The organism is Syntrophomonas wolfei subsp. methylbutyratica, assembly GCF_001570625.1.
GTDB classification, from domain to species: domain Bacteria; phylum Bacillota; class Syntrophomonadia; order Syntrophomonadales; family Syntrophomonadaceae; genus Syntrophomonas; species Syntrophomonas methylbutyratica.
Genome location: NZ_BBQT01000006.1, coordinates 1 through 115,343, shown reverse-complemented (window position 1 = coordinate 115,343; position 115,343 = coordinate 1). Strand labels below are relative to the sequence as shown.

110 protein-coding genes (1 of these 110 running past the window's edge) are annotated in these 115,343 nt (G+C 46.0%); 105 read left to right on the top strand and 5 right to left on the bottom strand.

The annotated features are described in order from the left end of the window. The 17 genes from AWB54_RS06780 to AWB54_RS06700 all read left to right on the top strand — a co-directional run. On the top strand, positions 1–743 hold the 3' portion of the coding sequence (locus AWB54_RS06780) for a UDP-N-acetylmuramoyl-tripeptide--D-alanyl-D-alanine ligase (protein WP_061213848.1). It extends 646 nt beyond the left edge of the window; 743 of the gene's 1,389 nt are visible here — the last part of the coding sequence; its start codon lies beyond the left edge, outside the window; it ends in the stop codon at positions 741–743. A 214-nt stretch (positions 744–957) separates the two neighbouring features. Continuing rightward, positions 958–1,932, top strand: coding sequence for a phospho-N-acetylmuramoyl-pentapeptide-transferase (mraY, locus tag AWB54_RS06775; RefSeq protein WP_061213847.1), 975 nt, complete (start codon positions 958–960; stop codon positions 1,930–1,932). A 23-nt stretch (positions 1,933–1,955) separates the two neighbouring features. Next, on the top strand, positions 1,956–3,317 hold the full coding sequence (gene murD, locus AWB54_RS06770; protein ID WP_061213846.1) for a UDP-N-acetylmuramoyl-L-alanine--D-glutamate ligase: 1,362 nt from the start codon (positions 1,956–1,958) through the stop codon (positions 3,315–3,317). Positions 3,318–3,353: 36 nt separating this feature from the next. Continuing rightward, positions 3,354–4,448, top strand: a complete 1,095-nt coding sequence (gene spoVE, locus AWB54_RS06765) for a stage V sporulation protein E (RefSeq protein ID WP_082736063.1) — start codon at positions 3,354–3,356, stop codon at positions 4,446–4,448. Positions 4,449–4,765: 317 nt separating this feature from the next. Continuing rightward, positions 4,766–5,869, top strand: a complete 1,104-nt coding sequence (murG, locus tag AWB54_RS06760) for an undecaprenyldiphospho-muramoylpentapeptide beta-N-acetylglucosaminyltransferase (protein ID WP_061213845.1) — start codon at positions 4,766–4,768, stop codon at positions 5,867–5,869. A gap of 197 nt (positions 5,870–6,066) precedes the next feature. Then, entirely contained in the window at positions 6,067–7,464 is a 1,398-nt protein-coding gene (murC, locus tag AWB54_RS06755) for a UDP-N-acetylmuramate--L-alanine ligase (protein ID WP_061213844.1), read from the top strand. A 19-nt stretch (positions 7,465–7,483) separates the two neighbouring features. Next, positions 7,484–8,731, top strand: coding sequence for a UDP-N-acetylglucosamine 1-carboxyvinyltransferase (gene murA / locus AWB54_RS06750; RefSeq protein ID WP_061213843.1), 1,248 nt, complete (start codon positions 7,484–7,486; stop codon positions 8,729–8,731). 186 nt (positions 8,732–8,917) lie between these two features. Continuing rightward, entirely contained in the window at positions 8,918–9,667 is a 750-nt protein-coding gene (locus AWB54_RS06745; RefSeq protein WP_061213842.1) for a cell division protein FtsQ/DivIB, read from the top strand. 12 nt (positions 9,668–9,679) lie between these two features. Continuing rightward, positions 9,680–10,399 (top strand): DUF881 domain-containing protein, encoded by a 720-nt coding sequence (locus AWB54_RS06740; protein ID WP_061213841.1) that lies wholly within the window; start codon positions 9,680–9,682, stop codon positions 10,397–10,399. Between the two features lie 3 nt (positions 10,400–10,402). Beyond that, positions 10,403–10,738 (top strand): small basic family protein, encoded by a 336-nt coding sequence (locus tag AWB54_RS06735; RefSeq protein ID WP_041427380.1) that lies wholly within the window; start codon positions 10,403–10,405, stop codon positions 10,736–10,738. Between the two features lie 72 nt (positions 10,739–10,810). After that, positions 10,811–12,043: a cell division protein FtsA gene (ftsA, locus tag AWB54_RS06730; RefSeq protein WP_061213840.1), complete on the top strand. Its 1,233-nt coding sequence runs from the start codon at positions 10,811–10,813 to the stop codon at positions 12,041–12,043. 19 nt (positions 12,044–12,062) lie between these two features. Continuing rightward, on the top strand, positions 12,063–13,130 hold the full coding sequence (gene ftsZ / locus AWB54_RS06725) for a cell division protein FtsZ (RefSeq protein ID WP_061213839.1): 1,068 nt from the start codon (positions 12,063–12,065) through the stop codon (positions 13,128–13,130). A gap of 372 nt (positions 13,131–13,502) precedes the next feature. Continuing rightward, the gene (spoIIGA, locus tag AWB54_RS06720; protein WP_061213838.1) at positions 13,503–14,384 is read left to right on the top strand and encodes a sigma-E processing peptidase SpoIIGA; all 882 of its coding nucleotides are present in this window, start codon (positions 13,503–13,505) and stop codon (positions 14,382–14,384) included. 12 nt (positions 14,385–14,396) lie between these two features. After that, positions 14,397–15,119 (top strand): RNA polymerase sporulation sigma factor SigE, encoded by a 723-nt coding sequence (gene sigE / locus AWB54_RS06715; protein WP_061213837.1) that lies wholly within the window; start codon positions 14,397–14,399, stop codon positions 15,117–15,119. 545 nt (positions 15,120–15,664) lie between these two features. After that, a complete protein-coding gene (gene sigG, locus AWB54_RS06705) occupies positions 15,665–16,432 on the top strand; it encodes an RNA polymerase sporulation sigma factor SigG (protein WP_061213835.1) in 768 nt (255 codons plus the stop codon). Positions 16,433–16,448: 16 nt separating this feature from the next. After that, the gene (locus AWB54_RS15885; RefSeq protein WP_160328916.1) at positions 16,449–16,586 is read left to right on the top strand and encodes a hypothetical protein; all 138 of its coding nucleotides are present in this window, start codon (positions 16,449–16,451) and stop codon (positions 16,584–16,586) included. A gap of 659 nt (positions 16,587–17,245) precedes the next feature. Further along, positions 17,246–18,625, top strand: a complete 1,380-nt coding sequence (locus AWB54_RS06700) for a DNA methyltransferase (RefSeq protein WP_061213834.1) — start codon at positions 17,246–17,248, stop codon at positions 18,623–18,625. A 198-nt stretch (positions 18,626–18,823) separates the two neighbouring features. Here AWB54_RS06700 and AWB54_RS06695 read toward each other — a convergent pair whose 3' ends face one another. Then, positions 18,824–19,018 (bottom strand): hypothetical protein, encoded by a 195-nt coding sequence (locus AWB54_RS06695; RefSeq protein ID WP_061213833.1) that lies wholly within the window; start codon positions 19,016–19,018, stop codon positions 18,824–18,826. A gap of 285 nt (positions 19,019–19,303) precedes the next feature. Here AWB54_RS06695 and dprA point away from each other — a divergent pair, with 285 nt between their 5' ends. From dprA to AWB54_RS06330, 73 genes are all read left to right on the top strand, one after another. After that, positions 19,304–20,392, top strand: a complete 1,089-nt coding sequence (dprA, locus tag AWB54_RS06690) for a DNA-processing protein DprA (protein WP_061213832.1) — start codon at positions 19,304–19,306, stop codon at positions 20,390–20,392. Positions 20,393–20,504: 112 nt separating this feature from the next. Beyond that, a complete protein-coding gene (topA, locus tag AWB54_RS06685; protein ID WP_061213831.1) occupies positions 20,505–22,589 on the top strand; it encodes a type I DNA topoisomerase in 2,085 nt (694 codons plus the stop codon). A gap of 1 nt (position 22,590) precedes the next feature. Next, positions 22,591–23,901, top strand: a complete 1,311-nt coding sequence (gene trmFO / locus AWB54_RS06680; RefSeq protein WP_061213830.1) for a methylenetetrahydrofolate--tRNA-(uracil(54)-C(5))-methyltransferase (FADH(2)-oxidizing) TrmFO — start codon at positions 22,591–22,593, stop codon at positions 23,899–23,901. Positions 23,902–24,095: 194 nt separating this feature from the next. After that, positions 24,096–25,007 (top strand): tyrosine recombinase XerC, encoded by a 912-nt coding sequence (gene xerC / locus AWB54_RS06675; protein WP_082736062.1) that lies wholly within the window; start codon positions 24,096–24,098, stop codon positions 25,005–25,007. 4 nt (positions 25,008–25,011) lie between these two features. Continuing rightward, entirely contained in the window at positions 25,012–25,548 is a 537-nt protein-coding gene (hslV, locus tag AWB54_RS06670) for an ATP-dependent protease subunit HslV (RefSeq protein ID WP_011640267.1), read from the top strand. 20 nt (positions 25,549–25,568) lie between these two features. After that, complete coding sequence (gene hslU, locus AWB54_RS06665) at positions 25,569–26,969, top strand: ATP-dependent protease ATPase subunit HslU (protein WP_061213828.1); 1,401 nt, start codon at positions 25,569–25,571, stop codon at positions 26,967–26,969. A 593-nt stretch (positions 26,970–27,562) separates the two neighbouring features. After that, complete coding sequence (gene codY / locus AWB54_RS06660; RefSeq protein ID WP_061213827.1) at positions 27,563–28,351, top strand: GTP-sensing pleiotropic transcriptional regulator CodY; 789 nt, start codon at positions 27,563–27,565, stop codon at positions 28,349–28,351. Between the two features lie 163 nt (positions 28,352–28,514). Further along, the gene (gene flgB / locus AWB54_RS06655) at positions 28,515–28,931 is read left to right on the top strand and encodes a flagellar basal body rod protein FlgB (protein WP_061213826.1); all 417 of its coding nucleotides are present in this window, start codon (positions 28,515–28,517) and stop codon (positions 28,929–28,931) included. Positions 28,932–28,937: 6 nt separating this feature from the next. Then, positions 28,938–29,405, top strand: coding sequence for a flagellar basal body rod protein FlgC (flgC, locus tag AWB54_RS06650; protein ID WP_061213889.1), 468 nt, complete (start codon positions 28,938–28,940; stop codon positions 29,403–29,405). 11 nt (positions 29,406–29,416) lie between these two features. Next, the gene (gene fliE, locus AWB54_RS06645) at positions 29,417–29,725 is read left to right on the top strand and encodes a flagellar hook-basal body complex protein FliE (protein WP_061213825.1); all 309 of its coding nucleotides are present in this window, start codon (positions 29,417–29,419) and stop codon (positions 29,723–29,725) included. A gap of 21 nt (positions 29,726–29,746) precedes the next feature. Then, complete coding sequence (gene fliF / locus AWB54_RS06640; RefSeq protein WP_061213824.1) at positions 29,747–31,372, top strand: flagellar basal-body MS-ring/collar protein FliF; 1,626 nt, start codon at positions 29,747–29,749, stop codon at positions 31,370–31,372. 12 nt (positions 31,373–31,384) lie between these two features. Beyond that, positions 31,385–32,395 (top strand): flagellar motor switch protein FliG, encoded by a 1,011-nt coding sequence (gene fliG / locus AWB54_RS06635; RefSeq protein ID WP_061213823.1) that lies wholly within the window; start codon positions 31,385–31,387, stop codon positions 32,393–32,395. Continuing rightward, a complete protein-coding gene (locus AWB54_RS06630; protein WP_061213822.1) occupies positions 32,388–33,230 on the top strand; it encodes a FliH/SctL family protein in 843 nt (280 codons plus the stop codon). Before fliG ends, AWB54_RS06630 begins: the two co-directional genes overlap by 8 nt. Then, on the top strand, positions 33,223–34,551 hold the full coding sequence (fliI, locus tag AWB54_RS06625) for a flagellar protein export ATPase FliI (protein WP_061213821.1): 1,329 nt from the start codon (positions 33,223–33,225) through the stop codon (positions 34,549–34,551). Before AWB54_RS06630 ends, fliI begins: the two co-directional genes overlap by 8 nt. Before the next feature lie 12 nt (positions 34,552–34,563). Further along, a complete protein-coding gene (locus AWB54_RS06620; protein WP_061213820.1) occupies positions 34,564–35,013 on the top strand; it encodes a flagellar export protein FliJ in 450 nt (149 codons plus the stop codon). A gap of 38 nt (positions 35,014–35,051) precedes the next feature. Next, positions 35,052–35,660, top strand: a complete 609-nt coding sequence (locus AWB54_RS06615; protein WP_061213819.1) for a MotE family protein — start codon at positions 35,052–35,054, stop codon at positions 35,658–35,660. A gap of 98 nt (positions 35,661–35,758) precedes the next feature. After that, entirely contained in the window at positions 35,759–37,561 is a 1,803-nt protein-coding gene (locus tag AWB54_RS06610) for a flagellar hook-length control protein FliK (RefSeq protein ID WP_061213818.1), read from the top strand. An 11-nt stretch (positions 37,562–37,572) separates the two neighbouring features. Beyond that, positions 37,573–38,118: a flagellar hook capping FlgD N-terminal domain-containing protein gene (locus AWB54_RS06605; RefSeq protein ID WP_061213817.1), complete on the top strand. Its 546-nt coding sequence runs from the start codon at positions 37,573–37,575 to the stop codon at positions 38,116–38,118. After that, positions 38,111–38,497, top strand: a complete 387-nt coding sequence (locus tag AWB54_RS06600) for a TIGR02530 family flagellar biosynthesis protein (protein WP_061213816.1) — start codon at positions 38,111–38,113, stop codon at positions 38,495–38,497. The genes AWB54_RS06605 and AWB54_RS06600 overlap by 8 nt, the downstream gene beginning before the upstream one ends. Before the next feature lie 112 nt (positions 38,498–38,609). Beyond that, complete coding sequence (locus AWB54_RS15680; RefSeq protein WP_061213815.1) at positions 38,610–41,267, top strand: flagellar hook-basal body complex protein; 2,658 nt, start codon at positions 38,610–38,612, stop codon at positions 41,265–41,267. Positions 41,268–41,384: 117 nt separating this feature from the next. Continuing rightward, complete coding sequence (locus AWB54_RS06590) at positions 41,385–41,579, top strand: flagellar FlbD family protein (RefSeq protein WP_061213814.1); 195 nt, start codon at positions 41,385–41,387, stop codon at positions 41,577–41,579. Between the two features lie 20 nt (positions 41,580–41,599). Further along, a complete protein-coding gene (locus tag AWB54_RS06585; RefSeq protein ID WP_061213813.1) occupies positions 41,600–42,079 on the top strand; it encodes a flagellar basal body-associated FliL family protein in 480 nt (159 codons plus the stop codon). Between the two features lie 263 nt (positions 42,080–42,342). Next, positions 42,343–43,329: a flagellar motor switch protein FliM gene (gene fliM / locus AWB54_RS06580; RefSeq protein WP_061213812.1), complete on the top strand. Its 987-nt coding sequence runs from the start codon at positions 42,343–42,345 to the stop codon at positions 43,327–43,329. After that, positions 43,326–44,522 (top strand): flagellar motor switch phosphatase FliY, encoded by a 1,197-nt coding sequence (gene fliY, locus AWB54_RS06575; protein ID WP_061213811.1) that lies wholly within the window; start codon positions 43,326–43,328, stop codon positions 44,520–44,522. Before fliM ends, fliY begins: the two co-directional genes overlap by 4 nt. A gap of 18 nt (positions 44,523–44,540) precedes the next feature. Next, complete coding sequence (locus tag AWB54_RS06570) at positions 44,541–44,903, top strand: response regulator (protein ID WP_061213810.1); 363 nt, start codon at positions 44,541–44,543, stop codon at positions 44,901–44,903. Positions 44,904–44,928: 25 nt separating this feature from the next. Next, positions 44,929–45,561 (top strand): flagellar biosynthetic protein FliO, encoded by a 633-nt coding sequence (locus tag AWB54_RS06565; protein WP_061213809.1) that lies wholly within the window; start codon positions 44,929–44,931, stop codon positions 45,559–45,561. Then, positions 45,545–46,327, top strand: coding sequence for a flagellar type III secretion system pore protein FliP (gene fliP / locus AWB54_RS06560; protein WP_061213888.1), 783 nt, complete (start codon positions 45,545–45,547; stop codon positions 46,325–46,327). Before AWB54_RS06565 ends, fliP begins: the two co-directional genes overlap by 17 nt. 53 nt (positions 46,328–46,380) lie before the next feature. After that, positions 46,381–46,653 (top strand): flagellar biosynthesis protein FliQ, encoded by a 273-nt coding sequence (gene fliQ, locus AWB54_RS06555; protein ID WP_061213808.1) that lies wholly within the window; start codon positions 46,381–46,383, stop codon positions 46,651–46,653. Positions 46,654–46,710: 57 nt separating this feature from the next. Beyond that, positions 46,711–47,472, top strand: coding sequence for a flagellar biosynthetic protein FliR (gene fliR / locus AWB54_RS06550; protein ID WP_061213807.1), 762 nt, complete (start codon positions 46,711–46,713; stop codon positions 47,470–47,472). Positions 47,473–47,478: 6 nt separating this feature from the next. After that, entirely contained in the window at positions 47,479–48,588 is a 1,110-nt protein-coding gene (gene flhB, locus AWB54_RS06545) for a flagellar biosynthesis protein FlhB (protein WP_061213806.1), read from the top strand. Between the two features lie 49 nt (positions 48,589–48,637). After that, positions 48,638–50,698, top strand: coding sequence for a flagellar biosynthesis protein FlhA (flhA, locus tag AWB54_RS06540; RefSeq protein ID WP_061213805.1), 2,061 nt, complete (start codon positions 48,638–48,640; stop codon positions 50,696–50,698). Then, positions 50,695–51,897 carry a flagellar biosynthesis protein FlhF gene (flhF, locus tag AWB54_RS06535; protein WP_061213804.1) on the top strand — a complete coding sequence of 401 codons (1,203 nt, stop codon included), beginning with the start codon at positions 50,695–50,697 and terminating at the stop codon, positions 51,895–51,897. The genes flhA and flhF overlap by 4 nt, the downstream gene beginning before the upstream one ends. After that, the gene (locus AWB54_RS06530; protein WP_061213803.1) at positions 51,894–52,796 is read left to right on the top strand and encodes a MinD/ParA family protein; all 903 of its coding nucleotides are present in this window, start codon (positions 51,894–51,896) and stop codon (positions 52,794–52,796) included. The genes flhF and AWB54_RS06530 overlap by 4 nt, the downstream gene beginning before the upstream one ends. 19 nt (positions 52,797–52,815) lie before the next feature. Further along, positions 52,816–53,478 carry a flagellar brake protein gene (locus tag AWB54_RS06525; RefSeq protein ID WP_061213802.1) on the top strand — a complete coding sequence of 221 codons (663 nt, stop codon included), beginning with the start codon at positions 52,816–52,818 and terminating at the stop codon, positions 53,476–53,478. 13 nt (positions 53,479–53,491) lie between these two features. Next, positions 53,492–54,550 carry a protein-glutamate methylesterase/protein-glutamine glutaminase gene (locus AWB54_RS06520; protein WP_061213801.1) on the top strand — a complete coding sequence of 353 codons (1,059 nt, stop codon included), beginning with the start codon at positions 53,492–53,494 and terminating at the stop codon, positions 54,548–54,550. Positions 54,551–54,596: 46 nt separating this feature from the next. Then, complete coding sequence (locus tag AWB54_RS06515) at positions 54,597–56,633, top strand: chemotaxis protein CheA (protein WP_061213887.1); 2,037 nt, start codon at positions 54,597–54,599, stop codon at positions 56,631–56,633. 24 nt (positions 56,634–56,657) lie between these two features. Then, positions 56,658–57,113: a chemotaxis protein CheW gene (locus AWB54_RS06510; protein ID WP_061213886.1), complete on the top strand. Its 456-nt coding sequence runs from the start codon at positions 56,658–56,660 to the stop codon at positions 57,111–57,113. Between the two features lie 71 nt (positions 57,114–57,184). Further along, entirely contained in the window at positions 57,185–57,811 is a 627-nt protein-coding gene (locus tag AWB54_RS06505) for a chemotaxis protein CheC (protein WP_201785611.1), read from the top strand. Then, positions 57,811–58,296, top strand: coding sequence for a chemotaxis protein CheD (locus AWB54_RS06500; RefSeq protein ID WP_061213800.1), 486 nt, complete (start codon positions 57,811–57,813; stop codon positions 58,294–58,296). Before AWB54_RS06505 ends, AWB54_RS06500 begins: the two co-directional genes overlap by 1 nt. Continuing rightward, positions 58,297–59,082 (top strand): FliA/WhiG family RNA polymerase sigma factor, encoded by a 786-nt coding sequence (locus AWB54_RS06495; RefSeq protein ID WP_061213799.1) that lies wholly within the window; start codon positions 58,297–58,299, stop codon positions 59,080–59,082. Between the two features lie 17 nt (positions 59,083–59,099). Next, the gene (locus AWB54_RS06490) at positions 59,100–60,503 is read left to right on the top strand and encodes a DUF342 domain-containing protein (protein ID WP_061213798.1); all 1,404 of its coding nucleotides are present in this window, start codon (positions 59,100–59,102) and stop codon (positions 60,501–60,503) included. A gap of 19 nt (positions 60,504–60,522) precedes the next feature. After that, on the top strand, positions 60,523–60,843 hold the full coding sequence (locus AWB54_RS06485) for a hypothetical protein (protein ID WP_061213797.1): 321 nt from the start codon (positions 60,523–60,525) through the stop codon (positions 60,841–60,843). 5 nt (positions 60,844–60,848) lie between these two features. Beyond that, positions 60,849–61,586 carry a translation initiation factor IF-2 N-terminal domain-containing protein gene (locus tag AWB54_RS06480; RefSeq protein ID WP_235811117.1) on the top strand — a complete coding sequence of 246 codons (738 nt, stop codon included), beginning with the start codon at positions 60,849–60,851 and terminating at the stop codon, positions 61,584–61,586. A 181-nt stretch (positions 61,587–61,767) separates the two neighbouring features. Then, positions 61,768–62,466, top strand: coding sequence for a 30S ribosomal protein S2 (gene rpsB / locus AWB54_RS06475; protein ID WP_061213884.1), 699 nt, complete (start codon positions 61,768–61,770; stop codon positions 62,464–62,466). A gap of 66 nt (positions 62,467–62,532) precedes the next feature. Then, complete coding sequence (tsf, locus tag AWB54_RS06470; RefSeq protein WP_174520059.1) at positions 62,533–63,177, top strand: translation elongation factor Ts; 645 nt, start codon at positions 62,533–62,535, stop codon at positions 63,175–63,177. 80 nt (positions 63,178–63,257) lie between these two features. After that, positions 63,258–63,974 carry a UMP kinase gene (gene pyrH, locus AWB54_RS06465; RefSeq protein ID WP_061213795.1) on the top strand — a complete coding sequence of 239 codons (717 nt, stop codon included), beginning with the start codon at positions 63,258–63,260 and terminating at the stop codon, positions 63,972–63,974. A 4-nt stretch (positions 63,975–63,978) separates the two neighbouring features. Then, positions 63,979–64,536: a ribosome recycling factor gene (gene frr, locus AWB54_RS06460; protein ID WP_061213794.1), complete on the top strand. Its 558-nt coding sequence runs from the start codon at positions 63,979–63,981 to the stop codon at positions 64,534–64,536. Positions 64,537–64,626: 90 nt separating this feature from the next. After that, positions 64,627–65,400 (top strand): isoprenyl transferase, encoded by a 774-nt coding sequence (locus AWB54_RS06455; RefSeq protein WP_061213793.1) that lies wholly within the window; start codon positions 64,627–64,629, stop codon positions 65,398–65,400. Then, positions 65,393–66,178, top strand: coding sequence for a phosphatidate cytidylyltransferase (locus AWB54_RS06450; RefSeq protein WP_061213792.1), 786 nt, complete (start codon positions 65,393–65,395; stop codon positions 66,176–66,178). Before AWB54_RS06455 ends, AWB54_RS06450 begins: the two co-directional genes overlap by 8 nt. A gap of 318 nt (positions 66,179–66,496) precedes the next feature. Beyond that, positions 66,497–67,609 carry a sporulation integral membrane protein YtvI gene (gene ytvI, locus AWB54_RS06445; protein WP_061213791.1) on the top strand — a complete coding sequence of 371 codons (1,113 nt, stop codon included), beginning with the start codon at positions 66,497–66,499 and terminating at the stop codon, positions 67,607–67,609. 4 nt (positions 67,610–67,613) lie between these two features. Then, the gene (locus tag AWB54_RS06440; protein ID WP_061213790.1) at positions 67,614–68,768 is read left to right on the top strand and encodes a 1-deoxy-D-xylulose-5-phosphate reductoisomerase; all 1,155 of its coding nucleotides are present in this window, start codon (positions 67,614–67,616) and stop codon (positions 68,766–68,768) included. Between the two features lie 465 nt (positions 68,769–69,233). After that, positions 69,234–70,265 carry an RIP metalloprotease RseP gene (gene rseP, locus AWB54_RS06435; RefSeq protein ID WP_061213789.1) on the top strand — a complete coding sequence of 344 codons (1,032 nt, stop codon included), beginning with the start codon at positions 69,234–69,236 and terminating at the stop codon, positions 70,263–70,265. A gap of 5 nt (positions 70,266–70,270) precedes the next feature. Continuing rightward, positions 70,271–71,326, top strand: a complete 1,056-nt coding sequence (ispG, locus tag AWB54_RS06430) for a flavodoxin-dependent (E)-4-hydroxy-3-methylbut-2-enyl-diphosphate synthase (protein WP_061213788.1) — start codon at positions 70,271–70,273, stop codon at positions 71,324–71,326. 14 nt (positions 71,327–71,340) lie between these two features. Continuing rightward, positions 71,341–73,053, top strand: a complete 1,713-nt coding sequence (locus AWB54_RS06425; protein ID WP_061213787.1) for a proline--tRNA ligase — start codon at positions 71,341–71,343, stop codon at positions 73,051–73,053. Positions 73,054–73,430: 377 nt separating this feature from the next. Beyond that, positions 73,431–74,096, top strand: a complete 666-nt coding sequence (locus AWB54_RS06420) for an MgtC/SapB family protein (protein ID WP_061213786.1) — start codon at positions 73,431–73,433, stop codon at positions 74,094–74,096. Positions 74,097–74,115: 19 nt separating this feature from the next. Then, the gene (locus tag AWB54_RS06415) at positions 74,116–77,757 is read left to right on the top strand and encodes a PolC-type DNA polymerase III (protein WP_061213785.1); all 3,642 of its coding nucleotides are present in this window, start codon (positions 74,116–74,118) and stop codon (positions 77,755–77,757) included. Positions 77,758–78,072: 315 nt separating this feature from the next. Beyond that, positions 78,073–78,537 carry a ribosome maturation factor RimP gene (locus AWB54_RS06410; RefSeq protein ID WP_061213784.1) on the top strand — a complete coding sequence of 155 codons (465 nt, stop codon included), beginning with the start codon at positions 78,073–78,075 and terminating at the stop codon, positions 78,535–78,537. A gap of 14 nt (positions 78,538–78,551) precedes the next feature. Beyond that, positions 78,552–79,688: a transcription termination factor NusA gene (nusA, locus tag AWB54_RS06405; RefSeq protein WP_061213783.1), complete on the top strand. Its 1,137-nt coding sequence runs from the start codon at positions 78,552–78,554 to the stop codon at positions 79,686–79,688. Further along, positions 79,672–79,953, top strand: a complete 282-nt coding sequence (rnpM, locus tag AWB54_RS06400) for an RNase P modulator RnpM (protein ID WP_061213782.1) — start codon at positions 79,672–79,674, stop codon at positions 79,951–79,953. Before nusA ends, rnpM begins: the two co-directional genes overlap by 17 nt. A gap of 13 nt (positions 79,954–79,966) precedes the next feature. Next, the gene (locus AWB54_RS06395) at positions 79,967–80,308 is read left to right on the top strand and encodes a L7Ae/L30e/S12e/Gadd45 family ribosomal protein (RefSeq protein WP_061213781.1); all 342 of its coding nucleotides are present in this window, start codon (positions 79,967–79,969) and stop codon (positions 80,306–80,308) included. After that, the gene (infB, locus tag AWB54_RS06390; protein ID WP_061213780.1) at positions 80,296–82,929 is read left to right on the top strand and encodes a translation initiation factor IF-2; all 2,634 of its coding nucleotides are present in this window, start codon (positions 80,296–80,298) and stop codon (positions 82,927–82,929) included. The genes AWB54_RS06395 and infB overlap by 13 nt, the downstream gene beginning before the upstream one ends. Positions 82,930–82,987: 58 nt before the next feature. After that, on the top strand, positions 82,988–83,362 hold the full coding sequence (gene rbfA / locus AWB54_RS06385) for a 30S ribosome-binding factor RbfA (protein ID WP_061213779.1): 375 nt from the start codon (positions 82,988–82,990) through the stop codon (positions 83,360–83,362). Continuing rightward, a complete protein-coding gene (locus tag AWB54_RS06380) occupies positions 83,355–84,317 on the top strand; it encodes a DHH family phosphoesterase (protein WP_061213778.1) in 963 nt (320 codons plus the stop codon). Before rbfA ends, AWB54_RS06380 begins: the two co-directional genes overlap by 8 nt. Positions 84,318–84,320: 3 nt before the next feature. Further along, the gene (truB, locus tag AWB54_RS06375) at positions 84,321–85,217 is read left to right on the top strand and encodes a tRNA pseudouridine(55) synthase TruB (protein ID WP_061213777.1); all 897 of its coding nucleotides are present in this window, start codon (positions 84,321–84,323) and stop codon (positions 85,215–85,217) included. Between the two features lie 51 nt (positions 85,218–85,268). Further along, positions 85,269–86,228: a bifunctional riboflavin kinase/FAD synthetase gene (locus AWB54_RS06370; protein ID WP_061213776.1), complete on the top strand. Its 960-nt coding sequence runs from the start codon at positions 85,269–85,271 to the stop codon at positions 86,226–86,228. 200 nt (positions 86,229–86,428) lie between these two features. Then, a complete protein-coding gene (gene rpsO, locus AWB54_RS06365) occupies positions 86,429–86,698 on the top strand; it encodes a 30S ribosomal protein S15 (RefSeq protein WP_011640326.1) in 270 nt (89 codons plus the stop codon). Positions 86,699–86,958: 260 nt separating this feature from the next. Continuing rightward, positions 86,959–89,049 (top strand): polyribonucleotide nucleotidyltransferase, encoded by a 2,091-nt coding sequence (locus AWB54_RS06360; RefSeq protein ID WP_061213882.1) that lies wholly within the window; start codon positions 86,959–86,961, stop codon positions 89,047–89,049. 543 nt (positions 89,050–89,592) lie between these two features. Then, the gene (locus AWB54_RS06355; protein WP_235811114.1) at positions 89,593–90,303 is read left to right on the top strand and encodes a VanW family protein; all 711 of its coding nucleotides are present in this window, start codon (positions 89,593–89,595) and stop codon (positions 90,301–90,303) included. Position 90,304: 1 nt separating this feature from the next. Beyond that, positions 90,305–91,051 carry a polysaccharide deacetylase family protein gene (locus AWB54_RS06350; protein WP_235811113.1) on the top strand — a complete coding sequence of 249 codons (747 nt, stop codon included), beginning with the start codon at positions 90,305–90,307 and terminating at the stop codon, positions 91,049–91,051. Beyond that, positions 91,048–92,169, top strand: coding sequence for a D-alanyl-D-alanine carboxypeptidase family protein (locus tag AWB54_RS06345; RefSeq protein ID WP_061213775.1), 1,122 nt, complete (start codon positions 91,048–91,050; stop codon positions 92,167–92,169). Before AWB54_RS06350 ends, AWB54_RS06345 begins: the two co-directional genes overlap by 4 nt. 217 nt (positions 92,170–92,386) lie before the next feature. Then, entirely contained in the window at positions 92,387–93,655 is a 1,269-nt protein-coding gene (locus AWB54_RS06340) for a M16 family metallopeptidase (protein WP_061213774.1), read from the top strand. Positions 93,656–93,670: 15 nt separating this feature from the next. Further along, positions 93,671–94,108, top strand: a complete 438-nt coding sequence (dut, locus tag AWB54_RS06335; protein WP_061213773.1) for a dUTP diphosphatase — start codon at positions 93,671–93,673, stop codon at positions 94,106–94,108. 13 nt (positions 94,109–94,121) lie between these two features. Further along, positions 94,122–94,391, top strand: coding sequence for a YlmC/YmxH family sporulation protein (locus AWB54_RS06330; RefSeq protein ID WP_061213772.1), 270 nt, complete (start codon positions 94,122–94,124; stop codon positions 94,389–94,391). Between the two features lie 4 nt (positions 94,392–94,395). Here the strand turns inward: AWB54_RS06330 and AWB54_RS06325 are convergent, their stop codons facing one another. Both AWB54_RS06325 and trkA read right to left on the bottom strand, forming a co-directional pair. Beyond that, positions 94,396–95,844, bottom strand: a complete 1,449-nt coding sequence (locus AWB54_RS06325) for a TrkH family potassium uptake protein (RefSeq protein ID WP_061213771.1) — start codon at positions 95,842–95,844, stop codon at positions 94,396–94,398. Further along, positions 95,841–97,193 (bottom strand): Trk system potassium transporter TrkA, encoded by a 1,353-nt coding sequence (gene trkA / locus AWB54_RS06320; protein ID WP_061213770.1) that lies wholly within the window; start codon positions 97,191–97,193, stop codon positions 95,841–95,843. Before trkA ends, AWB54_RS06325 begins: the two co-directional genes overlap by 4 nt. 231 nt (positions 97,194–97,424) lie before the next feature. Between trkA and AWB54_RS06315 the strand changes: the two genes are divergently transcribed. The 3 genes from AWB54_RS06315 to AWB54_RS06305 all read left to right on the top strand — a co-directional run bounded on the left by AWB54_RS06315 (position 97,425) and on the right by AWB54_RS06305 (position 99,740). Next, entirely contained in the window at positions 97,425–97,655 is a 231-nt protein-coding gene (locus AWB54_RS06315) for a helix-turn-helix domain-containing protein (RefSeq protein ID WP_061213769.1), read from the top strand. A gap of 78 nt (positions 97,656–97,733) precedes the next feature. After that, on the top strand, positions 97,734–99,188 hold the full coding sequence (gene guaB / locus AWB54_RS06310; protein WP_061213768.1) for an IMP dehydrogenase: 1,455 nt from the start codon (positions 97,734–97,736) through the stop codon (positions 99,186–99,188). Between the two features lie 87 nt (positions 99,189–99,275). Continuing rightward, entirely contained in the window at positions 99,276–99,740 is a 465-nt protein-coding gene (locus AWB54_RS06305; RefSeq protein ID WP_061213767.1) for an MgtC/SapB family protein, read from the top strand. A gap of 32 nt (positions 99,741–99,772) precedes the next feature. Here the strand turns inward: AWB54_RS06305 and AWB54_RS06300 are convergent, their stop codons facing one another. Further along, positions 99,773–99,979 carry a small, acid-soluble spore protein, alpha/beta type gene (locus AWB54_RS06300; RefSeq protein ID WP_394326490.1) on the bottom strand — a complete coding sequence of 69 codons (207 nt, stop codon included), beginning with the start codon at positions 99,977–99,979 and terminating at the stop codon, positions 99,773–99,775. A 139-nt stretch (positions 99,980–100,118) separates the two neighbouring features. Here AWB54_RS06300 and AWB54_RS06295 point away from each other — a divergent pair, with 139 nt between their 5' ends. The 11 genes from AWB54_RS06295 (at position 100,119) to AWB54_RS06245 (ending at position 112,792) form a co-directional block, all read left to right on the top strand. Continuing rightward, a complete protein-coding gene (locus AWB54_RS06295; RefSeq protein WP_061213765.1) occupies positions 100,119–100,997 on the top strand; it encodes a radical SAM protein in 879 nt (292 codons plus the stop codon). Between the two features lie 62 nt (positions 100,998–101,059). Further along, positions 101,060–101,686, top strand: coding sequence for a DUF47 domain-containing protein (locus AWB54_RS06290; RefSeq protein WP_061213764.1), 627 nt, complete (start codon positions 101,060–101,062; stop codon positions 101,684–101,686). Positions 101,687–102,289: 603 nt separating this feature from the next. Then, entirely contained in the window at positions 102,290–104,239 is a 1,950-nt protein-coding gene (locus AWB54_RS06285) for a transglycosylase domain-containing protein (RefSeq protein WP_061213763.1), read from the top strand. Between the two features lie 520 nt (positions 104,240–104,759). Then, positions 104,760–105,449: an AzlC family ABC transporter permease gene (locus tag AWB54_RS06280; RefSeq protein WP_061213762.1), complete on the top strand. Its 690-nt coding sequence runs from the start codon at positions 104,760–104,762 to the stop codon at positions 105,447–105,449. Further along, complete coding sequence (locus AWB54_RS06275; RefSeq protein WP_061213761.1) at positions 105,436–105,765, top strand: AzlD domain-containing protein; 330 nt, start codon at positions 105,436–105,438, stop codon at positions 105,763–105,765. The genes AWB54_RS06280 and AWB54_RS06275 overlap by 14 nt, the downstream gene beginning before the upstream one ends. 48 nt (positions 105,766–105,813) lie before the next feature. Then, the gene (locus AWB54_RS06270; protein WP_061213760.1) at positions 105,814–106,644 is read left to right on the top strand and encodes an MBL fold metallo-hydrolase; all 831 of its coding nucleotides are present in this window, start codon (positions 105,814–105,816) and stop codon (positions 106,642–106,644) included. A gap of 132 nt (positions 106,645–106,776) precedes the next feature. Beyond that, positions 106,777–109,137 carry a Lon protease family protein gene (locus tag AWB54_RS06265; RefSeq protein ID WP_061213759.1) on the top strand — a complete coding sequence of 787 codons (2,361 nt, stop codon included), beginning with the start codon at positions 106,777–106,779 and terminating at the stop codon, positions 109,135–109,137. Next, positions 109,130–109,453, top strand: a complete 324-nt coding sequence (locus AWB54_RS06260; RefSeq protein ID WP_061213758.1) for a hypothetical protein — start codon at positions 109,130–109,132, stop codon at positions 109,451–109,453. The genes AWB54_RS06265 and AWB54_RS06260 overlap by 8 nt, the downstream gene beginning before the upstream one ends. Positions 109,454–109,631: 178 nt before the next feature. Continuing rightward, positions 109,632–111,341, top strand: a complete 1,710-nt coding sequence (locus tag AWB54_RS06255; protein ID WP_235811112.1) for a methyl-accepting chemotaxis protein — start codon at positions 109,632–109,634, stop codon at positions 111,339–111,341. Between the two features lie 492 nt (positions 111,342–111,833). Then, positions 111,834–112,016, top strand: coding sequence for a DUF2197 domain-containing protein (locus tag AWB54_RS06250; protein ID WP_061213757.1), 183 nt, complete (start codon positions 111,834–111,836; stop codon positions 112,014–112,016). A gap of 14 nt (positions 112,017–112,030) precedes the next feature. Beyond that, positions 112,031–112,792, top strand: coding sequence for an alpha/beta hydrolase (locus tag AWB54_RS06245; RefSeq protein ID WP_061213756.1), 762 nt, complete (start codon positions 112,031–112,033; stop codon positions 112,790–112,792). A gap of 88 nt (positions 112,793–112,880) precedes the next feature. Here AWB54_RS06245 and gltX read toward each other — a convergent pair whose 3' ends face one another. Continuing rightward, complete coding sequence (gltX, locus tag AWB54_RS06240) at positions 112,881–114,365, bottom strand: glutamate--tRNA ligase (RefSeq protein ID WP_061213755.1); 1,485 nt, start codon at positions 114,363–114,365, stop codon at positions 112,881–112,883. A 138-nt stretch (positions 114,366–114,503) separates the two neighbouring features. On the opposite strand from gltX, the gene yunB reads away from it, so the two are divergent. Continuing rightward, the gene (yunB, locus tag AWB54_RS06235) at positions 114,504–115,163 is read left to right on the top strand and encodes a sporulation protein YunB (protein ID WP_061213754.1); all 660 of its coding nucleotides are present in this window, start codon (positions 114,504–114,506) and stop codon (positions 115,161–115,163) included. The last annotated feature ends 180 nt before the right edge of the window (positions 115,164–115,343 follow it).

Below are 115,343 nucleotides of genomic sequence, written 5' to 3'. Positions count from 1 at the left end.
GGACCGGTGACTTTGCTCTTATTAATGGGGATTCTCCACTGCTGGAGGAAGCGGTTCGGCCATATGCGGGCAAAAAATACCGCTTTGGCTATAGTAAATCCTGTGATTTTCGCATTGAGGAAACTACTATAAGAAATCAAGGTATAGAAATAAGTCTTATCTGCCTGGGTCAGCCGGAAAAACTGTTCTTGCCGTTGCCTTCAAGGAGATGGGCTATGAATGCAGTGGCTGCTGCAGCCATGGCGTTTCTGCTGGGGGTTTCCATGGAAGAAATAAAGTCCAGCCTGCTTAATTTCAATCCGGGTTCCCAGCGCCTGGAGATTATTCCTCTACCTGCCGGGGGAAAGATAATCAATGATACTTATAATGCTAATACGCTTTCCATGATTAATGCCCTGGAAACCAGCCGGGAGCTGCGGGGAAAAGGCAAATTGGCAGCGGTTTTGGGAGATATGTTGGAATTGGGTGATTACGAGCAGGAGGGACACCGGGAAGTTGGTCGCCATGCGGTTAAGAACCAGGTGGATCTTTTGATATGCATAGGGGAACGGGCGGCATGGATGGCGGAAGCGGCCCGGGCAGCAGGCATGGCAGGAGAGCAGGTCAAGCATTACCTTTCCAAAGAAGAAAGCATAGAATTTCTTAAACAAAGCCTGAGCAGCAGTGATACCATATTGTTTAAGGCTTCCCGGGGAATGCAGCTGGAAAGCCTGGCGGAAGAAATTCGTTCTTATTTTAAATAATGACTCTACTGCAAAAACCCCTTTTTGCTGCATAGGGTTGCATAAATATGCAAAGCGAGTGTTGCCCATGCGGAGCGCCCTGTCGGGCACAACTGATGCTCCCTGCGGTCGCTATTAAGGACGCTGGAGCGGAATATTTATGCAAGCTAATGCATAATTATTACTTTTTGCAGCGGAATCAAATAATAATTTTCCTTAAGCAGGAGGGTATCCTTTGCAGAATTATTTAATTAATGCATTTATTGCGGCAGCTATTGCCATTGTGGTTTCAATAATAATGGGACCTATAATGATACCATTTCTTAAACGGCTCAAAGTAGGGCAGAATATTAGAGAGGAAGGCCCCAAAGGTCATTATGCCAAAGCAGGCACCCCCACCATGGGGGGGATAATTATTATTACCGCCGTAATGCTGGCCAGCTTCATTATGGCAGGTAGCAGTACTGAAGCCCTGGCAGCGGTGCTGCTAATGCTGGCATTTGGTTCAGTAGGCTTTGGGGATGACTATATCAAGGTGGTATTGAAACGTTCCCTGGGGCTCCGTGCCCGAGAAAAACTAGGATTGCAGCTCCTGATAGCATTTCTTTTCGGGCTTTTGTTGATTCTTTATTTTAAACGGGGAACCGCTATACTTATACCCTTTACCGGCCATGCAGTGGATCCTGGTTGGTGGTATCTTCCCTTCATTGTTTTTGTTGTGGTGAGTACTGCCAATGCGGTGAATCTTACTGATGGCCTGGATGGACTGGCTTCCGGGGTAAGCTTTTTTGTAAGCCTGGCCCTGGCGGTCATTTGCGTTATGACCGGACATTATAGCTTGAGTGTTTTTTGTGGCGCACTGGCCGGAGCTTGCCTGGGTTTTCTAATATTTAACCGCCATCCTGCCCGGGTTTTTATGGGAGATACCGGTTCTATGGCCCTGGGAGGAGCAGTGGCTGCTGTGGCGGCCTTAACCCGCTCGGAAATAGCTTTGATTATTATTGGTGGGGTCTATGTGATTGAAACCTTAAGTGTTATCTTACAGGTTATATCCTACCAAACTACGAGAAAGAGGATATTTCGCATGGCTCCCTTGCATCACCATTATGAGTTGAAAGGCTGGCCGGAAACCAGGGTGGTAAGATATTTCTGGGGCCTTTCCTTTGTTTTTATGCTACTGGGGATTTGGAGCTTTTGGGGAGTAGGCTAAGCCCCCTGTTGGGAGGAGATGTATTGGATTTTAGCGGTAAGAGGATACTGGTAGTAGGTTTGGCCCGCAGTGGAATGGCGGCGATAAAGGCCCTGGAGAAGCGTGGCGCTCAGCTTAGCGCTTGTGATGAAAAAGAAGCCCGAACCCTGGCTCCGATTCTGGATGAATTGGGAAAACAGGGCATAAGGTATTATGCCGGGGGATATCCGGAAGTGAAGCGGCAGGATTTTGATCTGCTGGTAGTAAGCCCGGGAGTTCCGCTGGAAACAGCAGCAATCCGGCAAGCCCGGGAGCAGGGAATCCCGGTAATTGGAGAGGTGGAACTGGCTTATATCCTGAAACCAAAGACAGTTGAGTTCCTGGCCATAAGCGGAACCAACGGCAAGACTACTACTACTTCCTTACTTCACTACATTTTAGCCCAGGCAGGGAGGAATTCACTGGCCGGCGGCAATATCGGCATTCCCTTGACCACTTTGCTGGATAGTATCTCTGCAGGGATAATTGTGGTAGAGTTGTCCAGTTTTCAACTGGAGAGCAGTTCAAGCTTCCGGCCTTATATCTGCGGCCTGCTTAATATCACTCCTGATCACCTTAACCGGCACAAGACGATGGAAAGATATATTGAGGCGAAAGCCAGGATATTTGCCCAGCAAAAGCCAGATGATTATGCGGTATTTAATTATGAAGATTCTATTCTAAGGGAAATGGCCCGAAGCTGCCCTGCCCGGACCTTGTTTTTTTCCTGTGAACGGGAGTTGCAGGAAGGGGCGTTTATAGATAATGGGGTCATAACTATTAAGAGGGCGGGAAGTGTTCAGGAAATAGCGAGAATAGATGAAGTCTCCCTGCGGGGGAAACACAATCTGGAGAATATTCTAGCTGCTACAGTGATGGCCAGTATTGCCGGGGTTAGCCCGGATGATATTCGCCAGGCTCTGGCCACTTTTCCTGGGGTTAGGCATCGGATGGAGGAGCTGGGCCTTTATGATGATGTCTTTTATGTAAATGACTCCAAGGCTACCAATCCCGAGTCGGTGATGAAAGCCCTGGACTCTTTTAACCAGCCTATTATACTGATAGCCGGGGGCAGAAATAAGGGCTCCAGTTTCTCCCAGCTGGCCGGGTTAATAAAGCAGAAAGTGAGAGAATTAGTCCTGCTGGGGGAGGCCCGGGAAGAAATAAAGGCTGCAGTCATCGATGCCGGTTTCCGGAATATACATGAGGTAGAAGACCTGCAAGCGGCTGTAAGCAAGGCCCACGAACTGGCGCGAAAGGGTGAAGTAGTACTGCTCTCTCCGGCTTGTGCCAGTTGGGATATGTTCGCAAGCTATGAACAGCGGGGGGATCTCTTTTGTGAGATGGTCAAGTCTATTTCCAAATAGTTTCTCCTACTACTGCTTCTGCTGGGGGGGGAAAGATTGAGAGCAAAAAAAGGCCCGCCGGATTTTATCTTGTTTATAACCACAATGGCCTTGTTAGGAATAGGATTGGTAATGGTGTTTAGTTCCAGCGCGGTTACTTCGAATATCCGCTATGACGATGCCTACCATTTTTTTAAGCGCCAGTTATATTGGGCGATATTAGGTATAATGGCTATGCTGGTAATAATGAAAATAAACTATTCCAAGCTTAAAGACCTGGCCCTGCCCTTGATGGTCATTTCCTTGATTTGCCTGGTTCTGGTAATTACTCCCCTGGGTATTGAGGTAAATGAATCCAAGCGCTGGCTGGGAGTGGGTTTTTTGCGTTTTTCCCCTTCGGAACTGGCCAAATTGGGAATGATAATGCTTTTGGCCCGGACCATGGATCAGAACCTTTCCTCCATACGCTCTTTCTCGAAAGGAGTACTGCCCTACTTGCTTTTGGTGGCACTGGTTGGGGGATTGATTATGCTGCAGCCTGATCTGGGAACCGCTTTTGCCATTGCGGCCACGGTATTTTTCATGTTGCTGGCCGCCGGGGCCAAATGGTCTCATCTGGGGGCGGTTTTTATGGCCGGATTAGGTGCGATATTGGCGGCTATAGCGGTTGCTCCCTACCGTTTGGAAAGGCTGGTTGCCTTTTTGAATCCCTGGAAATATGCGGGTGATGAAGGCTATCAGACCATTCAGTCCCTTTATGCCCTGGGCTCGGGAGGTTTGTTTGGAATGGGCCTGGGACGGAGCCGGCAAAAATTCTTCTACCTTCCGGAACAACATACGGATTTTATTTTTGCTATTCTGGGCGAAGAATTAGGTTTTGTGGGAGCCTGCCTGGTTCTGCTTCTTTTTTTACTCTTTGCCTGGCGGGGATTTAGAACGGCCATCAAGGCTCCGGATACCTTTGGCAGTCTCCTGGCGGTTGGTATTACGCTAATGATAGTTTTTCAGGCCTTGGTTAATATCGCGGTAGTAGCAGGCGCACTGCCGGTTACCGGAATAACTTTACCATTTATAAGCTATGGAGGTTCATCATTGTTGTTCACCCTCTGTGGAGTAGGCTTGCTGCTGAACATCTCCCGCTATTGCAATTAATCGTCGGAAGACGGAAGGCGGAAGACGGAGGGCGGAAGACGGAAGACGGAAGACGGAGGGCGGAAGACGGAAGACGGAAGACGGAGGGCGGAGGGGTTATTGGTGGTCGGATGTCGAACGTCAGAAATCAGAAGGGCGAAGTTGTCAACAACCCCGTCCCCGTGACATCCCGGAAGGCGGAAGACGGAGGGCGGAGGGGTTATTGGTGGTCGGATGTCGAACGTCAGAAATCAGAAGGGCGAAGTTGTCAACAACCCCGTCCCCGTGACATTGGGTTAGTTTCTGGTTGGTTTATGTTAAGGAGGCAGGCAGTTCAAATGAAGTTTATCATTACCGGGGGAGGTACCGGAGGACATATATATCCAGCCCTGGCTATAGCCAGCGGTTTAAAGGGGAGGCAAGGGGAAGCAGAAATCCTCTATGTAGGTACGAAAAAGGGTTTGGAGTCTAATATTGTTCCCCGGGCGGGCCTAAGATTCACTACTATCGATATATCAGGAATTGACCGCTCCTCCATGCTCAAAGCTTCTCGCTCCCTGGTGAAATTTCCCCGCAGTTTTTTTCAGGCTTGGGATATAATAAAAGATTTTCAACCTGATATCGTGATAGGTACTGGCGGCTATGTTTCTTTTCCTGTTGTACTAGCGGCTACTTTTTTCCCGTCTAAGACCGTGATACATGAACAGAATGCTATTCCCGGGCTGGCCAACCGGAATCTGGCCCGGAGAGTGGATTATGCTTTACTTAATTTTGCCGAAGCCGCCCCTTATATGAAGGCCAAATCCATGAAAGTAACCGGTTTGCCGGTTAGGTCGGAAATATTGGATGTCCAGCGGGCGGAGAGCATAAAAAAGCTGCAGCTTGAGCCTAATCTGTTTACCCTGGTGGTTTTTGGCGGTAGCCGCGGGGCCATGACTATCAACCAGGCTATGTTGGAAGCGGTGGAGCGCTGGCAGGATAGCCAGATGCAAATAATATGGATTACGGGAGAATCATCCTATAATGAAATTAAACCGCAGGTGGAGGAATGCTTGTCACTTGGTAAAAGGCGGTTTCTCCACTTATATCCCTATATGTTTAATATTGAGGAAGCCCTGGCGGCGGCTGATTTGGCCGTATGCCGGGCGGGAGCCGGCACCCTTTCTGAGCTGGCTATTCTTGGGTTGCCGGCAATTTTGGTTCCCTATCCCTATGCGGCGGAAAATCACCAGGAGAAAAATGCTCGGGCTTTACTGGCAAAAAAAGCCGTGGAAATGGTTATTGATGAGTTCCTGGATGGGGATACTCTTTATAAAAAGGTTAATGAACTAAGGAAAACCCCGGTTTGCTTAAAGGAAATGGCAAGGAATATGGCAAAAGAGGGCCGGCCCAATGCCTTGAATGAGATCCTGGATGTAATATTAACACTGCCAGACAATTGAGTAATTATGGCCAGGCATGGGCAAAAATGTTACTCCCGCCGTATCCGCTAATCCACCAATATGAGCTTTCCCGAGGGTTTTAACCAAAGTCACCGCTGGTTTTGCGGCTGGGACAAGCAGCTTTAATGTAACCACTTCTATTAATTATGCATACTATAAAATGTACTGGGACAGATGTTGGAGAAGGAGATGAGGGAATGGCTTTCACTCCAGGAAAATGGATTCACATGGTAGGAATTGCCGGAGCAGGAATGAGCGGTATAGCCAGGGTACTTGCCCAACAGGGTTATAAGGTTAGTGGTTCAGACCTGCAGGTCAACGATACTACCAGAAGGCTTGAAGAAATAGGTATCGAGATATTTAAGGGTCATTCTTCATCCAATCTTAAGGAAGGGGTGGATTTGCTGGTCGCATCGTCAGCCGTGCCTCAAGATAATATTGAGCTAAGGTTGGCCAGAGAGAAAAAGATTCCTATATTAAAACGGGGACAGATGCTGGCCCATTTGGCCAATGCCAAAAAGGCAGTGGCAGTTGCCGGGGCTCATGGAAAGACCACCACGACATCCATGTTGTACATGGTATTGGCCAATTGCGGAACCGACCCTTCCTTTATTGTTGGGGGGGAGTTGCAGGGAAGCGAGCTGAACGCCAAACTGGGAAGAGGAGATTATTTCGTGGTGGAAGCTGATGAAAGTGATGCTTCGTTTCTTGACTTGAGACCATATATTGCTTTAATAACCAATGTTGAAGATGATCACCTGGATTATTACAAGTCGGTGGATAATATCAGAAAAGCTTTTCGCCAGTTTGTTGAGCAGCTTAGACCGGAAGGCTTTGCCATGCTCTATGGAGGAGATGCTTTTAATCGTAGTTTAGTAAAAGATTTAACGCTAAACAAACGCTTGTTGTTTTATGGAGAAGACTTATCTAACGACTATTATTTTCTGAATTGGGAGTCTATTGGTTTGGGCTCGCGTTTTGATGTTTATAAGCGAGATCTGGGGTTCCTGGCTCGTTTTGAACTGGCGGTTCCGGGAAAACACAATGCTTTAAATGCTTTAGCAGCCATAGCCAGTGCTCTGGAGCTGGGACTAGAAATGGAGCCAATAAAATCAGCTTTAAAGAATTTCCACGGAGCCAGGCGCAGGTTTCAAATCCAGGGACAGAAAGCTTTGGTTACGGTAGTAGATGACTATGCTCATCACCCCACAGAAATCCGGGCGACAATTGATGCGGCCAGGAACTTCCACTCCGGAAGGGTAATTGTGGTATATCAACCTCATCGTTATTCGCGTACCCAATTGTTGGGTCGTCAATTGGGCGAGGCCTTAATAAATGCTGACCTGGCGATAATCACTGAGGTTTATTCTGCCGGGGAAGAAGCTATTCCTGGGATTAGTGGGGAAGTGGTTTGCCAGGCTGCCCAAAATATTGGCTGCCACTCGGTATATATCCCCCAGAGAGAAGAGATTATTCCTTACCTGCTTCAAATAAGCCAGGAGAATGATTTGATTATTACCATGGGGGCTGGTGACATATGGAAACTGGGCCTGCAATTGCTTGAGGTTCTTCCCGAGTCTGTCCTGAAGGTTTAGTCCTGGTGGAGGTGTTTTCTTGAATAGTTTGAGGCTCAGAGGAGGACGGCGGCTAAAAGGCCAGGTCGAAATAAGTGGTTCAAAAAATGCAACTTTGCCTATTATGGCCGCCAGTCTGATGTCAATGGGTGAAGTGGTATTATCCGGGGTGCCCGATTTGGAAGATATAAATGTGATGTCTATGGCTTTGGAAATACTAGGAGCAAAAGTGAAACGAGAAGCCAGTGTATTGGTGATAGATGCCAGGACTATTAACAATTATGAGCTCCCGGAAAGCATTTCCCGGAAGATGAGAGCATCCAACCTGGTGATGGGAGCTTTGCTAGGGCGCTTTCAGCGAGCCCGGGTAGCTTATCCCGGAGGATGTGCCATAGGGGTCAGGCCGATGGATCTGCATTTAAAAGGTTTAAGAAATCTCGGATATGAATTGACTGAAGAATATGGCTTTATGGAGGGAAAAGCCCAGGGTATAATGGGCAAAGAAATATTGCTTGATTTCCCCAGTGTGGGGGCTACGGAAAACATTATTATGGCAGCAGCCCTTACTCCTGGTATTACTACCATACGAAATGCAGCTCGCGAACCGGAGATCACTGATTTGCAAAATTTTCTCAATGGTATGGGAGCCAGAATTACTGGGGCGGGTCTGGATACGGTGCATATTGAGGGAGTAGAAAGACTAAATGGGGTTGAGTACCGGGTAATTCCTGATCGTATTGAGGCCGGAACTTTTATGGTGGCTGCAGCCATCAGCCGTGGTGAGGTGTTTTTGGAAAATGTCGTATTGGAGCATCTACAACCCTTAATTGCTAAATTGAGAGAGATTGGGGTAGATGTTATCCCTAAAAGTTCCGGGGTCAGAGTAATAGGAAACCATAAATACCGCCCCACCGACATTAAAACCATGCCCTACCCGGGTTTTCCCACTGATATGCAACCCCAGATGATGGCCTTATTTGCCGCTATTCCCGGAACCAGTATTATAGTTGAAACCATTTTCGAAAACCGTTATATGCATGTTCAGGAACTCAGGCGTATGGGAGCCGATATAAAACTGGAGGGTCGTATCGCTATTGTTAAAGGGAAAACGGCCCTGGAAGGAGCTACAGTAGAAGCGACTGATCTGAGAGCCGGTGCTGCGTTAATCCTGGCTGCTTTATTTGCCCATGAAGAGACTATAATAAGCAAGGTGGAACACATAGACCGGGGTTATGAAAAAATTCATGAAAAGCTGGAGAAATTAGGGGCGGATATACGCCGAGTATAGAATGTAAAGAGAGAAAAGGAAGAAACATATCACGGAGATGTTTCCGCTGATAATATCAACAGAGACGTCCCCGTGATATAACGATGCTTTAAGCTGTCGTATTCTTTTTTTTTTACAGGGATACAATGATTTTGTTGCGAATTTCTGCTATAATCTTCACAGTAATTATGGGGATAGGAGAAGACAATGAACAAGGCTATCTCACGTAAATTTTTCGGTATCTCCATTTTAATTTTGCTGGTATTAGTCTCACTATATCTTTTTTTACACAGCTCCTTCTTCAACATAGAGAAAATTACCATTACCGGGTTGAAGATAGTGTCCGAGGATGAAGTTCTTCGCCTATCCGGTCTTAGCAGGGGACAAAACATATTTGAAATAAATGATGAATTTGTCAGCAAAGCCATAGAGATTCACCCGGTAATAAAAAAGGCTGCTTTGGTAAGGCACTTCCCCCGGCAAATTGAAGTACAGGTGCAGGAACGAAAAATCTGGGCTCTGGTTCCCTACCATGATGTCTTGCTGTGTATTGATAAAGATAGCATATGTATAGATAAGTTGCAGAAATACTCCCTCGTTGATTACCCGTTAATTACCATGGATAATCTTCCTCCCCGGGTAAATCTGGGACAGGCCGTGGAGCCGGAGGGGGTTAAAATGATTAAAGTCCTCTATGATGCATTATCGATTAAGAGCAGGAAAGCCATTTCTGATTTTCACTATATAAACAAAAGCAAAGAAATAGTTTTTTATACCCAAAAAGGAACTGAAGTCAACTTTGGAAACCTGGAAAGATTAGAGGAAAAAACTAAATTTGTGGAACAGGTATTTGCGATTGAAACTGAGCTGGATGAGAAAGGTACTGATGTTTTAGAATATGTTGACCTGCGATTTAAGGGCCAACCGGTTTTGAAAACCAGGAATGTACAGGAATAGGGGGTGCTTCTTTTGCGTAGTAAAGGTGCTCAAATTTCTATAGCTATTGTCTGTATGGTATTGGGTATAATGTTGGCGATTCAATTCAAAACTACGGAGAGTTATCAGGCCAACCTGGTTCCTGCCCGGGTCGAGGACTTGACGCAACAGGTACAGAGCGTGAGCGAAGAAAGAGATGCCCTGGTGGAGGAAGTACTATCTTTGCGCGAAAAACTCAAAAATGTACGGGAAACTGACCAGGCTATGGCCGATTTGCAGGCTGATTTGCAAGATGCTAATATGAGTGCCGGGCTTATTGCGGTAGAAGGACCTGGTGTTATAATAACGGTCAATGATAATCCCCGTGAACTTCAGCCGGGTGACAATCCTAATTTCTCATTGGTTCACGATTCAGATCTTTTAATGCTGGTTAATGAACTAAAGACCTCAGGTGCGGAAGCTATTTCCATCAATGGTGAACGGATTACGGCAAAATCGGAAATAAGGTGTGCGGGTACTTTGATTTTGGTCAATTGGAATAGGATAGGCCCGCCTTTTGTAATTAAGGCTATAGGTAATCCGGATATGTTGGAAAGTGGGATGTTGATTAAGAATGGTTATATGGAATCCCTGAAAGTGCTGGGAATACAAGCCACTATAGAAAAGGCTGAGAAAATTACCATCCCCGCCTACAGCGGAAGTGTTAAATTTACCTTTGCCCAACCGGTTAAATATGAGGAAAAGGCGGAATAATTTATGTGGCTCTTAGTACTCTTTTGTCTTATGATAGGTTTGCTGATCGGTATGCAGGTACCGGTTTTTCTGAGTGTGGTCTATGCCAAGTATATGTCCATTGCGGTTATTGCCGCCCTGGATGCGGTTTTCGGCGGGATTCGAGCTTATATGGAAGATAATTTCGATACCACCATCTTTGTTAGTGGTTTTGTGGTCAATACTCTCCTGGCAGCTGGCATGGCTTATTTGGGGGACAGGCTGGGGGTTCAGCTTTACCTGGCAGCGGTGGTGGTTTTCGGTGTACGCATATTCCAAAATTTAGGAATAATCCGTCGATATCTATTGAAAAAATATTAAATAAAAACACCATGTAAAAAAGGGAAAAACCGTATGTTTGGCGTACTAAGAAAGAAGGAATCTTTCTAAGGGGTGCTTGGCATTAATAGAAACATAGTAGTAGCTCTGGATGTAGGAACCAGCTTTATTAAGGCAGCGATGGCCGAACTGAGCCAGGGCCAGGAGATTAATATCCTGGGGGTTTCCCATGTGCCATCACTGGGTTTGCGCAAGGGTAATATCGTAGATATTGAAAGCACAGCCCGGTCTATTGATAGTTGCCTTAATGATTTGGAAAGATTGACCGGGGTTGATATAGCCAGTACTCTTCTGGGGTTTTCCGGGAGCAGTGTATATGCTATCAATAATCACGCGGTAGTGGCTGTGGGCAATCCCAGTTATGAGATTACCCAGGATGATAGACAAAGAGTGTTGCAATCTGCCTGCAATATTGCTTTGCCGCCTGATAAGACCATTGTGCAAGCGGTGGAGAGACAGTATATAGTAGATGGTTATGATGGGGTAAAAGACCCGATAGCAATGGTTGGCAGCAGGCTGGAATTGGAGACGACTATAATTGTTGCGGCTACAGCGGCTATTCAGAATATGCACCGGAGTATGCAGCGTATTAATTTACAGACGGAAAAAATAATATATAATCCTTTGCTGGTAGCGGAGGCTGTTCTCTTGCCTACAGAAAAAGAAATGGGTGTGGTACTGCTTGATATCGGTGGAGGGACCACCGAGATTAGTTTTTTCGAGGCAGGTAGTCTTCTTTACACTTCAGTTCTGCCGATTGGTGGCGAGTATATTACCCGGGATCTGGCTATTGTATTAAGAACCTCCTTGGAAGAGGCGGGCAGAATCAAAGAAAGAAATGGTGTGGCCAGCCTTGAGGTAGCCAGGAATGATGTAATAGTAAATGTGAAAAATGTTCAAGGTAAAGAAATCCGGCAGGTGTCACAAGAGGTGGTAGCTGAGATTATATCAGCCCGAGTTATGGAAATTGTGGAAATGATCTATGCGGAGCTTAAACAATTTGCCTGCCTGGATCGGATTCCGGGAGGAATCGTAGTTACGGGGGGAGAGGCTGAACTAACCGGTCTGGTAAAGACCATAGAGGAATACACCAATATTCCCACGCGCCTGGGAATTCCCGAAAACTTAAGAGGTATTCCGGTTGATTTTAATCGCCCCCAGAATGCGGTAATTCTTGGTGGATTGATTTATTCATCCCGATATTTAAATATAAATTGTGATAACAAGCGGGGTATAGCAGCTCTTTTCGACCAGCTTAGCAGATGGTTTAAAGAATTATTCAGGTAAAGGTGGAGGAGGTTTTTAAATGCCATTGGATTTTGATGTAGAGATGCAGCAGTTTGCCAAGATTAAGGTGATAGGTGCTGGTGGTGGGGGAAATAATGCGATTAATCGGATGATAGAGGCGGGGCTCAAAGGAGTGGAGTTTATTGCGGTAAACACTGACGCTCAGGCCTTGTTTCTCTCCCGGGCGGAAAAGAAAATCCAGGTGGGGGAGAAGCTTACCAAGGGGCTGGGGGCAGGTGCTGATCCGGAAGTAGGTATGAAAGCCACAGAGGAAACTGCTGATGAGATAAAAAAAGCCTTGCAGGGTTCGGATATGGTTTTTGTAACTGCTGGTATGGGAGGAGGAACCGGAACCGGCGGGGCTCCTATAATCGCTAAAATTGCCAAAGACCTCGGTGCTCTAACGGTTGGAGTTGTTACCAAGCCATTTACTTTTGAAGGACGCAAAAGAAACTCGCAAGCTGAGCGGGGAATTGAGGCTTTGCGGGAAGCGGTGGATAGCCTCATCACTATTCCCAATGACCGGCTGCTGCAAGTAGTGGATAAGCATACGGCATTTAATGATGCTTTCAAAATAGCGGATGATATACTAAGGCAGGGAGTTCAAGGAATATCGGACCTTATTGCGGTACCGGGAGTGATTAATTGTGATTTCGCCGATGTACAGACGGTGATGCAGAATACCGGTTCCGCTCTGATGGGAATTGGGAAGGCCAAGGGGGAAAACCGGGCAGCAGAAGCAGCACGCGAAGCTATTTCCAGTCCTTTGTTGGAAACCTCGATTGAAGGGGCCAAGGGTGTCTTATTTAATATCAGCGGGGGTACTGATCTGACTCTTTTTGAAATAAATGAGGCGGCGGAAATAATTCACCAGGCAGCAGATGTTGAAGCCAATATAATATTTGGGGCCAATATTGACGAAAAGCTTAATGATGAAGTACGAGTTACCGTGATAGCAACCGGATTTAATGTTCCCCGGACCCAGGGCAGCAGCACTGAGTCAACTAGATTAAGGGGTTTGGATTCGCCTCCCAGTTTTTTGGATAAAAATGACCTGGAAATCCCACCTTTCTTAAGGCGCAAATAGCTGATATAAGTTGTCAGTCGTCGGTCGTCAGGCGTTGGGAGACGGAAGGCGGAAATCGGAGGACGGAATGGGGTATAAGGCAGTATAACCTTCTTCTCCAAATTAATAGAAGAATTTAAATGAAACCGGGAATAATATCCCGGTTTTTTGCTATTTATATAGTATTAAAACTATCTTACTGCCTTGAATTACAACATAATGCACCAGGCCTATGCTGTTATAATATGGTAGGTATTTATTATTCTGGCAGGCATATGAATTACATGGCGTATATCTCTTTATTATTACTATATTTGGAGAGAATGCGGCCAAGTTTCGTCTTATCCTGGAATATTATCCTGCCCCTTATCCAAAGATCTGGAGGGGTAATTAATGGCTATTCCCGAGGTTTATGCAGACCTTAGTTTCGCAATAAACTTTATAATGGATTTTTGTATACTCTGGGCCACAGCTAGATTGACCGGCAGCCAGGTGGTATATAAGCGTATTGTTCTTGCTTCCTTTCTTGGGGGAATATATGCTCTGGCCTATCTAATTTCCGGGATGGAATACTGGTTCTCGTTGCCCTTCAAGATTCTATTTTCCTGCCTCATGATTATTATCGCCTTGTACCCGCAAAACTGGGCCGAATTTAGAAAGGCTTTCCTGTATTTTTATGCTATAAATTTTATCGTGGCTGGAGCCAGCATTGCCATTTCATATCTGCTTACGGATAAGCAATCAGGGGCTAATTTGTGGTACTTATGGCTGCCAGGGGGAATATTAACCGCTCTTGCTATCGGAATATTTGGACAAAAATATTTATTAAGGCAAGTTCTCCCCGCCTTGCTTCGCTTTGATGTTGAATTAAGGTTTAATAATTATTATTGCCAGGGTAAAGGTTTTTTGGACACTGGCAACAACCTGCGCGATCCTATTACCAATCGTCCGGTGATAGTGGCGGAATACCAGTTTCTCAAAGACTGCCTGCCGGAGGATCTAAGAGAAGTGCTGGAAATCAAGCAGGATGAAAGTGCCATGCTGGATGTTCTGGGTGCTTGCAGCTGGGCCAACCGCTTGCGTTTGATTCCTTTTTCCTCCATTGGTAAAAAGAATGGCATCCTGCTGGGCGTGCGTGCGGATGAGATAGTGGTTAACAATGGCAGCAAAGCTGTATTCCACCAAAATATGGTGGTGGGAATATACCGGGAAAAACTGAGTTCCCAGGGAGAGTACCAGTTTTTGATCCCTGCCGAAATAATTGAGAATGCTTAGGAGGATGGGAAGATGGATATTTTTGAGAAACTAAGGAATTGGCGTTTATATTTTATCAAGCTATACCTTAAGAAGAAGCTGCCTCGATTTATTCATTATATTGGTTCAACTGAAGTTCTTCCGGCACCACTGCGTGAACAAGAAGAGATGGCTTTGATTTCCCAACTGGATCAGGGAATTATGTCGGTAAAGGCAACCCTGATTGAGCATAATCTGAGGTTGGTAGTATATATTGCCAAAAAATTTGAGAACACGGGGATAAACATTGAGGATCTGGTTTCCATTGGCACTATTGGACTGATTAAAGCGGTTAATACTTTTGAACCCAAGAAAAATATTAAACTGGCCACTTATGCCTCCCGTTGTATTGAAAATGAAATACTGATGTATCTTCGCCGGAATATAAAAAATAGGGTGGAAATATCCCTGGATGAACCTTTAAATGTGGATTGGGATGGCAACGAACTTTTGCTTTCAGATGTCCTGGGCACCGAGAATGATATGATTTATAAACAAATTGAAAGTGAAGTGGAAAAAAGTCTTTTGTGGAAAGCCATGCACAAACTTAATAACCGGGAAAAGACTATTATTCAGCTTCGTTTTGGCTTGGCAGATGGAGATGAGAAAACGCAGAAGGAGGTTGCCGATATTTTAGGAATTTCCCAATCTTATATTTCTCGCCTGGAAAAACGGATTTTGAAAAGGCTGCAAAGGGAAATTCGCAAAATTGAATGATGATTCCGCTGCAAAAAGTAATAATTATGCATTTGCTTGCATAAATATTCCGCTCCAGCGTCCTTAATAGCGACCGCAGGGAGCATCAGTTGTGCCCGACAGGGCGCTACGCATGAGCAACACCACCGGCTCGTCTCGCGGCTCAAGGGGTGCCGCGCCAATCTCCCGTCCATAGGAGGCAACCTTAATAGTGACACCCGTAGGGTGGAACACTAGGCGTACCCGAAGGGTGAAGGGTGAAGCATCCATGCTTCGCCAACGCTCGCTTTGCATATTTATGCAACCCTTATGCAACAAAAAGGGGTTTTTGCAGTAGAACCAATGATTAATAAAAAAGTGAGGAGTGAATGTAACCCTTATACAACTTTCCCCATCTTATTTTCTTGAATTATATCTGCTTTAAATTTTGGAAATAGAATAATATTGCCCAAGCGGGTAAATAATTCTATTAAAGATATGATGCCAGCCAAAGCTTTTCTTCTTAATTTCCGAGATAGCTTTTGCAGGCATAAAGATATAAAGAAAAGGGGAAGGGGTGCATTTAAATCAACAAGGTTGAAATCTGTGGCGTAAATACATCCAAGCTCCCGGTTCTGAAAAACGAAGAGATGAAGATACTCTTTACAGAAATGCATCAGGGCAAGACCCAGGCCAGAGAAAAATTAATTCAGGGTAACCTTAGATTGGTTTTAAGTGTTATTCAAAGGTTCACTAATAGAGGCGAGTATGTCGATGATCTTTTTCAAGTGGGCTGCATAGGTTTAATTAAATCAATAGATAATTTCGACTTAAGCCAGAATGTACGCTTCTCTACCTACGCGGTACCGATGATTATCGGAGAAATAAGACGATATCTGCGGGACAATAATGCCGTTAGGGTATCAAGATCATTGCGCGATATTGCCTACAAGGCTTTACAGGTAAGAGAAAAACTCATCAATGATAACTCGGCTGAGCCTACGGTAAGCCAAATAGCGCAACACCTTGATGTCAGCCGGGAAGAAGTGGTATTTGCTTTGGATGCAATACAGGAACCGGTATCCTTATTCGAACCAATATATAATGACGGGGGCGATCCCATTTTGGTAATGGATCAGCTCAGTGATGAACGGAGCGGGGATGAGCAATGGCTGGAAGAAATATCGATAAAAGAAGCCATGAAGAAGCTGAATGATAGGGAAAAACATATAGTGTCATTGCGATTCTTTGCTGGTAAAACCCAGATGGAGGTGGCGGAAGAAATCGGTATCTCACAGGCTCAGGTTTCCCGCCTGGAAAAAGCAGCATTAAAACAACTGCGAAAATATGTTTAAGGAGGTAATAAAGGCTATGAGAAGCAAGATACTGGTGATTTTCCTGGTGGCTATGATTTTGTCACTTTTAGTACCCATCGCAGGCTGGTATTATGATGCCGAACAAGCCTTCACTCCTAACAACCTTATCCGCATAAATGTAGTGTCGCGCTAGGCATTGTTCAAAGCTTTGCTCAGCCTGAGCAGAGAAGCTATTACTTGGTCGGTATTAGAGTTGATTCCGCTGCAAAAAGTAATAATTATGCATTTGCTTGCATAAATATTCCGCTCCAGCGTCCTTAATAGCGACCGCAGGGAGCATCAGTTGTGCCCGACAGGGCGCTACGCATGGGCAACACCAACGGCTTGTCTCACGGCTCAAGGGGTACCGCGCCAATCTCCCGTCCATGGGAGGCAACCTTAATAGTGACACCCGTAGGGTGGAACACTAGGCGTACCCGAAGGGTGAGGCGCTCTCGCGACATCCTGTCGCTCGCCCCCTTTCGCCTGCTCGTCTTCGCCGGTGCAACCTTAATAGTGACATCCGCAGGATGGAACATCAGGAGTACCCGCAGGGTGAAGCATCCATGCTTCGCCAACGCTCGCTTTGCATATTTATGCAACCCTATGCAACAAAAAGGGGTTTTTGCAGTAGAACCACAGTTAAAGCAGATTATTTAAAGAGTCCTGCAGCCGCAGGGCTTTTTCTATGATAGAATGAAGTTGCTATGATATATGTTTGCATAAATATACCGCCCGCCAACGCTCGCTTTGTATATTTATGCAACCCTTATGCAACAAAAGGGGTTACAATAGCTAGAAGGGGACATTGAGATGGAATCTCTTTCCGGGGTAAGGTTGGTATGGGAAGGTAAAGAGAATGAGCTTATAGAAAGACCGCTTGAATATGGCAGCAGGGTAGAAGTGGTTTATCCCCACCCTTTGTTTCAGAGCAATAATTTGTTTGGTGAAAGGCTGGATAATGTGCCACAGTTGGAACCAGCTTCATTGAATCGCATGTACCAAGGGGATAATTTGGCTGTTCTTAATCTCTTATTGCAGCAAGGCTTTGCGGGGAAAATAGACCTCATATACATTGACCCGCCTTATCTAAGCAATAGCAACTATAATTCCCGGATAAGCGTAGAACATCAGGGTCAAAAATATTTTATAGAAAGATTGGCCTTTAAGGATCGGGATGAAGATTTAGTTTCCTACCTGCAGCAGATCTATAAGCGATTGAAGCTTATGAAAATGCTGCTTTCGGAGCAGGGGAGCATCTTTGTCCACCTGGATTGGCACAGCAGCCATTATGTCAAAATATTGCTGGACGAGGTTTTTTCCAGTGATAATTTTATCAATGAGATTATCTGGTGTTATGGGGGAGGAAGTGGAACCAGGAGGCATTTTCATCGTAAACATGACCAGATTCTATGGTATGGCAAAGGAAAAGATTATACTTTTAACCCCCAGTACCGGCCGTATACCGAAGGAACCTTGCAGAGGGGACTTACCAGGGTTAAGGGCAAGAAATATAAATTGCATAAAGAAGGCGCGCTTTTGCAGGATTGGTGGGTAGATATAAATAAGATACTTAGCCCTACTGCCCGAGAGAACTTGAAATTTCCTACTCAAAAACCGTTAGCTTTATTAAAAAGAATAATAGCATCCGCTTCTAATCCTGGGGATTTGGCAGCCGACTTTTATGCTGGCTCCGGAACTACGGCCGAAGCCTGTGAAGAAATGAACAGATCCTGGATATCTTGTGATAGCAGCAAATTAGCCATACAAAGCAGCCGTTATCGTTTGCTCAGAAAAAAGGCTCGTCCCTTTCAGATAACAGAATTGATCGATGAAGGCAGTGAAGGGCAAAAACAAGGAATATTGGATTTAATAGTACCAGAAGTTTGTTCTTATGATGAGAAGCAGGCTATGGTCAAGTTAGGGATTTCCCGCTATGATTCTCCTCTTTTTCCTTTTGAAAATCGGAATTTTGTCTCCTGCCTTGATTTTTGGGAACTGGATTGGGATTATGATGGCTGTTTTTCTTCGCAATTACAAGTTATTAGAGAAAAGCCTGATTATAATCTGCCTTTACCGCTGCAGTTAAGTATTCTATTACCTAAACAAAAGGAGTATCGCATGGCCATAAAAAGCTATGATATCTTTGGTCATTCGATAATAAAAAGTTTTGCATTTTCAGGATGCAAATAAGGGGACGGCTTTCACTTAACCATCCCCCTATTTGTTTAGATTCTTATGCGATTTTGCTTCAATAGATGCCAAAGATCGATTTCCTTGTGATCTCCTAGCGGAAGCCAGGTTTCTGCAAAGACTCCCTCATCATTTATTTCTTCCTTCCGCATAAAGGTTTTTCCAGAACTGATTTCTGGATTCTCATAGTTCCCTGTTTTACTCATCATAATTGTGTTGATGCTGAATGCTTTTGGCCAGATTATGGCCCAGCATATAGACTCCAGCGATAGAGACAGCATGCAATGCCCACCAACCTGGCTCCATAAAACTAAAGGTTCCCGGATCAACTTTGTCCTGGCGCATAAGCTTCTTGGCAAATGAATTTCTTCTATCCATTAGATCAGCCAACATGAATAAAACCTCCCTTAAATTATTAACCTTCATTGCTATTTTTCCCGCCTAAGAAAGCTTCTAAGACAGTAAATAATCCCACGGTTGCTTGGAAAAAATAGAAATGTTTATTATCACTCCACTGTAATAGTGATTATTCTGCGACAACAGTGCTTTTCTTAGTCTTGGAAACAAGAAGCAGCCGGGATATACTCTTGCCAAGAACGTATTTTTATGTTATCAATGGCTTTAGGATTTTTTCCCATAGCTGTTGTCTGATGGATGTCCATAAATTAGGAGCAGATTATGATAAGAACGGAAAAAGCAGCTTTGTGTTTTCTTCATGCCATTAAAGGAATAGGCAGCAGAAGCCTTTGGAAAATAAAAGATAGTTTTGGCAGTTTTGAAAACTGCCTGAAATCGGATTCATCTCGCTTGTATGCGCTGCTCAATAGCGAAATAGCTCAGGCTATTATTTCCCAGCGCCAGCATAGTAGTATATTATTCTATTTGGAGCGGCTGGAGAATGAGGGGATTAACCCGGTGAGTTTTGAGGAATCCTCCTATCCATCAAGTTTAGGAAATATTTATAATCCACCGATGCTGCTTTATTTTCAGGGTAATATGGATTGTATTGAAAAAATCTGTCTGGCTGTTGTTGGCTCCCGGGCGGCCAGTGATTATGGCCGGACTACAGCCAGGAAACTGGTCCGCCAACTGGCTGCACGGGGGATAAGTGTGGTAAGTGGCATGGCCCGGGGGATTGACACGGAAGCTCATCGTGGAGCTCTTGATGCCGGGGGCAAAACCATAGCAGTATTGGGGAGCGGTCTTAATATTATTTACCCCCGGAGCAATAAGCGCTTATTTCATGAAATAATTGAGCAAGGAGTGGTTATCAGCGAGTTTCCCCTGGACACCAACCCTGAACCGGGGAATTTTCCCATGCGCAACCGCATAATATCCGGTATAAGCCGGGGGGTGGTTGTGGTCGAAGCCCGGGCCAAAAGTGGGGCTTTGATTACAGCAGATTATGCTTTGGAGCAGGGAAGGGATGTTTTTGCCGTTCCCGGGCCGATTAACCGGGAAAGCAGTATGGGGGCTAATAATCTAATCAAACAAGGGGCCAAATTGATTACAGGGGTTGAAGATATTATTGAGGAGTATTATGATATCACAATACCGGAAAAAGAGCTTCCGCTGCAGGAGCAATTGCTTTTTCTGGATGAGCAGGAAAAAGTCGTTGTAAACTGCCTGGCTGAAGACCCCCTGCTTTTTGATGATATAATAGCCAGTACCGGTTTTAGCATAGGGGAACTCAGCCGCCTTTTATTAAAACTGGAATTGGCAGGCATAGTAAAGTCTTTGCCGGGCAATTACTATGTTAAAGTATGACTATACAGTATGTATTAATTTTTGCAGTGGAACCCCTTATAGCCAGGGGCCACAACTACCGGTGAAAAGTGAGTTCACTACTCACTTTTAAATTATGGAGAGGTGATTATTTTTGGCAGGAAATACACTGCTTATTGTGGAATCGGCGGCCAAAGCCAGAACCTTAGGAAAATTTCTGGGCAAGGGCTATAAAATAAAAGCATCGGTGGGGCATGTTCGCGACTTGCCCAAGAGCAAATTGGGAGTCGATGTGGAGAATGATTTTGAACCCCAGTATATTACTATTCGGGGCAAAGGAGACATCCTGAAGGAGATTAAGGACGAATCACAAAAAGCCGGTCGCGTTTTACTGGCTACCGACCCTGACCGTGAAGGAGAAGCTATAGCCTGGCATCTGCAGAATGCCATGAAAATTCCGCCGGAGGAGAATTGCCGGATTGAATTCCATGAGATTACCCGTGAGGCGGTAAAAAAGGCCATTAAAAATTCGCGCCCGGTGGATTTAAGCCGGGTGAATGCCCAGCAGGCCCGCCGGGTTTTGGACCGCCTGGTAGGCTACAACCTGAGCCCTTTGCTTTGGAGTAAGATTCGCAAGGGCCTGAGTGCGGGCAGGGTGCAATCAGTGGCTTTAAAATTAATCTGTGATCGGGAAGAGGAAATAAAGAACTTTATTCCCCAGGAATATTGGACCATAGATGCCATTTTTGATGCTGCCAGGAGCAAGAATAGCCAATTTACTGCTCGCCTGGCCAGCTGCCAGGGGAAGAAAATCGAAATCAACAATGAAAAAGAAGTTGCAGCTATAGGAGAATACCTTCAAGGTGTCAGCTTCACTGTGCTCAAAGTGGAAAGAAAGGAAAAACGCAAGAACCCCAACCCCCCGTTCATTACCAGTACACTGCAGCAGGAAGCTTCCCGAAGACTTAATTTCTTTTCCAACCGTACTATGCGGGTAGCCCAGGAATTATATGAAGGATTGGAAATCGGAAAAGAGGGAACGGTAGGATTAATTACCTATCTCAGAACTGATTCTACCCGGGTGGCCAGCTCGGCGCAAATGGAAGCCCTGGACTTTATTAGTTCTACCTTCGGAGCGGAATATGTTCCGGTTAAACCCAATGAATATAAGAGTAGAAAATCAGCTCAGGATGCCCATGAAGCTATTCGCCCAACTTCCATCCAGCGGACCCCGGAGAGTGTAAAGGCGTTTTTAAGCCGGGATCAGTATCGCTTATATCAATTAATATGGAACCGCTTTGTTTCCAGTCAAATGACCCCTGCGGTCTATGATAGCTTGACGGTAGACATCTCGGCTGGAGATTACGGTTTCAGAGCCAGTTCATCACAGCTTAAATTTATTGGCTACAAAAAAGTCTACAACGATAATGAAGAAGAAGAGCCAAAGAATAATATCCCAGAGCTTAAAAAGGGAGAAGAGCTAGCACTGCATGAGTTAAAGCCGGAGCAGCATTTTACGCAACCTCCACCCCGCTTTAGTGAGGCCAGTCTAATTAAATTGCTGGAAGAAAAAAATGTGGGTCGTCCCAGTACTTATGCTCCTACCATCGATACTATTTTAAAGCGTAATTATGTGGAAAGGCAGAATCGGCAGTTTATTCCCACAGAACTGGGCTTTATTGTAGTGGATTTACTCAAGGAGCATTTTGCCAATATCCTTGATCTGGAATTTACCGCCCGGATGGAAGGCGAATTGGATCTGGTGGAGGAAGGCAAACTGGATTGGAAAAAGGTGGTAAGGGATTTTTATGAGCCGTTTCACTCTGACCTGGAGAAGGCCCGTGAGCTGGCCCAAAAGATTGAGATCAAGGATGAAGAGGCCGGTAAAGAATGCCCGCAATGTGGCAGGCCGATGCTAATAAAACACGGTCGATTCGGTAAATTCATGGCTTGCTCGGGTTTTCCTGAATGCCGCCATACTCAATCAATAAATCAGGAATTGGGACTAAAATGCCCTCTTTGCCAGGGCTCTATAGTGGCTTTGAAAAGCAAAAAAGGCCGGACTTTTTATGGTTGCAGCAATTATCCCCAGTGTAACTTCCGCTCCTGGGATAAACCAACGGGGAAAATTTGTCCCCATTGTGGAGACGCGATAGTAGAAAAGTTCAATAAAAAGAAAGAAGCTACACAGATTTGCCAGAATCCCGCTTGCAAGCAGAAGGTGGAAATGGGGGGTTGATTTGCAGCAGGTTAATGTAATCGGTGGAGGATTGGCGGGTTGTGAGGCAGCGTATTATTTGGCACAAAAGGGTATTAGAGTCCGGCTCTGGGAAATGCGGCCACAAAAAGCCACGGCTGTACATAGAACGGCAGATTTAGGGGAACTGGTTTGCAGTAATTCCCTAAAATCCGATCAGCCCAATACCGCTCAGGGTTTATTAAAAAGAGAAATGAGAATCCTGGGCTCCCTCTTGCTAAGCTGTGCGGAAAAAGCCAGGGTACCTGCAGGATCTGCTCTGGCAGTAGACCGGGAGCTTTTTGCCGGGTTGGTGAGCCAGGCGATTCTTGCCTGTCCCAGCATTGAATTATGCCGGGAGGAGGTAAACAGAGTGCCGACAGGGGAATTATCTATTGTAGCTTCCGGCCCGCTAACCTCGGAGGCTTTGGCGGCTGATTTAAGGCGGATTACCGGAGAGGAAAACCTCTTTTTCTATGACGCAGTGGCCCCGAGCATTAGCGCGGATAGTTTGGACATGAATAAGATTTTCCGGGCTTCCCGTTATGGTAAAGGGAGTGCGGATTACCTGAACTGTCCCCTGGATCGTGAAGAATATGAAAGCTTTTATGAGAATTTAATAAATGCTGATATTATGGCCGGACACAGTATTGACAAGAGCCTTTTTTTTAATGCTTGTATGCCGGTGGAGGTTTTAGCCCGCCGGGGCAAGGATGCATTAAGGTATGGTCCTATGAGACCAGTGGGTTTAGAGATTCCGGGGAGCTCTAAGAGGGCTTATGCCGTGTTGCAACTACGGCAGGAAGATAAAGCCGGGACAATTTATGGGATGGTTGGCTTTCAAACCCGTATGCGCTGGGGGGAACAGGATCGAATTATTCGTTTGATACCCGGCTTGGAACAGGCGGAGTTTGTACGCTATGGGGTTATGCATCGCAATACCTACATTAATAGTCCGAAGCTTTTATGGCCCAGCCTGCAATGTAAAAAGAGGCCGGAAATCTTCTTTGCCGGCCAGATTACCGGAGTTGAAGGTTATATGGAGTCAGCTGCTACCGGAATTATAGCGGGAATCAATGCGGCCAGGCAGCTGCAGGGGAAAGCGCTCTTAACCCCGCATAAAGCTACCATTATTGGAGCGCTTCTCGACTTCATCAGCAGTTCTTCCTGCCAGGATTTCCAACCGATGAATGCTAACTTTGGTCTTTTGCCGCCAATGGAACCGCCCATAAAAGATAAGGTCCAAAGGTATCTGGCCTATGTAGAGCGAGCGTTGAATAAAATGGGTGAATTTTCAGAATCTTTGTTAAACTAGTTGTAAAGTAAAGGTTATTATGCTAGCATTTTTTTAAGTATCGGAAGAAACTAAGGAGCGATTTGACACAGCTCTGCAACGAGGTGGGGAACTAGAAACCGTTGCCAGTTTTCTTAATTTCTTAATAGGAACCCAGCTGCTTAAAGAGTGGGGACATCTTTTACCTCGTTATAGCTTCTAGAAAAGAGGCGAGTATCCTGCTTTTTCAATATATCGAAGCATTTCTTAATCATATGCGAGTGGAAAAAAGTGCTTCCAACTTTACCCTCTCCAGTTATAAGACCGACTTATCGCAGTTTTTTGCTTTTCTATCCCAAAAGAAAGGGATAAATCCAGAGGAAGTCGGTGTCGAGTTAATTAACCACAATAGTGTTAGAAAGTATCTGGCCCAAATGCAGGAAAAGGGTTTATCTCGTGCTACTATGGCCCGAAAGCTGGCAGCTCTCAGATCCTTCATCAAGTTTTTATGCCGGGAAAATATACTGGCAGACAATCCTATAACCGCTGTTTCTACACCCAAACAGGAGAGGAAGTTACCCAGGTTTCTTTATACTAGGGAGATGGAGTTGCTGATGAACGCACCCGACCTATCTATGGCAGCCGGCAAAAGAGACCGGGCTATTCTTGAAACGCTCTATGCTTCCGGGCTGCGGGTGAGCGAACTTACAAATCTTGATAAGCCTGATATTGATTTTGGCGAAGACTATATAAAGGTGCTGGGCAAGGGCGGTAAAGAAAGAATTGTACCCTTGGGAAGCAAGGCTAGAGAGGCATTACTTCTCTATCTGCAGCAGGGAAGAGTTTACCTGGAAGCCAAGGGCCAAGCATCTCCAGCTTTATTTCTCAACAAAAACGGTCAGCGCCTGAGCACGAGGAGTATCCGCAATATCATAAACAAATATGTGGAAACTATAGCCATAAATCAAAAAGTTAGCCCCCATACCCTGCGGCATTCCTTTGCCACTCATTTGCTGAACAATGGTGCTGATCTCCGCTCCGTTCAGGAATTATTGGGCCATGTTAAATTGTCAACCACCCAGATATATACTCATCTAAGCCGAGAGAAGATAAAAGATATACACCAACAAACTCATCCACGGAGGTAGAATAATGTTTCAAGCAACCACCATAATTGCGGTTAGAAAGGGCCAGCAGACCGCTATAGCTGGCGATGGGCAGGTAACCCTGGGTCAGAATACCATAATGAAACAAAATGCAACAAAGATAAGAAGGCTCTATGAGGGAAAGGTAATAGCCGGTTTCGCCGGGGCGGTAGCTGATGCCTTCACCCTTTTTGCCAAATTCGAAGAAAAGCTCAAACAGGCTGGGGGCAACCTCAGTAAAGCAGCGGTGGAAATCGCCAGGGAATGGCGCTCAGACCGAATTCTTCGCCGCCTTGAAGCCCTCTTGATCGTAGCAGATGCGGAGAAGATTTTTATTGTTTCCGGCAGCGGCGAATTAATAGAACCTGATGATGGAATAGCGGCTATTGGCTCAGGGGGAGCCTATGCTTTGGCCGCAGCTCGGGCCTTGAATGCTTTCAGCGAGCTTAATGCCCGGGAAATTGCTGTTGAATCCTTAAAAATAGCTTCTGGTATCTGTGTCTATACCAATGAGCAGATTTCAGTTGAAGTAATTGAAAAATAGCCATAAAAGGGGAGTTCATATTGTTTAAGCTCACTCCACGGGAAATCGTCGAAGAATTGGATAAATATATTATTGGTCAGCAAGAGGCTAAGAAAGCGGTGGCTATAGCTTTGCGCAACCGCTATCGCAGGAAATTGCTTGCCGATGAACTCCGGGAGGAAATCTACCCAAAGAACATTATAATGATTGGTTCGACCGGAGTAGGAAAGACCGAAATTGCCCGGCGCCTAGCCCGGCTGGTAAAGGCTCCCTTTATCAAAGTAGAAGCCAGTAAGTTTACCGAAGTGGGATATGTTGGCCGGGATGTTGATTCCATGGTTCGTGATCTGGTGGAGACTTCAATTCGCCTGGTAAAGCAGGAAAAGATGGCTGCCGTAGAACAAAAAGGCCGACAGATGGCCGAAGAGAGGATAGTTGATATATTGCTGCCTTTCGATGGAAGGAAGAGCAAGAGTCCTAAAAACCCCTTCGAACTTCTTCTGGGTTCAATGCAGGAAAGAGACGAGGCAGATGATGATAGCGAGCGCCGCCGGAGAGAAATCGGCCAAAGAAGAGAAATCCTCAGGCAAAAGATTAATCGTTTGGAGTTGGAGGACGAAATTATTGAAATTGAGGTGGAAGAGAAAAACCCATCTTTCATGGAGATATTTTCCGGTTCAGGGGTGGAGGAGATGGGTATTAACCTGCAAGATATGCTAGGAAACCTTATGCCCCGTAATAAGAAAAAAAGAAAAGTAAGCATTGCTGAAGCCCGAAGGATTTTAACCTATGAAGAAAGCCAGCGTTTGCTCGATATGGACGAGATTCACCGTGAAGGTATCAAACGGGCCGAAGAGGATGGTATTATTTTCCTGGATGAAATAGACAAAATTGCCAGCAAAGAGAGCAATTACGGCCCTGATGTATCCCGAGGCGGAGTTCAGAGGGACATACTGCCTATTGTAGAGGGATCAACGGTGATAACCAAATATGGACCGGCTCGGACCGATCATGTTTTGTTTATTGCGGCGGGAGCTTTTCATGTGTCCAAACCCTCGGATCTGATTCCTGAATTGCAAGGGAGGTTTCCCATCCGGGTAGAGTTGGAAAGCCTGAAAAAAGAGGATTTGAAGAGGATACTTACGGAGCCTAACAATTCTCTCATTAAACAATATATAGCTTTGTTGTCTACGGAAAAACTGACGATGGATTTCACCCCGGAAGCTATCGATTATATTGCGGAAAGGGCTTATGAGGTTAATTCTCGGACCGAGGACATAGGGGCCCGCCGCTTGCATACGGTGATGGAGAAGCTCTTGGAAGACCTGCTCTTTAATTCCCCTGACATGGCGGGGGAGGAGCTGATTATTGATATAGATTATGTTGCCGAGAGACTGGACCGTATAGTTGAAGATGAGGACCTTAGCCGCTATATCTTATAGGAGTATTTTTGAGTAAGGAGTGAGGGGTTTATCAGTCATCGGCCGTCAGGCGTTGGTCGTCGAAAGACGGAAAGCGGAGGACGGAAGACGGAGGGCGGAAGGGTCTTTAGAACGATGACTAGAAGGGGTATTCCCAACTACATCTTATTATATTCAAGGTTCTACTGCAAAAACCCCTTTTTGTTGCATAGGGTTGCATAAATATGCAAAGCGAGCGTTGGCGAAGCATGGATGCTACACCCTTCACCCTTCGGGTACGCCTAGTGTTCCACCCTACGGGTGTCACTATTAAGGTTGCCTCCCATGGACGGGAGATTGGCGCGGTACCCCTTGAGTTGCAAGTCGAGCCGTTGGTGTTGCCCATGCGTAGCGCCCTGTCGGGCACAACTGATGCTCCCTTCGGTCGCTATTAAGGACGCTGGAGCGGAATATTTATGCAAGCAAATGCATAATTATTACTTTTTGCAGCGGAATCATTCAAGCGCCCACTAACTTTTTTTTGCTGGTTGCGGCCCGGTTAACTTTTATTTCATCGCTTGTTGTCTGCCCCCGGCCATGGGGGTTGTAATTATCTATTTGAAGGAGGTTGTTGCATGTCAAAAAGTCTATTGGAAAAATCCAGAGCCATCAATAAAATTCTCCAAAAAATTGCGGGTCACCCGGTAAACTTTTTCGAGATAGCTGATGTACTATGCAGGAACCTGGAATGTACAGTTTTTATTGTGGGCAGGAGGGGGCAAATAGGAGGTTATGCTTTTACCGAAGGGGCTATATGCCAGGAGATACAGCAGTTGATTAAGCATGCGGAGCGTTTTCCGGAGAGTTTTAACCAGGAATTGCTAAACATTTACGAAACCCAAACCAACATAATCCTAAAGGATGGGCGCAAATGCCTTTTTAACCCGGATAATGTCAACTGCAGTTGTTCAGCGCGAATCTGGTCCATTACCCCGGTTTTTGGTGGTGCCAGAAGGATTGGCACCCTGATTTTTATGAGAGATAAAGTTAAATTTACGGAAGAAGATATTGTTTTAATCGAATATGGCGCCATGGTGATGGCCAATGAGATAATGCGTATCAGAACCGAAAGGATTGAGGAAGAAGCACGGAAAAAAGCCTCAGTGCAAATTGCCCTGGCTACCCTCTCCTATTCAGAAAAAGAAGCTATAGACCACATTATTGCCGAGCTCAAGGGAAAAGAGGGGCTGCTGGTAGCCAGCCGGATTGCAGACAAGGTGGGAATTACCCGTTCGGTGATTGTAAGCGCTCTGCGCAAATTTGAAAGCGCCGGGGTAATTGAGTCCCGTTCATTGGGAATGAAAGGAACTTATATCAAGGTTTTAAATGACTACCTGTTTGAAGAATTAAGGAATCATGCTTAAGATATGTCGAGAATTGTCAAAAAAAAGACCATAGTCCTGGGACTAACCGTGAGGTTAGTCGTTTTTTTTGTTAAATAGGCAATTTATAGCAAGGACAGGGAAGGAAATATCGTATTTAGGTAGAAGTTATAGAAGATGGGCAAATTTTGTTAGGGGTGAGGGTATGCTGGAAAAGATTCTGGAATCGAAGACGCATATTTTGCTTAACCAAGCTATGGATGTTGGCACTTTGCGCAACGATGTTATCGCTGACAATATTGCCAATGTTGATACTCCTGGATTTAAAAGAAGAGAAGTTATTTTTGAGGAGAAAATGAAAAAGGCCCTGGAAGGAACTACCGTTCAGCTAGGGCTAAATCTAACCAATTCCCGGCATATCCAAATGGAAGGGAGTATCCCGGATTTGGAGCCCGAGGTCCGGGTTCTGGAGGATCTTACTTTTCGCAATGACGAGAACAATGTGGATATTGATAATGAGATGGCCAAAATGAAAAAGAACAGCATTAATTATGACGCAGTCAGCCGGAGTATGAGCAACGAGATTCGTTTGTTGCGCATGGCTATTACCGGAAGGGGGTAGTTGATATTGGGATTCTTGAATAGTATAGATATCAGTGCGTCAGGCCTTACGGCTCAACGCTTGCGCATGGATACCATAGCCAGTAATATGGCCAATGTGGAAACCACCCGGGTGGACAATCGACCCGGTCCCTATCGCCGGCAGGTGGTGGTCTTTGAAGCCCGTAATGCCACAGTTCCTAAAAAACGTTTTCAGAAGCTTCTAGAAGAAAAGAGCCAGGCCTTCAATGCTGCTAATTCAGGGGTAAGAGTCAAGCAGATCCGGGAGATAAATGAAAACGAAGCACCTTACCGCCGGGTTTATGATCCATCGCATCCGGAAGCGGATAATGAAGGTTATGTAAACTATCCTAATGTTAATATTGTTGAAGAGATGATAAATATGATATCTGCTGCCCGGGCCTATGAGGCTAATGCGCAGGTGATAGAAGCTGCCAAGAGTATGGCCATGAGAGCTTTGGATATTGGAAGATAGGGGGATGCTAAATGAAGTTGGGTGCCCTGGATAACATTCCGCTGACAGGTATTAACCTGGGCCAACCCCCAGCAGTGCAAAATTCAGTGGGAAGTAAAGAAACTGGTTTTTTTAACTATCTGAAGGAAGCTCTGCAGGAGGTGGATGAGCTGCAAAAAGAAGCGGCATCAAGTGCGGAAAAACTGGCCCTGGGTGACGAGAGCTACCTGCATAATACCATTCTGGCCTATGAGAAAGCTAATCTGGCCTTGCAATTGACGGTAGAAGTAAGGAACAAGCTGATGGAGGCTTATCAGGAATTAATGCGTATGCAGATGTAGCTGCTGTTGGGGAGTTGGATTATGGAAAGTTTTGTAGAAAAGCTCAAAGAAACAGCTGGGCGAGTAAACAGCTTCTGGCAGAACATGAGCCTGAATCAGAAGGTTCTTGCTGGTGGAGGGTTATTACTCATCCTGGCGGCGGTGGTATTTCTGGTGATTAGTAGTTCCCAGGGTACAGCTTATGAAGTACTATATACCGAATTGGATAAGAAGGATGCTTCTCAGATAATGGCTAGGCTGGATGAAGATAAAGTGCCATATAAACTGGAAGACAGTGGCACCACCATACTGGTTCCTCCTGCTTTAAAGGATAAAACCCGCCTTACTTTGGCCAGCGAAAACCTTCCCCGGGGGGAGACAGGTTTTGAATTATTTCAGGAAAGTAAATTCGGGGAAACCCAAACCGATAAAAAAGTTAAATACCAGGTAGCTTTGCAGGGAGAATTGGCCCGCAGCATACAAAGCCTGGATAAAGTGAAAGCAGCCAAAGTCAATCTGGCTTTGCCTGAGCCAACGCTGTTTTCCGATAATGAAGAGTTGCCCAAGGCTTCGGTAGTAGTTAATACCAGAGAGGAAGAGAAACTTACTCCCAAGGAGATTCAGGGAATAATTAACCTGGTAGCCAACAGTGTGGATAAGCTAACTCCTGAAAATGTAGTAATTGTTGACCAGCACGGGAACCTGGTATCGGAAAACCTGCCCACCGCGGATGGTGATATCAGTGAGACGGTAAAATGGCAGATGGCTATGAAGAGGCAGTACGAAAAGGAAAAACAGGATGCCATACAGAGTATGCTGGATAAGAGCCTGGGCCAAAACAATTCGGTTGTCCGGGTTAATGCGGAATTGGATTTTGATAATAAAGAGCAGAAAGATGAGCTCTATTCCCATGATGATGCGGGTCCTTTCGTAAGGAGCGAAGAGATTAAAAAGGAATCCGGAACCGATACCACCCAGCCCGTTGTAGGTGTACCCGGAACCGACACCAATATTCCTCAATACCAGGAAGTTGACGCTGCCGAGGGAGTGTCTACCTATGACAAGAGCAGCAAGATTAGGAATTATGAAATAAACAAGACCGAGAAAGTAACCAAAGTTGCCCAGGGGGATGTCAAATACGACTATTTGACAGTTGCGGTACTGGTCAACAGTAAAGCAACCGAGCCCTTGAAATTGGGTGAAACAGAAGAAGAAAAAATAGCTACCATCCGCAATATAGTAGCCACTGCTTGTGGTCTGAGGGAAAACCGGAAAGACGAGAGTGTTCGCCTGGAAGATAACATATCAGTGGCTTTTGTTGATTTTTATACCGAACCCCAGGCGGAAGCTCCCGGGGGAACAATGGATCAAATAATGCGCTCCCCTCTTACCCCGTGGTTATTAGCGTTTCTTGTCGTCCTCATAATTCTCCTGGCCTGGTGGTTGATGCAGCGCCGAGAGAGAAGGCGGGCTGAGCAAGAAGCAGAAGAAGAGGCTGGTATTGATACGCTGATACAAGAGGAAATAAGGGTGGAAGACTTGATAGATACCGGCTTGAGTCCGGAAGAAAAAGAAAGAAGAAAGATAAGGGAAGAGATTGATCGAATTATTAATGAAAATCCGGAAACCGCGGCCCAGGTACTCAAAACCTGGCTGGCAGAAGAATAGAGGTGGTCACAACTGGCAGTTAAGACTAGTCTAAGCGGTAAGCAAAAAGCGGCAAACTTTTTAATATTTCTGGGTCCGGAGAAGTCAGCTAAGCTGTTCCAGCATATGAATGAAGAAGATATCGAACAGTTAACCCTGGAAATAGCCAATGTTCGTAAAGTGCCTACGGAGAAAATGGATGAAATATTCCGCGAGTTCTATGAAATGTGCCTGGCCAGCCAGTTCATTGGTCAGGGAGGAATAGACTATGCCAAGGAAGTACTGGAAAAGGCTTACGGCCTGGAAAAGACCATGGAGATTATCGGGAGGATATCCTCTTCTTTGCAGGTTCGTCCTTTTGATTTTATTCGCAAGACAGAACCCTCCCATTTATTGAACTTTATTCAGTCCGAACACCCGCAGACCATAGCCTTGATATTGGCTTATCTGGATGCGGAAAAGGCCGCTGTTATTTTAGGAGCTCTGGCTCCGGAAAGACAAGCGGAAGTAGCCAAGAGGATAGCCATAATGGATACCACTTCACCCGAAATAATCAAAGAAGTGGAAAGGATTCTGGAACGCAAGCTGTCTTCCATAGCGCCACAGGAATTGACTGCTGCCGGTGGCGTCAAGGCAGTGGTGGAGATTATAAATCGAGTAGATCGAAGTACGGAAAAGACTATTATGGAAACCCTGGAGGTGCAGGATCCCGAGTTGGCAGAAGAAATCAAGAAACTGATGTTTGTATTCGAGGATATTGTCATGATAGACGATCGTTCGGTGCAAAGAGTCTTGCGCGAAGTGGAATCCCAGGATTTGGCCCTGGCCTTAAAGGGTGCCAGCAACGAGGTATCCGAGAAGATTTACCACAATATGTCCATTCGGGCCTCGGATATGCTGCGTGAAGATATTGAATTCATGGGACCGGTAAGATTGCGGGATGTGGAGGAAGCTCAGCAGCGTATAGTTAATATTATTCGCCGTTTGGAGGAATCTGGTGAGATAGTGGTAGCCCGAGGCGGAGGAGATGAGGTAATTGTCTAAAGTAATTAAGGGTTCGAATATGCTCTTATTTCAGCCCAAGGTAATAGATCTTACTGCCATCTATGAATTAAAAAAGCAGGCAGAGGCGGAAAAACCAGAGGCAGCGGAAGAATTCAGTGAGGAAGATTTACTGAGCAATGACATAGCCTTAAAACAGCTGGAATTGAAAGAACTGCAGTTGGAGGCTGAAAGAATAGTTGACGAAAATGAAAAGATAGTCAGGGGATTGCTGGAAAATGTCCGGGAGGAAGCCAGAACAATAGTAGCCGAAGCCCTGGAAGAGGCTGAAGTAATCCGGCAACAGGCCCTGGAAGAGGCTGAAGAACTTTGGGATAGCAAGCGAAAAGAAGGATATGAAAGCGGTCTCAAAAAAGCCCAGGAGGAAATTGAAGCCGATCGCTTGTCAGCAATGCAAGAAAGCCAGAGGATACTGGAGGAAGCCCGGCAAAGCAAGATTCAGATAATGAATTCCAGTGAAGCCGATATGGTGCGCCTGGTTATGGCAGTAGCCAGGAAGGTAATTGGAGGCGAACTGGAAACCAACCCCCGGGTGATTATCAATATTCTCCGGGAAGGCCTCAACTACCTGGACAACCCCCAAAACGTAACCGCCTATGTCAATCCCCTGGAAGTAGATAAGGTATTGGAGGTAATGCAAAGCGAATCTTTTACCGATATTGGAAGTAATGAAATCCCGTTAAAGGTCACACCCGATAAACGTATACAAGCAGGTGGATGTATCCTGGAGAGCGATGCCGGATCAGTCGATGCCCGCCTGGAAACCAGGATTGCCAGCGTGGAAAAAGCCATTCAGGAAGTGGCTCCCGATGAATAAAGCGCCTGCTCTTCCGTTGGAAAAATACTTGGATGTACTGGACAAAACCACCACCTGCCAGCTTAAAGGCCGGATATCCCAGGCTATCGGCCTGACCATTGAAGCTGCCGGCCCCCGGGTAAGAATGGGGGAACTCTGCTTTTTACAAACCAATTATTCCGATCGCCAGCTGGTTCCGGCGGAAGTAGTTGGTTTCAAAGATAAGAAGATACTGCTCATGCCTCTGGGCAATTTGGAAGGTATTGGCCCGGGCAGCGAATTGCTGGCCAGCGGAGCTACTCTGAGGGTTCAAGTGGGAATGGAACTGGTGGGCCGGGTTCTTAATGGATTGGGTGAACCGATTGACGACAGAGGCAGGATAAAGTCCGAGACTACCTACCCGGTAATCAACCAACCCCCCAGTCCCTTGAAAAGAAAACGTATTACTGAAGTTTTGCAGGTGGGGATAAAAGCCATCGATGGTTTGGTTAGTATAGGCAAAGGCCAGAGAATGGGGATACTGGCAGGCAGTGGAGTGGGGAAGAGTACCTTGATTGGGATGATTGCCCGCAATACGGACGCCGATATCAATGTTATTGCCCTTATTGGAGAGCGGGGGCGTGAAGTCCGGGAGTTTCTGGAGCGGGACCTGGGGGAAGAAGGTCTGGCAAAATCCGTAGTAGTAGTAGCAACATCGGATCAGCCGGCCCTGGTTAGATTAAAAGGTGCTTTTGTCGCTACCAGTATTGCCGAATACTTCCGTGACCAGGGCAAAGATGTGCTGTTCTTGATGGATTCCGTAACCCGTTTTGCCCTGGCTCAGCGTGAAGTTGGCCTGGCCATTGGTGAGCCGCCGGCTACCAGGGGCTATACTCCTTCAGTGTTTGCCATGCTGCCTAAACTCTTGGAGAGAGCAGGTACTTCAGAAAAGGGAACCATTACCGGACTGTATTCCGTGCTGGTGGAGGGTGATGACCTGAATGAACCCATAACTGACGCGGTACGAGGAATATTGGATGGACATATTGCCTTGAGCCGAAGCCTGGCGGCCATGAATCTCTACCCGGCTATTGATGTGGGGCAGAGCATCAGTCGCGTTATGATTGATATTGCATCTCCAGAACATATCAAAAACGCCAACCGCTTCAGGGGTATACTGGCCACCTATGAAGAAGCCCGGGACCTCATTGACATCGGGGCTTACAAGAAGGGTTCCAATCCCCGCATAGATGAGGCTGTGGCTTTGATTGACAAATGCCGGAGCTTTATTCGACAGGATATCTACGAGGAAGCTAATATCACCACCACTTTGGAAGACCTGGAAGAAGCTGTTCGTCTATAGAGGTGAGCCGTAATGAAAGCATTTCGTTTTAGATTGCAGACCAAACTGGAGATTTGCACCCGCCAGGAACAAATAGCCTGGGAAGAAATGCAGAGCCGTCTTAAGGAACGTGAGCTCTTGCTGGAGGAATTGCTGTACCGGGAGCGAAGGCTGCTGGCAGTGGAAGAAGAAATAAGGCAGGACAGCTGCAAAGCTCAAGAGTATCAAGCCCTGTTGCTTAAAAGAGAATTCGTTCCCGTAATCGTAATGCAGATAGAACAGGCAGAACAAAACTTGTCCCAGGCCGAAGCCAGAGTGGAAGAAGCCCGGGTTCTGCTCTTGGAAAGAAAGCGGGAAACCAGTACCCTGGAAAAATTAAAAGAGAGGGCCTGGCAGGAATACCTTTGGGAACTCCAACAGGAGGAACAAAAGATTATTGATGAAATAGCCATCAACAATCATTTTCGCAGGGATCTGGCCTAAGTTTCTAAAAATTAATTAAAACGGGAGTATTTCAATCTATGACAGGAATATTGAAAAAAATAAAATTTTTATTAATTCTTTTATCACTTTTGCTGTTGCTGGGCGGAGGCTATTACCTCCTGCTCTATTTAAACCTGCTTTCAGCCCCGGCTTTTCTAAAAAATGCGCCTCTCATGGGCGATTTTGTCTCCCGGAGCGCGGAACAGGTCTCCCGGCTTCAGTATGAAGAAATCTTGAAGCAAAAGGACAGGGCCATGGCGGAGAACCAGAAATTAAGCCAGACCCTGGAGGATAAAGCAGAGGAGATGGAAAAAACCAGAAAGAGCCTGGCTGATTTAAAGAAAAAGCTCAAACTTAGTGAGCAGGAAGACGATAATCTTAAAGAGGAGATTGCTCAGCTCAATAGTGAAATACTGGACTTGAAAAGCAAGCAGGAAAGCCGATCGTCCGCCTACAAGGACATGGCTACCTATTTCAGTGAAATGAAGGCCAAAACAGCGGCTGATATTCTATCCCGCCTGGATGATGAGGATGTAATAGGGATTTTCAGCCAGATGGAAAGTGATACGGTGGCTGAATTGATGCAGAATATGGATGCTGCCAGAGCGGCCCGGATAAGCAAGAAAATGCTGGTGGCGGTACCCTGAACCTGAAAATCCGGGGGGTGAGGTCTGGGCAAGGGCCCTGGAAAATTATGCCTAGCCCTGACCCCGCCGGGGGTACAACCAGTAAAGGAGGTGATAAATTGACAGGATTGGCTATCTTGGCCGCAATACCTGAAGCCGGAAAGAAGAACACCGCCCACATCGCATTGCCGGGAAAGCCGTCATCATACCGAAGCAGCATAAGCCTGTTTCAAAGACAATTAAATAATGCCGGCCAGAGGAAGGACGATTTACCAACCCAGAGTGAAGCAATTCAGGTTTGTAAGGCTTTTACCCCTCCGCTGAAGGAGCCGGCAACTGATGCGAGTACAGGGTCTATGGCTCCGGCGGAAATCAGCGCCCCGGAATCACCCCCCCTCATTGACAGTGAATTAAACAAAACTGATGCTTATACTACCGGCGAGACCGGCCTATTATCGGCATTGGCAGTACACCCCGACTCTCAAATAGCGTTAGCGATGCCTAATGAGGATGGGCTGCCCGGTAATCTTCAAGCAACTGGCTTAATTTTGGAGGAGTCCAGAGAGGGGGGCCTGAACTGTAAGCAGGGCAAGCTGGACGGCATCGCGATGGCAGAAGATGTGTTATTCAGCCAGGCTGCCGAAGCTGGGCCAGTAGTGGAGGAAGTGCCGGCAGAGAAAAGTTTAATTGCGTTAATGAGTTCTGTGGAGACAACGGGCGAAGCGGGAGAGCGAGCAAAGCCTTTAAGCAAGGCGGAAGTGCTTGCGGCAAGCCAGAATTCCCCCATGGCCGACACCCCGAGCGTTGCCTCTATTTATGAGGATGGGCCGGGAAGCGAGAGCGGAGAAGATGCCGCTGTGTTACGGGAGTCATTCAGACCCGAACGTACTTACCAGCAGGACGGAGGGAACAAGCAGAATCTAAGCCGAGATGCAGCATCAAGTGAGGAAAGAGGCCAGGCGCAAGAAGGAGCAGGACCAGAAAGAAGTGTTCATAACAGAGGAAACCCCCCTCCCCCGGTGTTTATTAACCGGGCTGCCGGAATACCGGAAAAATCAGCTCTTGACCCGGCGGCATTGGAGGTATTGCTGGCAAACAGGCAAGGCAATAAAGCTGGTGAATCCCTGTCGGCGCTTGAGTCTACAGCTTCTCCCGGTGAAGATGAAGGGGAAAATAAGGCCGCTAAGGCCCCACCCAGGATGGAAGCGGTTCCCCGGCCAGCCACCGCGGCTTTTGCGCGGGAAGTGGAATCAATGACGAAACAATTGCCGCAGCCCGGGGAAGAAGGAGAAAAAGCTACGCCGCCAGAACACTTGGAGGAGGAGCAGCTCAAACCGGAGGAAGGCAAAGAACAGGGCAAAGTGCTGTCCGGGCTAAAAACGGAAAGCATCGTGGCAGAAGATAATAGCAAGCCTGGTTCCAGGCCGGTTCAGGAGAGGATGCAGTTTATTCCGGAAAAGTTTATGGAACAAGTGGTTAAAAAGGCTGAATTAATGATAAGACAGAACTCATCGGAGATGAGGATTCAGCTGCACCCGGAGTTTCTAGGAAGGATGACCATCAAGCTGGTGCTGGAGGACGGACTGCTGACCGCCAGGTTTATTGCGGAAAACCATCAAGTCAAGCACCTGCTGGAAAGCAATCTTAACAGCCTTAGACAAAGCCTGGAGACCCAGGGGATCAGAGTGGAAAAAACCGAAGTCAATGTGCAGTTGAGCAACGGAGGGTTATTCGATGGTTCTGAGGGCAGCCGCCAGGATTTGTGGGAGCAGCCGCGCTTTTCTTCACGCTATAATTACAACGGATCGGGCGTTGATGCTTACCAGGCAAGCAGCGCCGGGGATGAAGCGGAAGCCGGGCTGATAAACTCAAGTGAAACTTATGGTGTAGCCGCAGATGGCAGTATGAATTTTCTTATTTAGGAGGTGAGAATATGGACAGCAGCCAGATTAAGTGGGAAACGGTTCCCTGGCTGAATAACGAAACCCAGAGCAGCGGCAAAAGCAGCAAAGAAATCAATAAGGGTCTGGGTAAGGATGATTTTTTAAAACTTCTCTTAACCGAGCTCAAGTACCAGGATCCGATAGAGCCGGTCAAAGACAAGGAATTTATTTCTCAGATGGCTAATTTCAGTGCCCTGGAGCAGATGACCAATCTGAACAGCAGTTTTAACAACCTTTCCGCCAGCCTCAACAGTGGAATCCTGCCGGGTCTGGTAATGCAGCAGAGCATTGCCATGGTGGGAAGGGAAGTGGTTTATGCCGATCCCAAGTCGGGTGAGTCCAGTACCGGCATAATTTCAGGAGTAGTTTTCCGTGATGGAGTCCCGTATTATCTTATAGACGATAAGGAAATCACCGTGGACAAGATCAGTAAGCTGGGAGCAGTAAATGTGGGATACAGTGATGCCCTTTTGGAGCAGATTCTGGCCATCCTGCTCAAAATACAGAATTCCATGTCCCTCGGAGAGGATGGTTAATTTGACGAGCAAGATATTTATTCCTCCATCAACAGTAATACAGCCAGCACCAAGCAAGCAGGATAAAGCCGTTAAGTCACCGGCGGGGAGTAGTTTTAATCAGGTTCTGACCCAGAAACTGGCCGGTGAACTTAAGTTCTCCCAGCATGCGCGGGAAAGGCTGCAGTCCCGGAACATAGAACTCAGCGGAGTGGATATGAACAATATCCAGAATGCGGTGAATAAGGCCCGGGAAAAAGGAGCCCGCGATTCTTTGATTCTGATGCAGGATCTGGCTCTGGTAGTAAGCATCAAGAACAATACCGTAATTACCGCTGTGGACGGGCAGCATCTAAAAGAAAATATATTTACCAATATTGACAGCGCCGTAATAGTATAAGGCTGGACCTCTTTAGAGGAAGCCTTGGGGGATGCGGAATGAGAGAAGCGTTTCTGGATAATTTATTCTATTCCGGCCTGGCTAAAAAATTAGCAAGGAGGTCATGCAAAATATGATGCGTTCCATGTATTCTGGGGTTTCGGGATTAAGAAACCATCAAACCAGAATGGATGTAATCGGCAATAATATTGCCAATATCAATACCGCCGGCTACAAAAAGAGCCGGGTGGTCTTTCAGGACACCCTCTACCAGACGATGAGAGGGGCTTCTCGCCCTGATGATTCCAGTGGTCGAGGAGGTACTAATCCTATGGGTATTGGCCTGGGGATGTCGGTAAGCAGTATTGACCAGATTCATACCGGGGCACCAACCACAGCTACTAATAAACTTACGGATATGGGAATCGATGGCAACGGTTATTTTATAATTAGCGATGGCAAGCAGGAGTATTACACCCGGGCGGGAAACTTTGAATTCGATACTGGAGGCAAGCTGGTGAACTCCAATGGCTATAATGTGATAGGCTGGATATCTACAATTGATCCAGTCACCGGGGATTGGAGCATGGACACTTCGCCCGGCAGGAGAATACCCATTAATATTGCAAGCTTTAAGACCTGTTCCCCGCAGGCTACTCGGGAAATGATATTCAGCGGCAACTTGAATGCGGAAACCCCTTTCAACGAGGTACAGACCCTGGCTTTTGCCACCAATCCTAATGGGGGGGCTGCAGGAGGGGAGTTCCGCTTGGAGTTTGGCGGGCAGTACACGGAATGGATAAAAGTAGGGTCTAATCCTGCCGCTACCGCGGCCAATATACAGAAAGCCCTGGAAAATCTGGGTTCCATCGGAAAGGACAATGTGGCGGTGAGTTGGAATCCCACCTACAATTTCTATGAAATCAAGTTCCAGGGAGACCTGGCCTCGCGGGGAGTACCCTTGATTGGGGTGGAAGCGGGTCCGGCAGCAGCATTTGATGGTGGGAATCCGGTTTATGGCGGAGCTGATACCCAGAACCAGACCCTGGCTTTTGCCACCATTCCCGGAGGGGGAACTCAGGGTGGGGGATTTACCATCACGGTGGGCAACAAGTCCACCGGGGCCATTCTGGTAGGAGCAGATGAAAATGCCACAGCTGCCAATATTGCAAACGCTTTGAATGCCGTTGGAGCCACGGCGGGGGTGACCTGGAACGTCGGAACCAGCACTTATGATATAGCTTTCACCAGTGACCCGGGGCAGGTCATACAGGTGCATCCCTTTGCGGCGGCTTTTGACGGTGGCGCAGGAACGGTGGGCAACCGGGAGATGGGAGCCACTTCCGCCCATATCCTGACCTTTGGTGTTGCAAATGGAGGAGCCCAGGGCGGGGTTTTTCGCCTGAGCTATAACGGGCAGAACACGGGCTGGATAGCCGTAGGTGCTGATAGCGCGGTCACGGCGGCCAACATGCGGGTAGCCTTGGAGAATCTCTCCAATGTGGGAGCGGGCAATATAGCGGTGAACTGGAATGACAGCAGTCAACAGTACGAAATAAGGCTGCAAGGGACCCTGGCCACAGCTGATGTTCCCACTATTACGGTTACTGCTGGCCCGAACCCGGGCTTTGATGGAGGTGCACCCACTGTGGGCGGAACCACCCAGAATGCCACCCTGGCTTTTGCCACCACTCCCGGAGGGGGAACTCAGGATGGGGGATTCACTATTACCCTGGGAGGCCAAACCACGGATATGATCCTGGTAGGGGCCAATGAAGCTGCTACGGCCACCAATATCCAAAACGCACTCAATGCTCTGGGAATTGCAACCCCGGTAGCAGTAGCCTGGAACGGTGGCACCAACACTTATGATATAGGTTTTAATGCCGACCCGGGGGCTGCTATGACAGTTACCACCTATAATACAGGTTTTACCGGCGGTGTGGCGAACATAGTGCCTCCGGCGGTGGATGTTTATTATCCAACGGATCAACAGTCAATCATTACCGCGCAAGAAGTCTTTGATTCTCATGGCAACAAGGAAACCATATATTACCGTTTCTTTAAATACGAAATCGATGAAGGCCCTCCACGGGTTTCCCGCTGGGCGGTGGATATGTCGCTTAATAATCCCTTGTTCGAAAAGGCGCCTGGCTACAGTGCCAGCACCGGCTTTGAAAGCGTGGACTTGGATACCACAGCTCCGGTTGCCACTATGAGCGCTGGCAGTGCGGAGATTATCAGGCTAACCAACCTGCAGTTTGATGATAAAGGCCGGGTTGTGGGGGGAACTCCGGATTTGGACCCGTTTATCTTGACCATTAACCGTGCTCCTGTGGCGGCCGAGGACATTGTATTTAAAATGGATTTTTCCGTTATGACCCAGTTTGCCGGTAATTCGTTTAGCGAGATATCTCAAAACGGTTATCCAGAAGGCTCCCTGACCGGTTATACCGTAGGTATTGATGGTGTCATCAGAGGTTCTTATGATAATGGTGAAACCAGGGACCTGGCCCGGGTGGCCCTGGCTAATTTCCAGAACCCGGCGGGTCTCGCCCAATTAGGGGGAACCATCTTCCAGAAGTCAGTCAACTCGGGAGAAGCGAGGATAAATCCGCCGATCGAGTCGGGCATGGGGAAGATAGTTCCCAGCAGCCTGGAAATGTCCAATGTAGATTTATCGGAAGAGTTTACCGACATGATTGTTACCCAGCGGGGCTTTCAGGCTAATTCCCGCATAATTACCACCTCCGACGAGATGATTCAAGAACTGGTTAATCTCAAACGCTGATAAACACTCTCTCCGGGAGGATTAGTCCTCCCGGAGAGAGAATATAATGTATTAGAAAGTCTTTTTAGAAATAATTTCATTCGGTTTTAGGGTTTTACGAAAGGATTCTTTATAATTATGATTTACCTGACCCGTTTAAACGGCGAAAAATTTATGGTAAATATCGACATGATTGAACTCATGGAAGAGACCCCGGACACGGTGGTTACTCTCAATACTGGGAAAAAATTTGTTGTAAGAGAGAGGATATGGCAAATCCGGGAAGAAATAATTAGATTCAGGAAACGTTCATTTACCAACTTGAAAAAATAGACCGGACAGGGGGTAGAGTTGTGGCTGACGAAAAAGATAGCGAAGTAAAGCCCAGGTTGGATATCAATATCGACATGAAGCTGATTATTATCGGCTTGTTGGTATTCGTGGTAGCAGTGGGAGGCTCATATTTTCTTATGAAGAGCCTCATGGCACCGTTGATGCCCAAGCAAGAAGGCGCGGGAAAATTGATGACCGGGAACCTGGTAGAAGTGGGGGAATTCACCACCAACATCAATGATGTTAATGGACAAAGGTTTTTAAAGGTGAAGGTCACCGTGGAAGTTGGCTCAGATGACAAGAAAGCCCAGGAGAAGATTACCCAGTATATGCCGGTGATAAAAGACAGTATCCTAAGTATTATATCCGCCAAAACAGTGGCTGATCTGGATGTCAGGAATAGAAACAACCTGAAGGCGGAGATAAAAAACGATTTGAATGCCAAGATTGGTGCTAATACCGTTTTGAATGTATATTTTACTGACTTTATTATGCAATAATCGGCGAAAGAATATCTTTATTAATTGGTGAATAACTAGATACATTTAAACTCTGTAATAATTAAAACTGCTATTATAATTAATGATTCATAATTCGCATCTAGAGTTCATGGTAAAGTTATAACGAGGTGAAATATGTTCCCTGCCAAGTGCTCGCCTATTAACAAAACAGGCGGCGGGCTCTAACCCCACACCTCGTTACAGCGCTGTGTTGAGACTGTTCCGCAGTTTCTTCCGATGCTTAAACCTTAAGGGGGGTTATAATGAGTGAGGTCTTATCTCAATCGGAAATAGATGCCTTATTATCTGCCTTGAGCGATGGTTCGGTTGATGCTGACCTGCTTAAGGAAGAAGAACTGAAAAGCAAGGTTAAGGTTTATGATTTTCGCAGACCCAATAAGTTCTCCAAGGATCAGATACATACCATGCAAGTAATATATGAAAACTATGCTCGCACTTTGGGGACTTATCTTTCCGGGCAGTTGCGCGTTCCCTTGCAGGTGGAATTATTGTCGGTGGAACAGCTGACCTATGAGGAGTTTATTCGTTCCATACCTAACCCAACCATACTCAATATTTTCTCTCTTTATCCCCTGCATGGCAGTGCTATAATGGAAATTAACCCCAACCTGGGATTTGCTTTCTTAGACCGGCTCCTGGGAGGACCGGGCTATGCTCCCAGCAAAGCTCGTGCTCTTACGGAAATTGAACAGACGGTGATTGAGCGTTTATCCCAGCGGATGCTGGATTACCTGGAAGAGCCCTGGGGGAGCATTATTCAGATTGAGCCTTCCCTGGAACGGGTGGAGACCAACCCCCAGTTTACCCAACTGGTTCAACCTACGGAAATTATGATAATTGTTTCTCTGGAGACCCGAATGGGTGATGTGATGGGGATGATAAATATCTGTATACCTTTTCTGGTTTTGGAGTCTATCCTGGATAAATTAAATGTACACTATTATTATTCGACTGCCACCCAGGAGAGGTCGCCGGCTAATATTGCGGCTATAAGAACCAAGTTGGAAAATACCACTATTCCTATCAAGGTAGTTATGGGTAAAACGGTAATAACGGTGAGAGATTTGCTGGCTTTGTCGGTGGGAGATGTCATACCCCTGAATCGGAATATCAGTCAGGAGTTAGATATTGTTATAGGTAATAGAGCTAAATTTCTTGGGAAGCCTGGAGTTTTTGCCAACCGGATGGCAATACAGGTTACCGGGATTGTAGAGGAGGAAAGTGAATGAATGATGGAATCCTATCCCAGGAAGAAATAGATGCCCTGTTGACCGGGGGAAGTTCCTCCGGTACGGATACTATGGACAGCAGCAGCGAGCCTGTCTCCACTTCTTCCATAAATCTGAGTGATTTTGAAAAGGATACCCTGGGAGAAGTAGGCAATATCAGCATGGGAACGGCTGCTACCACACTGTCTACCCTGCTGCGCCAGAAAGTATCCATAACAACCCCTGATGTATCGGTTACCAATCCGGAAGAATTGCAGTTGCTTTATCCTTTGCCTTTTGTGGTAGTGGAGGTCAGTTATACGCGGGGATTGACGGGAACCAATGTTCTGGTCATCAAGGAGAACGATGCTGCCATTATAGCCGATCTGATGATGGGGGGAGATGGTCTATCTGCCCAAGGTAAAAGCTTGGGAGACCTGGAGTTGAGCGCAGTGGGGGAAGCCATGAATCAGATGATGGGTTCGGCCACCACCAGCCTATCTTCCATGTTTAACCGGCGGATTGATATTGCGCCGCCGCAATTGACCGTCATAGATATGGGAAAAGAGTCCCTGCAGTTGTCGACCAATTTCCATGATGTGGTTAAAATAAAATTCAAGATGGAGATTGAGAATCTGATTAACAGTGAAATCATGCAGATCATTCCCATGGAGGCAGTGGAAAACATAATGTCCATACTTATGGGGAGTACGGCTGAGGAATCCAGCGCTGAAGCGGTAATGGAAGAACCTCCTGCCATGTCGCTACCGGAAACAAAAGCAGCGGCAGTTGCTGCCCCCCGCCAGGCGGAAACAGCAATTCCGTCGCCACCGCAAGAAGCAATCTATAGCCAGGCTTTTGTACAAAGTCCCCGGGAAATAAATACCCGGCCACAATTTGCTGTTCAGCCGGTTCAATTTGCTCCCCTGCAGGAGAGCGATATGATCCATAGCCCCCAGAATCTCGATCTCATTATGGATGTTCCTCTGGACGTATCGGTAGAATTGGGAAAGGCCAAAAAAAGCATAAGAGAGATACTGGAGTTGAATCAAGGTGCCATAATCCAGTTGGATAAATTAGCTGGTGAACCGGTTGATTTGCTGGTTAACGGCAAGCTCATTGCCAAGGGAGAAGTTGTCGTAATCGATGAAAACTACGGTATTCGCATTACGACCATAATAAGTCCGATAGACCGTATGAATAAGCTACAATAATTGCTGGGGAGGTTTACCATGGGTAAAAGAGTATTGATCGTTGATGATGCTGCTTTTATGAGGATGATGATAAAAGACATATTAACTAAAAACGGCTATACGGTTGTGGGGGAGGCGGAAAACGGTACTGTAGCTATAGAAAAATACAAGGAACTGAAACCGGATCTGGTAACCATGGATATAACCATGCCGGAAATGGATGGTATTATTGCGGTTAAAGAGATAAAAGCAGTAGATCCCGCAGCTTGTATCATAATGTGCAGTGCCATGGGCCAGCAAGCTATGGTAATTGATGCCATACAGGCAGGGGCCAAAGATTTTATTGTAAAACCTTTTCAACCGGAAAGAGTGATTGAAGCAGTAAGCAAAGCATTGGTCTAACTAGCTGGTTTGGAAGTGAAGAGATATGATTGCCTGGCGTAAAAGGATTTTCCCTCTGGCAATCCTGGCCTTGCTTGTAATAGCTATGCTGGCTGGGAATGTTTGGGCTATTGATAATATGAGTGATTTGAACCAGGAACTGGACAAAGAACTCCCCGGTAACGATCGCTCCTCCAGCCTGTGGTTGGATTTCCTTAAACTTATTGTGGTGTTGGGACTGATTATTGCTGCTGCCTGGTCGGTGATCCGCATATTCGGAAAACAAGTTGATCGAAAATTGCAGGGAAGCTGGTTGCATGTGGTTGACGAGGTGATTATGGGCCAAAACCGGGGCATAGTCTTATGTGAAATTGGTGAAAGGCTGTATGCTATTGGAGTTACTGATCATAGCATTTCTTTTCTTTTCGAGGTAGACAACCCTAAACTCCGCGAAGAGATTAGTCAGATAGATATTCCGCCCGGGGATAAGCTGACCGGGGCTGGTTTATCGCAGCTCAAAAAAAAATTAGGCGCTTTGGGGTTAAGGAATTCCAAGCCGGATCGGAAAGATTTCAGCCTGCTTATGGGCGAACAGGTCAGGCGATTGGAACAGCTTTCATATAAGAGTATGGAGGAAAAAAGGCTTGGCAGCAAAAGAAGTGATGAAAACAAAGACTAATATATGGGGCTTATCCTCTACCAAAATACTGTTTCTGCTTTTCTTGCTTTTGCTGGTTTTTCCCGGCTCAGTGGCCGCAGAACCATTGCAGTTGCCTAATCTAAACCTGCAAATTGGCGGAGGGGCAGGTGAGCCCCAGGATTTGTCAGCAGTCTTGCAGCTAATAATACTTATTACCGTCCTTACCCTGGCTCCCGCCATATTGATTATGCTAACCTCTTTTACCCGGATCATGGTAGTACTGGCCTTTATTCGAACCTCACTGGCCACCCAGCAGATGCCCCCTAACCAACTCTTGATTGGCATGGCCCTTTTTCTGACCTTTTTTGTCATGGCCCCAACATTTCAAGAAGTCAATTCTAAGGCTTTACAACCTTATTTTAAGGGAGAAATTACCCAGGAGCAAGCCTTTGAAAAAGGGATGAGTCCTTTGCGTAGTTTTATGTTTAAACAAACCCGGGAAAAGGATCTGGCTCTTTTTGTTAAAATGTCCAAGATGGAAAGGCCGCATAATTTTAAAGACATTCCCAACTATGTTTTGATTCCGTCTTTCGTAATCAGTGAATTGAAGACGGCTTTCCAGATAGGCTTTATTATCTTTATTCCTTTTCTGATAATTGATATGGTGGTGGCCAGCGCTTTGATGTCCATGGGCATGATGATGCTGCCTCCGATGATGATTTCACTGCCCTTTAAGATATTGCTCTTTGTTCTGGTTGATGGCTGGAACCTGGTTATACAATCCTTGATACTGAGTTTTAAATAATTCTGAGGGTATGAAGCGAGGTCCTGGCAAGCGGCAGGGAGGAGAAATCTGCATTGTACGAGAATATAATTCTGGGAATAGCCAATGAAGCTTTGCTAGTGGTTCTGTTGCTTTCCGCTCCGGTTCTGGGGGCTGCTTTGATTACCGGTTTGCTTATTAGTATTCTGCAGGCCACTACTCAACTGCAGGAGATGACCTTGACCTTTGTGCCCAAAATAATTGTAGTTTTTTTGGTGATAATTATATTCGGTCCCTGGATGCTCAATGTAATTACTGCTTTTACCCATGACCTTTTCCTGGCTATCCCCAGTTTTGTCTCGATATAACTGTGTTGAAACTGCTCCGCAGTTTCTTCCGATGCTTAAAAAGGACGGTAAAGGTATATGCCCTATGCTTTGGAAAGCTTTTTCTTTTTGCTGGCCCGCCTGTCCGGACTTTTTATCACTGCTCCCATATTAAGCAGCAGGATGATGCCGGGGCGGGTTAGGGCTTTAATTGTTATAATGCTGGCGGCTACCCTGGCCTATTTTGTACCGGTGGAATATAGCCGGAATATCAATACACCCGCTTTATTCATTGCGGCTCTGGCGGTAGAGATCTTTATCGGTTATACTATTGGCTTTGTCATTTATGCGGTTCTAGCTACCATACAACTGGCCGGGCAGCTAATGGATATGCTGATGGGTTTTTCTATCGTTAATGTGGTTGACCCGCAGTCAGGTACCCAAATTCCCTTAATGGGCAACTTTACGCAGGCCCTGGCTTTATTGAGTTTTTTGGCTATTGACGGTCATCATTACCTTTTGCAGGCAATAGCCCAGAGCTATGCCATAGTTCCGGTTATGGGCGCCCATTTACCGGGCGGATTCTTGGAACTGCTGGTGGAAGTAGGGGCTTATATCTTTGTGGTAGCGGTAAAGATTGCGGCGCCCATGCTGGTTGCCATTTTGACCAGCGATGTGGCTATGGGTTTTATAGCCAGAACCGTACCGCAGATGAATGTATTTCTAGTGGGGCTGCCTCTAAAAATATTTTTGGGCTTGATCACCCTGCTTTTTCTTTTACCCATTTATCTCTGGGTATACAATGTTCTTTTTGCCGAGTTTTTCGGCTACCTGGATCGAATTATTCTTATTATGGGGTAAAGAATTATGGAGGAACCATACCGGTATTTCCTCATGGACCTGCAGCTTTTTGCGGATGATGGCATGGGGGAGAAAACAGAAAAGGCTACACCACGCCGGCGGGAAGAAGCGCGGAAAAAAGGCCAGGTATTCAAGAGTAATGACCTTAATTCAGCCATTATCCTTATAGCTGGTTCCGTAGCCAGTTTTGCGGCCTTTCCCTATATGGTCAATAATCTAAAGTCCTTCACGGTTTTATACCTATTGGAGAGAACCCAGCAGGATTTTTCCAATGATTATATATATTTCATGCTGCTCGAGGTCGTGATTATAATGGGGAAAATGATTCTTCCCATATTTTTGACTACTTTCATAGTAGCCCTGCTAATTACCTATCTGCAGGTGGGATTCGTCTTTAGCGGGGAAAGCCTGACCCCCAAGCTGGAGAGGCTTAACCCGGTGGAAGGATTTAAAAGGATCTTTTCCAAGCGAGCTCTGGTAGAGCTGGGCAAATCCTTGCTCAAGGTAATAATCACCGGATATATAGTATATTCAGTCATGAGAAAACATTATATCCTTTTCCCTCGTTTTATTGATATGGAGCTGATTGCCGGCCTGCAGGTCTTAAGCAGTATCGTTTTCGAGATGGCGATGAAAGTGGGCCTGGTCTTTATCATTATAGGGATAGCAGATTATATCTTTCAATGGTATGAGCACGAAAAGTCCCTGAAGATGAGCAAATATGAGATCAAGCAGGAATATAAACAGGCAGAAGGAGATCCGCAGCTGAAATCACGGCAGAGACGAATTCAAAGGGATATAGCCATGCAGAGGATGATGGCGGAAGTTCCCCGGGCGGATGTGGTGATAACCAACCCGACTCATTTTGCGGTAGTATTAAAGTATGAGGCGTCTAAGATGGAGGCTCCGGCGGTGGTAGCCCGGGGCAAGGATTTCATGGCTTTAAAAATAAAAGAGATTGCCCGAATCCATGGGGTAGTAATAGTAGAGAATCCTGTTCTGGCCAGAACGCTTTATTACAATACGGAAATCGGTGACCTGGTGCCAGAGGAACTCTACCAGGCCGTGGCCGAAGTCCTGGCCTTCGTCTACAAGCAGAAGAAAAGAGTAGTGTAAGACTGATAGATGATGTCATCCCTGGAGATAGGGACGGGAGGATAAGCTTATGGAGTCGAGGGTATGGATGAATAGCTTGTTCAAGCACAGCGATTTGATGATAGCTATACTGGTAGTCAGCATCGTTATGATGATGATTATTCCTATGAAGCCAGTACTGCTGGATATCTTGCTGAGCTTTAATATCAGCTTTGCCCTGATAATATTGATGGTCTCCATGTTCAATACCGAACCGCTGGAGTTTTCAGTATTTCCATCGTTACTGCTGGTCATGACTCTTTTTCGTTTATCTCTGAATGTATCTTCCACCCGGCTGGTACTCTTATATGCCTATGCTGGAGAGGTAATCCAGTCTTTCGGCAATTTTGTGGTGGGGGGCAACCCCGTAGTGGGAATGGTTATTTTTCTCATTTTAGTGGTAATTCAGTTTATTGTTATTACCCGGGGAGCGGAGAGGGTATCTGAAGTTGCCGCCCGCTTCACCCTGGATGCCATGCCGGGAAAACAGATGGCTATCGATGCGGATTTGAATGCCGGGCTTATCAATGAGGACATGGCCAGGAATCGGCGGGAAAACATTCAGCGGGAAGCTGATTTTTACGGGGCTATGGATGGTGCCAGCAAGTTCGTCAAGGGTGATGCTATTGCGGGGATAATTATTATAATAATCAATATCGTTGGTGGCTTTATCATAGGTATGGTCCAGAAAGGCATGAGCTGGGATGAGGCCTTGCAGGTTTATACTCTTCTGACGGTTGGAGATGGGCTGGTTACGCAGATTCCCGCCCTGCTTATTTCAACGGCTACCGGAATTGTGGTAACCCGGAGCGCCTCCAAGCTAAGCCTGGGACAAGAAATAACCACCCAGTTGTTTGCCTATCCCAAAGCCATGGGTTTGGCCGCGGTTATTCTGCTGGTCCTGGGTACCATAGGCTTACCCCGGGGGCCCATGTATTCGCTGGCGGCATTTTTTGGCATGCTCTATCTGCTTTTCCGCAATTCTACCGGCGAATTAGCGGATGAAGAACATTTGGAGGAAGTAGAAGAAGCGGAGGCCATCAAGAAACCGGAAAATGTGGTAGAGCTGTTGCAGGTAGAAAAGATGGAGATGGAACTGGGCTATGGCCTGATTCCCCTGGTTGATGCCGAACAGGGAGGGGATCTCCTGGAGCGGATTGTTATGATTCGGCGACAATGTGCGGTAGAGCTGGGTTTTGTAGTGCCTCCCATTCGTATCCGGGATAATATGCAATTAAAGCCCAACAACTACGTGATAAAAATAAAAGGATCGCAAATTGCCGCAGGAGAATTATTGCTGGATAATTACCTGGCCATGGGACCAGGAATAGAAAATGACCAGGAATTCCTGGGTATTGATACTATCGAGCCGGCGTTTAACCTGCCGGCACGCTGGATCGACACAACAGCAAAAGACCAGGCCGAACTAAAAGGCTATACGGTGGTGGATCCACCATCGGTACTGGCTACTCACCTGACCTCCATTATTAAAACCCATGCTTTTGAGTTGCTGGGAAGACAGGAGATACAAAATACCATAAACTTTATCAGAGAGCATAATTCTGCAGTAGTGGAGGAATTAATACCTGATTTGATGAATATTGGCGATGTACAAAAAGTTCTGGCCAATCTGCTCAAAGAACAGGTAGCTATCAGGGATATGGTGAGCATCCTGGAAACTCTGGCTGATTACGCTAAAATTACCAAGGACAGCGATGTATTAACTGAATATGTGCGGCAAGCTTTGAAGAGACAGATCAGTACGCAATATGCCGGCGAAGAGGGCAGGTTGACCGTGCTTACGCTTGACCCCTCTCTGGAGGGAATACTAAGGGATTCGGTGCAGCAGAGTGACTTCGGTTCCTATTTGGCAGTTGATCCAGATATTGCACAAAAGATGGTGGATAAGTTATCTTTGTATTATGAGGATTTAAGCAATAAAGGGATAACACCTGTGCTTTTGTGCGCACCGGTTTTGCGTTTGTATCTGAAACGCCTGTTGGAGCGTTTTATTCCCCATTTGCTGGTGCTGTCTTATAATGAGATTGATGCGGGGATTAGTGTTGAAGTGATTGGGATGGTGTCACCATGATAATTAAAAAATTTATAGCCAATGATTTTAAGGGAGCTTTAAAGCAGGCTAAAAAAGAAATGGGCAGCGATGCCATAATCTTACATACCAGCAAGGTGAGAAGGGGAGGTATTTTTAGTTTTCTCTTTTCACCCCAAGTGGAAATAACGGTGGCTGTTGATGAAAGTTTGCAAGTAAACAGTGACCGTTTGAGAAAACCGGTATCTTCCACGGCAGTATCTTCCACGGCAGCTGCCGCCGAACCCAATAGACCCGTTTTTTCCCCGCAAGACGCGAATCCGGGAGCGCAAGCCATAGCTCAAAGCGCACCGGGCGAATTATTGCAAGAACTACAAACCATGAAAAACCTTATAAACGATGTGAAAGTAAAGATTTATGAAGTTGAGCAAATTAAAGGCATTTCCGGAGAGGTGCAGGCTTTTTATGAAACCCTTATAAACAACCAGGTGGAGAAGGAACTGGCCCTTAAGATAATCAACCGGGTCGAATCTCGTTTACCAAAGGATAGCAAAGGGGATGAACTCTGGGTACGGGATTTGTGTTTGCATACTGTTCAAGAATACATAAATAACATTAAACCCATTGAGTTGCAGCGGGAGCAGAAAGGAGCTCTGGTTTTTATGGTGGGGCCTACCGGTGTAGGCAAGACCACAACCATAGCCAAATTAGCCGCCAATATGAGCTTTTTGGAAGGCAAGGAGGTAGCCTTGATTACGCTGGATACCTATCGTGTTTCAGCCGCTCAGCAGCTTAGAACCTTTGCTGAAATAATCGGTATACCCATAAGTGTAGTATTTAATCCCCAGGACCTGGGAGAAGCCATTAAACAGTATCAAGAAAAAGACATTATTTTTGTGGATACGGCGGGGCGCAGTCCCTATAAAGACGAACATATGGAGGAATTGCAGGACTTTATTGAGGCCGCAAATCCTGACGAAATAATCTTGGTATTGAGCGTTACCACTGACAGCAGTGATTTAATCAATATTTACCAGCAGTTTAATCTTATTGGTGTGGATAAAATTATTTTTACCAAGCTGGACGAAAGTTGCAATTACGGGAGAATCCTAAATACTGTTTATCATATTCGCAAGCCTATTGCCTATTTAACTACGGGGCAAAGTGTTCCCGATGATATTGAGGTGCCTGATACCCTTGAACTGGCGCGAGCGTTGCTCAGGGAAGGGGGAGCAATATGAGAGACCAGGCGGATAGATTGAGAGAAATGGCCTTAAACCTGAAACAGGAAATAGAGGCGGAGATAAGACGGGACTTGAGACATAGCCGGGTAGTAGTGATTAGCAGCGGCAAAGGCGGAGTGGGGAAAAGTACCCTGGCGCTCAACCTGAGTATCAATCTTTGCACCCGGGGCATGAAGATCATACTGATGGATGCCGATATGGGCCTGGCTAATCTTGATGTTATGCTGGGCCTGGTTTCAAAATACAATATCTACCACTTGCTGCAAGAAAAGAAGACTATGGAGGATATCACCATATTTGGTCCTGAGGGTTTAAAAATCATTCCAGGAGGATCAGGCATAAGTGAACTGGCCAATCTTAAGGATACAGAACTTAAAAGAATACTGGTAGAATTGCGCAAGCTGGATGGTGCATATGACTATATGATTATCGATACCGGTGCCGGTATCTCCAAGACGGTTATAAACTTTCTCCTGGCCGCCGAAGATATAATCGTTATAACTACTCCGGAACCAACGGCCATAACTGATGCATATAGTTTAGTAAAAAATGCAGCTAAAAATTCCTTCATCGGAAACATATACCTGGTAGTCAATAAGGTAGCCAATGATTCGGAAGGTATAATGGTGGCGGAAAAATTTAAACTGGTCTGTCAAAAATTCCTCTCCTGTGAGATTAAACCTCTGGGTCATATTGTAAATGAATCCTTAATTGGAGAAGGGATCAGGCGTCAGAAGGCTTTTGTCCAGATCTACCCCCGCAGTACCGCTACCAGGAATATCAACACTATTGCTGATCGCCTGATTGAAGCCAGTGGGCATAAAAGCCCGGGCCTGGAAGCAAAACGTGGGGGAATAAGATATTTTATTGAGAAAGTTGCCGGTTTGGTTAAGTGATATAAGGGAGAACTAATCAATGAAAGCGAATCTTATCAAGGTTAATCACCTGCTGGAAATTGAAATGGAAAAAAATAATAATGAAAAGGAATACCTGCCCAGTCGCCTGGAAGAGATAAATGATAACTACTGGTATATTTCCATGCCCATGCGCAAAGGTGTGTATATCACCATGAGGGTTGGTCAAAAGATTAGAATTATTTTGCGCTATAAGAAAACTATGTTTGCTGCCTCTACAGTTATTACTGCCCGCAGGAGGGGGCATATTCCGGTATTAATAGTTAATAAACCGGAGAATTTAACAGCTATTAACCAAAAAAGGACCTATGTCCGTATTAGTGTGGCTATTCCCGTAGCCTTCAGGTTGCTATTGGCTGATGGGGAGAAAGGGGAGTTGCTGCAAGGAGTTACCGGCGATATCAGTGCCGGGGGTATGCTTCTATTGTCTTCTCAGGATATGGAGAAGGATCAAAAGATAGAAGTCGAAATTAAATTACCGGATAATGATTCAATATTTTGCCAGGCACATGTAGTAAGGATACTGGACAAAGCCAGTGAAGAAGGAAGCAACAATAAATATGCCATTGAATATGACGATATTAACGAAGGGCAGCGGGACCGGATATTCAGGTTTATTTTTGATAAACAACGTGATTGGCTTAGAAAAGGAGTAACAGAATAGAGGAGGCTGTCATATGCCCAGGAACAGGGTGCTGGTGGTCGATGACTCCGCCTTAATGCGCAAGATGATTGCTGATATGATAAATAGCGATGATGAGTTTGAGGTAGTGGGCAAAGCCGGTAATGGGCAGGAGGCCCTGGAGAAGATTAAAGAACTGCAACCGGATCTAGTTGTCATGGATATGGAAATGCCGGTTCTTGATGGCTTGTCAACTCTGCGCCGGATAATGGAGTCCCAACCTCTTCCGGTAATAATGTTCAGCGGTTTGAACAGCAAAGAAACGGAGCAGACTTTAAAGGCCTTGCAGCTGGGTGCGGTTGATTTTATCCTCAAGCCATCAGGGCAGATATCCCTGGATATAGGCAACATTAAAGAGGAGTTTATTGAAAAGCTCAAGGTGGCGGCAAATAGCAATAGAAAACTTCAACTATACCAAAGCCCTCCTGCCCCGGCCTTGAAAACCAAAAAATCGTTGCCGGATGAGGGGGGAAGGCTAAATAAACTGGTGGTAATCGCTGCCTCTACCGGGGGGCCCAAAGCCCTGCATCAGGTCATACCGCGTTTTCCGGCGGGTATTGATGCCGCCGTTTTGGTAGTGCAACATATGCCGCCAGGTTTTACCGGAACGCTGGCGGAAAGACTGGATTCATTGTCTGAACTCAAAGTTAAAGAGGCCGAACAAGGAGAAAAAGTGTTGCCAGGTTGCGTTTATATAGCCCCCGGCGATTACCATTTAAAAGCCCAATCTCGCTTAAAGGGAGCTGAGAATGAACTTTATATAGAGCTGGATCAATCAAAACCCCGGGGAGGATTGCGCCCGGCGGCTGATATTATGTTGAAGTCGGTAACTGAGCAATTCTGGTCCCATATAGTATGTGTTATTTTGACGGGTATGGGTAATGATGGGAGCGCAGCGTTGCCGCTTATAAAGGAGAAAAAAGGAAAGATTATTGCGGAACATCAATCAACTTGTGTTGTATATGGTATGCCCAAAGCGGCAATTGAAACAGGTTTGGTGGATAAGATTGTTCCCCTTTCAGAAATTACTGAGGAAGTATTAAGTATGCTGTAATTGCTTGGCCGTATTGGTAAGCTATTTCTTAATGGAGGTGGTTGAGATGAAGAAGGACATGTCCCAGTATCTGGACGTTTTTTTGGAGGAGAGCAAAGAGCATTTGGAGAGCCTGAACCAAAAGCTACTGGACTGGGAGAAAAACCCCGGTGATATTGCGGCTTTGAACGAAATATTTCGAGCCGCCCATACTCTTAAAGGCATGTCTTCAACTATGGGTTTTGAAGATTTGGCTGACCTGACTCACCACATGGAAAATATTCTGTCTGATTTGAAAGAAGGACTTTTGGAGACAAATCCCCAGGTGGTGGATATTCTATTCCAATGTTTCGACCGGCTCCAGCTAATTATTGAGCGGATTGAATCCAATGGTTCCGGAAAGATAGATAACAGTGAGTTGTTGATGATTCTGGAAGGTATAAAGAGCGGTGGTTTGCAGATGGCAGCTCCTACAGCTGGCAACGGGCAAGACTTAAAGGGGGAGGAAATCCTTATTCCGGCGCATTCTAATATTTCATCATTTGAGTTTAACCAGTATGATATGACAGTTATGCGCGAAGCCGCCAGCAGGAATTTTTCCAGTATATATATTAGACTCTGCGTGGATCCCGGTTGTTTAATGAAATCAGTTCGTGCTTTTATGGTTTTTAAAGCCCTGGAAGAAGATAGCGAAATCATAAAATCTCAACCTCCGGCCTCGGACCTTGAAGAAGGAAATTTTGAGGAGGAAATCGAACTGCTGGTAATTACTGCTTCACCCATTAAGGAATTGGAAAAGCGTGTTAATGCTATTTCTGAAATCAAAGTAAGGGAAATCAAAGAAATCGACCTGGCTTCATTGAGCCCAGGCAATCGAACAGAGACCAACGATGATCTACTCGGCGATAGTCAGGACGCGGTTAAGGAAAGCAAGGAAATGCCAAAAGGGCACAAAGTCAAACAGACCGTCCGGGTTGACATTGATCGATTGGACATATTGATGAATTTGGTAGGCGAACTGGTTATGCACAAGGGACGCCTGGAACAAATCGGAGCGAGCAGCAAAATCGATGAGCTCAATGAGACCATTGAACAGATTGACCGGATTAGCGGTGATCTCCAGTCAGTGGTCATGAAAGTACGTATGGTTCCGGTTGAACAGGTATTTAACCGTTTTCCCCGGATGGTAAGAGACCTGGCCAAGGAGTTGAATAAAGAAGTCGATTTTCTCATCGAGGGCAAAGAAACGGAACTGGATCGTACCGTTATTGATGAAATCGGGGATCCTCTGGTGCACCTGTTGAGAAATGCCGTTGACCATGGTATTGAGTCGCCTCAAGATCGCTTGAAAAGAGGAAAGCCGCAGAAAGCCACCGTAATTCTGCGCGCCCGGCATGAGGGAAACAACGTATATATTGAGGTCGAAGATGACGGGGCGGGAATTAATATCAAAAGAACACTGGGAAAAGCGGTGGAAAAAGGAATTCTAAGCACCAAAGAAGCGGAAGTGATGAGCCCCGAGGAGGCTATTCAAATCCTCTTTAATCCGGGCTTTAGCACCACCGAGAATATTACCGATGTTTCAGGGCGAGGAGTGGGGCTCGATGTAGTAAAAACTAAGATGGAGTCTCTCTCCGGGGAAATATTTGTTGATTCCCGGCCGGATCAGGGAACCCGGTTCAGGATTAAATTGCCCTTAACTCTGGCCATTATTCAAGCCTTGATGATTTCCGTTCGTGATGAAATCTATGCCATACCTCTGGGTTCAGTGGATGAAACCACTATGATTAATAATGAAGACATTAAAATGGTACAAAACCAGGAAGTCATCGTACTCAGAGGAAATGTATTGCCATTATTCCGGCTGGCCAGCCTTTTGGAAATACCAGGTGAAGCAGCTGCCAACGAAGATGAAATGTATGTGGTAATAGTACGTAAAGGAGAACGGCAAATCGGCCTGGTGGTTGATACCCTGATAGGACAGCAGGAAATAGTAATCAAATCCCTGGGTAAAATGCTAGCCGGCATACCCGGCATTGCAGGAGCAATTGTGGCTGGTGATGGTTTCGTAAGGCTCATCATCGATGTAGCCACCCTTTTTTAATCGGAGGTGTAAATCGTGGATAAGATGGTAAATCTGCCAGGTGAAGAAGAATTGAGTGGCGATGATGGTATCCAGGTAGTGGCTTTCCGGCTGGGAAAAGAAGAATATGCCGTAGATATTTTGCATGTACAGGAGATTGTCCGCCTTTTAAGTATTACCAGAGTACCCCGGAGCGCCAGGCATATTGAAGGGGTGGTAAACCTCAGGGGCAACATTGTTCCTATAATTAACCTGCACCGGCGTTTCAATATTGAATCTGCCGGGGAAGAAGAGGATAAACGCATTGTGGTCTTTCACTTTGATGATTTTAAAGCGGGAATTATTGTAGATGAAGTGTCTGAGGTTCTAGCCTTGAACAGTAATAATATAGAAGAAACGGATAAGGTCTATAGTTCAATGAGTTCGGATTTTATCAAGGGAATTGCCCGGGTAGATAATAGACTGTTTCTTTTGCTGGATTTGCAAAAGATTATCGAATAAAGGATTTGCCATATGAAAGTAGTATTCATATGTTGACAGAGTAATCAATAAAGGGAGTTAGGTGAAGATAATTGGTATACGATTTCAGTGAGCTTTCCGGTATGCAGCTGGATATTCTCAGGGAGATTGGCAATATTGGCTCGGGAAATGCGGCTACAGCCCTGGCTCAGTTGCTAAATGCCAAGATAGACATGAATGTCCCCCAGGTCAATATTTTGCCTTTTGCCGAGGTGCCTGCTCTGGTAGGCGGAGCTGACCTTCATGTAGTCGGTCTTTTCCTGGTTGCCACCGGCTCCGCTCCTGCCAGCATTCTCTTTCTCCTCCCGGTGGACAAAGCCTGTTTGCTGGTGGATATGCTGATGGGAAAAGAGTGGGGAAAGACTGATCCCACCAATCTTTCCGATATGGATTTCTCTGCTCTTATGGAACTGGGCAATATCATCTGTGCTACCTATCTAAACGCCCTGGCCGTGTTTACCCAATTGGACTTTCGTCCTTCAGTACCGGCTCTGGGTATTGATATGGCAGGGGCGATTTTGAATGCAGTATTGGCTCAATTTGGAGCTGTGGCTGACCATGTTTTAGTCCTGGAAACAGAGTTTAAGAGGGACGAACAGGAAATAGTAGGTCATTTCTTTCTGTTGCCTGAGCCGGGTTCTTTGGATGTTATTCTAGCATCGCTTGGGGTGAGTCTATAATGAGCAAAATCATACAAGTCGGTATGGCTGACTATAAGATGGCTACAGCACCAGATAAATTGATAACCGCTGGATTGGGGTCCTGTATCGGTATATGTCTTTACGATAAAGTTATTAAACTGGGAAGCCTGACCCATATAATGCTGCCCTCCAGCAGTCAGGCCAAAAATGCCAGCAACGAAGCCAAGTTTGCCGATACCGGGATAAAATTGGCCATCAGAGAAATGGAAAAAAACGGTGCCCAGGCCTCGCGTCTCCTGGCTAAAATAGCGGGAGGCGCGCAGATGTTCAAGTTTTCCGGGGAGAGCGACATCATGAAAATCGGAGAGCGCAACAGCGTAGCGGTAAAGGAAAACCTGCAGCTCCATAGAATCAAGCTGCTTTCCAGTGATACGGGCGGCAACTATGGCCGCACTATTATTTTCGATCCCGAAACCGGAGATTTGCTGGTGAAGACCATTGGACATGGGGAGAGAATTATTTAGATGAAACCCGATTTGAAGCCTGATCTCGCTACATTATGGATTCAATTAAAAGAGAATGAGGACATAGAGGCCAGGGACCAGCTGATAATTCATTTTGCCCACCTGGTAAAGTATGTAGCCAGCCGGCTGGCTATTCATCTTTCCTCGCTGGTGGAATTGGACGAGCTGATTTCTTATGGAATTGAAGGTTTAATAGATGCCATTGAAAAATTTGACCATAAACGGAATATCAAGTTTGAAACCTATGCCATCACTCGTATAAGGGGTTCAATGATAGACGGTTTGCGCTCCATGGATTGGATTCCCGTTTCTCTGCGGCAGAAAAGCAAGGAACTGGAAAAGGCCTATATAAATGTCGAAGCCAGGTTGGGACGATCAGCCAGTGATGCGGAGGTGGCCGAAGAGTTAGGACTGAATCCAGGTGAATTCGCACTACTCTTAAGGGATGTAGCTGCAACTACGATAATATCTTTAGATGATTTTTTGCCGGGTGAAGATGGAGAGCAAAAGAAAAAACGCATGCTGGATTTGTTGGAAGACCATAACAGTATAAGTGCATCGGAAATAGTGGAATTCAATGAGGTTAAGGATTTACTGGCTAAAGCTATTTCCCGTTTGCCGGATAAAGAAAAGATGGTGGTCTATTTATACTATTATGAAGGATTAACTCTGAAGGAGATAGGTGCTACCATTAGCCTATCGGAATCACGGATATCCCAGTTGCATACCAAGGCCATACTTAGGTTAAGGGGAAGCCTGAGCAAAAAGAAAAACCTGGTAATATAAGGGGATGGTGAACAATTATGGCAGAGGAACCGAGAATAGATGGTCAAGTAAATGTCAGCGTTGACAAGGATATGATGCGGGCCTTCGTTGAAGTTACCGGTCCTGAGGAGGGAGGAGTGCCCTGCTCCCTGGAACAAGTGAGAAAAGTGCTGGCGGAGAAAGGAGTAGTATACGGAATAAAGGAAGAGGCTCTCCAGCAAGCTGTGCTAGCAGAGAACTGGCGCCGAGATATATTGATAGCTGAAGGTGTGGCACCGGTAGATGGTGTTAATGCCTCTATTATTTTTAAATTCCCCTTGCCCAAAGAAAGGATTGGTCCTAAAGTAGATGATAAAGGTAATGTTGACTATCATGATTTAGGTTTGATTTACAATGTTAAAAGGGGTACTTTGCTGGTTGAGCGGATTCCGGCCATTGAAGGGGAACCCGGGACTAATGTTTTGGGGAATCAGATTCCCCCTAAAAAACCTAAAGAACTGCGCTTGCCCCGGGGTAAAAACACGGTGGCAGATAACGAAGAGAGATTCCTCTATGCAGCTGCTGACGGGCATGTCACCATAATGGATAACAAAGTCGTAGTCGACCCGGTACTACATATAAATGGAAACATAGATTATTCAACGGGAGATATTGATTTTATCGGCAACGTCTTAATAAGTGGAATGGTGAATTCCGGTTTTAAGGTCAAGGCCGAAGGAGATATAGAAATAAATGGCTTTATTGAGGGTGCGGATGTCACGGCCACGGGAAGTATTGTGGTTAAAGGGGGCATTGCCGGGGGACTTAAGAGCCTGGTAAAAGCCGGGGAGAATATCTATGCCCGTTTTATTGAGAATTCCCGGGTAGAAGCAGGAAAAGATGTAATCGTAAAAGATGCCATAATGCAGTCCTTCGTAAAGGCTGGCGGGAGTGTTCGGGTTAGCGATAGAAAAGCCCTGATTGTTGGTGGCTGCATTCAGGCTTTTCAAGAAATCGAATCCAAAGTTTTAGGATCTCAGTTGGCTACTCAAACCATTGTGGAGGTAGGAATTAATCCCTTGTTCAGGAGCGAGTACCAGAATCTGGTCAAGCAAAAGACGGAAAAGAAAAAGCTGTTCGACAACCTCAGCAATAACCTGCAGATTTTTCAGAGGAGTGGGGTATCTCCGGATAGTCTTACTGAAAACAAACGAAGGACTTTGTTAAAGATGTTGGAAGACTTTAAAAAATTGCGCCAGGAAATAGCCGGGATAGAAGAGAGGATAATATATCTGGAAGAGGAATTTGAAAAGGGCAGTATGGCCAGAATTAAAGTATTGGAGACAGTATACCCCGGAGTACGAATAAGCATAGGGCAATCCATGTATATTGTTAATGATATAGTAAAATTCGCCGCCTTTGTTTCGGATCAGGGGGAGGTAAAGTTAACATCGCTGCGTTAGGCCTGAGGAGGATGATAGAATGACCATTAGAAGTGTTGATATGCAAGTCCTCATTCAGAAGGTTGGTGATGTAGCCCGGATACAACAAAGCCAGCAATTGGAGAACAATAGCAGGCAGCAGGAATTCGCACAGCAGATTAGCCAGCAGACAGATAAAAACGTCAAAACGGTAAACCAGATGTTAAGAAATGAACGAACTTATGTACATGAAAAACAGGAAAAGGAGGAATCAGGGAAAAAGAAGCAGGCCAAAAAAGGAAAAAGCGAAAAGATGGCGAATAGAGATAAGACGGATATACGGCCTGACATGCGCGGCAATGAGCTGGATATTATTGTTTGAAGAAGGTGAATCCCATAACAAGTTATTCACTATTGGTAGCCCTGGTTCTGGCGATCTTACTTATCTTTATTTTTTTTATACAAAAGTCTCATATGAGTAATTACTCCCAGGAATTAAAGCAAACCGTGCTGGAAGCCGGCTGTATAAGAGATGAACTGGAAAAAATGATGGAAAATAGCCTGAGTATTTCCGAGTTGATAGTTGAGCGCCTGGATACAGAAGCCAGCGGTGTTAACTACAGTTCTTCCCGAAAAGACGATTTGCTTGCTATTCAGGAAATGGAAGAGGAAACGATTTCTCCTCATCTCCCGCCGGGCGAAAAGCCGGGAAGTGCGTCAAAAGTAAGGCTTTACGAACTGGCCCGGGAATTGGAGATGGATAGTAAAGAATTGATTCATCTTCTTAAGGATATGGGATATACTTATTTCCATCACATGAACCGGATAAGTCGGGAAACAGCAGAGATTATCAAAGACCAGATTTTATGGAGAGATGATCCTATCTCTTTACCTGATTCCTTTATGGAGAAAGCTTTATTATCTGAAGAAGAAACTACTACCAGGGAAGAGTTGCCTTGGCTCGGGTTTTCCCTGGATGAGCTCAGGACTGCCCATCCCTACCTGGCAGTACGCAGCCTGCATGAAAAGGGCTATAATGTCAAAGAAATAGCCCAGTTGCTGGAACGGGGTCAAGGAGAAGTGGAATTGATACTTAACCTGACTCGGAAAAAATCAGTAATATAGTATAAGAAGTCGTCGGTATTTTTTACTTATCTTTGATTCCCCCAACTTGCCAATCAATATAAATTTGTGATATATTATCTTTTGGAAAATACACACGCCAGTGGACTTCTTGAAAGGTGCTAATAATAGTCTTCATGAAGGATGAGACGGCGGAGGAAAAACTGAAAGGATGTGCATATTTTTGTCAGTAGTAACTATGAAGCAACTCCTGGAGGCAGGAGTACACTTCGGACACCAGACCCGCCGGTGGAATCCCAAGATGGCAACCTATATCTATATGGAGAGAAATGGCATCTATATTATCGACCTGCAACAGACAGTAAAGAAGTTTGATGCCGCTTATGAATTTGTCAAGAGCGTGGCCGCAGCAGGAAAAGGGGTTCTCTTTGTCGGTACTAAGAAACAAGCCCAGGAGACGATTAGAGAAGAAGCAAGCAGATGTGGTATGTATTTTGTTAACCAGCGCTGGCTGGGAGGGATGTTAACCAATTATAAAACCATAAAAATGCGGGTTCTTCGTCTTAAGGAACTGGAAAAACAGGAAGCCGAGGGGGCTTTTGAGGTTTTAAGCAAAAAAGAAGTAGCCCGGCTGCTGAACGAAAGAGAGCGCCTGGAAAGGTTCCTGGGCGGGATTAAAGAAATGGACAAACTGCCGGGAGCAGTTTTTGTAGTTGATCCCCGTAAGGAAAGGATAGCGGTAGCGGAAGCCCGCAAGCTTAATATTCCTGTGGTAGCTATTGTGGATACCAACTGTGATCCGGATGAAATTGACTATGTTATACCGGGAAATGATGATGCCATACGAGCGGTGAAATTAATCTCCTCCAGAATAGCCGATGCGGTATTGGAGGGTAAACAAGGGGAACAGATTACGGCATAAAGGGGAAAGGGGGGTGCTGGTTTAATACGCCCCCTTTTTCGTGCAAAAAATTAAGGAGGTTATAATGTGATTACAGCTGAAATGGTTAAAGAGCTCCGGGAACGAACTGGTGTCGGCATGATGGACTGTAAAAGGGCCCTGGTCGAGACCAATGGTGATATCGAAAAGGCAATTGATGAATTGAGAACCAAGGGCCTGGCCAAGGCCGCTAAAAAAGCTGGACGAGTAGCCAGTGAAGGGGTGGTAACTTCCTATATACATGGTGGTGGCCGGATAGGGGTTCTGGTGGAAGTGAATTGCGAAACCGACTTTGTAGCGAAAACCAATGATTTTAAGCAACTGGCTTATGATATTGCCATGCAGGTAGCTGCTTCCAACCCGGAATTCCTGAATCGCGAGAAGGTACCCCAGGAGGTTATTGACCGGGAAAAGGAAGTCTTGAAAGCTCAGGCCTTGGAAGAGGGAAAACCGGAAAAAGTTATCGAAAAAATGGTGGAAGGCCGGGTAGAAAAGTTTTTCAAAGAGCGCTGCTTATTGGAGCAAGCCTTTATAAAGGATCTTGATAAAAGCGTTCAGGAGCTGATAAATGAAAATATAGCCCGAATGGGTGAGAACATAACCATAAGAAGGTTTGCTCGTTACGAAGTGGGCGAAGGAATTGAAAAAGAGAGCTGTGATTTTGCCAGTGAGGTTATGTCCCAGTTAAAATAAAGGGCAATATACTAATACCTGGTAACTCCGATAATTATGTTTTAGATTCTGCTTTTAGGAGCAGTCCGGGAGGTAATCACTTGCAAAAGCCCAAGTATAAACGTGTAGTTTTAAAACTCAGCGGGGAAGCACTGGCCGGCCATAATACTTACGGTATTGATAATGAAGTATTGAACTCCATCGCCCGGCAGGTGGTGGAAGTGGTTCGGCAGGGAGTACAAGTTGCTATTGTTGTTGGGGGAGGCAATATTTGGCGTGGTGTAGCTGGCAGCGCCAAGGGTATGGATCGGGCTACAGCGGATTATATGGGGATGCTGGCCACGGTAATCAACGCCCTGGCCCTGCAGGATGCCCTGGAACAGGAAGGTATGGGAACCCGGGTAATGTCAGCCATTGAAATGAAAGAAGTCTGTGAGCCCTATATCCGGCGCCGGGCTATTCGTCACTTGGAAAAGGGGCGGGTAACCATTTTCGCCGCTGGAACCGGTAATCCTTATTTTTCTACGGATACTGCCGCGGCTCTGAGATCAGCCGAAATTGAAGCTGAAGTTATACTTATGGCTAAAAAAGTGGATGGGGTCTATGATGCGGACCCGATCAGGAATCCTACGGCCCAAAAATTTGACCGCCTGAATTACATAGATGTGCTAAGCCGGGGATTGGGGGTTATGGACTCCACTGCGGCATCCCTGTGCATGGATAACGGGATTCCCATAATTGTTTTTGATTTGACCCGGGAGGGTAATATATTAAAGGCAGTAATGGGCGAAGATATAGGAACCTATGTAGGGAGGTAATATAATGATTAAGGACATTTTAAGCGATACGGAAGAGAGAATGAAAAAAACCATTGAACACCTGAGAAAAGACCTGGCATCGTTAAGAGCCGGCAGAGCCAATCCGGCCATGCTGGAAAAGATTATGGTTGATTACTACGGGCAGCCTACTCCCATTAATCAGCTGGCCAATATAACCGTACCTGAAGCACGATTGCTGGTGATACAGCCCTGGGATAAGACCATCATTGCTTCTATTGAAAAAGCTATTATGAAATCCGATCTGGGAATAAATCCATCCAATGATGGCAACGTAATACGGCTGGCCATCCCCCAGTTGACCGAAGAAAGAAGAAAGGAACTGGTCAAGGTGCTGCGGAAAAGAGCGGAAGAAGCCCGGGTCGCGGTAAGAAATATTCGTCGGGATGCCAACGAACTCTTGAAGAACGGCGAAAAGGAAAAGCTTATTTCCGAAGATGAGAATAAAAAGGGCATGGATGATATCCAAAAGGAAACAGATCGACAGATTAAGGAAATAGATAGCGTTTTACAGGGTAAAGAGAAAGAAATAATGGAAGTCTAGATTTTTCTTTCGCATTTTCCTGGCTATGGTTATAATATTACTAGCATGCAATACCCCCTGACGGGGGTTTTTAGTTTAGGGTGAAAGCAGATGGCCGTAAATAAAAAGGCGAAACTGGAAGAATCTATCGATCGGAACAATCTACCGCAGCATATAGCTATAATCATGGATGGAAATGGGCGCTGGGCCAGTAAACGTCTTATGCCCAGAACCATGGGTCACCGGGCCGGTATGAGTTCCCTGAAGGAAGTGGTGCGGGCCTGTTCAGATCTTGGCGTATCTGCTCTAACCGTCTTTGCTTTTTCTACGGAGAATTGGAAAAGGCCCCTGCAGGAAGTTGACTATCTCATGAAGCTGCTGGTAGAATACCTTCACCGGGAATTGGATGAATTACATGCCAATGCGGTTCGTATTAATGTATTAGGGGACTATAATTCTTTGCCCCATCAATGCCGGCTGGAAATAGCGGAAGCGCTGGAGAATACCCGATATAATAAGGGCTTAAAGTTTAATATTGCCCTGAACTATGGTTCCCGCGCCGAGATCATAGCTGCGGTTAAGAAGCTGGCAAGCGGGTTATTGGCTGGGGAAATAAGCCTGGAAGAGATTTCCGAGGAAAGCTTTGCTGCTTGTTTAACCACTGCTGGGATGCCCGATCCGGACTTATTAATAAGGACAGCGGGAGAAATGCGAATAAGCAATTTTCTCCTCTGGCAGATAGCCTATACTGAGCTCTGGGTTACTGATTGCCTGTGGCCGGACTTTTCTCGGGAGCACCTTATGCAGGCTATTTGGGATTACCAGCATAGAGAGAGACGTTTTGGCGGGTTGAGTAGAAGCCAACAGGGGGAGGAAAATGTTTAAAACCAGGCTGATAACTTCGTTTGTCGGGATTCCCTTGTTACTTGCCATCTTATACCAGGGTGGATGGTACTGGAAAGGCTTCTTTGTTTTGCTGGCCATTATGGGACTTTTTGAGTTCAATCGTATGATTATAAACAGGGGACATAAGGTTCTCCAACTGCCCGGTTATTTCTTGCTCTTAATTTTATTGCTAGGAGCGGATTATCCCCAATACACGCTTCCGGGTATTTACCTCTTTTTGGTGATGACATTGCTGTATTTTGTACTGGGCTATCCACGTTTTTTACCGCTGGATCTGGCCTGGACCCTATTGGGTTCTTCCTATATTGGTTTTTTGCTGTCTTACGCTATCCAGATTGCAGACCTGTCACAGCCTTTTTTAATAATACTCCTGGCCTTTCTTCTAACCTGGGCCAGTGACGTAGGTGGTTACCTTTTTGGCTCTGTTTGGGGCAAACATAAAATGTCTCCCCTGCTAAGCCCCGGAAAGAGCTGGGAAGGAGCAGCAGGCTCCCTATTATTATCGCTGTTAGTTTCCCTGGCGTTTTTTAAACTATTGGATCTGGGGCAGCTGGGAATTAGCCCGGTAGTTTTACTGGGGGTAGCAGCAAGTATCCTGGCTCAGTGCGGGGACTTGTTTATTTCCGGTATCAAAAGATACTCTGCGGTTAAGGATACCGGAAAGATAATTCCTGGCCACGGGGGTGTCTTGGACCGTTTTGACGCTTTTCTACTGGTAGTGCCGGTGGTTTATTATTTCTTTGTCTACTGGGGATAAGTGTTTTGGCAGAAGGAAAGTTGACTCTACTGCAAAAACCCCTTTTGTTGCATGAGGGTTGCATAAATATACAAAGCGAGCGTTGGCGAAGCATGGATGCAACACCCGGCGAAGGCGAGCAGGCGAAAGGGGGCGAGCGACAGGACGTCGCGAGAGCGCTACTGACCAGGATGGGAGATTAGCGCGGCACCCCTTGAGCCACGAGACAAGCCGCAGGTGTTGCCCATGCGAAGACTGCGAGCGGTATATTTATGCAAGCTAATGCATATTTATAACTTTTTGCAGTGACATCAAATATGCTTTAAGGAGTTAATGCGCTTGGATCCGGAATTACAGAAATACTTAAAAATATTGAGCAAGACGACTATTGCGGTAATGGTGCTGCTGGCCATTTACCTTTTGTTTCATTATGTCTTTCCCCTGACCGGAAAAATCCTGGCTCATCTTCCCGTCCTGTTTTTACCCTTTATTTTTGCCATCCTGCTAGCGGTAATCATTGAACCGGTGGTAATTTTCTTTGAAAAAAAGGCCCATTTAAACCGGAATTGGTCGGTAGTAATTAGCCTGCTGCTGGTAGTGGGAGGTTTTTTTACCCTCTTGTCTTTACTGGTTTCCCGGATAATAAATGATATGTCTCGCCTCTATCCCCAGGTTCTGCGTTATTCGGATCAAATCACGGCTAGCTTTATGGCTGCAATCAGTGATTTGAAGCTCTTCTACCTGGGTCTTAATCTCTCCCCCCAGGCGCAAAATGCCCTGCAGCAGAATATGGAGAACGGGATAAAGCTGGTAAGCAGTCTGATGGAAAAGAGCATCAATGGATTGATTCATGGCTTGGCCATGCTGCCAGGCATACTGGTTTTTTTGATGATTGCCACCGTTGCTACCTTCTTTATTATCAAAGACCGGGCTCTGATAAGAAGTTTCGTCATGCAATGGATTCCCGGTACTGTTCGTTCCAAGACCCGGGAAGTTTTTGCCGAACTATTCCGGGTTCTGGTAGGGTTTGTCAAAGCTTACGGCATACTTATATCGGTTACCACCATCGTTACTATGGTGGCTTTACGGGTGCTGGGCTTCGATTATGTAATTACCATTGGTATAATCGTAGGTCTATTGGATATTCTTCCGGTGCTGGGACCGGGCGCCTTTTTTATTCCCTGGATTATATGGCATTTTGTGGCGGGAGATTTGCATTTGGGGATAAGCCTCCTGATTGTCTACCTTTTGATTTCAGTAGTCAGGCAGTTTCTCGAACCCAAGATCGTGGGAGATAATATCGGTTTGCATCCCCTGGCTACCTTGATATCGCTTTATGCCGGTTTGCAACTGGGCGGGCTTACCGGGATGATAATGGGACCGGTTCTGCTGGTGATATTTATTGCCAGTTACCGGGCGGGTTTATTTGACAGTCTTAACTGGAGGAAATGATAAAATGAACAAGAAAAAGTCCAATGTAATTATTCTTGGCTCCACCGGCTCCATTGGCAGACAAGCCCTGGATGTAATCCGCATGCACTCTGATTCGTTCAGAGTACTGGGCCTGGCGGCCAAGGATGAAGTTGAGCTCTTGCGGGAACAGATCGAACTCTACCGGCCGGAATATATTTCTTTGGCTGATAAAGAAAGCATAAAAAAGCTTGGAGAGCTGGGTGGCAGCGGAGTTAAAAAAGCTCTGCCCGGGGTGGAGGGATTGTGCGAATTAGCCAGCCTGCCTGAAGCGGATATTGTGCTGGCAGCCTTGAGCGGAGCCATAGGTATTTTGCCTACCCTGGCGGCCATTAAGGTTCGGAAAAGGGTAGCTCTGGCCAATAAGGAAACCCTGGTAGCAGCCGGGGATATTGTAATGCAAGAAGCACGACAGCAGGGAGCTTTAATTATTCCGGTTGACAGCGAACATTCAGCCATATTCCAGTGCCTGGCGGGTGAAGCCCGGCATCTGCAGCGGATTTGGCTTACCGCTTCCGGCGGTCCTTTCCGGGATTTTACCCGGGAACAGCTGAAGGCGGTTAATTTAGAGATGGCCTTGCAGCATCCCAACTGGTCCATGGGACCTAAAATAACCATAGACTCCGCTACCCTGATGAACAAGGGACTGGAGGTTATTGAGGCACATCATCTGTTTGGAGTGGGGTATAATGAAATTGAAGTCCTGCTTCAAGCCGAGAGCATCATCCATTCCATGGTGGAACTGCAGGATGGAGCATTCCTGGCCCACCTGGGAAGGCCCGATATGAGAATACCTATACAGTATGCTTTAACTTATCCGGAGCGAATCGAGTCTCCGGTAGAAAGGCTGGATTTCAGAACGCTGGGGGCTATTCATTTTGGCCGCCCGGATACCCAGGCTTTTCCCGCTCTGGCTCTGGCTTATGAAGCGGGTAAAGCGGGAGGTACCATGCCGGCCGTGCTGAATGCGGCTAATGAGGTGGCGGTAAACTCCTTTAGGCAAAGAAGGATTGACTTTACCCGCATCCCTCTCCTGGTGGAAAGAGTTATGGAAATGCATGATATAGTGAAACAGCCTGACCTGGACAGCATACTGGCAGCTGATGCCTGGGCCCGGGTACGTTGCCAGGAGCTTATATGAGGGCGGAAGACGGAAGACGGAAGGCGGAAGGCGGAAGGCGTCAGTAGGAAATTTAGCTGCTATATTTAATATTGACTCTACTGCAAAAAATCCTTTTTGTTGCATGGGGTTGCATAAATATGCAAAGCGAGCGTTGGCGAAGCATGGATGCTTCACCCTTCACCCTTCGGGTACGCCTAGTGTTCCACCCTACGGGTGTCACTATTAAGGTTGCCTCCCATGGACGGGAGATTGGCGCGGTACCCCTTGAGCCGCGAGACAAGCCGTTGGTGTTGCCCATGCGTAGCGCCCTGTCGGGCACAACTGATGCTCCCTGCGGTCGCTATTAAGGACGCTGCAAGCGGAATATTTATGCAAGCTAATGTATAATTATTACTTTTTGCAGTGGAATCAATATTCAAGCCCTTGGTAATTGTTCAACAATCGTTAAATCATAAATCTCGAAATAGCTTTTAGGAGGCTTGCATGAACACTATTCTTATTACTCTATTGATTATCGCGTTGCTGATTCTGGCCCATGAATGGGGTCATTTTATAACGGCCCGCCGGATTGGCATACCGGTTTACGAGTTTGCTATCGGCTTTGGCCCCAAAGTATTCTCCTGGAAAAGAAATGGGGTAATTTATTCTCTGCGTTTGATTCCTTTAGGAGGCTTTGTGCGCATGGCCGGGGAAGAGCCTGGTGATCCCGAAGAACCCAATGGTTTCAGCCATAGGACTCCTCTGGAAAAGATTCGGGTTTCCTTTGCCGGGCCTTTTATGAACTTTGTTCTGGCCCTGCTGATTTTTGTTTTCAGCTATAGTGTGATCGGCCTCCCCCATAGTTCCAACGAGCCGGTAATTGGAACGGTAATCAAGGGGAAACCGGCGGAGCTGGCAGGTATCAAGGCCGGTGACAGGGTAGTTTCGGTGAACGGTATTGCCGTCAACAGCTGGGCTGATTTTAACCGGCAGACCTCCCGCAGCAGCGGCCAGCCCTTGGAGCTGCAGTTGGAGCGAAAGCAGCAACGGCTAAGCCTGGAGGTTTCGCCGGTAAAACTTGATTCTTCCGGCAACATGGGCATTGGTGTTCTTAACCGGGTGGTTTATGAGAAACAGGGGATTATAAAATCCATGGAACTGGGGCTGAAACAAACCTACGAACTTACTCTTTTGCTCTTTTCCGCTTTGGGAATTCTAATAAGCGGTGGTGCTTCCATGGGAGATTTGGCCGGTCCGGTGGGAATAACCCATCTGGTGGGTGAGTTTGCCCAGATGGGTATAATATTCCTGCTTAATTTTACGGCTTTCTTAAGCATTAACCTGGGAATTATGAACCTCTTGCCTATTCCAGCCCTGGATGGCAGTAAAATTGTATTCGCCGTGGTGGAGGCCATACGCAAGAAGCCTCTGGACCCGGAAAAGGAAGGTTTTCTTAACTGGATAGGTTTTCTTTTTCTGATTGGTTTAATGATAATAGTGACTTTTAATGATATTGTAAGATGGATACGAGGATAAAGGGTATGCGTCATAAAAGCAGGGTAATCAAAGTGGGAACAGTCCCGGTCGGGGGAGAGCACCCGGTGGTTGTGCAATCAATGACTAGCACCGATACCCGTGATATTGAAAGGACTGTAAAACAGATTCAGCAGATGGAAGCCGCCGGCTGTGAACTGGTACGGGTGGCGGTGGTTGATGAGGAAGCCGCCCGGGCGCTTGCCCGCATCAAAAAGAAGATAAATATTCCCTTGATTGCCGATATCCATTTTGATCATCGCCTGGCCTTGAAAAGCCTGGAGGCTGGAGCCGATGGCTTGCGGATAAACCCGGGCAATATAGGGGAAGAGAAGAAGCTGCGTGAAGTAGTGAAGGCTTGCTCGGAGAAAAAAACGCCCATAAGAATCGGGGTTAATGCCGGCTCTTTGGACAAAAGGATCTTGGAGAAATTCGGCGGAATCTCGGCCCCGGCCATGGTGGAAAGCGCCCTGGAAAATGTAAAGCTTTTGGAAGATATGGACTTCCATGAAATAAAGCTGTCATTGAAAGCCTCCTCGGTTATGCTGACGGTGGAAGCCTACCGCCTGCTGGCCGCAGAAGTTGATTATCCCTTGCATGTGGGAATTACTGAAGCTGGCACCAAGGATCGTGCTTTGATCAAGTCGGCTCTGGGAATAGGAATGCTTTTATACGAAGGGATTGGAGATACCATAAGGGTTTCCTTGACTGCAGATCCGGTGGATGAGGTATGGGCAGCCTATGAAATATTACGCAGTTTGGGCTTGCGCCGGCGGGGAATTGAACTGATTTCCTGCCCCAGTTGCGGCCGCTGTGAGATTGACTTGATAGAAACTGCCGAAGAGGTGGACAGGAAAATCAGGCATTACCAGCAAAATTTGAAGGTGGCGGTTATGGGTTGTGTGGTCAATGGACCGGGGGAAGCCAGGGAGGCTGATCTTGGTATTGCCGGAGGACGGGGATTTGGTTTATTATTCAAGAACGGTGAGATAATTAAAAAAGTACCGGAAAGCGAGCTGGTGGCAGTGCTTTTGCGGGAAATCGAGGATAGCAGTAAAAAGTAAGGGGGTTGGAACTCTTGAAAGCTTCAGAATTATTCTTTCCCACTTTGCGGGAGGTGCCCAGCGAGGCTGAAGTCTTGAGTCACCAGTTGCTGTTGAGAGCCGGCTTTATAAGAAAGGCCACTGCAGGTGTTTATAGCTATTTGCCTTTGGCCAGCCGGGTTCTCAAAAAGATAATGAATATTGTCCGGGAAGAAATGGACCGGGCCGGGGGGCAAGAAGTAATTCTGCCTATAGTCCAACCGGCGGAACTGTGGAAGAAATCAGGCCGTTGGGAGGTTTATGGCGATGAAATGTTTCGGCTAAAAGACCGGCATAATCGCGATTTTGCCCTGGGACCGACTCACGAAGAAATAATTACTACTCTGGTGGATGCCGATGTTCATTCCTACCGTCACCTGCCTTTGCTGCTTTACCAGATACAGAACAAATACCGGGATGAAATTAGGCCCCGTTTCGGCTTAATGCGCGGGAGGGAATTTATCATGAAAGACCTCTACTCCTTTGATATCGATGAAGAAGGGCTGGATGTTTCCTATCACAAAATGTACGAGGCTTATAATCGCATATTCCAGAGATTGAAACTGCAGTACCGGGTAGTGGAGGCTGACAGCGGGGCTATAGGCGGGAATGAAAGCCATGAATTCATGGTTCTGGCGGAAAACGGCGAAGCGGAGATAGTATACTGCGAAAACTGCGATTATGGAGCCAATACGGAAAAGGCGGTTTGTTCCCTGGAGGAACCAAAGGCTGCGGAAGAAGAGCAGTTGGAGCGGGAAAAGGTCCATACCCCGGGACAGAGAACCATACAGGACCTGCTTGATTATATGAATATTCCCAAAGAAAAACAGATAAAGACCTTGATTTATTATGCGGATGAAGAGCTGGTGGCAGCATTAGTACGAGGGGATCGCGAGCTAAACGAAATCAAATTCAAGAATGTGCTGGGCTGCAATCAATTGTTTATGGCGGATGAGGCTGCGGTAAAACAGCTTTGTGGTGCCGGTTTCGGCTCGCTGGGTCCGGTGGGACTGCCTTTGAAAACTTATATCGACCTGGAAGTCAGTCAGATGAAGAATTTTGCCTGTGGGGCCAATGAAGATGACTACCATTTCATTAATGTAAATCTGGGAAGAGATTTTACGCCGGCAGGCATCAACGATATTCGCAATGCTGTGACGGGTGACAGCTGTCCGGTTTGTTCAGCTCCTTTATACAGCATGCGGGGGATTGAGGTAGGACATATATTTAAGCTGGGCACCAAGTATTCTGAGGTTCTGGAAGCCAATTATCTGGATCAGAAGGGACGGGAGAAGCCTATGGTTATGGGTTGCTATGGAATCGGCATCTCCCGCACCATGGCAGCGGCAGCCGAACAGGGTGCCGATGAAAATGGTATTGTCTGGCCGCTCCCCATTGCCCCCTTTGAAGTTATTATTGTTCCGGTCAACAGTAAAAATGAGGAACAGATGCAGGCGGCCTGGTCACTTTATGAAGAGTTTAAACAAGAGGGATTGGAGACTATTATTGATGACCGGGATGAAAGAGCGGGTGTAAAGTTCAAGGATGCCGATCTCATTGGGATCCCGCTGAGGATTACTATTGGCCCTCGCTCACTGCAGGAAAAGCAGGTGGAAATCAAGAAAAGAACCGCTAAGGATGTGGAACTGGTTCCGCTGGACGCGGTTAGCAGCAGGGTGAAGCTTATGCTGAAGGAAATGTCTAAGTAGTGAGGAAGCCTTGATGTAATCGCAAGAAGGAAATATAAATATACTGCTCGCAGTCTACGCATGGGCAACACCTGCGGCTTGTCTCGCGGCTCAAGGGGTACCGCGCGGACCTCCCATCCATGGCCGGCAACCTTAATAGCGACCGAAGGGAGCACTAGGAGTACCCGAAGGGTGCCGCGCGCTCGCGACGTCCTGCCGCTCGCCCCCTTTCGCCTGCTCGCCTTCGCCGGGTGAAGCATCCATGCTTCGCCAACGCTCGCTTGTATATTTATGCAATCCTTATATCAAAAGGAATTTTGCAGAATAGTCAAGATTAAAGTAATACCAAAAACATTGTCCCTTTACACTGTTGATAGCTGAAATTTTGGAGTGAAAGTATGGGAATTTATGAAATAGTGTTCAAGCTTGCTCTGGCCAGTATTCTCGGGGCTTTGATAGGCCTGGAGAGAGAGAGCCTGAACCGGCCTGCCGGGCTCAGGACCTACACCCTGGTATGTGTAGGTTCGGCTTTGGCCATGATTGTATCTATTGATATCTACCTGCAGTATTATCATACGGTAAACGCTGATCCTGGTCGGATTGCCGCCCAGGTGGTGAGCGGAATCGGTTTTCTGGGAGCAGGTACCATCATCAGAGAAGGTGCCACAGTCCGTGGCCTGACTACTGCCGCCGGATTGTGGGCGGTAGCTTGTATAGGACTGGCCGTAGGTTCAGGTTTGTATATTCCTGCTGTGGCTGCTACAGTTCTGATTCTTTTTGTATTGATTTATTTTGTTAAATTTGAAGAAAAAATTATGGGAATGCGTGATTACAAGGGATTGGTTATGGTAGTGGATGATCGGCCCGGACAGGTGGGAAGCATAGGCTCAATACTGGGTGATCTCTGTGTTTTAATAAAGAATATTCAATTGACCCGAATAGACGAAGGAGACAGCCTGGAAATTGAATTACTGCTGCAACTGCCACCCAACTTGTCTATCGAGGAAGTAATACAGGAGTTGTCCATCATCAAGGGATTACGCAGTATTGACCGCCTGGGCTAGGTAAGAGTGGGAGAATAGAATGATAAACGGCGATTTTTATAGTTTTATTTCTAATTTTAATGATTCATTGAGCAAGTATTGGAAAGATTCTTATGTTGAGAAACTGGAGGTTTTTCGCAGTAATAAGAAGTGGAAAATATATGTTGCGATAATGGAACCGTTGCCTGCTCATATTCTTCAGCAAAGCATCGTTAAGCTTAAAGATTCCCTGCCTTTTCTAAACGAACTGGAGATAATACCCCGGCTAGCAGATTTTGGCCGGCAAATGGAAAATATACTGCGATTACGACAGAATGAAGTCTTATCAGAGGTTTTCCTGTCCGACCAGGCAGATTTTGCCTCACTGGGATGGCGTTTTAACGAGAATCGCATAGATATGTTGGTTCAGGATAGGAATGTTTTTAATAAGCTGCTTGAGAAGGAAAGCTGCAACCGGCTTTCCCGCTGGATAGGACAGGAATATGCCCTGCGCGTTGTGGTGAGGGCCATATGTACTGAGAATAACGAAGATAATGTTCCTGACAACTACTATCTGCTGGCCGGGCAAAAGATAGAAGTCCTGGCGGGAGATACTGAGTTTAAGGGGAGAAAAAAGCGCTACTCGTCAAGAAATAGCGGAGGGATAAAATTACTGGAGAACAGTGGGATTATTAAAATCTCCGAGTTGCAAGAGGGTATGAAGAATGCGGTAATTGAAGGTGAGGTATGGCATAAGGAGATTAACAGTCTAAAAGACAACAGTATTGTCGCTGCTTATTATATAAGTGATTACAGTAATAGTATCGTTGCCAAACTATTCCTGGACAAAGTGGAGGATGACAAGATTAAGCTCGGTGATTGGATAAAGCTATGCGGAAGTATACGCTATGATAATTATGTAAAAGAAGCGGTGTTGTTTATAGATGCCTTTGTCCATTTGGAAAAACCGGAAAGAAAAGATACGGCCACGGAAAAAAGAATCGAACTTCATGCTCATAGCAAGATGAGTGCTATGGATGGTCTGACCGAGGTAAGCAAGCTAATTAAAAGGGCTGCGGAATGGCAGCATCCAGCCATTGCTCTCACTGATCACGGCTCTATACAGGCCTTTCCCGAAGCCTACCAGGCAGCGAAAAAATATAAAATAAAGGTTATATATGGTGTAGAAGCTTATTTGGTCGAAGAGGACAAAAAGGAACGACCTTATCATATTGTATTGCTCGCCTTAAATCAAAATGGCTTAAAGAATCTCTATCACCTGGTCAGCATATCTTATATGGATTATTTTTACCGATATCCTAAAATACCCCGCCAGGAATTAATCAAGAAGCGGGAAGGACTTCTTCTGGGCAGTGCCTGTGAAGCAGGGGAGCTTTTTCGAGCTATGGTAAGGGGGGCAAAGGAGAAAGAGATTGAAGAAATAGCCGGTTTTTATGACTACCTGGAAATACAACCCCTGGATAATAATGATTTTCTGGTGAAGGAAGGCAGTGTTAAGTCCCGGGAAGAATTACAGGAGATAAACCGCAGGATTATCCGCCTGGGTCAGAAATTCCAGAAACCGGTTGCAGCTACCGGTGATGTTCATTTTCTCGACCCTCATCACGAAATCTTCCGGCGGATTATTCAAGCGGGACAGGGCTATGAAGATGCTGAAAGCCAGGCCCCTCTTTATTTTCGCAGTACCGATGAAATGCTGGCGGAAATGGATTATTTAAGTGAAGAAGAGGCCCGGGCGGTAGTAATCCATAATCCTGCCTTAATAGCGGAAATGATAGAGGATATACGGCCGGTGCCGGAGGGTTTTTATCCCCCCAAGATTGAGAGTGCCGCCGAGGAGGTTACCCGGATAAGCTGGGATAAGGCTTACTCTTTATATGGAGATGAACTGCCAACCATTGTGGAGAGCCGTATAATGAAGGAATTAAATTCAATTACCCACCATGGTTTTAGTGTTCTTTATCTTATTGCCCATAAATTGGTGGAGAAGTCCAATCAGGACGGGTATATTGTTGGTTCCCGGGGTTCGGTCGGCTCTTCTCTGGTAGCTTTTTTGACCGGTATTACCGAAGTCAATCCGTTGGCCCCCCATTATTTGTGCCCGCTCTGCCGCTTCAGTGATTTTGTAGTTGATGGTTCCGCCAATTGCGGAGCTGACCTTCCCGAGCGCTCTTGTCCTGAATGTGGAGGCAAAATGCATCAAGACGGTTTTGATATTCCCTTTGAGACCTTTCTGGGTTTTGAAGGTGATAAGGTGCCGGATATAGACCTCAATTTTTCCGGGGATTACCAGAGCCGCGCCCACCAGTATGTGGAGGAATTGTTTGGTCAAGAAAATGTTTATAGGGCCGGTACCATTTCGACCATTGCTGAAAAGACCGCCTATGGTTTTGTTAAGAAATATATGGAAAACAAGGAAATAGACATTAGTAATGCTGAAGTTAATCGCCTGGTTAAAGGAATAACCGGGGTAAGAAGGACCACAGGGCAACACCCCGGTGGGTTAATAGTTGTTCCTCAGGATCGGGACATCCTGGAGTTCACCCCCTTGCAGCATCCGGCCGATAACAAAGATTCCGGGGTAATAACCACTCACTTTGAATATCATGCCATTGGCGAACAACTGGTCAAGCTGGATATACTAGGCCATGACGACCCCACCGTACTAAAGGAACTGGAGGATCTTACCGGCAGGAAAGCCTCCAGCATAAAACTAAATGAAAAGGAAACTATGAAGCTTTTTTCCGGAGTCGAGCCTTTAGGGTTGGAAGCCGCAGATATTCTTTCTACGGTGGGAACTTACGGGATTCCCGAGTTTGGCACTCGCTTCGTACGGCAGATGCTTGAGGCTACCCGGCCGACCACCTTTTCGGAACTGGTCAGGATCAGCGGGCTTTCGCATGGCACCAATGTATGGCTCAATAATGCCCAGAACCTGATAAAAAACGGAACGGCCGGCTTGAGCGAAGTTATTTGTACCCGGGATGATATAATGAGTTATTTGATTCAAAAGGGCTTGGACAAGAAACAGGCCTTCAAGATCATGGAGAATGTGCGCAAGGGCAATGGGCTGAATAGTGGCGAATGTGAGCTGATGGCAGGGCAGAATGTGCCTTCCTGGTATATAGATTCCTGCCAGAAGATTGAATATATGTTCCCCAAAGCCCATGCGGTGGCTTATGTCACTATGGCTTTTCGTATAGCTTATTTCAAGGTTTACTATCCTCTGCCATTCTATGCCAGTTTTTTCAGCATCAGGGCGGAGGATTTTGACTCCCAGATTATATTGGAAGGTTATGAGGCCTTGAAAAAAAGGATACAGGAGATTGAAAAAGCCGGTTTGTCCGCTTCACAAAAGGATAAAAAGCTGCTTCCCGTCTTGGAAGTGGCTATGGAAATGTACGCCCGGGGATTTACTTTTCAACCGGTGGATATTTATGAATCTGATGCCAGTAAATTCCTGGTGGTAGATAATGCCTTATTATTGCCTTTTTCCGCTCTGCCTAATGTGGGTGCAGCTGCAGCTCACGGCATAATTGAATCAAGGGAAGGCGGCAGTTTTATTTCCGTGGAAGATTTTCAACAGAGATCGCGGCTTAACAAGACGGCCATGGAGGTCTTGCGGAAATTTGATTGTTTTAATCATCTTCCGGAAACCAGCCAGGTCAGTCTCTTTGGCTAGCAAAACGGAAGGCGGAAGACGGAAGACGGAGGGCGGAAGGCGGAAGACGGAGGGCGGAAGACGGAAGACGGAGGGCGAAAGACGGAAGACGGAGGGCGGAAGACGGAGGGCGGAAGACGGAAGACGGAGGGCGGAAGACGGAGGGCGGAAGACGGAAGACGGTAATAAAAAACGCTTGACAAAGCCAAATAGCTTGAATTGATTTATGTGAATATGCTATACTAATCGCAAGCATACTAATACCATTAACCACAAAGTGGGTACCTGCCCACTTTTTCTATTGTTAAATCAATCTTATCATAAAAAAACCGGGGGGTGGGACTAATAGATAGAGCTGCATTCCTGACCAGGGTAGAAAAAATGGTCGAAGAGAGACTAAATGAACTGGAACTGGAGCTGGTTGATATAGAATATCGCAAGGAGAACAAAGAGCAATTCTTGCGAGTTTTTATCGATAAAGACAGCGGGGTTGATTTGGAGATGTGTAGCCAGGCCAACCGGGCCATAAAAGAGAGCCTTGATGAACAGGAAATTCCTTACGATTATCTGGAGGTCTCATCTCCGGGTTTGGAACGAGTCTTGAAAAAGGAACGGGATTGGGAACGCTTTTCCGGATACCGGGTTAGAATTAAAACCAGGAAATCATTTCCGGGTCCGCAGCGGATAATCGGCATATTGTTAGGATTTGATAGTGAAAACATAGCGGTAGAGGTTGATGGAGAACTGTATAAAGTACCGCGTGACATGATCACTATAATCCGCTTGCATCCAGAAATTTAAGAGGAGGAAAAACAATGTCTAATGATTTAGTACAGGCATTGAATGACATAGAGAAAGAACGCGGCATTCCTAAAAGGGCTCTGGTTGAAGCTATAAAGTCAGCCTTGAGCACTGCTTATAAGAAGAATTTTGGGATTGCTCAGAATGTAAGTGTGGAATTTAATGAGATTAATGGCGAAGTCAAGGTTTTTTCTCAGAAGAAGATAAGTGATGAAGTTAAAGATCCCCGTTTGGAGATGTCTTTGGAAGAAGCCAGGGAACTTTATCCTGATTGTAAAGCTGAAGATCTGGTCTATGTTGAAGCTACACCATCAGATTTCGGGCGCATTGCGGCTCAGACGGCCAAACAGGTAGTGATACAGAAATTAAGAGAAGCGGAGAGAAGCCTGATATATGAAGAGTTTTTAGAAAGAGAGGGCGAAATAATAACCGGTACTATTCAGAGGATTGAATCCAAAACCGTTTATATCAGCCTGGGCCGAACGGAAGGAATAATGCTGGCTTCGGATCAAATCTTCGGGGAAAGATACGAAGTTGGACAGAGGATTAAGGCGTATATTTATGAAGTTAAGAATACTTCCAAAGGGCCCAATATATTTGTGTCCAGATCCCATCCGTATTTTTTGCGACGTTTGTTTGAAATGGAAGTACCGGAGATCTATGATGGAGTAGTAGAAATCAAGTCTATAGCTCGCGAAGCGGGAGCCAGATCCAAGATTGCGGTCTATTCCCTGGATGATAAAATTGACTCGGTGGGGGCTTGCGTAGGGCCCAGAGGTTTGAGGGTACAGAACATTGTTTCCGAATTGGGTGGAGAAAAAATAGATATTATTAAGTACGATAAAGACCCGGAAAGGTATATTTCCAATGCTTTAAGCCCTTCCCGGGTGGTTGCGGTTAATATCAATGAGACCGATAAAGTAGCTCGGGTTATTGTGCCTGATTACCAGCTTTCACTGGCTATAGGGAAAGAGGGGCAAAATGCCCGCCTGGCCGCAAAACTTACCGGATGGAAAGTGGACATAAGAAGCGAAAGCCAGATGAGTGATTACTATAAGGATATAGATGTGGAGATTGATGATGAGGTGTTGGAACAGGATTGGATTGAAGAAAATCCCGGGGAGACGGAAATAGATGAGCAGGATTCGTAAGCAGCCCCAGAGAATGTGTGTAGGCTGCCGGGAAATGAAAAACAAGCGGGAATTGGTCAGGATAGTTCGCAGCCCTCAGGGGGATATAGATTTGGATACTACGGGTAAAAAGCCGGGGCGGGGAGCTTATATTTGTCCTGAACCGGAGTGCCTCAAGCAGGCCATCAAGGGAAAGAGGCTGCAAAAAGCCCTGGAACAGAATATACCTGATGGGGTTTTAGAAAAGCTCAGAGAGCAAATCAACCAGGATAAAACCAGGCAATAAGGTGAGTGATAGTTTGAGAAAGAGCTATGCAATTTTAGGTTTTGCCCAGAAAGCCGGGAAAATATCTTCCGGAGCTTTGGCGGCAAAATCCAGTATATTAAGGCGAAGAGCATTTTTATTAATCGTTAGCAATGACATAGCGGAAAACGCCAAGCAGGGTTTGATCAGCAGCTGTCAAAAACAGAAGATTCCCTGGGTCGTAATGGGTAACAAGTATGAAATCGGGGCTTGTATCGGAAAGGCGTACCGGGTTGCTGTGACGATAAATGACCCGGGAATGGCTGAATCCCTGATAAAATCGCTTGAGGGTGTCGGAGTTAAAGTAAACACGGGGGTGGTTGAATGGCAAAAATAAGAGTACATGAATTGGCCAAGGAATTGGGAATTGCCAGCAAAGAGATGGTTGAGGTTCTGGTCGAACTGGGCTTAGATGTGAAAAACCACATGAGTACAATAGAGGATTCACAGGCTAGCTGGGTTAAAAAGCGTTTGAGCAAAAGAGGCGAGGATAGCAAAAAACAGCCAGCCCAACCAGTGATCAGGGATGAAGCTGTCAAGAAAAATTCCGGGGAACCAGCACCGCAGACCACCCAGAAAAAGCCGGACAATCAGCTGCCTGGGTCACCCAGGCTTGAATCAGGAACACGTCCTCAAGAGGGCTCTAAACCAGGTGAAAGTATGGGAAGGCATGATTTTTCTGGAAAAAGGGAACAGCCCAGAAAAGGGGAAGAAAGCCATTCCGCTGGTGCTAAGCCAGCTACTCAAATGAAAAGCCCGAGAAACAGTGCACCCCGGCCTACAGCAAGACCGGAACATCGATCTTCCGGAGCAACGGGCAGAACGGACCATAGAGCCCCTGGAGCAGCCGGAAGAACAGATAACAGAGGGGCGGGGTCGGCCAGCAAACCAGATAACAGGGGAACCAGGCCAGCCGCCGGTAGGCCTGATAATAAAGGCTCCAGGCCAGGTGATGCCAAGCGCCCCCCCCAGAGAGCAGTGCCCAGTAATACCCCCAGGCCGGTATCATCTCCAGAACGAACAATGGAGAAGAAAACCAGGGAAACAGGTTCCAAGACATTGCCTGGTGGTGACCGAACTGCAGGTGATAAGAAAGCTTTCCGGAAAAATACTCCTGCACTTGGACAGTACCAGAGTAAAGACTACAGTCGCCCGGGGCGGAAATCAAAACACAAACGCAAGAAGGAAAATGTAGAGTTTAAAACCCCTGAAAGCATAAAGATTGAAGGCTCTATTATGGTTAGAGACCTGGCGGAGAAGCTTAATAAGAACCCGGCTGAAATAATGAAGAAACTAATGGAATTGGGAATAATGGCTACTATTAACCAAAACATTGATTATGAAAATGCGGAAATAGTATCCAGCCTTTATGATGTTAAAGTTGAACGGGAACTCTCCGAAGAAGAAAAGATACTGGAGGAACTTGTTGATATTGATGATGATGATGAACTCAAAGCGCGCCCTCCAGTCGTTACCGTAATGGGACATGTAGACCACGGTAAAACTTCCCTGCTCGATCGTATCAGACAGGCTAATGTGGTTTCGGGAGAAGCAGGGGGGATTACCCAGCATATTGGTGCTTACCAGGTAACTATAAAAAATAATAAAATAACTTTTATTGATACTCCCGGACATGAGGCCTTTACTGCTATGAGGGCTCGCGGAGCCAATCTTACTGATATTGTAATCCTGGTGGTAGCCGCAGATGATGGGGTAATGCCCCAGACCGTTGAGGCCATAAACCATATCAGGGCTGCCAAGGTTCCTTTCCTGGTAGCTATTAATAAAGTTGATAAGCCGCAAGCGGACCCGGAAAGAATAAAGCAGCAATTGACCGAATATAATATTGTCCCGGAAGAATGGGGCGGAGATACTATATTTGTTCCTGTTTCGGCCAAAAGTGGGGAAGGAATAGAAAACCTGCTGGAAATGATTCTGTTGGTGGCGGAAATGAACGAAATAAGGGCCAACCCGGATAGAGCTGCTTACGGTCTGGTAGTCGAAGGGGAACTGGACAAAGGGCGGGGAGCAGTGGCCACAGTATTGGTATTGAACGGAACCTTGAAGATAGGGGATTATGTAATCTGCGGCACCAATTGGTGTCGGGTGCGGGCTATGATTGATGATCGAGGTAAAAGGGTGGAGAAAGCATTGCCCTCCATGCCGGTTGAAATAATGGGATGGTCCGGTGTGCCAGAGGCCGGTGGCAAAGTTCAGGTTTGTGATGAAAAGGTGGCCAAGGAAATCATCAGTCTGAGATTAAGCGAAAAGAAGATTGAAGAACAAAAACAAAGCAGCCGGGTATCTCTGGATGAGTTTTTCCAGCAGATGAAGGATGCCGAAATCAAGGAACTCACTTTGATTATAAAGGGCGATGTTCAGGGTTCAGTTGAAGCTCTCCGGCAATCGCTGTTACGACTGGCCACCAGCGAAGTAAAAGTAAATGTAATCCATTCAGCGGTAGGTGCTATTACGGAAACCGATGTTATGCTGGCTTCAGCTTCCAATGCTATAATTATTGGATTTAATATAAGGCCGGATAGCAAAGCCAGAAAATATGCAGAAGATGAAAAAATAGATGTTCGCATGTACCGGGTTATATACGAGGCCATTGATGATGTCAAGAAAGCCATGAGCGGGCTGCTGGATCCGGAATACAAAGAGAAATTTCTGGGCCGGGCTGCAGTACGGGCGCTTTTCAAGGTACCCAATGTGGGGGTAATCGCCGGGTCTTATGTTATTGATGGTAAAATCCAGAGAAATGCCAGTGTACGGGTCTTGCGGGATGGGGTAATTGTATACGAAGGCCAATTATCTTCTTTAAAACGATTTAAGGATGATGCCAAAGAAGTAGTGGAAAACTATGAATGCGGCATTGGAATTAGAGATTTCAATGATGTCAAGGAAGGAGATATCATCGAAGCTTATACCCTGGAGGAAATACCCAGAGAGTTGTAGAGGTGTCAAGGGGACCGTCCCTTGACACCCAGGTTAGCAATAAAAGTGAGGGATAGATATGAGTAAACGCCGGCAGGAAAGAATGTCTGTAGAAATCATGCGCGTTTTATCCCAGATAATACAGGAGGAGATAAAGGATCCTCGTATTGAATTTAAGAATCTCTCCATAACTCGCATAGATCTTAGCAATGATTACAGTCATGCCCGGGTAAATATAAGTATACTGGGTGATGAAGTACAGAGGGAAGAGGCGATGAAAGCCCTGCAAAAAGCCAAAGGCTATATTAGAAGCGCTCTGGCCCAGCAGCTAAAGGTGCGTCATGCGCCGGAGCTGGAATTTCGTCTGGATCGCTCTATAGAACATGGAATAAGGATTTCTTCCCTTCTGGAAGAGATTAGAGAAGAGGAAGAGGCAAAAGGCAGTAATGAATAAACTCAAGGAAATCGCCAGGAAAATAATGGATAAAGATGATTTTTTGCTGCTGGGACATAAAGCCCCGGATGGGGATTGTATTGGCTCTATGCTAGGCCTGTACCTGGGCCTCTTGGCCATGGACAAAAGGGTCAGGATGCTATTGTCCGACCCGGTTCCTCCTGTCTACCACTACCTGAGCGCGGCGGAACAGGTAAAATTACCTGGAGAAATAGGGTCTATACCCCAAAACCTCATTTTCCTGGATTGTTCGGATGAACAGCGGGTAGGCCAGGAAGTATTCTCCCTCATACAGGAAAGGAACTGCAGTTTTAATATCGATCATCACCTAAGCAACGATCTTTTTGCTGATTTTAACTATGTCGATACCAATGCTGCAGCCGCTGCTGAAATCATTAGCGAATTACTCCTGCTTATGCCCATAAATATTAGCGCTGCTATGGCGGATGCTCTTTTGGCCGGTATCATTATGGATACAGGTTGTTTTTTGAATGCCAATACCACGGCTAAAACCTTGAGCATAGCTGCCCAACTACTAAATTTCGGCGCCAATGTTAATCTCGCTCGGATAAACCTTTTTGAATCCAAGTCCAGAAAAGAAGTGTTAATACTGCAGCATGCATTGCAACACTTGGATTTCTCATCTGATGGTAAAATAGCCTGGATGAGCTTGCCCTATAACGAATTAGTGGCTATAGAGGCCGAAGACTTGTATCCGGAAGGGCTTATAAACCATACTCGTATGATTGAAGGTGTAGAGGTAGGGATTTTATTTCGCGAAATGCCGGCAGGAAAGGTTAAAGTCGGTTTACGTTCGCGGGGGCAGGTTGATGTTGCTGCACTGGCGGCACAATTTGGTGGTGGCGGGCATAGGCAGGCATCAGGCGCCCAGTGTGAAGGTGAGTTGGAGGAAGTAAAGTCAGCAATTATTCAAGCGGTTGAGGATGTGATTTGATTTTTGCATGGGTTTCTTAACATCAATAAACCCCAGGCTATAACCTCTTTTGATGTTATAAGAAAGCTTAAAAAAGCTTTACCTCGAAAATATAAGTTGGGGCATCTGGGCACCCTGGATCCTATGGCTGAAGGAGTTTTGCCCGTGGCTGTCGGTCAGGGCACAAAAATAATTCCTTTTGTCGAAGATGAGACCAAGGAATACATAGTGACCATGACCTTGGGAGCATCATCCGATACCCAGGATGCCTGGGGAGCAATTACATACAGTATGCGAAAAGTAGAGCCCGCCCAAATAGAAAGAGTGCTGGCATTGTTTCGGGGTAAGAGCAGGCAAGTTCCTCCCATGTATTCAGCTGTCCACCATGAAGGCAAAAGACTTTATGAATTGGCCCGCCAGGGTCTGGAAGTGGAGAGAAAAGCGAGAGAAATTGAAATCTTCGCGTTAGAACTGCTGAATGCCGATTGGGAGCGGGAATTACCCCAATTGAGCTTGCGGGTAAGCTGTTCCCGGGGGACCTATATTCGCACACTATGTCATGATATTGGTCAGGAATTAGCTTGTGGAGCTTTTTTATCCAGCTTATGCCGAAGCCGCTCTGGCTGCTTCAAGATAGAAGAGGCGGTAAGCCTGGATTATCTTTTAGAGAAGCGGGAGAACCTGAGCCGATCCTTGCTCCCCCTGGACTACCCTCTAAATAACTTACCGCTTATAAGCCTAAAAAATACGGAATTACCAGCTATAATAAACGGAAGAAAGATAAGCCGGACAGGAAAGCTGGCTAGTCCCCGGGTAAGGTTATATACGCCGGAAGGACAACTGCTGGCTATTGCTGAAGCAAATAACTATAATGAAGATACTGTACTCCAGCCCTGCCGGGTATTTAAGATTGGTGAATAAGGGAGAGTAGCATTAAGATAACCCTGACGAAGGAATAGAAGGAGTTGCTGTATGGAGGTAGTAAGAGAAATAGAGAATTTTACCAATAACGAGTGCCCTTTATTTTTGGCCCTGGGTAATTTTGACGGAGTACATCAGGGGCACCAGCGTTTGATAGGTGATTTGGTAGAGAAAGCCCGAGCCAGCAATGGAATCGCGGCGGCTTTTATTTTTGAACCCCACCCGGCTATGGTGCTTAACCCCAGCCGGGCTCCCAAACTTTTGGTAACTGCGGAACGAAAAGCAGAATTATTAAAGAAAATGGGTTTGGATAAACTGATTTACAATACCTTTGATCTGGCCATATCCCAGTGCTCTCCGGAAGAGTTCGTAAAAAGCATCCTGGTTGAGAGATTAAAAATAAGGGCAGCGTTTGTGGGATTCAACTATTCCTTTGGTCATAAAGGAAGTGGTACGCCCCAATTATTAAAAGAGCTGGGGGAAAAATATGGTTTCCAAGTTAGTATCATTCCCCCGGTGGAAATCAAGGGGCAGGTAGTATCCAGCACTATCATCCGCCAGGCCCTGGATGCCGGCGATATGAAATTGGCCCGGGAAATGCTGGGTTACTATCCCATGATAGAAGGAAAAGTAATTGAAGGGGAAAAACGAGGAGCAACTATTGGTTTCCCTACAGCCAACCTGGGGATTGGGGCTGAATTAAATATACCGGGAAAAGGGGTATATGCGGCTCTGGCAGTGCTGGAAGGCGAAAATTTCGGGGCCGCCGTCAACATAGGCAGCAAGCCCACCTTTCATCAGGAATATCCAGTTTCGGTTGAGGCTCATTTAATCGGTTTTAATCGACAGGTATATGGTCAGGATTTAAGGCTGTTTTTCCTCCAAAAAATCAGGGACGAAAAAAGATTCAGCAGCGTTGACGAACTAATTAATCAGATTAGGCTTGACCGTGAACAGGCTGGAGAAATATATGAGTCTCTGGAAAGCAGAGGAAAGATAGATATAATATGAGAAGCCGCAGGTGTTGCCCATGCGAAGACTGCGAGCGGTATATTTATACAAGCCAAACAGGAAAGGCTCTTGCTTATCAAGCCATGATTGTATAAAATTAGGATTGGATTGGTTAAGGCTTTAGAACCTCGGGCTAGGGATGACGATTCACCAGCGTTTTCCTTGGCCGGTGGCGATTATTTGGTAGAGGAGGTGAAAACTTGGCATTATCTCTAGAAAGAAAAGGGGAAATAATTAAGACCTACCAAATTCACGAAAACGATACCGGTTCACCGGAAGTCCAAATTGCCATATTAACGGAAAGAATAAACTACCTTAATGAACATCTGAAAATAAATTCCAAAGACCATCATTCTCGCAGAGGCCTGCTGAAAATGGTAGGACAACGTCGTTCACTCCTGGACTATCTCAAGAAGAAAGACTTTGAACGCTACCGGAGTATTGTTACCCGGTTGGGTCTGCGCAGGTAAAGAGCGGTAATCCGCTCTTTATCTTTATGGCTAGAGCTCTTACGGGAAACGAGCATGTCCATTTACGGGCCTGCTCGTTTTCCCCCAATCGCTATACCTTTAAAACAGGCTTAAACGAGGCGGCATGTTGAAACTGCTTCGCAGTTTCTTCCGATGCTTAAAGCGAATAGAAAAAGGTAACAATGTTCTTGTAGGAAGTAAGAAGTATAAAATCAATCTCATTTTGAAAGGAGGAAAACGTGATAGTTAAGAAGTATCAAATGGAGGTAGCAGGGCGACCATTAATTGTAGAAATAGGACAAGTTGCCCAGCAAGCCAATGGAGCTGCTCTTATGAGATATGGAGATACAGTTGTATTGGTCACAGCTACAGCTGCCAAAGAGCCCCGCGAAGGAATTGACTTTTTCCCGCTAACGGTTGATTACGAGGAGAAACAATATGCGGTAGGGAAAATACCAGGAGGCTTCATTAAAAGAGAAGGCCGGGCTACAGCCCAGGCTACCCTATCCGCCCGCTTGATTGACCGGCCTATCCGCCCGCTTTTCCCTAAAGGTTTCCGGAATGAAATACATGTAGTAGCCACTATTTTATCGGTGGAGAAAGACAATGCACCAGATGTCACCGCTATAACCGGAGCGTCTGTTGCTCTTTCCATTTCCGATATACCTTTTGCCGGACCGGTGGCAGCGGTAATAGTGGGACTGGTGGATGGGCAACTGATTATTAATCCTACAGTGGAGCAACACCAGAAAAGCGATCTACACTTGGCGGTAGCGGGAACCAAAGAGGCTATCATGATGGTTGAAGGAGGTGCCAATGAGGTTCCTGAGGAAACTATGCGTGATGCTATTTTCTTTGCTCATGAAGAGATCAAGAGAATAGTTGATTTTCAGGAAAATATCATAAGAGAAGTTGGCCTGCCCAAAATGCAGGTGGAAATTCCGGTTTTGGATGAGGGAATAAAAAAGGCCGTTGTTGAATATGCTGCTCCACTATTTGAAGAAGCGGTCAAGAATCCAGATAAGAAAACGAGGGAAGCCCAGATGGATTCATCCCAGAAATCTGTTTTGCAGCACTTTGCCGAGAACTATCCGGACGAAGAAAAGATGATTGCCGATGTATTGGACAAGACCATGAAAGCCGTAGTCAGAAGGATGGCTCTGGAAGAAGGCGAACGGGTAGATGGGAGAAAACTTGATGAAATCCGGCAAGTAAGCTGCGAGGTTGGTTTCCTGCCCCGGCCTCATGGCTCAGGTCTTTTTACCCGCGGTCAGACCCAGGTTTTGTCGGTTACCACCCTGGGAGCGATCAGTGAAGAACAACGACTGGATGGCTTGGGAATCGAAGAGAGGAAAAGGTATATTCATCACTATAATTTCCCTCCCTATAGTACTGGTGAAACCAAACCTATGCGTGGTCCGGGAAGAAGGGAAATCGGTCACGGAGCCCTGGCTGAACGGGCTTTGCTGGCAGTAATACCATCAGAAGAAGAATTTCCATATACTATCAGGATAGTTTCCGAAGTTTTGGAATCAAATGGTTCCAGCTCCATGGGGAGTGTATGTGGCAGTACGCTATCTCTGATGCACGCCGGTGTTCCTATAAAAGCTCCGGTATCTGGAATTGCTATGGGACTGGTCAAAGAAGGCGAGCGTTTTGCCATTATGAGTGATATTCAGGGAATAGAGGATGCTCTGGGAGATATGGATTTCAAACTGGCTGGAACCGAAAAAGGAGTTACCGCCCTGCAGATGGATATAAAAATTACCGGGGTTAACCGCGAAATAGTCGAAGCTGCACTTAAACAGGCCCGTGAAGGCAGGATGTTCATTTTAAAGAAGATGCTGGAAGCCATCGAAAAGCCCAATGAGGAACTATCTCCTTATGCTCCGCAGATGATACGGATGCAGATTGACCCGGACAAAATCCGGGAAGTTATTGGACCAGGTGGCAAAACCATTCACAAAATAGTAGATGAGACCGGTTGCAAAATTGATATTGAAGATGACGGCAGCCTGTTTATAATGGCTACGGATGAAGAAGCCGCGAAAAAGGCCCGATTCTTTGTGGAATCCATTGTGGCTGATGTTGAGGTGGGCAAGACCTATATGGGAACCGTTAAGCGCATAATGGATTTTGGGGCTTTTGTGGAAATCATTCCCGGGGTGTTGGGAACATCAGGAAAAGAAGGTCTGGTACACATTTCCCAGCTGGCCGAGGAAAGAGTAAACAAGGTTAGAGATGTGGTGGACATCGGGGATCAGATACTGGTCAAGGTTACCGAAATTGATAGACAGGGGCGGGTAAACCTTTCCCGCAAAGCCGTATTAAAGAGCGCTGTAAGAAAATAACAAAGCATATTGGCAACTGCATAGACTATTCCAAGTAAACCGAGTAACCTCGGTTTATTTGCATTTAATGCGGTATTGGTTTCACTGGCTTGTATAAATATACCGCTTGCAGGCTTCGCATGGGCAACACCTGCGGCTTGTCTCGCGGCCCAAGGGGTACCGCGCTAATCTCCCGTCCATGGGAGAAAGCGCTCTCGCGACATTCTGTCGCTCGCCCCCTTTTGCCTGCTCGCCTTCGCCGGATGTTGCATCCATGCTTCGCCAACGCTCGCTTTGTATATTTATGCAACCCTTATTCATAAAAAGGGGTTTTACAGGGAAACCATTATTTTTTTCAAGCAAAAATCGAATAGTAGTAGATGCCAAGGAATATGAATGTAGAAAAAAGCCGGGAGGAGTGAGAGCGATTTTTTAGGATTCCATACCATCAAAGTGAACGGCAGGGCTCTGTTTCTCTTATGCTTTTTTATCAGCATTTCGCTATTTACTGCCTGGCTAGATCGGGCGGAACGAAAAATATACGGAGTTAAACCAGGAGTTACTATGGCCGGAGAGAAACTGGAAGGCTTGCTCCCGGGTGAACTGCGTTTGCTGGTGGAAAATATGGCTCTTAAGGAGCAGAAACTACCTTTGGAACCGGCTTTAGACAAAGAAACAGGAGAAGTAATTCCCGAGCAGGAAGGCTGCATCGTTGATATTGAAGGCAGTGTGAGTACAGCTTTGCAGGCGGAAGAAGGCGAGAAGCTGGAATTGCTGATGCGGGCAATTCCCTCCCGTTATTCCAGCCGGGACTTGCAAAAAATAACCTTTAGCCGGGGCTACTTCGAAACCTGGTTTACCGGGACTTATCAGCGTTATACCAATGTTTCCCTGGCCTGCAGCAGTGTTAACAATAGTGTTCTATGGCCCGGACAGGAATTTTCTTTTAATGAAACAGTAGGTCCCAGAACGCCGGAGAGAGGCTATATGCCGGCACCGGTGTTTTTAATGGGGGCCAGCGAACTGGACTATGGAGGAGGGGTTTGTCAGGTATCAACTACGGTTTTCAATGCGGCTGAAAAGGCCGGCCTGATAATAATTGAGCGTCATGTCCATACCCGTAAGGTTTATTATGTAGCTGAGGGTAAAGATGCCACCGTAAGCTATGGAGACCTGGATCTCAAGTTTTCCAATAATACAGATAGTCCATTGATCATCAAGGCCGGAATCAACCGGGGCAAGGTTTGGGTAAATATTTTGGGGGAGGAAGATTAAAGTGAAAATATATTTTATTTCCCGGAAAAAACTAATAGTAATGCTGTTGTCCGTTTTGTTGCTGGGCCTATTTACCGCAATCTTACTTATGCGCGGGGATGACAGCAGTGTAGCTTCCCGGGTGCTTGATCCCATATATCAGGGCAATAGCGGAGAGAAAGCGGTGGCTATAGCCGTCAATGTGGATTGGGGCGAGGAATATATCCCCCAGATGCTCAAAAGCTTTAAGGAAAACCAGGCTGAGGTTACCTTCTTTGTTAGCGGAAAGTGGGCAGAAAAAAATCCGGAGCTTTTAAAAGAAATGAAAGCTGCCGGACATAGCATCCAGAACCATGGGTACAAACATTTGCATCTTAATAATATTTCAGCGGAAGAAGCCAGTGAGCAAATAAGAAAAGCTGAGGAGATTATTAATAGTACCGTAGGTGAAAAACCCCGGTTTTTTGCTCCTCCCTATGGGGAATATAACCAGCAATTGCTGAATGTGGTGGCTGCTTTGGATTATGAGCTTATTATGTGGAGCATTGATACGATTGATTGGCAGCGCCCTGATCCCGCCACCATCGTTAAAAGAGTCAGCAACAAGTTGCACAACGATGCCATCATCTTGATGCACCCTACAGATCCTACGGTTAAAGCCCTTCCTGCCATCTTGGAGAGAATAAAGCAAGACGGTTATAAAATGTTAACTATCGACAAAATTATTAATCAGAGTAAAGGAGATAATATTAAAGGAGATAATAATTGAGGGCTATTGGTAGGGAAATTAGATTTATTATACTATTGCTGTTATTAATGGGGCTAATAGCTTCTCCCGTAAATGCGTCTCCATATATCAGCTCCCCCTGCTATTGCTTGATGGATGGGGAAAGTGGGCAGTTGATACTTTCCAGTAACGGGGATGAAACTCGTCCTGTTGCCAGTACGGTAAAGATGATGACGGCCATATTAAGCGTTGAATATGCCAGTATGTATGAAGAAGCCACAGTAAGCAGCCATGCTGCCCAAACCCCCGAATACAGCATTGGTTTGAAGGCGGAGCAGAAGATTGCAGTAGGCGAACTGCTGAAAGTGGCTCTTATCCGTTCTTCCAATGATGCGGCCATGGTCCTGGCCGAACATATTGCCGGGGATGAGGGCTTTTTTGCCCACTTGATGTCCAAAAAGGCTTTTTTGATTGGAGCATCTAATACCCGTTTTAGCAATGCCTCCGGTCTCCCGGGTGGTGAACAATTCAGCACCTGCAATGATCTGGCTCAGATTGGCCGTTATGCTCAATCCCACCCCCAAATCAAGGAACTGGTGGCTACCCGGCAAAGCGAATTCAAGCATCCCTCTTATAGTCAGCCTTTAAGGATAAGCAATACCAATTCCTTGCTGGGCAGCTATCAGGGAGCTGATGGTATTAAAACTGGTACGGCCAACGCTGCGGGGAAATGTCTGGTGGCTTCCGCCACCCGGGATGGACGCCATTTAATAGCCGTTGTTTTAAAATCCAGCGATAGAGCAGGTGATTGTATGCGTTTACTCAATTATGGATTCAAGGAAAGCTATTATCAGCAAATAATCAATGCTTCTACTCCGTTTAAAGAATTACGGGTATTAAAGGGCCAAACTCCTAAGGTTAAGATATATCCAGCCCGGGATCTCTATCTCTGGGTAGGAGATAATAGCCCCGATATCGAGAAAAAAGTAAATATGAAATATGAACTGCAAGCTCCGCTGAGCAAGGGGCAAGAAGTTGGCAGCCTGGTGGTTTATGCTGATGGAAAGCTGGTTGAGAGCATGCCGCTGCTTTGCGGGGATAATATTACCCGGCAGGCCAATCTCTTCCAAAGGATAATTAAGGACTTTATTTTACCTTAACTGATTTGTAAGGAAAGTGAGGAGTGAGAGGGCGGAAGACGGAAGACGGAGGGCGGAGGGAGTTACTCTACTTGTGTATTTATTCAACCCGTCTGCATCAAAAGGAATTCTTGCAGTTGAGCCCTTAACTACTATAGTGAAAAAACTTGCTCTGCTATCTTTTTTGTCCTGGAATCGGATAGAATAAGATTATATGTTTTTACATGGAGGTATGGAAGTGATAAATACATGGTTGCTGGACAAGCAGGCCAGGCTGATAGTGGAGGAGATTCCCTATTTGAAATCGGCCGCTCTTGGGGTCTATATCAAACTGGGTTCCCGACATGAAAAGGAAGAAATGGCGGGAGCCAGTCATTTTATCGAGCATATGCTTTTTAAGGGTACCGAAAGCAGGTCCGCCCGGGATATTGCGGAGAGTTTTGAAGAGATAGGAGGGCAGCTGAATGCCTTTACCTCCAAAGAATTTACCTGTGTTTATGCCCGAACCCTGGATGAAAATATTTCTTCAGCTATGGAGATAATTTTTGATATGCTCTTTAATTCCACCTTTGCTACCCGGGATTTTGCCACCGAGAAAGAGGTAATTATCGAGGAAATAAATATTTATGAAGATACCCCGGATGATTTGATACACGATTTATTTGCCCGCAACCTCTGGCAGGGGCATCCTATGGGCTCCCCCATACTGGGAACCCTGGATTCGGTATCTGCTTTCAGCCGGGATGAAATATTTGATTTCTATAAAAAATGCTATGCTCCCTCCAATATGGTAATAGCTGTGGCCGGTAATGTAGATAAAAGCCATATAAAAGAGCAGGTGGAAAAATGTCTGGCCCGGCAACCACTCACTCAGGTAAATTGGCCTGAACCCAAGCCAACGGAGTATTCCAGTTTTGTAAGATTGCTGGAAAAGGAAACTGAACAGGTGCAGATTTGCCTGGGAGTTCCCGGGATATCATATTTTGATCAGAACCGCTATGTGCAGAATGTTATGAACAGTATACTGGGAGGAGGGATGAGTTCCCGTCTCTTCCAAAAAATTCGTGAAGAATTGGGCCTGGCTTATTCTGTTTTTTCCTCGCCCTCTACTTATTCCGATACCGGCTCTTATTCATTCTATATCGGTACCGGGCCGGGCAAAATAGCTACTTTTTTTGAGGCGCTGTATAATGAACTGGAGTTTTTTGTGAGCAGAGGGGTCAGTGAGCGGGAAGTAAGCCGAACCCAGCAATTGATCAAATCCAGCATGTACCTGGGTCTGGAAAGCGTAATGAATCGCATGAGCCGCCTGGGCAAGTCTTTATTGATGTATGACCGGGTAATTCCGGTTGAAGATGTAATCCAGGAAATCCTCGCGGTTGATGCCGGAAAGGTGCAAGGCTTCTCTTCCAGCATCCTGCAAAAACCGGCTTTTTCCCTGGCGGCCATTGGACCGGCTGAGGTCCTTCCACAGGTGGAGAAGGAATTTCGCAAATGGTGGGGCTAGAAAGGAGAGGAAAAGATGAAGGTGCTTTTTACCCGCTTGCACTCCCATGACCTGCCTTTGCCGCGTTACATGACCCCGGGTTCCTCGGGTTTGGATCTCTATGCTGCTGTAGATGAGGAAATATTGATCCCCAGCGGTAAAATCGTGTTGGTTCCCACCGGCCTGGCCCTGGCCATACCGGAAGGATATGAAGCCCAGATACGCCCCCGCAGTGGATTGGCCTTGAAGTACGGTATAACCCTTTTGAACACCCCTGGTACTATTGATGCTGATTACCGGGGAGAGATAAAAGTGATTGTCATAAATCTGGGGGACAAAGACTATATTCTAAAAAGGGGCGAAAGGATTGCCCAAATGGTTTTTTCTCGGGTGGAAAAGGCCGAATTTATGGAAGTTAAATCCCTGGATGAAACCTTGCGCGGGTCGGGGGGATTCGGTCATACCGGTATCTGAAGGAGGGTTTTTGGTGCGGCTTAATGAGCTGGTGGGAAAAGAAATGGTCAATATATATGACGGGATGCGGATGGGAACAGTAGGGGACTCGGATATGCTTATTGATGAAGAGAGCGGTTTGATTATTTCTATCATACTTCCTAACCGCAACAACGCCTTGAACTTTTGGGTAGACCGGCAAAAAATGGTCATTCCCTGGGAGGCGGTGAAGAAGATTGGCCGCGAGGTAATTGTAGTTGATGTGAACAATACCCATATGCGACTGAAGAACAACTCGCTGTAACAATTTATTCCCGCCAGAAATCGGGGAGGAAGAGGAGGAGCAGGGGATAGATTTCCAGGCGCCCGACCAGCATCAGGAGGCTAAGAAGGTATTTACCGCTATCGGCGATAAATGAGTAATTGTCCATAGGTCCCACTTCTCCCAACCCGGGACCGATATTGCCCAGGCAGGAGGCGGCAGCCGTTATGCTGGTAATCAGGTCGACATCCAGGCAGCTCAGGCCAATGGTTCCCAGGGCCAAAAACATTATGTAGAGAAAGAAAAACTGCAGGACATTGATTAAGAGGCTATCACTTATTATTCTGTCGTTAAAATGCAGGGAAATCACCGCTTTGGGATGGATAATCCTTTTTATTTCGATAATTGACCGGTGCAGCAATATCAGGTAGCGGCCTGGTTTGATGTTTCCACCGGTTGATCCCGCACAACCTCCCACAAACATCATTAGGAAGATAATGCCCAGGGCCATATTAGGCCAGAGCTCAAAATCAACACTGCTGTATCCCGTGGTGGTAACGATGGTAACCACCTGAAAAAAAGCCGCCCGTACTTTGCCTTCGGTAGAAAGCTCACTCCCGCCAAGGCTAAGGGAAAGAGTAACTAAGAGACTGGCAACAACGACAATGGCGGTATAAAAAAGGAACTCCCGGTTTTTCAGGTAAACCTGCAAATTGCGTTGTTTAAAACCCAGATAGTGCAGAGTAAAATTGACCCCGGCGATGAACATAAATATGGTAAGGGTCCACTGAATGAGGGGGCTGTTATAATAACCAACGCTGGCATTGCGTGTAGAAAAGCCCCCGGTAGCCATAGTGGCAAAAGTGTGGCAAAGGGAATCGAAGAGATCCATGCCGAAGAGGTAAAGCAACAGCGTACAACAAACACTCAAGACGATGTAAGTTATCCAGAGTTTTTTCGCGGTTTCTCGCACGCGGGGGCTGATTTTATTGGCAACTGGTCCTGGAACCTCGGCTTTAAACAGGTGGTTGGCCTGGGCTCCCATACCGGAAATAATGGCCACGAAAAGCCCGATTATACCCATGCCTCCCAGCCATTGGGTAAGGCTTCTCCAAAATAAAAGGCCTTTGGGGGTAGCTTCCACATTGCTTATTACACTGGCTCCGGTGGTAGTAAAACCGGAAACGGTCTCAAAAAAAGCATCGGCAAATGAAGGCAGGCAACCGGTAAAGATGTAAGGGAGGCTGCCAAAGAGGGAGGCCAGCAGCCAACCCAGGCTGACAATCACAAAGCCTTCTTTGTAATGAATGGCCTGCTTTTCGGCAGAAAAAACCAGTAAGAGCCCGGTGACAATAGTTACTCCAGCGGCCAGGCTAAAGGGGATTATTATTGATTCCCGGTAATAAAGGGAACAGAGCACACTCGACAGCATGGAGATACCGATGATTAAAATAATTCTTCCCAAGTAGCCCAATATTACACGAGTTCTAATCAAAAGAGCCAGGCCCCCTTGAGAAAGAGTTTTTCCACTTTGGGCAGGTCCTGGGGCAGGGTAAAAACAATAACCCGGTCAAAGGCATTAATCTTGAAATTGCCATCGGGGACTATAACCTGCTCTCCCCTTACCACTGCGCCTACCACTGAACCGCGGGGAAATTTGATATCCTGAATCTTTTTGTTAACCGCTATCGAACCCGGCTGGGCAAACAGTTCCAGCATTTCCGCCTTCTCTTCGCCCAGAATCGTTACGGAAACAATATCTCCTCGGCGAATGTATTTTAATATAGCACCGGCGGTAAGAATACGGGGACTGAGGACAATATCGATGTCAATCTGCTCAACCAGGGGAATAACCTCAAAGCGTTTGAGCTGGCAGATGGTGGTTTTAACCCCCAGGTTTTTGACAATAAGGGAGCAGAGCATGTTAATCTTGTCGTCATCGGTTACCGCCACAAAGATATCGGATTGGCCTACATTTTCCTCATCCAGCAATTGATAGTCGCTGCCATCCCCGTGAATTACCAGGGTATTATTGAGTTTCTCCGATATTTTTTCGGCGCGTTTCAAATCCTTTTCAATTATCTTGATATTTATTTTTTGCTCTTCCAGGATTTGAGCCAGGTGGTAACCGGTACGGCCTCCGCCCAGTATGGTAACCTGGTTGATTTTCTGGCGATAAAAGCCCAGGAGCTTTTCCACTTCAACAATGTCAGAACTTTGAGCCATTAAATTGATGTGGTCACCCGCATAAAATGTATCCTGACCCCGGGGAACTATCGTCTTATGGTTGCGAACTATAGAAACGATATTATAGGGTAAAGAGCTATCCGCATCTGTTAGCGTTTTCCCCACCAGAGGCGAATTTGGCTGAATGCGGAGTTCTACCAGTTGCACCTTGCCCTCAGCATAGTAATCCACATTCAAAGCCTCTGGATTTTTAACAATCTGAGCAATGTGAAAGGCAGTAACCCGTTCCGGGTTTATGATGAGGTCGATGCCCATAAGCTGATTTAAGGAGATGTGTTTAAGCTCCAAATATTCAGTATTGCGCACCCGGGCAACAGTAACCCTGGTGCCGTACTGCTTGGCCAGCATACAGGCCAGCATGTTTAATTCGTCAAATTCAGTTACGGCTAAAAGAATGTCCGCTTCCCTTACCCCGGCCGCCTCCAGCACCGAAAAGCTTGAAGCGCTGCCATTGATAACCTGAATATCCAGGGTGTCTTCAAGAATTTGCTGCCTTTCCGGAGATTGCTCGATTACCACTACATCGTGGTTCTCTTCGGAAAGCATCTCCGCCATACTGAATCCTACTTTTCCTGCACCGATAATAATTGCCTTCATAAGCTTACCACCTGTAAAACAAAATTATAACTAATAATCCTGCTCATATTACTCAGTTAACTGCGATTCTATCATATTTTAATATTTTGGGCATCTTTTTATAATAGATACATGTACGGAAGGCGGAGGGCGGAAGACGGAGTGGTCGTCAGGCACATGATAAAAGACAATAATGGCATAATAAGAAAAGTAAGGAGTGAGGGCAAAGGGTGAGTTTAGGAGGTGCGATAGATGGAGCGAAACAAAGGACAGGGTTCTTTTCCGCCCTGGAGCAGGATAGCTTCTTTGGAGGAAATGAGCCGGGAAGCGGGAGTTGATTTTGATGAACTGTTGGATTGTATAAAAAACGGAAAGAGCAAAGAGGAGATGGCGGAGAAATTTCGGGTTAGTGAAGAAACAGTGGAGTCTCTTCATCAACACTTCCTTCACTATGGAATAAGTTCGGTAATGGGTGGAGATTAAGCATATTATTAAGGGTTCACCTTGAAAAATGCTGAATAATAGGATACTATATTCTAAATTTCTAAAGGGGGCCAGACAATGAGTGAGAAATTTGGCAAAGAAGGTCTCACCTTTGATGATGTGCTGCTCGTTCCGGGAAGGTCTGAGGTTCTCCCCCAGGATGTTGATGTCTCTACTATGCTAAGCCGTAATATAAGGCTAGGGATTCCTATTTTAAGTGCGGGGATGGATACGGTTACTGAAATCAGAATGGCTATTGCTGTGGCCAGGGAAGGCGGCATTGGCATAATTCACAAGAATATGTCTATCGAAGAACAGGCTAGAATGGTGGATCGGGTAAAACGTTCCGAACATGGCATTATTACAGATCCGTTTTTCTTGTCGCCGGATAATACTATTCGGGATGCTCTCGATATCATGGAGCACTATCATATATCGGGAGTGCCTATTACTGAGGGGAGCAAGCTGGTTGGGATTATTACCAACCGGGACATACGCTTTGAAACCGATTTTACCCAACCCATAAAAAATGTTATGACCAGTGAAGGCCTGGTTACTGCGCCGGTAGGTACCAGTATGGACCAGGCTATGGATTTGCTCAGGAAATACAAGATAGAAAAACTCCCCTTAGTTGATGATAATTTTAATTTAATGGGCTTAATAACCATTAAGGACATCGAAAAAACCTCAAAGTATCCCAATGCGGCCAAGGACCAGCGGGGACGATTGCTGGTGGGAGCGGCTGTGGGCATAGCCCATGATACCCTGGAACGGGTGGAATGCCTCAAAAAAGCCGGGGCGGATGTTGTTGTAGTGGATACGGCTCATGGCCATTCGCTAAGCGTAATAAGAATGGTAGCCACCATCAAGAAACAATTTCCAGATATCGAGCTTATTGCCGGTAATGTAGCTACGGCGGAAGCCACCGAAGAATTGATAAAAGTGGGGGCTGATGCCATAAAGGTGGGAATTGGTCCGGGCTCTATTTGCACCACCCGGGTAGTAGCCGGAATAGGGGTTCCTCAGATAACTGCCGTTTTTGATTGTGCCCAGGTAGCTAAAAAACACAATGTACCCATAATTGCTGATGGCGGCATTAAATATTCGGGGGATATCGCCAAGGCCATTGCCGCCGGTGCAGATACGGTAATGCTGGGTAATCTTTTAGCGGGAACTGATGAAAGTCCAGGCGAGACACAGATATACCAGGGTAGAAGCTACAAGGTTTATCGTGGAATGGGGTCTTTGGGAGCTATGGTACAGGGCAGCAGTGATCGTTACTTCCAGGAAGACGCTCACAAACTGGTTCCCGAAGGTATAGAAGGTCGTATCCCCTATAAAGGTTATGTATCTGAAACCATTTTCCAACTCATCGGGGGGCTAAAAGCCGGTATGGGTTATTGTGGAGTGAAGAATATCGAGGAAATGCAAAGCAATACCAGTTTTATTCGTATTACCAATGCAGGTTTGATTGAAAGCCACCCGCATGATATATCCATTACCAAAGAAGCTCCAAATTACCAGGTAATATAGTAAGAAGACGGAGGACGGATGGCGGGGTAAGGTGTAGGTTGCAGTGTCAAAAGGACCGTCCCCTTGACACCCGGCTGGGGGGTTAGTATGGAGATTTGGGTCGGGCGCATAGTATTGGCCGCTATTATGGGATTTATTTTGGGTGTAAGTACTGACAGGTCGATATCCACTACCCGCACTTATGCCATCACCTGTATGGCGGCAGCTCTGCTTACGATTGTTTCCAATGAGTTTTTTAGAAACCTCGGCCATCCATATTACAGCGATCCGGGTAGGCTTTCGGCTCAAATCATATCAGCTATAGGATTTATTGGCACCGGGTTGATTTGGATGGCGGAAGACAAGCCAAGCGGCAGCGGGCTTTCTCTGGCGGCCAGCTTATGGATAACGGCTATTTTAGGAATGTTGATTGGTGCAGGGTTGCAACAAGCCGTGGTTCTGGCCACATTCTTGGTAATAATTATTATTTGTTTTTCCGATCGCCTGATTAGATGTAAGGATTATTTATGGAGAATACTATCGGGAAAACATAGAATAGATAAGGGGGAATAATCCCCCTTTTGAATGCGGGTTATTTCGGTTTATTACAGCTGGTTGGAGATACTCCTCTCGGCCATTTCGATTGCTTTACTTACCATGCTGCCACAGTCTCGGGAAGATACAGCACCCCAACCCTGAGTTGACACGAGCTGGTCAACTCCAAGTTCACGGGCAATTTCATATTTGAGCTGTTCGGACATCAGGCCTCTTTTACGGCTCAATCGAAAAACCTCCTTAATTCCCGCACCCATTTAGTATTTTGTGATAATATAATTAGAATTATGGCTAGATTTTAAAGCTTTATTTGTAAAGTGTTTCACAAAATACGACTTATTGTATAAACTTAAATAAAGCCAAGGAGGTAATAATTCATGAGAGAGGTAATAATTCATGAGATATGAAGGAAGTGTTTACCGTCCACCCAGTGAGGCCAGGAGTTATATCCTGCAGGTCACTTTAGGTTGTTCTCATAATAGATGTACATTTTGTTCCATGTATAAAGACAAGAAATACCGGGTCAGGTCGTTGGATGAAGTAATGGCCGATATTCGCATGGCTAAATTATACTATGGAGACCTGGAAAAGGTCTTTCTGGCTGATGGAGATGCACTGGCGGTGGAAACCGGTGATTTAGTAAAAATAATTGCTGAGCTTAAAAAGAATTTTTATAGCCTCAGGCATATCGGGATTTATGCCAGTCCCGACAGTATCCTTTCTAAAGAGATGGAGGAGCTTAAAAGATTAAAAGAGGCGGGGCTTACTATTGCTTACCTGGGTGTGGAAACCGGAGACCCCGAACTATTGAAAGATATTAAAAAAGGAGTTACTTATGAAGAGATGGTTGAAGCAGGAAAAAAGATTCGGGAAGCTGGTATTCTCCTGTCAGTTACAGTCTTGTTGGGTTTGGCAGGGAGAACTCCGCAAGCAGTTGATCATGCCCGCAAAACAGCTCAGATCCTGAATGAAATGAATCCCGACTATGTTGGTGCTTTGACCCTGATGCTGGAGCCGCGTACACCTCTGTACCGGCAAATGCAAAGAGGGGAATTTGAACTGCCCGGTCCTTTTGAAATACTAGACGAAATGCGTATTATGATAGAAAATTTGGAACTCGAAGGAACAGAATTTCGCAGTAACCACGCTTCCAATTACCTGCCTATCAAAGGAAGGTTCCCGGAAGATAAAGAAAATATCCTGGCCTTGATCAATACCATAATTAACCGCAATGATGCCAGTTATTTGCGCCCCGACTATTTAAGGGCACTCTAATAATAGGACTCAATAATAATTAATCTCTTTATATGCAAAACTCAAATCAGGGGGTGGAACAATTGCGTTTATTCGGCACCAAAGACGAGCAGCTGTTTATGTTATTCAGTGAAAGCGCCCGCGTAGTAGTAAGAGGTGGGGACATATTGCAAAATGTGGTCAATGATTATAATGATCTGGATATTAAGATGGCGAAATTAACCGCCATGGAACATGAAGGAGATCGGATTATTCAGGAATTGATACGGCGCTTGAACACCAGTTTCATTCTCCCTTTTGACCGGGAAGATGCTTTTCAACTGGCGCAGAAACTGTCCACAACCCTTGATTATATCACCGGGATTATTGACCGTATGATTTTATATAAAACCGGACGACCCAACAAGAGGGTAAAAGAAATGGTAAACGTTCTCTGTGAAGCTTTGCTTCTGCAGGAAAGAGCTTTAAAACTGCTGCAAAGCTTAGAGCACAATAAGAGAGAAATCCTGGAATGCTGTGAAGAAATAAGACAGTTGGAAAGAAAACAGGATAATCATTATCGGCAGGGTTTGGCCCTTTTATTCGAAAATGAAGAGGAACCAATTGTTATAATAAAATGGCGCGAGGTCTATGAACATATTGAAATGGCTCAGGATTATGTTCAGGATGTGGCGGAATTAATCAGTAATATTTGTGTCAAGTATTCTTAATATTCTTATGCCTTCAAGAAAGGCGAAAACGGGTTATCAGTCGTCAGTCATCAGTCGTCAAACATCGGAAGGGGTAGGGAGTTGTTTCCTATCCCTTCTTTTTTATATAACAAGCGCTTTATTGATTCCGCTGCAAAAAGTAATAATTATGCATTTGCTTGCATAAATATTCCGCTCGCAGTCTACGCATGGGCAACACCAACGGCTCGACTCGCAGCTCAAGGGGTACCGCGCCAATCTCCCGTCCATGGGAGGTGGCGCTCTCGCGACATCCTGTCGCTCGCCCCCTTTCGCCTGCTCGTCTTCGCCGGTGCAACCTTAATAGTGACATCCGAAGGATGGAACATCAGGAGTACCCGAAGGGTGAAGCATCCATGCTTCGCCAACGCTCGCTTTGCATATTTATACAACCCTATGCAACAAAAAGGGGTTTTTGCAGTAGAACCTTTATTCAATCCTCCGTCTTCCGTTATACCGCCTGCCGCACCGACCTCAATCTTCCGCCCTCCGTCTTCTGCCTTCCGTCTTCCGTCCTCCGTCTTCCGTTATGCCAGGGATAAAGATTATAAAACTGGGGTATTTTACTAAAAGGAGGGATACTATTTGCGTAAATTTATCCTTAGCAGCATAATTTTGGCCCTGATAACTTGCCATACTGGCTTTACATGGCCTTTGCCCCGCATTGAAGTACCCCAGGCATCGGTGGTATATGATGTTAATGGAGAAGCAATAAAGGGACTGGGAGAGCAAAACCGTATTAATATTGAGCTGAGTGAAATGCCGAACTATTTCATCAAAGCCGTTATCGCGGTGGAAGACAAGAATTTTTACCAGCACCATGGTATTGATATGGCAGGGATTCTAAGGGCCATCTATGTAAACATCCGGGAAAGAAAGATTGTAGAAGGCGGAAGTACTATAACCCAGCAGACTGCCAAGAACCTTTTCTTGAGCAATGAACGCACTTTTTTGCGCAAGTTTAAAGAGCTTTTTTATGCTCTGGAATTAGAGCGTCAGTATAGCAAGGATGAAATCCTAACCATGTATTGCAATACCATCTACTTTGGCCAGGGGGCCTACGGCATCGAAGTCGCCGCCCGCACCTTTTTTGGCAAAAGCGCCCGGGATTTAAGCCTGGCGGAGTCAGCTCTTCTGGCCGGTATTCCCCGCTGGCCCAGCAACTACGATCCCTATATCAATCCCGAAGCAGCCAAAAAGCGTCAATTGGTTGTGCTGCAACGGATGCAGGAAGAAGGCTATATTGATGAAGAAAGCAAAGCCCGAACCGCGGAAGAGAAGCTCCAATATAAGAAAACCAGTTATATTAAAGGGGAAGCCCCCTATTTCATTGCGCTGGTAAAGGATTATTTGAGCAAAAAATATGGAGAGCAAATGATATATCAAGGGGGATTGAAGGTTTATACCAGCCTGGACCTCTATATGCAGCGGGCCGCCAACCAGGCCTTGCAGTCAGGTTTGGAGAACTATGATCCCAATTTACAGGCAGCTCTGGTGGCAGTGGATCCCGGCAGCGGAGGGATCCGAGCGCTCATTGGAGGAAGGGACTATGCCAGTTCAACCTTCAACCGGGTTTTTTCCAAGCGTCAACCAGGGTCGACCTTCAAGCCCTTTATGTATTCACTGGCTCTCTATTCCGGTTTTACTGCCGCTGATAAAATAATGTGTGAAGAAGTGGAGTATGAATTACCCAACGGTGATATTTACCGGCCTGGCGATTATGGCAAAGAACCCTATCACTGGCGCGAATTTACTTTGAAAGAGGCGGTAATGAAATCGGATAATGTGGTTGCGGTTCGGGTAAACAGTATCTTAGGTCCAACGGCTGCCGCCAGCTATGCCGAAAAGTTTGGTTTCAGCAATATTCAACCGGTGCTTTCGCTACCTTTGGGTGCCAGTGAGGTCAGACCTATAGACATGGCTTTAGCCTATGCAGTTTTTGCCAACCGCGGCATATATAGTAATGCCAACTACATATTAAAGGTAACGGATAGAAACGGAAAGGTCTTAGAAGAAAATTACCCCCAGCAGAGAAGGGTAATTGGGGAGGATAATGCCTATATAATTACTAATATCCTGGAAGGAGTCCTGGAAGCGGGTGGAACGGGGGCCCATCTGCGCAACATCATTGGAGATAGGATTGCTGCAGGGAAAACGGGAACTACCGATGAATTCAAGGATGCCTGGTTTGTTGGCTTTACCCCCCGTATTTCTTGTGCGGTTTGGGTGGGTTATGACAAAAACCGGGATGTTAATATTTCCGGTGGGGTAATTGCCGGGCCGATCTGGGCTCATTTTATCGAGGGAGCTTCCCGGAGGTTGGCGGAAGGTGATTTTTATCGTCCGGATAATATAAGATTGCTCAATATCTGTTTGGATAGTGGGCTGGTTGCCAGCGAATCCTGCCCCCGGCAAGTGGAAATGGCCTTTGTAGCGGGCAGCGAGCCCGAAGATATCTGTTATGAACACCGTGAAGAAGATGATTGGAGCATGGATGATGGTACCTTTCCCTGGTGGCAAAGCTGGTCTCCATAAAGGTGGGAGATCGGGAAGCTTGTTAAAGATGAACCAATAATGTTTGAGCGTTACTTTTAAGCCCATATTGCCTATATTATGATTCTACTGCAAAAAGTTATTAATATTCATTGGCTTGTATAAATATACCGCTCGCAGTCTTCGCATGGGCAACACCTGCGGCTTGTCTCGCGGCTCAAGGGGTACACGCTAACCTCCCATCCATGGTCGTATAGCGCTCTCGCGACGTCCTGTCGCTCGCCCCCTTTCGCCTGCTCGCCTTCGCCGGGCGTTGCAACCATGCTTCGCCAACGCTCGCTTTGTATATTTATGCAACCCTTATGCAACAAAAGGGGTTTTCGCAGTGGAGTCATATTATATATATCCAAATCATCAGATAGTCCCTGATTACAGCTTATCCATATTACGATTTTCTCATTGCCAATTTATTGCTGGCTAGCTCTGGCCCTTAATGGTAGAATTTCCTTAGCTGTCCTTTTTTGCATTAAGGGCTTTAGCTTATTTCAAGAAGGAGAAAAAAATGTGTAATATGGAGCTCCGGGAAGGTATAAAAGATTCAATCCCCATTGTTTTAGGTTATTTGCCTCTGGGTTTCGCCTTTGGTGTTCTGGCCACGGAAGCCGGAATGAATCTGCAACAAGCCACGGCTATGTCTGTATTGTGCTTTACCGGTGCCGGGCAATATATAGCCATCGGGGTTATGCAGGCGGGAGGGGCAGTAATTACGGCTATTCTGGCCAACCTTTTAATAAACCAGAGATACACCCTTTTTGCTACTTCCATGGTCCCCTATTTAAAAAAGCTCCCTACCCGCTGGGCGGCCTTTTTATCCTATGGCCTCACTGATGAAACCTATGCCGTAGCCATGAACCGGTACCGGCAACGCGAAGCCAGTATTGCATATATGGCGGGACTGAACCTGACTTCACATTTATCCTGGATCGGCAGTACTATTTTAGGGGCCTGGCTGGGCAGCATGATTAGCAATACCGAGCGTTTTGGCTTGGGTTTTGCTTTACCGGCTATGTATACTTGCCTTCTGGTTTTTATGGTGAACAAAAAAAGTGATGCTCTGGTAGCAATTATCGCTGCTCTGGTATGTATCTTAACCGGCTATTTGCTGCCTGAATCCATGAAGAACCTGTCTAATATTATTATTGCTACCTTAATCGGGGCCAGTTTGGGGATGTTGATTGATGAGCGCAACTAGCATTTACTTAATGATAATGGGGGTTTCCCTGGTCAGTCTTTTGCCGCGTATATTGCCCGTAGCCATACTGTCACGCTTTGAATTTCCTGAAGCATTGAAAAGATGGTTATCTTTTGTCGCTCCGGCGGTTCTGGGAGCATTGACCGCCTTGAGCATAATCGCCCCCCGGGGTAATATAGATATTAATACCGGAAATATTTACTTATGGGCTTTTATACCTACATTTTTGGTAGCTATTAAAAGCAGAAGCCTGTTCTTCACTCTGCTTACCGGTATTTTAAGTATGGCCTTTTTGTATAATTATTTTAGTATATGAAGTAAAGCATAAACGATAAGAAGATCTTATCAAAGGAGGAGTCAAATAATGAATGCGCTGGTGAGCATTCTGGTGGAAAATACTACTCCGTCACCGTCCTTGATTGGAGAGTACGGCTTTTCCGCTCTGCTGGAAGTGGATGAGAGAAAAATCCTCTTTGATACCGGCAGCAATGATGCCCTTTTTAAAAATGCAGAAAACCTGGGAATAAACCTGGAAGAAGTTGAAGCACTGGTTATCAGTCATGGCCATTTTGACCATACCGGGGCGGTAATCCCTTTTTTACAGAGATTTGGTCCCAAAAAGCTTTATCTCCATCCGGATATTTTTTCTCAGCGTTTTTTACAGATGAAAAAGGGCTTGGGCCCGAATATTGGCTGTCCCTTTGAACCAGAGGATCTAGTGAAAAATGGAGCCGAAATAATCTTTATTGATAGTTTTAGCGAAATCATGCCCGGGGTTTTCATCAGTGGAGAAATACCGCGGAGAAACAGCTTTGAAAATACCGGAGGCAATTTCAAAGTCGCTACCGGCCATGGCTTAGTTGAAGATAAGCTGCTCGATGATATGGCCTTGCTGGTAGATCATCCTGAAGGCCTAATTATAATCAGCGGATGTGCTCATTCAGGGATGATAAACACCATAGAATATATTCTGGAAAGAACTGGACGTTCCAAGATACTGGCTTTTATTGGAGGAACCCATTTGATAACGGCTTCCGAAGATAGAATGGCCCAAACCATTGCTGTTTTGAATATGATGGATATTGAAAAAATTGCCGTTGGCCATTGTACTGGTTTCTATGCTGCGGCCCGGTTATTAAATGAACTTGGTCCCAGGGTAATTAAGGCAGATACGGGTATGAGTTTCTCTTTTTAACATGTGCTGCAAGTAAATTATACGGGGGTATGATTTCTGAATCTGAATAAATATAAAGTAAAAACCAAAGATTTAAGAAAGAATTGCAATCCGTCTATCTTTAAATTCAATTCTACCGCTGAGATTGAGCCCTTGCCTGGTATCATCGGTCAGGAACGGGCTTATCGTTCCCTGTCAATGGGTGTGGATATTGAAAAGCAGGGTTATAATGTATATCTGGCTGGAGCCATGGGGACGGGCAAAACCACCCTGGCATGGGAAATATTAGGGGAAAAGGCAAAAAAGGAACCCCCTCCCCCTGACTGCTGCTATGTGCATAATTTTAAAAATCCGGATTGTCCACGGGCGTTACTCTTGCCTGCAGGCATGGGAAGCAGTTTTAAAAAAGACCTGGAGGCCGGAATAGACCGGGCCATAAAAACTTTGCTCAAGGCTTTTGAAAGCGAAGAATACGAGTATGAAAAAAACGCGATATTGGGTGTTTTTGTTGATGAAACCAATAGAGTGTTTATGCAGTTGGACGAAGAAGCACACAGCTATGGTTTTACCATAAACCGTAACCAGAACAGCATCAACAGCGTTCCTCTGAAAAACGGCGAACCCCTCAGCCAGGAAGAATTCATCTCCCTGTCGGAAGAAGAGCGGGCCGAGATAATGAAGAAAAGTGCTATTATTCAGGAAAAGCTTAACCAAGCTTTTCGTCATTTCAAGGAATTGGAGAAAAAAATTAAAGTAAAGGTCAAAGAGCTGGAAAATGAAACTGCCAGGTCGGCACTGGCACCATTTTTCGCTGAACTGTTTGAAAAGTATCGTTTATGCAAAGAACTGGTGGAACATATCGAAGCTGTACAAGAGGATCTCCTGGCCAACTATGAAGTTTTTGTTCAGCCGGAAGAAAAATCCCCTTTAAGCCTGTTTCGGCTAATTGACCGCAGGAGTTCGTTGCGGCGCTACCAGGTAAATTTAATAGTTGATAATTCAGAATTGAAACACTCCCCCGTAGTCTTTGAAAGCAATCCTACTTATGCCAATCTTTTTGGACAGATAGAATATGAAGGAGAGTTTGGGATCCTGGCTACAGATTTTTCCAAGATTAAAGCCGGAGCCATACACCGGGCCAATGGAGGTTATCTGATTCTAAGGGTTTATGATGTAGTTAAAAACTACTATGTATGGGATGCTCTCAAGCGCTGTCTTATCAACCAGCAAATAGTGGTGGAAAACCTGAACCGGATGTTGGGTATAAGTAATACGGAGACTCTGCAACCGCAGCCCATTCCCGCCCGGCTTAAAGTGGTATTGATTGGGGAACCGCTGTATTATTATCTCCTTTATAACTGGGATGAAGAATTCAAACGGCTTTTTAGGATCAGGGCAGATTTTGATATTGAAGTGGGAAAAAGCCGCAAGCGCATTAAAGAATATGCCTGCTTTATCAGTTCCGTATGTCGAAAGGAAGGTCTGAAACATTTTGACCCGCAAGCAGTTGCTGCTGTGGTTGACTACGCTGCCCGTCTGGCGGAAGATCAGAATAAAATTTCGACTATGCTGAATAAAGTGGTGGAAATAGTGATTGAGGCTGACTGCTGGGCTAATTATGAAAGAGCGGAGCTGGTTGGCCTGGAGCATGTAAAAAAAGCCATAAGGGAAAAAAAATATCGTTCTTCCCTTTTGGAAAATAAAATTCAAGCAATGATGGTTGAAGAAAGTCTAATAATTAATGTAAAGGGCAAGAAGGTGGGAGAACTTAATGGCCTGGCAGTATATGAAATAGGGGACTATGCTTTCGGTAAGCCGGTGCGTATCACCGCCAAAACCTTTATGGGAGAAAAGGGATTGGTAAATATTGAACGAGAAATCCGTATGAGTGGGAATATTCACAGTAAAGGAGTTCTTACCTTGAATGGCTATCTGGGAGCTAAGTATGCCCGGGAAAATCCTCTAACCCTTTCGGCCAGTTTAACTTTTGAACAAAGTTATCAGGGAATTGAAGGAGATAGTGCCTCCAGTGCCGAATTATTTGCATTATTATCCAGCCTAGCGGATCTTCCTATTAAACAAGGAATTGCAGTAACTGGCTCCGTCAATCAAAATGGTGAAATTCAGCCGGTAGGAGGCATTAACCAAAAAATCGAAGGATTTTTTAGACTTTGCCAAATGAAAGGTTTGAATGGAGAACAGGGAGTTATTATACCCAGGAAAAACTTATCCCAGCTTATGTTAGAAGAAGAGCTGGTTGAAGCCGTAAAAAAACGACAATTTAGCATATGGGCTATTGAAGATATTGATGAAGGTCTGGAGATACTTATGGGCAGGCCAGCTGGAAAAAGGGAAGAGAACGGAAGATTTTCGCCGGACAGTGTTCATGCTCTGGTAGACCAGAGATTAAAGGAATGGAGCAGCAGAAAAAGACGGGAACTTGTATTGCCGGATAGGGCTATCAATGAGCGTCGTCGCCCTCGAAAGAGCAGAAGGAGGAAAGGCCATGAGTAAAGGCAGAATCTTGGGGGGAATACTGCTGATTCTTCTTTTACTGTTTAACAGTGGCTGCAATTTTGAGGGCAAGAGGCTTTTCCAGTCATCCTCAGCTCCTGAGGAGCAGCTTATTAAAGTACGGATAGTTTTCACTGACGATCAAGAATTGGAAACCTATATAAAAAATTTGGGTATTGATGAAAAGGGCAAGGTTTATGTAGGAGGCTCTTCTTTGAGCTATTTCTATGATGCTAATGGTAAGGTTCTTGGTTCTTACAACTATCAGCGGGTATTATATATAGAAATAATCCCGGAGAAAAACAAGGAAAAATAAGATTTTTGTGGAATAGTGTCAAATAAAAGAGCGGCGTACCAAAGAAGCAAGAAAAGTGAGGTGTATAGAGTAAGTCTCGGGGGTGCCCTTTGCAGCTATTGCTGTTTTTGCGAGCCAGGGAGCTGATAAGAAACCAAGGAAAGAAATAGTGGGAAGGAGCGGGGGTATTGTGAGTTTAATGGCTAGAGTAGAAAGGTTGCTGCGATTATTAGATGTCCGCCTGCGATTAATGCTGGCTTTTACCCTGATTGTAGCGGCGGTAACGGGTTTAATGGGGTTCTATGCTACCTATGTTATGTCGGATAAAATCGTATTTACGGCCCAGGAGAAACTTAAATCTGACTTAGCCTTAGGAAGACAGATTATAGAGCTAAATTTCCCGGGGCAATGGGAAGTAATCGATGGCAAGCTCTACAAAGGCGACATTTTAATGGAGGAAAACTACGATGTAGTAGACAAAATAGGCAGATTAACTGGGGATACGGTGACTATTTTTAAGGGAGATACCCGGGTATCTACCAATGTTATGAAAGATAACCAGCGGCAGGTAGGGACTCAGGTTTCGGAACAGGTAGCAGATGCTGTCCTGAAGAAAGGTGAAACTTACATAGGCAGGGCTAACGTCGTAGGCACCTGGAACGAAACGGCCTATGAGCCCATAAAGAATGCAGCCGGGCAGACGGTAGGCATCTGGTATGTCGGGGTTCCGGCTACCCCCTACGATGAAGCGGTAGGGCATTTCCGCAATTCTATGGTCACTTACTCTATAATCGGAATATTAATAGGATTCTTAGCGGCTTTCCTTATAGCTGCTAGTGTGCATAGGCCCCTAGACAGGATTAAGGTTGCGGTAACTGAAGTTAGCGGGGGTGACTTGACCCAGAAGGTACCGGTATTTGGTAAGGACGAACCCGCCCAATTAGCTCTGATGGTTAATTCGATGGTAGAGAAGATATCGGAGCTTATCGGCAAGACCCGGCGATTGGCGGAAAGCGTAGGCGAAGCCAGCGGTATTCTGCTGCAGACCTGCGAGATGAGCAGCACCCAGATGCAGGATATGACTGTTAAAGCTAATGACATGAACAATAGTGCCAATAGCCAGGCTGATTTAACTGATCGCTCTAAAGTGGTCATAGGGGAAATGTCTGAGGTTATCCAACAGGTAGCCCGGAATTCGCAGGAAGTATCTTCCTCGACCATGGTGGCTAATTCCAAAGCCCAGGAGGGGGAGAAACAGGTAGAGAAAGCGATAGAGCAGATGGGTGTAATAAGCCATACGGTCAATTCTACTGCCCAAATAGTTCAGGGCCTGGGTGAAAAATCGCAAGAAATCAACCAAATTGTCGATTTGATAACCAATATAGCCAACCAGACCAATCTTTTGGCCTTAAACGCTGCTATTGAAGCGGCCCGGGCGGGAGAACAGGGTAAAGGATTTGCCGTAGTAGCGGAAGAAGTCCGCAAGCTGGCGGAAGAATCCGGGGAGGCGGCCAAGCGTATTGCCGGTCTCATTAAGGAAGTGCAGAATGAAGCTGTTCGAGCCGTCAAGGCTATGGAAGAGGGAACTAAAGAAGTAGCTTACGGGACAGAAGCGGTAGCCAGTGCTGGCGAAGCTTTTGAATTGATAATCAAAGGGGTCACCGAAATTAGCGAAGAGATTCAAGAGATGTCTGCGGCCAGTGAAGAGATGGCAGCCAGTGCGGAAACCGCTCTCGAGTCCATAGAGAAGACCAGTGCAGCTGCCGAGGATAATCTGGGCTATACCCGGATGATTGGCCAACTGGCCGAAGAACAAATGGCCAGCGTGGAAGAAGTCAACGCTTCTATCGAAAGCTTAAATAAAATAGTAATAGAAATGGAAGAGGCTATTTCCTATTTTAAAGTTTGATTTGGCTAGTAAGAAAAGTGAGGAGTTAGGGGTTTAGTTTATTTTCTGCTGCATCTTACCGTTCAAGCCCCTACCAACTCAATTTTCATCGGTGGTTGTGGCCCCGGCCATGGGGGGTTAGTACAAAAATATAATTCCCCCCTATTTTCATCAGTGCTTGTGTCTTTTGGCTCGGTTATGGGGGATTAATATGAATTGCTAAGAGTTTTGCGGCCCGTTCTTATGTTTAGAATGGGCCATGTTTATTGGAGGGAAATCTTGGCGAAGTTTGCAGTTGAAGAAAAACAGGATGGCTGAGGGGCAGGCTTGCGAAATAGTCTCTTCAGATTTACTAAGAGTTCTGTTACTATAGATTTAAGTAGAATGAGATGGGGATAAGCTTAGTAGTATTGACCTAGGGGAAAGAATAAGCAAGAATACCCCAGTTCGAGCGTCTTTTTGTTCAGGAATGCTTATCGCACAGACTAGTAATTCAGGGGAGGTAAAAAAACTATGAAGCAAGTTGCGGCGCGATGCCTGCTTTGTGGTAAAACCTATGATGTAGAGGAAGACCACAAGGATTTTAAAAAACTAAGCGAGCAGGCTAAAGAAGTTCCTAGTTTTATCTGTGATTTTTGCAGTAACCGGGTTCGTCATGAATCAGATGAAAAAAGGAAAGAAAAGAAGCCGATTTAATTTGGAGGATAGCTTTGGAAAACCTCAGAATAAGAAAATATGATGGTCAAGAACTGGCTGCTCTGGCTTTTATCCCCGTGGAGCCAAGCATGGTATTGCTGGTAGCTCACGGTTTTCGCGGAGCTAAGGAAAACGGGGGCAAGATATACTCCTTTGCTTCCCGCCTGCAGGAACTGGGAATAGCAGTGTACGCCTTTGATTTTATAGGCAGCGGGGCCAGTGACGGCAGTTTTGCCGATATAACTCTCTCTCGCCAGGCCGATGATTTGGCGGTTGTAATGGATTATGCCTATAAAAGACATCAACTCCCCCTGCTGTTATTAGGGAGGAGTTTTGGCGGAAGTACGGTCCTGGCCAGGGGGAGCACGGACCAGAGGGTAGCTGGCTTCATACTCTGGTCTACCCCGGTGATGTTAAAGGACTGCTTTGCTCGCATAATGGGCTCTGATTTTAATAAACTGAAAAAAGGACAGAGCGTTCGCTTCCAGGATGAAGCCGGGGAATTTGCATTAAATCCTGGTTTTGTGCAAGATTTCGATTTGCATGATATGGAGCACTACCTGGCCGCAATTGCTTCCCGGCCAGTTCTCATTGTACATGGAAAAGAGGATGAAGCAGTAGACTTTGCCAATGCAGAATACGCAGCCCGCCAACTTACCAATGCCTGGTTATATCTGGTAGATCAGGCTGACCACCGCTTTACCTGGCTAACGAAAGAAAGGGAAGACATAACCATCAACTGGCTTCGCGAAACATTCTTGACAAGGGGACGCTGACAGGTTGACAAGGGGACGGGGTTGTTGACACACTCGCTTGCGGGTGTGTCAACAACCCCGTCCCCTTCACCCTTCAACTCACTTTTCGTCAATGGTTGGGGCCCTCTGGGCCATGGGTGGTTAGTTGGGCAATGAAGACCAGAGCTTTTTCCAGCCGGGAAATACATTTTTCCTGTCCCAGCACTTCCATCAGCTCAAAAAGTCCCGGAGTTGCAGTACGCCCGCTTAATGCCAGGCGGGTGGGGTGAATCAAATCCGCCGCCTTTATTTCCAGTTCCTGAGCCCGCTGCCGGAAAGCTTCTTCCAACTCTGCTGCCGAAAAGGAACCCATGTTGGAGACGATCTCCAGAACTTCGCTCAGCATGGTTGAGGCTTTTTGCTGTCCAAAGTGCTTCTTAACGCCTTTTTCATCATATTGCTTAACTTCTTCAAAAAAATAACCAAGGGCATCCAGGAGCTCATCCCGGGTTTTAGCCCGGTTGCGTACTAGCTCTACCGCCTGCTGGAAGTAATCAGAGTTATCTTCATTTAGCCATCCCCGTTGTCGGGCCTGGGGCGCAAGCAAGGTCATCAAGTTTTCTATATCAAGCCGCATCATATATTGACCATTCATCCACGCCAACTTCTCCAGGTCATATATAGCCGGGGATTTGGAGATATGCTCCAGGGAGAATTCCCGCATCATTTCTTCGCGATTCCAGATATCAATATCTTTGCCAGTTGACCAGCCCAGAAGTGCCAGGTAATTTACCAAAGCTTCGGGAAGATAGCCCTGGTTTTTGAACTCCTGAACCGAAATCGCTCCGTGCCTTTTGGACAACTTGCTCCGATCCGGCGCCAGAATCATGGAAAGATGAGCAAAAGAAGGTTCTTTAAATCCCAGAGCTCGATAAATGAGCAGTTGGCGAGGTGTGTTCGAAAGGTGTTCCTCAGCTCTTAACACATGAGAAATCTGCATGCTAAAGTCATCAACTACCACGGCAAAATTATAGGTGGGCCAGCCATCAGATTTGGCTATTATAAAATCATCAAAAAGAGCATTGGAAAAACTTACATCTCCCCGAATGAGGTCTGGAACTATTGTATTACCATCTAATGGAACTTTTAGACGGATAACCGCCGGCTTTCCCGCCTGCAGCATTTCGCTGGCTTCTTCCGGTTTTAATGCTCTACACCTGCCCCCGTATTTGTAGTCCCGTTTTTCCTGGGCGGCCTCTTCTCTCTCTTTTTGCAAATCCTCCGGGGTGCAAAAACAATAATAAGCCCGACCAGAATCCAGAAGTTCTTGCAGGTAATGGGAATAGATATCACCCCGTTCACTCTGGCGGTAAGGCCCCAGCGGACCACCAATATCCGGTCCCTCATCCCAATCCAGACCCAACCAGCTTAAGCCTTCCACTATCCCCTGGGCTGAATCTTCACGAGAGCGCCTGAAATCAGTATCCTCAATGCGCAAGATAAATTTCCCACCTTGCTGCCGGGCAAACAGCCAATTATAAAGGGCTGTACGGGCTCCCCCAATATGTAAAGCCCCCGTTGGACTGGGAGCAAAACGAACCCTTATATTTCTCATAAATCAGCATCACTCCTTTACCAGTATAGTCTAGTACAAAGCCCCGCAATTTTCAAAGGGCTGGCCTCATCTAAATTGTTAACACTTCAGGCACCAAATGTAACTACTTTTCATATATTTATAGAGCGGGGTGATAGAATGTTTGGACCCAGAATCAATTGGCTTCCTATAGTGCTGGTATTAATTCTTTTTGCTTCAATAATAATGACCCTGGCTTTACTGGATTTTGAGCTGAAGTCCAGCATTCTGGCTATTGCCAGGTCCAAAGCCCAGATTCAAGCTGTGGAAAGTATAAACCAGATAGTCGCTAAAAAGATTGTTGCCCAGATCCAATATACCGATATTGTTTATGTTCACAAAGATGAACAGGGCAGAGTGGTTTTAATTCAGCCCAATACCATAGAACTTAACCGGCTCATGACCGAAACAATGGTAGAGGTTACCCGGGCTATGAGTTCAATGCAGGAAAATACTATTAGTATCCCTTTAGGCCAGCTTACCGGCTCAAGAATCCTGGCCGGTTACGGACCTAAAATTAAAGTAAAAACCATTCCGGTTTCACAGATAAATGTAAATATATTAAACAAATTTGAACAGGCTGCTATCAACCAGAGCCGCCATCTAATATATTTTCAGATTGAAGGGAGAATAAAAGTAGCAGTACCTTTCCTGGATGATGAGGTTAAGATTTCAACCACCATACCCCTGGCAGAAACAATAATAGTGGGCGAAGTACCCAAGACCTATGTAAATTTTTCAGGATCGGGAAGCGGATTAAACTCCCTGTTGGGAGAATAGTATTAGCATTAAATACGGTATCAGGACGATTTATAAAATTTACGATTTCTAAACTTGACAGAGGAAAAGGGGCATGATATTATAATTCTTGCGCGCAAGCAGGCAGCTTGAAAGCGCAAAGCTCTTGATAAAACTGAACAGCAAGACTAGAAGTGCGAAAAAGTTAGATAAGTCTTAAGA

Coding starts and splice junctions, on each gene's coding strand:
- AWB54_RS06700 (WP_061213834.1), top strand. CDS start 17,246: ATGGAATCTCTTTCCGGGGTAAGGTTGGTATGGGAAGGTAAAGAGAAT.
- AWB54_RS06735 (WP_041427380.1), top strand. CDS start 10,403: ATGTGGCTCTTAGTACTCTTTTGTCTTATGATAGGTTTGCTGATCGGT.
- AWB54_RS06295 (WP_061213765.1), top strand. CDS start 100,119: ATGAGATATGAAGGAAGTGTTTACCGTCCACCCAGTGAGGCCAGGAGT.
- guaB (WP_061213768.1), top strand. CDS start 97,734: ATGAGTGAGAAATTTGGCAAAGAAGGTCTCACCTTTGATGATGTGCTG.
- fliF (WP_061213824.1), top strand. CDS start 29,747: ATGGAAAGTTTTGTAGAAAAGCTCAAAGAAACAGCTGGGCGAGTAAAC.
- AWB54_RS06440 (WP_061213790.1), top strand. CDS start 67,614: ATGAACAAGAAAAAGTCCAATGTAATTATTCTTGGCTCCACCGGCTCC.
- rnpM (WP_061213782.1), top strand. CDS start 79,672: ATGAGCAGGATTCGTAAGCAGCCCCAGAGAATGTGTGTAGGCTGCCGG.
- AWB54_RS06695 (WP_061213833.1), bottom strand. CDS start 19,018: ATGTTGGCTGATCTAATGGATAGAAGAAATTCATTTGCCAAGAAGCTT.
- flhF (WP_061213804.1), top strand. CDS start 50,695: ATGATAATTAAAAAATTTATAGCCAATGATTTTAAGGGAGCTTTAAAG.
- AWB54_RS06260 (WP_061213758.1), top strand. CDS start 109,130: ATGAGTAAAGGCAGAATCTTGGGGGGAATACTGCTGATTCTTCTTTTA.
- AWB54_RS06360 (WP_061213882.1), top strand. CDS start 86,959: ATGGAGGTAGCAGGGCGACCATTAATTGTAGAAATAGGACAAGTTGCC.
- AWB54_RS06565 (WP_061213809.1), top strand. CDS start 44,929: ATGATTGCCTGGCGTAAAAGGATTTTCCCTCTGGCAATCCTGGCCTTG.
- dprA (WP_061213832.1), top strand. CDS start 19,304: ATGATAAGAACGGAAAAAGCAGCTTTGTGTTTTCTTCATGCCATTAAA.
- AWB54_RS06420 (WP_061213786.1), top strand. CDS start 73,431: ATGGGAATTTATGAAATAGTGTTCAAGCTTGCTCTGGCCAGTATTCTC.
- AWB54_RS06600 (WP_061213816.1), top strand. CDS start 38,111: ATGGTTAATTTGACGAGCAAGATATTTATTCCTCCATCAACAGTAATA.
- dut (WP_061213773.1), top strand. CDS start 93,671: ATGAAGGTGCTTTTTACCCGCTTGCACTCCCATGACCTGCCTTTGCCG.
- gltX (WP_061213755.1), bottom strand. CDS start 114,365: ATGAGAAATATAAGGGTTCGTTTTGCTCCCAGTCCAACGGGGGCTTTA.
- AWB54_RS06570 (WP_061213810.1), top strand. CDS start 44,541: ATGGGTAAAAGAGTATTGATCGTTGATGATGCTGCTTTTATGAGGATG.
- AWB54_RS06515 (WP_061213887.1), top strand. CDS start 54,597: ATGAAGAAGGACATGTCCCAGTATCTGGACGTTTTTTTGGAGGAGAGC.
- ispG (WP_061213788.1), top strand. CDS start 70,271: ATGCGTCATAAAAGCAGGGTAATCAAAGTGGGAACAGTCCCGGTCGGG.
- AWB54_RS15680 (WP_061213815.1), top strand. CDS start 38,610: ATGATGCGTTCCATGTATTCTGGGGTTTCGGGATTAAGAAACCATCAA.
- flhB (WP_061213806.1), top strand. CDS start 47,479: ATGGAGGAACCATACCGGTATTTCCTCATGGACCTGCAGCTTTTTGCG.
- AWB54_RS06380 (WP_061213778.1), top strand. CDS start 83,355: ATGAATAAACTCAAGGAAATCGCCAGGAAAATAATGGATAAAGATGAT.
- AWB54_RS06270 (WP_061213760.1), top strand. CDS start 105,814: ATGAATGCGCTGGTGAGCATTCTGGTGGAAAATACTACTCCGTCACCG.
- codY (WP_061213827.1), top strand. CDS start 27,563: ATGTCAAAAAGTCTATTGGAAAAATCCAGAGCCATCAATAAAATTCTC.
- AWB54_RS06355 (WP_235811114.1), top strand. CDS start 89,593: ATGGCCGGAGAGAAACTGGAAGGCTTGCTCCCGGGTGAACTGCGTTTG.
- AWB54_RS06500 (WP_061213800.1), top strand. CDS start 57,811: ATGAGCAAAATCATACAAGTCGGTATGGCTGACTATAAGATGGCTACA.
- flhA (WP_061213805.1), top strand. CDS start 48,638: ATGGAGTCGAGGGTATGGATGAATAGCTTGTTCAAGCACAGCGATTTG.
- AWB54_RS06370 (WP_061213776.1), top strand. CDS start 85,269: ATGGAGGTAGTAAGAGAAATAGAGAATTTTACCAATAACGAGTGCCCT.
- AWB54_RS06485 (WP_061213797.1), top strand. CDS start 60,523: ATGACCATTAGAAGTGTTGATATGCAAGTCCTCATTCAGAAGGTTGGT.
- AWB54_RS06450 (WP_061213792.1), top strand. CDS start 65,393: ATGTTTAAAACCAGGCTGATAACTTCGTTTGTCGGGATTCCCTTGTTA.
- AWB54_RS06250 (WP_061213757.1), top strand. CDS start 111,834: ATGAAGCAAGTTGCGGCGCGATGCCTGCTTTGTGGTAAAACCTATGAT.
- fliR (WP_061213807.1), top strand. CDS start 46,711: ATGCCCTATGCTTTGGAAAGCTTTTTCTTTTTGCTGGCCCGCCTGTCC.
- frr (WP_061213794.1), top strand. CDS start 63,979: ATGATTAAGGACATTTTAAGCGATACGGAAGAGAGAATGAAAAAAACC.
- trkA (WP_061213770.1), bottom strand. CDS start 97,193: ATGAAGGCAATTATTATCGGTGCAGGAAAAGTAGGATTCAGTATGGCG.
- rbfA (WP_061213779.1), top strand. CDS start 82,988: ATGAGTAAACGCCGGCAGGAAAGAATGTCTGTAGAAATCATGCGCGTT.
- AWB54_RS06525 (WP_061213802.1), top strand. CDS start 52,816: ATGAAAGCGAATCTTATCAAGGTTAATCACCTGCTGGAAATTGAAATG.
- AWB54_RS06590 (WP_061213814.1), top strand. CDS start 41,385: ATGATTTACCTGACCCGTTTAAACGGCGAAAAATTTATGGTAAATATC.
- AWB54_RS06495 (WP_061213799.1), top strand. CDS start 58,297: ATGAAACCCGATTTGAAGCCTGATCTCGCTACATTATGGATTCAATTA.
- rseP (WP_061213789.1), top strand. CDS start 69,234: ATGAACACTATTCTTATTACTCTATTGATTATCGCGTTGCTGATTCTG.
- AWB54_RS06305 (WP_061213767.1), top strand. CDS start 99,276: ATGGAGATTTGGGTCGGGCGCATAGTATTGGCCGCTATTATGGGATTT.
- murC (WP_061213844.1), top strand. CDS start 6,067: ATGGCTTTCACTCCAGGAAAATGGATTCACATGGTAGGAATTGCCGGA.
- ftsZ (WP_061213839.1), top strand. CDS start 12,063: ATGCCATTGGATTTTGATGTAGAGATGCAGCAGTTTGCCAAGATTAAG.
- AWB54_RS06490 (WP_061213798.1), top strand. CDS start 59,100: ATGGCAGAGGAACCGAGAATAGATGGTCAAGTAAATGTCAGCGTTGAC.
- AWB54_RS06530 (WP_061213803.1), top strand. CDS start 51,894: ATGAGAGACCAGGCGGATAGATTGAGAGAAATGGCCTTAAACCTGAAA.
- AWB54_RS06280 (WP_061213762.1), top strand. CDS start 104,760: ATGTGTAATATGGAGCTCCGGGAAGGTATAAAAGATTCAATCCCCATT.
- AWB54_RS06520 (WP_061213801.1), top strand. CDS start 53,492: ATGCCCAGGAACAGGGTGCTGGTGGTCGATGACTCCGCCTTAATGCGC.
- murG (WP_061213845.1), top strand. CDS start 4,766: ATGAAGTTTATCATTACCGGGGGAGGTACCGGAGGACATATATATCCA.
- hslV (WP_011640267.1), top strand. CDS start 25,012: ATGTTTCAAGCAACCACCATAATTGCGGTTAGAAAGGGCCAGCAGACC.
- AWB54_RS06300 (WP_394326490.1), bottom strand. CDS start 99,979: ATGGGTGCGGGAATTAAGGAGGTTTTTCGATTGAGCCGTAAAAGAGGC.
- AWB54_RS06615 (WP_061213819.1), top strand. CDS start 35,052: ATGACAGGAATATTGAAAAAAATAAAATTTTTATTAATTCTTTTATCA.
- fliY (WP_061213811.1), top strand. CDS start 43,326: ATGAATGATGGAATCCTATCCCAGGAAGAAATAGATGCCCTGTTGACC.
- infB (WP_061213780.1), top strand. CDS start 80,296: ATGGCAAAAATAAGAGTACATGAATTGGCCAAGGAATTGGGAATTGCC.
- AWB54_RS06415 (WP_061213785.1), top strand. CDS start 74,116: ATGATAAACGGCGATTTTTATAGTTTTATTTCTAATTTTAATGATTCA.
- AWB54_RS06605 (WP_061213817.1), top strand. CDS start 37,573: ATGGACAGCAGCCAGATTAAGTGGGAAACGGTTCCCTGGCTGAATAAC.
- flgB (WP_061213826.1), top strand. CDS start 28,515: ATGCTGGAAAAGATTCTGGAATCGAAGACGCATATTTTGCTTAACCAA.
- spoIIGA (WP_061213838.1), top strand. CDS start 13,503: ATGGCTATTCCCGAGGTTTATGCAGACCTTAGTTTCGCAATAAACTTT.
- AWB54_RS06315 (WP_061213769.1), top strand. CDS start 97,425: ATGGAGCGAAACAAAGGACAGGGTTCTTTTCCGCCCTGGAGCAGGATA.
- AWB54_RS06455 (WP_061213793.1), top strand. CDS start 64,627: ATGGCCGTAAATAAAAAGGCGAAACTGGAAGAATCTATCGATCGGAAC.
- AWB54_RS15885 (WP_160328916.1), top strand. CDS start 16,449: ATGAGAAGCAAGATACTGGTGATTTTCCTGGTGGCTATGATTTTGTCA.
- sigE (WP_061213837.1), top strand. CDS start 14,397: ATGGATATTTTTGAGAAACTAAGGAATTGGCGTTTATATTTTATCAAG.
- fliE (WP_061213825.1), top strand. CDS start 29,417: ATGAAGTTGGGTGCCCTGGATAACATTCCGCTGACAGGTATTAACCTG.
- nusA (WP_061213783.1), top strand. CDS start 78,552: ATGTCTAATGATTTAGTACAGGCATTGAATGACATAGAGAAAGAACGC.
- fliI (WP_061213821.1), top strand. CDS start 33,223: ATGAATAAAGCGCCTGCTCTTCCGTTGGAAAAATACTTGGATGTACTG.
- fliP (WP_061213888.1), top strand. CDS start 45,545: ATGAAAACAAAGACTAATATATGGGGCTTATCCTCTACCAAAATACTG.
- AWB54_RS06255 (WP_235811112.1), top strand. CDS start 109,632: ATGGCTAGAGTAGAAAGGTTGCTGCGATTATTAGATGTCCGCCTGCGA.
- AWB54_RS06620 (WP_061213820.1), top strand. CDS start 34,564: ATGAAAGCATTTCGTTTTAGATTGCAGACCAAACTGGAGATTTGCACC.
- AWB54_RS06510 (WP_061213886.1), top strand. CDS start 56,658: ATGGTAAATCTGCCAGGTGAAGAAGAATTGAGTGGCGATGATGGTATC.
- fliM (WP_061213812.1), top strand. CDS start 42,343: ATGAGTGAGGTCTTATCTCAATCGGAAATAGATGCCTTATTATCTGCC.
- AWB54_RS06745 (WP_061213842.1), top strand. CDS start 8,918: ATGAACAAGGCTATCTCACGTAAATTTTTCGGTATCTCCATTTTAATT.
- AWB54_RS06275 (WP_061213761.1), top strand. CDS start 105,436: ATGAGCGCAACTAGCATTTACTTAATGATAATGGGGGTTTCCCTGGTC.
- yunB (WP_061213754.1), top strand. CDS start 114,504: ATGTTTGGACCCAGAATCAATTGGCTTCCTATAGTGCTGGTATTAATT.